The organism is Staphylococcus sp. GDY8P126P (assembly GCF_017891965.1).
GTDB classification, from domain to species: domain Bacteria; phylum Bacillota; class Bacilli; order Staphylococcales; family Staphylococcaceae; genus Staphylococcus; species Staphylococcus saprophyticus.
Genome location: NZ_JAESKG010000003.1, coordinates 288,357 through 403,699, shown reverse-complemented (window position 1 = coordinate 403,699; position 115,343 = coordinate 288,357). Strand labels below are relative to the sequence as shown.

At 33.1% G+C, this 115,343-nt stretch carries 101 protein-coding genes, 7 pseudogenes and 1 riboswitch (2 of these 109 cut by a window edge); of the genes and pseudogenes, 71 read left to right on the top strand and 37 right to left on the bottom strand.

The window, feature by feature from the left end; all coding sequences use genetic code 11:
* Positions 1-366, bottom strand: the 5' portion of a protein-coding gene (locus KA893_RS07205; RefSeq protein WP_041080186.1) for a TetR/AcrR family transcriptional regulator. 189 nt of this gene lie to the left of the window's left edge; the window shows 366 of its 555 coding nt (coding positions 1-366); it begins with the start codon at positions 364-366; its stop codon lies beyond the left edge, outside the window.
* 114 nt (positions 367-480) lie between these two features.
* Between KA893_RS07205 and KA893_RS07200 the strand changes: the two genes are divergently transcribed.
* Genes KA893_RS07200 through KA893_RS07190 form a run of 3 tightly spaced genes read left to right on the top strand, consistent with a single transcriptional unit; the run spans position 481 to position 1,991 of the window.
* On the top strand, positions 481-780 hold the full coding sequence (locus KA893_RS07200) for a DUF2316 family protein (RefSeq protein WP_194375866.1): 300 nt from the start codon (positions 481-483) through the stop codon (positions 778-780).
* 11 nt (positions 781-791) lie between these two features.
* Positions 792-1,613 (top strand): NmrA/HSCARG family protein, encoded by an 822-nt coding sequence (locus KA893_RS07195; protein WP_194375865.1) that lies wholly within the window; start codon positions 792-794, stop codon positions 1,611-1,613.
* 24 nt (positions 1,614-1,637) lie between these two features.
* Positions 1,638-1,991, top strand: a complete 354-nt coding sequence (locus tag KA893_RS07190; RefSeq protein WP_194375864.1) for an SDR family NAD(P)-dependent oxidoreductase — start codon at positions 1,638-1,640, stop codon at positions 1,989-1,991.
* A gap of 275 nt (positions 1,992-2,266) precedes the next feature.
* On the opposite strand, the gene KA893_RS07185 is transcribed toward KA893_RS07190, so the two are convergent.
* Positions 2,267-2,785 carry an MBL fold metallo-hydrolase gene (locus KA893_RS07185; protein WP_323741559.1) on the bottom strand — a complete coding sequence of 173 codons (519 nt, stop codon included), beginning with the start codon at positions 2,783-2,785 and terminating at the stop codon, positions 2,267-2,269.
* Between the two features lie 120 nt (positions 2,786-2,905).
* On the opposite strand from KA893_RS07185, the gene KA893_RS07180 reads away from it, so the two are divergent.
* A complete protein-coding gene (locus KA893_RS07180) occupies positions 2,906-3,244 on the top strand; it encodes a winged helix-turn-helix transcriptional regulator (RefSeq protein ID WP_194375863.1) in 339 nt (112 codons plus the stop codon).
* 115 nt (positions 3,245-3,359) lie between these two features.
* On the opposite strand, the gene KA893_RS07175 is transcribed toward KA893_RS07180, so the two are convergent.
* Positions 3,360-4,205, bottom strand: a complete 846-nt coding sequence (locus tag KA893_RS07175) for an AraC family transcriptional regulator (protein ID WP_011302104.1) — start codon at positions 4,203-4,205, stop codon at positions 3,360-3,362.
* A 183-nt stretch (positions 4,206-4,388) separates the two neighbouring features.
* Here KA893_RS07175 and melB point away from each other — a divergent pair, with 183 nt between their 5' ends.
* The gene (gene melB, locus KA893_RS07170; protein ID WP_061050434.1) at positions 4,389-5,777 is read left to right on the top strand and encodes a melibiose:sodium transporter MelB; all 1,389 of its coding nucleotides are present in this window, start codon (positions 4,389-4,391) and stop codon (positions 5,775-5,777) included.
* An 11-nt stretch (positions 5,778-5,788) separates the two neighbouring features.
* Positions 5,789-8,767, top strand: coding sequence for a glycoside hydrolase family 2 TIM barrel-domain containing protein (locus tag KA893_RS07165; protein WP_194375862.1), 2,979 nt, complete (start codon positions 5,789-5,791; stop codon positions 8,765-8,767).
* Positions 8,768-8,989: 222 nt separating this feature from the next.
* Here the strand turns inward: KA893_RS07165 and KA893_RS07160 are convergent, their stop codons facing one another.
* On the bottom strand, positions 8,990-11,701 hold the full coding sequence (locus tag KA893_RS07160; protein WP_232334985.1) for a choice-of-anchor I family protein: 2,712 nt from the start codon (positions 11,699-11,701) through the stop codon (positions 8,990-8,992).
* Positions 11,702-11,865: 164 nt separating this feature from the next.
* Positions 11,866-12,294, bottom strand: coding sequence for a YSIRK-type signal peptide-containing protein (locus KA893_RS07155; RefSeq protein WP_194375861.1), 429 nt, complete (start codon positions 12,292-12,294; stop codon positions 11,866-11,868).
* Between the two features lie 233 nt (positions 12,295-12,527).
* Here KA893_RS07155 and KA893_RS07150 point away from each other — a divergent pair, with 233 nt between their 5' ends.
* Positions 12,528-13,604 (top strand): YkvI family membrane protein, encoded by a 1,077-nt coding sequence (locus tag KA893_RS07150; RefSeq protein WP_194375860.1) that lies wholly within the window; start codon positions 12,528-12,530, stop codon positions 13,602-13,604.
* A gap of 53 nt (positions 13,605-13,657) precedes the next feature.
* On the opposite strand, the gene KA893_RS07145 is transcribed toward KA893_RS07150, so the two are convergent.
* From KA893_RS07145 to KA893_RS07120, 6 genes and pseudogenes are all read right to left on the bottom strand, one after another.
* A complete protein-coding gene (locus tag KA893_RS07145) occupies positions 13,658-14,293 on the bottom strand; it encodes an ABC-2 transporter permease (RefSeq protein ID WP_069827350.1) in 636 nt (211 codons plus the stop codon).
* Positions 14,293-15,135 carry an ABC transporter ATP-binding protein gene (locus tag KA893_RS07140; RefSeq protein ID WP_194375859.1) on the bottom strand — a complete coding sequence of 281 codons (843 nt, stop codon included), beginning with the start codon at positions 15,133-15,135 and terminating at the stop codon, positions 14,293-14,295. The genes KA893_RS07145 and KA893_RS07140 overlap by 1 nt, the downstream gene beginning before the upstream one ends.
* A gap of 25 nt (positions 15,136-15,160) precedes the next feature.
* Positions 15,161-15,889 (bottom strand): DUF3169 family protein, encoded by a 729-nt coding sequence (locus KA893_RS07135; RefSeq protein WP_041080172.1) that lies wholly within the window; start codon positions 15,887-15,889, stop codon positions 15,161-15,163.
* A complete protein-coding gene (locus KA893_RS07130) occupies positions 15,886-16,089 on the bottom strand; it encodes a helix-turn-helix transcriptional regulator (protein WP_041080171.1) in 204 nt (67 codons plus the stop codon). Before KA893_RS07130 ends, KA893_RS07135 begins: the two co-directional genes overlap by 4 nt.
* A 225-nt stretch (positions 16,090-16,314) precedes the next feature.
* Positions 16,315-17,803: pseudogene (locus KA893_RS07125) on the bottom strand (aldehyde dehydrogenase family protein).
* Positions 17,804-17,871: 68 nt separating this feature from the next.
* Positions 17,872-18,298, bottom strand: a pseudogene (locus KA893_RS07120) (oxidoreductase); the annotation flags it as partial.
* A 177-nt stretch (positions 18,299-18,475) separates the two neighbouring features.
* On the opposite strand from KA893_RS07120, the gene KA893_RS07115 reads away from it, so the two are divergent.
* From KA893_RS07115 to gtfB, 9 genes are all read left to right on the top strand, one after another.
* The gene (locus KA893_RS07115; protein ID WP_194375857.1) at positions 18,476-20,185 is read left to right on the top strand and encodes an ABC-ATPase domain-containing protein; all 1,710 of its coding nucleotides are present in this window, start codon (positions 18,476-18,478) and stop codon (positions 20,183-20,185) included.
* A gap of 699 nt (positions 20,186-20,884) precedes the next feature.
* The gene (locus tag KA893_RS07110) at positions 20,885-21,100 is read left to right on the top strand and encodes a zinc ribbon domain-containing protein (protein ID WP_041080169.1); all 216 of its coding nucleotides are present in this window, start codon (positions 20,885-20,887) and stop codon (positions 21,098-21,100) included.
* A 249-nt stretch (positions 21,101-21,349) separates the two neighbouring features.
* Positions 21,350-23,335 (top strand): purple acid phosphatase family protein, encoded by a 1,986-nt coding sequence (locus tag KA893_RS07105; RefSeq protein ID WP_194375856.1) that lies wholly within the window; start codon positions 21,350-21,352, stop codon positions 23,333-23,335.
* A 366-nt stretch (positions 23,336-23,701) separates the two neighbouring features.
* Positions 23,702-24,931, top strand: a complete 1,230-nt coding sequence (locus KA893_RS07100) for a putative glycoside hydrolase (RefSeq protein ID WP_069825969.1) — start codon at positions 23,702-23,704, stop codon at positions 24,929-24,931.
* 236 nt (positions 24,932-25,167) lie between these two features.
* On the top strand, positions 25,168-26,115 hold the full coding sequence (locus KA893_RS07095; RefSeq protein ID WP_210125649.1) for a glycosyltransferase family 2 protein: 948 nt from the start codon (positions 25,168-25,170) through the stop codon (positions 26,113-26,115).
* A gap of 1 nt (position 26,116) precedes the next feature.
* On the top strand, positions 26,117-27,619 hold the full coding sequence (locus tag KA893_RS07090; protein ID WP_069821831.1) for a DUF6056 family protein: 1,503 nt from the start codon (positions 26,117-26,119) through the stop codon (positions 27,617-27,619).
* Between the two features lie 327 nt (positions 27,620-27,946).
* A complete protein-coding gene (locus KA893_RS07085) occupies positions 27,947-28,135 on the top strand; it encodes a hypothetical protein (protein ID WP_002482057.1) in 189 nt (62 codons plus the stop codon).
* A gap of 33 nt (positions 28,136-28,168) precedes the next feature.
* Positions 28,169-29,674, top strand: coding sequence for an accessory Sec system glycosyltransferase GtfA (gtfA, locus tag KA893_RS07080; RefSeq protein ID WP_002482058.1), 1,506 nt, complete (start codon positions 28,169-28,171; stop codon positions 29,672-29,674).
* Positions 29,667-30,992 (top strand): accessory Sec system glycosylation chaperone GtfB, encoded by a 1,326-nt coding sequence (gtfB, locus tag KA893_RS07075; protein ID WP_037537438.1) that lies wholly within the window; start codon positions 29,667-29,669, stop codon positions 30,990-30,992. Before gtfA ends, gtfB begins: the two co-directional genes overlap by 8 nt.
* Before the next feature lie 77 nt (positions 30,993-31,069).
* Here gtfB and KA893_RS07070 read toward each other — a convergent pair whose 3' ends face one another.
* A complete protein-coding gene (locus KA893_RS07070; protein ID WP_002482060.1) occupies positions 31,070-31,243 on the bottom strand; it encodes a hypothetical protein in 174 nt (57 codons plus the stop codon).
* Positions 31,244-31,313: 70 nt separating this feature from the next.
* Positions 31,314-31,427: riboswitch (SAM riboswitch) on the bottom strand.
* 66 nt (positions 31,428-31,493) lie between these two features.
* A complete protein-coding gene (locus KA893_RS07065; RefSeq protein ID WP_002482061.1) occupies positions 31,494-31,961 on the bottom strand; it encodes a helix-turn-helix domain-containing protein in 468 nt (155 codons plus the stop codon).
* A 203-nt stretch (positions 31,962-32,164) separates the two neighbouring features.
* On the opposite strand from KA893_RS07065, the gene KA893_RS07060 reads away from it, so the two are divergent.
* The 6 genes and pseudogenes from KA893_RS07060 (at position 32,165) to KA893_RS07035 (ending at position 37,334) form a co-directional block, all read left to right on the top strand.
* On the top strand, positions 32,165-32,392 hold the full coding sequence (locus KA893_RS07060) for a DUF3955 domain-containing protein (RefSeq protein WP_194375855.1): 228 nt from the start codon (positions 32,165-32,167) through the stop codon (positions 32,390-32,392).
* Positions 32,393-32,605: 213 nt separating this feature from the next.
* Positions 32,606-33,370, top strand: coding sequence for a 2,4-dienoyl-CoA reductase (gene fadH, locus KA893_RS07055; protein ID WP_002482062.1), 765 nt, complete (start codon positions 32,606-32,608; stop codon positions 33,368-33,370).
* Positions 33,371-33,497: 127 nt separating this feature from the next.
* Positions 33,498-33,965 carry a sensor histidine kinase gene (locus KA893_RS07050; RefSeq protein WP_129334963.1) on the top strand — a complete coding sequence of 156 codons (468 nt, stop codon included), beginning with the start codon at positions 33,498-33,500 and terminating at the stop codon, positions 33,963-33,965.
* Between the two features lie 493 nt (positions 33,966-34,458).
* The gene (locus KA893_RS07045) at positions 34,459-35,175 is read left to right on the top strand and encodes a transglycosylase family protein (RefSeq protein ID WP_041080160.1); all 717 of its coding nucleotides are present in this window, start codon (positions 34,459-34,461) and stop codon (positions 35,173-35,175) included.
* Between the two features lie 537 nt (positions 35,176-35,712).
* Complete coding sequence (locus KA893_RS07040) at positions 35,713-36,462, top strand: transglycosylase family protein (RefSeq protein ID WP_011302118.1); 750 nt, start codon at positions 35,713-35,715, stop codon at positions 36,460-36,462.
* Positions 36,463-36,779: 317 nt separating this feature from the next.
* A pseudogene (locus KA893_RS07035) lies at positions 36,780-37,334 on the top strand (dihydrofolate reductase family protein).
* Positions 37,335-37,462: 128 nt separating this feature from the next.
* Here KA893_RS07035 and KA893_RS07030 read toward each other — a convergent pair.
* Complete coding sequence (locus KA893_RS07030; RefSeq protein ID WP_306790283.1) at positions 37,463-38,323, bottom strand: VOC family protein; 861 nt, start codon at positions 38,321-38,323, stop codon at positions 37,463-37,465.
* Between the two features lie 261 nt (positions 38,324-38,584).
* On the opposite strand from KA893_RS07030, the gene KA893_RS13975 reads away from it, so the two are divergent.
* From KA893_RS13975 to KA893_RS07005, 5 genes and pseudogenes are all read left to right on the top strand, one after another.
* Positions 38,585-38,875 (top strand): MurR/RpiR family transcriptional regulator, encoded by a 291-nt coding sequence (locus KA893_RS13975; protein WP_228481254.1) that lies wholly within the window; start codon positions 38,585-38,587, stop codon positions 38,873-38,875.
* 165 nt (positions 38,876-39,040) lie between these two features.
* A complete protein-coding gene (locus KA893_RS07020) occupies positions 39,041-39,952 on the top strand; it encodes a PTS transporter subunit EIIC (RefSeq protein WP_115340425.1) in 912 nt (303 codons plus the stop codon).
* A 15-nt stretch (positions 39,953-39,967) separates the two neighbouring features.
* Complete coding sequence (locus KA893_RS14215) at positions 39,968-40,567, top strand: PTS glucose transporter subunit IIA (protein ID WP_210125647.1); 600 nt, start codon at positions 39,968-39,970, stop codon at positions 40,565-40,567.
* A pseudogene (locus KA893_RS07010) lies at positions 40,543-40,674 on the top strand (family 1 glycosylhydrolase); the annotation flags it as partial. The gene KA893_RS14215 and the pseudogene KA893_RS07010, both read left to right, overlap by 25 nt.
* Before the next feature lie 202 nt (positions 40,675-40,876).
* Positions 40,877-41,668, top strand: a complete 792-nt coding sequence (locus KA893_RS07005) for an arginase family protein (RefSeq protein WP_115340426.1) — start codon at positions 40,877-40,879, stop codon at positions 41,666-41,668.
* Between the two features lie 46 nt (positions 41,669-41,714).
* On the opposite strand, the gene trhO is transcribed toward KA893_RS07005, so the two are convergent.
* Positions 41,715-42,665, bottom strand: coding sequence for an oxygen-dependent tRNA uridine(34) hydroxylase TrhO (trhO, locus tag KA893_RS07000; protein ID WP_002482073.1), 951 nt, complete (start codon positions 42,663-42,665; stop codon positions 41,715-41,717).
* Positions 42,666-42,952: 287 nt separating this feature from the next.
* Entirely contained in the window at positions 42,953-43,174 is a 222-nt protein-coding gene (locus KA893_RS06995; RefSeq protein ID WP_002482074.1) for a hypothetical protein, read from the bottom strand.
* Positions 43,175-43,320: 146 nt separating this feature from the next.
* Between KA893_RS06995 and KA893_RS06990 the strand changes: the two genes are divergently transcribed.
* A complete protein-coding gene (locus KA893_RS06990) occupies positions 43,321-43,791 on the top strand; it encodes a peptide-methionine (S)-S-oxide reductase (protein ID WP_041080157.1) in 471 nt (156 codons plus the stop codon).
* Positions 43,792-43,860: 69 nt separating this feature from the next.
* Here KA893_RS06990 and KA893_RS06985 read toward each other — a convergent pair whose 3' ends face one another.
* Positions 43,861-43,992, bottom strand: coding sequence for a beta-class phenol-soluble modulin (locus tag KA893_RS06985; protein ID WP_002482076.1), 132 nt, complete (start codon positions 43,990-43,992; stop codon positions 43,861-43,863).
* 273 nt (positions 43,993-44,265) lie between these two features.
* Here KA893_RS06985 and isaB point away from each other — a divergent pair, with 273 nt between their 5' ends.
* Entirely contained in the window at positions 44,266-44,766 is a 501-nt protein-coding gene (gene isaB, locus KA893_RS06980) for an immunodominant staphylococcal antigen IsaB family protein (protein ID WP_069821665.1), read from the top strand.
* 66 nt (positions 44,767-44,832) lie between these two features.
* Here isaB and KA893_RS06975 read toward each other — a convergent pair whose 3' ends face one another.
* Positions 44,833-45,399, bottom strand: coding sequence for a TetR/AcrR family transcriptional regulator (locus tag KA893_RS06975; protein ID WP_194376020.1), 567 nt, complete (start codon positions 45,397-45,399; stop codon positions 44,833-44,835).
* A 139-nt stretch (positions 45,400-45,538) separates the two neighbouring features.
* On the opposite strand from KA893_RS06975, the gene KA893_RS06970 reads away from it, so the two are divergent.
* From KA893_RS06970 to KA893_RS06960, 3 genes are all read left to right on the top strand, one after another.
* On the top strand, positions 45,539-46,267 hold the full coding sequence (locus KA893_RS06970; protein WP_041080155.1) for an ABC transporter ATP-binding protein: 729 nt from the start codon (positions 45,539-45,541) through the stop codon (positions 46,265-46,267).
* The gene (locus KA893_RS06965; protein ID WP_041080153.1) at positions 46,264-47,358 is read left to right on the top strand and encodes an ABC transporter permease; all 1,095 of its coding nucleotides are present in this window, start codon (positions 46,264-46,266) and stop codon (positions 47,356-47,358) included. The genes KA893_RS06970 and KA893_RS06965 overlap by 4 nt, the downstream gene beginning before the upstream one ends.
* A gap of 382 nt (positions 47,359-47,740) precedes the next feature.
* Positions 47,741-54,082, top strand: coding sequence for an SdrD B-like domain-containing protein (locus KA893_RS06960; protein WP_210125645.1), 6,342 nt, complete (start codon positions 47,741-47,743; stop codon positions 54,080-54,082).
* Between the two features lie 44 nt (positions 54,083-54,126).
* On the opposite strand, the gene KA893_RS06955 is transcribed toward KA893_RS06960, so the two are convergent.
* Positions 54,127-54,903, bottom strand: a complete 777-nt coding sequence (locus KA893_RS06955) for an amino acid transporter (protein WP_228482843.1) — start codon at positions 54,901-54,903, stop codon at positions 54,127-54,129.
* Positions 54,884-55,765, bottom strand: coding sequence for an ABC transporter ATP-binding protein (locus tag KA893_RS06950; protein WP_041079884.1), 882 nt, complete (start codon positions 55,763-55,765; stop codon positions 54,884-54,886). The genes KA893_RS06955 and KA893_RS06950 overlap by 20 nt, the downstream gene beginning before the upstream one ends.
* 400 nt (positions 55,766-56,165) lie before the next feature.
* On the opposite strand from KA893_RS06950, the gene KA893_RS06945 reads away from it, so the two are divergent.
* The 4 genes from KA893_RS06945 (at position 56,166) to KA893_RS06930 (ending at position 60,621) form a co-directional block, all read left to right on the top strand.
* Positions 56,166-57,599: a YhgE/Pip family protein gene (locus KA893_RS06945; protein WP_002482085.1), complete on the top strand. Its 1,434-nt coding sequence runs from the start codon at positions 56,166-56,168 to the stop codon at positions 57,597-57,599.
* Between the two features lie 22 nt (positions 57,600-57,621).
* Positions 57,622-58,074 carry a MarR family winged helix-turn-helix transcriptional regulator gene (locus KA893_RS06940; protein WP_041079885.1) on the top strand — a complete coding sequence of 151 codons (453 nt, stop codon included), beginning with the start codon at positions 57,622-57,624 and terminating at the stop codon, positions 58,072-58,074.
* A 271-nt stretch (positions 58,075-58,345) separates the two neighbouring features.
* Positions 58,346-58,972 (top strand): DUF4064 domain-containing protein, encoded by a 627-nt coding sequence (locus KA893_RS06935; protein WP_048787496.1) that lies wholly within the window; start codon positions 58,346-58,348, stop codon positions 58,970-58,972.
* Between the two features lie 725 nt (positions 58,973-59,697).
* Positions 59,698-60,621, top strand: coding sequence for an AEC family transporter (locus KA893_RS06930; RefSeq protein ID WP_011302140.1), 924 nt, complete (start codon positions 59,698-59,700; stop codon positions 60,619-60,621).
* 121 nt (positions 60,622-60,742) lie between these two features.
* On the opposite strand, the gene KA893_RS06925 is transcribed toward KA893_RS06930, so the two are convergent.
* Positions 60,743-61,060 (bottom strand): antibiotic biosynthesis monooxygenase family protein, encoded by a 318-nt coding sequence (locus KA893_RS06925; protein WP_002482089.1) that lies wholly within the window; start codon positions 61,058-61,060, stop codon positions 60,743-60,745.
* 200 nt (positions 61,061-61,260) lie between these two features.
* On the opposite strand from KA893_RS06925, the gene nrdD reads away from it, so the two are divergent.
* The 3 genes from nrdD to KA893_RS06910 all read left to right on the top strand — a co-directional run bounded on the left by nrdD (position 61,261) and on the right by KA893_RS06910 (position 64,782).
* On the top strand, positions 61,261-63,111 hold the full coding sequence (gene nrdD / locus KA893_RS06920) for an anaerobic ribonucleoside-triphosphate reductase (protein WP_210125643.1): 1,851 nt from the start codon (positions 61,261-61,263) through the stop codon (positions 63,109-63,111).
* Entirely contained in the window at positions 63,108-63,644 is a 537-nt protein-coding gene (gene nrdG, locus KA893_RS06915) for an anaerobic ribonucleoside-triphosphate reductase activating protein (RefSeq protein ID WP_002482091.1), read from the top strand. The genes nrdD and nrdG overlap by 4 nt, the downstream gene beginning before the upstream one ends.
* Before the next feature lie 142 nt (positions 63,645-63,786).
* Positions 63,787-64,782 (top strand): choloylglycine hydrolase family protein, encoded by a 996-nt coding sequence (locus KA893_RS06910; RefSeq protein ID WP_037537469.1) that lies wholly within the window; start codon positions 63,787-63,789, stop codon positions 64,780-64,782.
* A gap of 286 nt (positions 64,783-65,068) precedes the next feature.
* Here the strand turns inward: KA893_RS06910 and KA893_RS06905 are convergent, their stop codons facing one another.
* Positions 65,069-65,995: a VOC family protein gene (locus KA893_RS06905; RefSeq protein WP_194376017.1), complete on the bottom strand. Its 927-nt coding sequence runs from the start codon at positions 65,993-65,995 to the stop codon at positions 65,069-65,071.
* 415 nt (positions 65,996-66,410) lie between these two features.
* Between KA893_RS06905 and KA893_RS06900 the strand changes: the two genes are divergently transcribed.
* From KA893_RS06900 to KA893_RS06890, 3 genes are all read left to right on the top strand, one after another.
* Entirely contained in the window at positions 66,411-66,896 is a 486-nt protein-coding gene (locus KA893_RS06900) for a helix-turn-helix domain-containing protein (RefSeq protein ID WP_228481252.1), read from the top strand.
* 442 nt (positions 66,897-67,338) lie between these two features.
* Entirely contained in the window at positions 67,339-68,142 is an 804-nt protein-coding gene (locus tag KA893_RS06895) for a DUF418 domain-containing protein (protein ID WP_069826114.1), read from the top strand.
* Between the two features lie 421 nt (positions 68,143-68,563).
* Positions 68,564-69,307 carry a sulfite exporter TauE/SafE family protein gene (locus KA893_RS06890; RefSeq protein WP_194376016.1) on the top strand — a complete coding sequence of 248 codons (744 nt, stop codon included), beginning with the start codon at positions 68,564-68,566 and terminating at the stop codon, positions 69,305-69,307.
* A 47-nt stretch (positions 69,308-69,354) separates the two neighbouring features.
* Here KA893_RS06890 and KA893_RS06885 read toward each other — a convergent pair whose 3' ends face one another.
* Together KA893_RS06885 and KA893_RS06880 are read right to left on the bottom strand one after the other, a co-directional pair.
* The gene (locus KA893_RS06885; protein WP_037537474.1) at positions 69,355-69,777 is read right to left on the bottom strand and encodes a DUF2871 domain-containing protein; all 423 of its coding nucleotides are present in this window, start codon (positions 69,775-69,777) and stop codon (positions 69,355-69,357) included.
* A 258-nt stretch (positions 69,778-70,035) separates the two neighbouring features.
* Complete coding sequence (locus KA893_RS06880; protein ID WP_002482100.1) at positions 70,036-70,893, bottom strand: oxidoreductase; 858 nt, start codon at positions 70,891-70,893, stop codon at positions 70,036-70,038.
* A gap of 82 nt (positions 70,894-70,975) precedes the next feature.
* Here KA893_RS06880 and panB point away from each other — a divergent pair, with 82 nt between their 5' ends.
* The 3 genes from panB (at position 70,976) to mqo (ending at position 74,370) form a co-directional block, all read left to right on the top strand.
* Positions 70,976-71,788: a 3-methyl-2-oxobutanoate hydroxymethyltransferase gene (gene panB, locus KA893_RS06875; RefSeq protein ID WP_041079891.1), complete on the top strand. Its 813-nt coding sequence runs from the start codon at positions 70,976-70,978 to the stop codon at positions 71,786-71,788.
* Complete coding sequence (panC, locus tag KA893_RS06870; RefSeq protein WP_002482102.1) at positions 71,785-72,633, top strand: pantoate--beta-alanine ligase; 849 nt, start codon at positions 71,785-71,787, stop codon at positions 72,631-72,633. Before panB ends, panC begins: the two co-directional genes overlap by 4 nt.
* A gap of 249 nt (positions 72,634-72,882) precedes the next feature.
* Complete coding sequence (mqo, locus tag KA893_RS06865) at positions 72,883-74,370, top strand: malate dehydrogenase (quinone) (RefSeq protein ID WP_002482103.1); 1,488 nt, start codon at positions 72,883-72,885, stop codon at positions 74,368-74,370.
* Between the two features lie 151 nt (positions 74,371-74,521).
* Here mqo and KA893_RS06860 read toward each other — a convergent pair whose 3' ends face one another.
* Positions 74,522-74,764, bottom strand: a complete 243-nt coding sequence (locus KA893_RS06860; RefSeq protein ID WP_052463673.1) for a Rossmann-fold NAD(P)-binding domain-containing protein — start codon at positions 74,762-74,764, stop codon at positions 74,522-74,524.
* A gap of 113 nt (positions 74,765-74,877) precedes the next feature.
* Here KA893_RS06860 and KA893_RS06855 point away from each other — a divergent pair, with 113 nt between their 5' ends.
* The 3 genes from KA893_RS06855 to KA893_RS06845 all read left to right on the top strand — a co-directional run bounded on the left by KA893_RS06855 (position 74,878) and on the right by KA893_RS06845 (position 77,706).
* A complete protein-coding gene (locus KA893_RS06855) occupies positions 74,878-76,677 on the top strand; it encodes a DUF4012 domain-containing protein (protein ID WP_232334990.1) in 1,800 nt (599 codons plus the stop codon).
* A gap of 89 nt (positions 76,678-76,766) precedes the next feature.
* On the top strand, positions 76,767-77,474 hold the full coding sequence (locus tag KA893_RS14210; protein WP_194376015.1) for an Ig-like domain-containing protein: 708 nt from the start codon (positions 76,767-76,769) through the stop codon (positions 77,472-77,474).
* Entirely contained in the window at positions 77,434-77,706 is a 273-nt protein-coding gene (locus KA893_RS06845) for an Ig-like domain-containing protein (protein WP_180373870.1), read from the top strand. The genes KA893_RS14210 and KA893_RS06845 overlap by 41 nt, the downstream gene beginning before the upstream one ends.
* Before the next feature lie 144 nt (positions 77,707-77,850).
* Here the strand turns inward: KA893_RS06845 and KA893_RS06840 are convergent, their stop codons facing one another.
* Positions 77,851-78,561: a DsbA family oxidoreductase gene (locus KA893_RS06840; RefSeq protein WP_228481250.1), complete on the bottom strand. Its 711-nt coding sequence runs from the start codon at positions 78,559-78,561 to the stop codon at positions 77,851-77,853.
* A gap of 4 nt (positions 78,562-78,565) precedes the next feature.
* On the bottom strand, positions 78,566-78,796 hold the full coding sequence (locus KA893_RS13960; protein WP_052463675.1) for a DsbA family protein: 231 nt from the start codon (positions 78,794-78,796) through the stop codon (positions 78,566-78,568).
* A 141-nt stretch (positions 78,797-78,937) separates the two neighbouring features.
* Between KA893_RS13960 and KA893_RS06835 the strand changes: the two genes are divergently transcribed.
* Together KA893_RS06835 and KA893_RS06830 are read left to right on the top strand one after the other, a co-directional pair.
* Complete coding sequence (locus KA893_RS06835; RefSeq protein ID WP_041079894.1) at positions 78,938-79,498, top strand: TetR/AcrR family transcriptional regulator; 561 nt, start codon at positions 78,938-78,940, stop codon at positions 79,496-79,498.
* Between the two features lie 20 nt (positions 79,499-79,518).
* Positions 79,519-79,866, top strand: a complete 348-nt coding sequence (locus tag KA893_RS06830) for a DoxX family protein (RefSeq protein ID WP_037537479.1) — start codon at positions 79,519-79,521, stop codon at positions 79,864-79,866.
* Positions 79,867-80,086: 220 nt separating this feature from the next.
* Here the strand turns inward: KA893_RS06830 and KA893_RS06825 are convergent, their stop codons facing one another.
* On the bottom strand, positions 80,087-80,539 hold the full coding sequence (locus KA893_RS06825; RefSeq protein ID WP_037537480.1) for a hypothetical protein: 453 nt from the start codon (positions 80,537-80,539) through the stop codon (positions 80,087-80,089).
* A 5-nt stretch (positions 80,540-80,544) separates the two neighbouring features.
* Positions 80,545-81,348, bottom strand: coding sequence for a DUF3100 domain-containing protein (locus KA893_RS06820; RefSeq protein ID WP_037537482.1), 804 nt, complete (start codon positions 81,346-81,348; stop codon positions 80,545-80,547).
* Positions 81,349-81,567: 219 nt separating this feature from the next.
* On the opposite strand from KA893_RS06820, the gene KA893_RS06815 reads away from it, so the two are divergent.
* Positions 81,568-82,704 carry a YbfB/YjiJ family MFS transporter gene (locus KA893_RS06815; protein WP_075340011.1) on the top strand — a complete coding sequence of 379 codons (1,137 nt, stop codon included), beginning with the start codon at positions 81,568-81,570 and terminating at the stop codon, positions 82,702-82,704.
* 196 nt (positions 82,705-82,900) lie between these two features.
* Positions 82,901-83,875, top strand: a complete 975-nt coding sequence (locus tag KA893_RS06810) for a tRNA dihydrouridine synthase (RefSeq protein ID WP_075340009.1) — start codon at positions 82,901-82,903, stop codon at positions 83,873-83,875.
* A gap of 297 nt (positions 83,876-84,172) precedes the next feature.
* Here KA893_RS06810 and KA893_RS06805 read toward each other — a convergent pair whose 3' ends face one another.
* The gene (locus tag KA893_RS06805; RefSeq protein ID WP_074381770.1) at positions 84,173-85,381 is read right to left on the bottom strand and encodes an MFS transporter; all 1,209 of its coding nucleotides are present in this window, start codon (positions 85,379-85,381) and stop codon (positions 84,173-84,175) included.
* A 94-nt stretch (positions 85,382-85,475) separates the two neighbouring features.
* On the opposite strand from KA893_RS06805, the gene KA893_RS06800 reads away from it, so the two are divergent.
* The 10 genes and pseudogenes from KA893_RS06800 to KA893_RS06755 all read left to right on the top strand — a co-directional run bounded on the left by KA893_RS06800 (position 85,476) and on the right by KA893_RS06755 (position 94,885).
* The gene (locus tag KA893_RS06800; protein WP_002482115.1) at positions 85,476-86,363 is read left to right on the top strand and encodes a LysR family transcriptional regulator; all 888 of its coding nucleotides are present in this window, start codon (positions 85,476-85,478) and stop codon (positions 86,361-86,363) included.
* Between the two features lie 452 nt (positions 86,364-86,815).
* A complete protein-coding gene (locus KA893_RS06795) occupies positions 86,816-87,802 on the top strand; it encodes a DUF4352 domain-containing protein (protein ID WP_115340437.1) in 987 nt (328 codons plus the stop codon).
* Positions 87,803-87,828: 26 nt separating this feature from the next.
* A complete protein-coding gene (locus KA893_RS06790) occupies positions 87,829-88,179 on the top strand; it encodes a DUF4064 domain-containing protein (protein WP_011302165.1) in 351 nt (116 codons plus the stop codon).
* Positions 88,180-88,437: 258 nt separating this feature from the next.
* Positions 88,438-89,184: a glycerophosphodiester phosphodiesterase family protein gene (locus KA893_RS06785; RefSeq protein ID WP_011302166.1), complete on the top strand. Its 747-nt coding sequence runs from the start codon at positions 88,438-88,440 to the stop codon at positions 89,182-89,184.
* Positions 89,185-89,440: 256 nt separating this feature from the next.
* The gene (locus tag KA893_RS06780; RefSeq protein ID WP_002482118.1) at positions 89,441-89,902 is read left to right on the top strand and encodes a MarR family winged helix-turn-helix transcriptional regulator; all 462 of its coding nucleotides are present in this window, start codon (positions 89,441-89,443) and stop codon (positions 89,900-89,902) included.
* Positions 89,903-90,061: 159 nt separating this feature from the next.
* A complete protein-coding gene (locus tag KA893_RS06775) occupies positions 90,062-91,705 on the top strand; it encodes an alpha-keto acid decarboxylase family protein (RefSeq protein WP_037537488.1) in 1,644 nt (547 codons plus the stop codon).
* Positions 91,706-91,912: 207 nt separating this feature from the next.
* A pseudogene (locus KA893_RS06770) lies at positions 91,913-92,461 on the top strand (PadR family transcriptional regulator).
* A gap of 73 nt (positions 92,462-92,534) precedes the next feature.
* Positions 92,535-92,753, top strand: a pseudogene (locus tag KA893_RS06765) (FAD-dependent oxidoreductase); the annotation flags it as partial.
* Positions 92,749-93,665 (top strand): annotated as a pseudogene (lplA, locus tag KA893_RS06760) (lipoate--protein ligase); the annotation flags it as partial. The pseudogenes KA893_RS06765 and lplA, both read left to right, overlap by 5 nt.
* 230 nt (positions 93,666-93,895) lie before the next feature.
* Positions 93,896-94,885 carry a Gfo/Idh/MocA family protein gene (locus KA893_RS06755; RefSeq protein ID WP_002482124.1) on the top strand — a complete coding sequence of 330 codons (990 nt, stop codon included), beginning with the start codon at positions 93,896-93,898 and terminating at the stop codon, positions 94,883-94,885.
* A gap of 119 nt (positions 94,886-95,004) precedes the next feature.
* On the opposite strand, the gene larC is transcribed toward KA893_RS06755, so the two are convergent.
* From larC to KA893_RS06730, 5 genes are all read right to left on the bottom strand, one after another.
* A complete protein-coding gene (larC, locus tag KA893_RS06750; protein ID WP_194376014.1) occupies positions 95,005-96,180 on the bottom strand; it encodes a nickel pincer cofactor biosynthesis protein LarC in 1,176 nt (391 codons plus the stop codon).
* Positions 96,181-96,197: 17 nt separating this feature from the next.
* Positions 96,198-96,956, bottom strand: a complete 759-nt coding sequence (gene larB, locus KA893_RS06745) for a nickel pincer cofactor biosynthesis protein LarB (RefSeq protein WP_002482126.1) — start codon at positions 96,954-96,956, stop codon at positions 96,198-96,200.
* Positions 96,957-96,977: 21 nt separating this feature from the next.
* On the bottom strand, positions 96,978-97,802 hold the full coding sequence (gene larE, locus KA893_RS06740) for an ATP-dependent sacrificial sulfur transferase LarE (protein WP_002482127.1): 825 nt from the start codon (positions 97,800-97,802) through the stop codon (positions 96,978-96,980).
* 15 nt (positions 97,803-97,817) lie between these two features.
* Complete coding sequence (gene larA, locus KA893_RS06735) at positions 97,818-99,080, bottom strand: nickel-dependent lactate racemase (protein WP_002482128.1); 1,263 nt, start codon at positions 99,078-99,080, stop codon at positions 97,818-97,820.
* A gap of 63 nt (positions 99,081-99,143) precedes the next feature.
* On the bottom strand, positions 99,144-100,301 hold the full coding sequence (locus KA893_RS06730) for a glycerate kinase (protein WP_115352806.1): 1,158 nt from the start codon (positions 100,299-100,301) through the stop codon (positions 99,144-99,146).
* A 107-nt stretch (positions 100,302-100,408) separates the two neighbouring features.
* On the opposite strand from KA893_RS06730, the gene KA893_RS06725 reads away from it, so the two are divergent.
* The 3 genes from KA893_RS06725 to KA893_RS06715 all read left to right on the top strand — a co-directional run bounded on the left by KA893_RS06725 (position 100,409) and on the right by KA893_RS06715 (position 105,992).
* Complete coding sequence (locus KA893_RS06725) at positions 100,409-101,512, top strand: CdaR family transcriptional regulator (protein WP_228481606.1); 1,104 nt, start codon at positions 100,409-100,411, stop codon at positions 101,510-101,512.
* Positions 101,513-102,550: 1,038 nt separating this feature from the next.
* Positions 102,551-105,184, top strand: coding sequence for a pyruvate, phosphate dikinase (ppdK, locus tag KA893_RS06720; protein ID WP_194376012.1), 2,634 nt, complete (start codon positions 102,551-102,553; stop codon positions 105,182-105,184).
* On the top strand, positions 105,177-105,992 hold the full coding sequence (locus KA893_RS06715) for a pyruvate, water dikinase regulatory protein (RefSeq protein ID WP_037537513.1): 816 nt from the start codon (positions 105,177-105,179) through the stop codon (positions 105,990-105,992). The genes ppdK and KA893_RS06715 overlap by 8 nt, the downstream gene beginning before the upstream one ends.
* 184 nt (positions 105,993-106,176) lie before the next feature.
* Here KA893_RS06715 and KA893_RS06710 read toward each other — a convergent pair whose 3' ends face one another.
* A complete protein-coding gene (locus KA893_RS06710) occupies positions 106,177-107,037 on the bottom strand; it encodes an ABC transporter substrate-binding protein (RefSeq protein ID WP_037537515.1) in 861 nt (286 codons plus the stop codon).
* Positions 107,038-107,148: 111 nt separating this feature from the next.
* Entirely contained in the window at positions 107,149-107,694 is a 546-nt protein-coding gene (locus tag KA893_RS06705; protein ID WP_002482135.1) for a helix-turn-helix domain-containing protein, read from the bottom strand.
* Positions 107,695-107,787: 93 nt separating this feature from the next.
* Between KA893_RS06705 and KA893_RS06700 the strand changes: the two genes are divergently transcribed.
* The 6 genes from KA893_RS06700 to KA893_RS06675 all read left to right on the top strand — a co-directional run.
* The gene (locus tag KA893_RS06700; protein WP_041079903.1) at positions 107,788-108,972 is read left to right on the top strand and encodes a CynX/NimT family MFS transporter; all 1,185 of its coding nucleotides are present in this window, start codon (positions 107,788-107,790) and stop codon (positions 108,970-108,972) included.
* Between the two features lie 220 nt (positions 108,973-109,192).
* Positions 109,193-110,677: a cardiolipin synthase gene (gene cls / locus KA893_RS06695; protein ID WP_069822086.1), complete on the top strand. Its 1,485-nt coding sequence runs from the start codon at positions 109,193-109,195 to the stop codon at positions 110,675-110,677.
* Between the two features lie 159 nt (positions 110,678-110,836).
* Positions 110,837-112,222, top strand: coding sequence for a MocR-like transcriptional regulator GabR (gene gabR, locus KA893_RS06690; RefSeq protein ID WP_002482138.1), 1,386 nt, complete (start codon positions 110,837-110,839; stop codon positions 112,220-112,222).
* 103 nt (positions 112,223-112,325) lie between these two features.
* A complete protein-coding gene (gene gabT / locus KA893_RS06685; RefSeq protein WP_210125641.1) occupies positions 112,326-113,639 on the top strand; it encodes a 4-aminobutyrate--2-oxoglutarate transaminase in 1,314 nt (437 codons plus the stop codon).
* Positions 113,640-113,732: 93 nt separating this feature from the next.
* On the top strand, positions 113,733-115,112 hold the full coding sequence (locus KA893_RS06680) for an NAD-dependent succinate-semialdehyde dehydrogenase (RefSeq protein WP_002482140.1): 1,380 nt from the start codon (positions 113,733-113,735) through the stop codon (positions 115,110-115,112).
* Positions 115,113-115,294: 182 nt separating this feature from the next.
* A protein-coding gene (locus tag KA893_RS06675) for an APC family permease (protein WP_002482141.1) crosses the window boundary here: on the top strand, positions 115,295-115,343 show its 5' portion. 1,358 nt of this gene lie beyond the right edge of the window; the window shows 49 of its 1,407 coding nt (coding positions 1-49); it begins with the start codon at positions 115,295-115,297; the stop codon falls past the right edge of the window.

Sequence of the window (115,343 nt, the reverse complement as noted above, 5' to 3'; positions counted from 1 at the left end):
TCTTTCAAAGAAGGATGTTTGTCTAAAGTCACGTTTACTTTTCCCCATTTCTACACAATGTAATAAATCTTTATGTTTCATTTTGAATTGTAGAAATTGATCAATGGATTGGATAAACATTTCTTTTGCATCAGTGGGTTGTTGTGCAATTGTTTCAATTTCTGTCATAAAAGACTCAAAGTCATTGTTAATGAGTTGATAACAGAGTGCACTTTTATCTTCAAAGTGACGATAAAGTGTGCCCATACCGATATTAAGTTCTTCAGAAATACGTTTCATACTAACTTGTTCGACGCCCTCGGTCTTAAAAAGCTTGGCTGCGTGAGATTCAATGCGCTGTCTATTTTCCAAAGCATCTTTTCTCATAAATTTCACCTTCAATCATCTTTAAAATTGACATACGGATACCTGTCCGTTTACTATAAGTAGTATAATTTATATGTAAAACAAATGCAAAAATTTAATGAGAGAAGGCATATGATGTCACTGAATCAAGCGCAGAGACGTATTACGAGTGAAGAATTAAAAGCACATTTTCATAAATCTACATTAACGGAAGATGATATCGCTCAGGCAACGCATATGACTGTTTCGGAAGTAAGACAAGTACTAGCAATGAATGCGCCTAAAAGTGTATTCAGTCACCATCTACAAACATTTATTTTGCAAGTATGGGATGTACGTGATGTAATCAATGCCAATATCAAATCAAATGGAATGCAACCAACAGCATATTCGTTTTTAAAAGGTGAAAAGGAAGATTATTGGTTTTTAAGATAGGAGATTATAATATGAGTAAAAGTATTTTAGTGATTGGTGCTACGGGTAAACAAGGAAATGCAGTTGTGAATACATTACTTGAAGACGGTTGGCAAGTGCGTGCATTTACACGTAATAAGAACAATGAAAAACTATTGGCGCTTAATCATAAGCACCTTACTATTTTTGAAGGTGATTTAAGTAATCAAGCCGATTTAACTGAAGCGATGAAAGGGCAGTACGGCGTTTATAGTGTTCAACCTATCATCCCAAATGACACTCAAGAAGAATTGCGACAAGGTCAGATGATCATTGAAACCGCAGAGCGAGAAGGTGTCGACTACGTTGTATATAGTACAGCAGGTGGCGTGAATCGAGATCGTACAGGACCACATTTTGAGGCATTGGCAAAAATTGAGCACACATTGATGGATAGTTCGCTCAACTACACAATCATCAAGCCGTCCTTTTTTATGGATAATTTTCTACGCATTACCACAGTGGAAGCAGACCGTATTTATATACCAGAATTTATTGCACCAGAAGTTAAATTTGCGATGATATCTTCTGTTGATATCGCCCGAATTGCTGCTAACATTTTCAAGGATACTCAACGTTATAACCATCAAGCAATTGAAATTGCATCAGATAGACTAACGTTAAATGAAGTCGTAGATATATTTTCCGAAACAACGCTGAAAAAGACTGAAATTAAAGGCACATTTACGAGTCAAACAGCTGAAAAAGATTGGCTTGAACAAAAGGGCTATCAAATAGATTTTGATCAAATGGATCAAATTAATCCAGAACGCTTGAAATTAAGTGATTGGATTCAAATATATTTCAATAAATAAGCAAATGACAGGAGAACTGCATTGATGAAAAATAAAGTGTTGGTCACAGGTGGAACAGGCTTTTTAGGTATGCGATTTATATCTGAATTATTAAAAGAAGGCTATGCGGTACGTACAACATTGCGGTCATTAAATAACAAACATAAAGTGCTTGAAACAATGCAACAGCATGAACTACCTATTGAAAAACTAAGTTTTATAGAAGCAGATTTGTCTAAAGACGAGAATTGGGAACAAGCTATGGATGAATGTTTATATGTCTTCAGTGTCGCGTCGCCAGTGTTTTTTGACATACCAAAAGATGAACAAGCTGTTATTAAACCAGCCATAGATGGTAGAGATTGTTGTAAATCTATGTCCGCTTTATCTTTTAACTGATTTAAGGCATAACCATTATTCCACATTTCAGGTAGCACAATGATATCAGCATTTGTGTAATGCGTTTCTATTAATGAAGAGATCTTTGCTTTGTTTTGTTTGAAATTCGCTTCTGCAACTTCAAATTGATAAATTTGTAATTTCATATTGCTTACTCCTCGTACTTAAATTTATAAATTGAATAAATGTCATCTGAATAATATAGATCATCGCCATGTGAAGTTGTAATTAATTTGGGACAAAGATTATCGATGATTTGACCGCTTTTGATATTTTTAAGTCATGTTATAAGTGAATTTTTTGATAGGAATATGCAGATGTTGCGCATCTGAAATAAATAAATCTCCGCATATTAAAATTTTATCTTGATTATGAAAATAGATGACATGACCTGGTGCATGACCAGGAGTTAAGTAATAATTGAAGGGCAGATTTGTATTAGTTTCTAGAGGTTTAACAATGTATTGAACACCTGTATTTTCGGTATGCGTTTTATTTGGATAAGGCAGCTCACCATTGATATAAGGGAGTTCATTTTTATGTGTAAAGATAGGTATTTTCAAAGCTTCAGAAATACGTTTTGCGCCATTGATATAATCTAGATGTCCATGCGTTAAAAAAATGCCTTTAGGATTACCGAGCGATTTAGCAATCGTGATTTGTAGCTCAGCATAATCATCCATACCTGTGTCTATGATATAAACGTCGTTATCATTCACAATAAACCAAGTGTTGATTTGTATCGGAATACCAACTGTTGTCTGCATATTTAATTTATAAATATGGTCTGACATTTGAATGAGTTTCATTATTATCGCTGCTTTCTATTATTTGTTATAACTAAAGGGTAGAGGATAAGCGACAATGTCACAAGAAGGCACAAATAAGTAACTCACGTTAATGAGGAGGTTCATATGTTAAAAAATAGCATGGACTATGGTAGCTGTAATCTTGTAATTGAACGAGGATGTCCGATAGAAGAAACATTGATGTCATTAGGTGGAAAATGGAAAGGTATTATTATCAATACGCTTTATGATGAAGCTTACTTTTATAATGCATTACATCGTGAAGTTTCAGGTATAAGTAGAAAGATTTTGACAGAACAATTAAATGATTTGATTGCTTTGCAAATTGTAAAAAGAGAAGAAACGAATGATTATCCTAAAAAAGTTCGCTATTCCTTAACTCAACGAGGAAAATCCGTCTACCCATTGATAAATGAATTGGCGCAAGTGCTTAAAATGAATTAACTATGTCGTGTTATTGTGGAAGTTTAATAAAAAGGCAAGCTATCTGAATTAAAAATGCTCCTCTCAAAGTTTTCATTTTTTAATGTCTATTTTGAGAGGAGTATTTTTTTATGTGTTAGTCTGTATTTGTTTGGTGTACTGAAAAACATGTACGATATTCAGAAGCACTTATTTCAAAATGTTTTGTGAAATTTTTAGAGAATAGCAGTGGGTCTTTATAACCGATTTTGCTAGATATTTCATTTATCAATAAATTGGTATTAATTAAAAGTTGAGAAGCATGATACATCCTAATATAAGTTAAGTATTCCTTAGGCGAACAGTTTAAATTTCTTTTAAATAATTTGAATAAATGACTTCTTGAGATATTGACTGATTTTGCAACATCAACAATTGTAATATCTTTTTGATAATTAGAATTTATATATTCGACAGCATATTGAATGTCTTCATTTACAATATCAACTTGAACAGAAAAGTGTTTTGGAAACTTGTCTTGCAAGGCATAAACCAGTTGATATATATGTTGCATAATCAGTATGTCATGAGAATTATTAGATTGAATCGTTTGAGATAGGTTACAAATTTTTTTAATAATAGATTGAATATCTTTAGTGTTTTTATTAATAAGAACGTGCGTATCGACGATACTAGAGCGAGATAAATATGTAAGAATTTGTTTGCCATTAATTCCCACCCAATAATAAGTCCAAGGGTTTGAGAAAGAAGGTTTATATTCAACTTCCATACCTCGTTCTAGTAAAAACATATCTCCCGCTTTCAGATGATGAGTTTCATTATTATATGTAAAAATACCTTCACCTTGTGTGACGATATGTAATACGGCTTGTTGAAAAACGTTATAGCTATAGCCAACATTCGGCACACCAACTTCAATACCGCATTCTGCCAAGTTGGCATCTATCAATTTCTTTTGAAACTTTTTCCATAGTACTTGCATAATATCCCTCTTAATTAAAAAATGATTTTAATTTGTATTTATATAAATACATAGTAATATGAAATGAAACATTTTGCCATATATCATCACCATTATGCTATTCATCCCTCTATATCTGTATTGATAAAATAAAAACAACAAACGTGAAAGCGCTTTACTAAAAGAGGGTTTAGAGGTGGAAAAATGGACAGACATTTAACAGGAAAGCAGAAGTTTGCATTTGGATTTGGAGCAATTGGTAAAGATGCCATATTTAATATCGTCGGTGTCTTTTTAATGTTTTATATAACAGATATTGTAGGTTTATCACCCGCATTTGTTGGTGTTATGCTATTTGTTGCTCGTATATGGGATGCCATAAATGATCCAATTATGGGGATGATAGTTGATAACACTAGAAATAATTTCGGGAAATTCAAAACCTGGTTGTCTATAGGAACGTTAGCGAATGCAATTGTCACCATATTACTATTTACTAACTTTGATTTACCACAGACAGCAATGTATGTTTACATATCAATTTTATATATTTCCTGGGGAATGACTTACACAATGATGGATATTCCTTATTGGTCTTGGTTGCCGAATTTAACACATAATCCTAGAGAACGTGAAGAAGTGTCAGTAATTCCAAGATTTTTTGCGAGTTTAGCAGCATTCACAGTAGGTACATTTGGACTGTATTTTATTCATCAATTAGGAGACGTTTTTGGTAATGGCAGTGATTCAGTAGGGATTTTCATATTTGCAATCATTTGTAGTGCAGTATTTATAATTACAATTGGTGTTACTGTTTTTAAAGTGCCTGAAGATAAGGAATTAGAACAACAAATTGGTATTAAAGTTAATTTTAAAGATATTGGACGTATTTTATTTAAAAATAAAGAGTTATTGGCAATTATGGGGGTATTACTAACTTTTAATTTATGTTTACAAACTTTAAATGGTTCTATTATTTACTATTTTAAATATGTGGTAAATGCAGAACATTTATTTTCAATTTTTAATTCGATGATTTTATGTGAAATGGTTGGTTTATTATTACTTCCTAGATTTATCAAATGGGTAGGTAGAACAAAAGCGTTTAATACGGCTATTTCATTTATTATTTTAGGATTATTGATTATTTTAATAGCTGGATTTATCGCTCCGAAAAGTACACTTTTAATTATTTTAGGTGCGGGCATTTTGAGAATTGGTTCTGGCTTCATGATAGGTATTACAACGGTTTCATTAGCTGATGTTATTGATTATGGTGAAGTTAAATTTGGACAACGCAACGAGAGTATCATCACGTCAACGAACACTTTCTTAACTAAGGCTTCACAAGCTGTTGCAGCATTAATAGTTGGTGTCGGGTTATCAATTCTGGGATACACGCCAAATGAGTCACAATCACTCGTTACAATTAATGGCTTAAGAATCATGATTATCATAGCACCACTGTTATTCGTTTGTTTAACTGCATTTTTATATCACAAAGCCTTTAATTTGAAAGGAGATTTTTTAACGGATATTGAAAAGACTTTGCAATTTAAACGTCAACGAGAACATAGAGAAAGAATTAAATAGGGGGATGTCATATGTTTAAAGAAAAATTTCATGAAGATTTAGAAAAACAAAATGTGAATTTGTTGGCTAGAAGAGCTTTTTATATACCATATCAGCTTGGAGAAAAAGATTATGATTTCAAAACGAGATATGAAACTCAAAATATCACATTACTTAATGGTAAATGGCAATTTGAATTTTTTAATTCATTGGAAGACTATACAAATGAAGATATTAATAGCAAAGAGCAATATTTAACAGTACCATCTGTATGGAATTTGTATGGGTTTGATCAGATTCAGTATTTAAATACACAATACCCTATACCGTTTAATCCACCATACGTGCCTAGAGAAAATCCATGTGGTCGATATAAACGTTCATTTGAAATAAATGACTATAATGAACAAAGCGATTATCATTTGAACTTTGAAGGTGTCGATAGTGCATTCTATATCTGGATCAATGAACAGTTTGTAGGATATAGTCAAATTGCACATTCAATTTCAGAGTTTGATATTACACCATATGTTCAAAAAGGAATAAATTCAATTGAAGTCATTGTACTTAAGTACTCTGATGGAACATATTTTGAAAATCAAGACATGTTTCGTCATTCAGGTATTTTTAGAGATGTATATATATTAAAAAGATCTAAATCGCGCGTGGACGACTTTAAAATTGAGACAACAATAAACCATGAATCTAATAATGGAAAAATAAATTTCACTTTACAAGGAAAGCATCATTTAGGGAATATTAACTTGGTTTTATATAATCCTAAAGGGCTAGAAATAGATCGCGCAATTGTTTCAAAGCATCATCAATTTGTAATAGATAATCCACAATTATGGTCATCTGAGAATCCAGTACTTTATAAGATAATTATTGAAACAGAAAACGAAGTAATCACTCAGAAAATTGGAATAAGAGAAGTTAAAATACAAGATAATCAATTCTATATTAATGGAAAATCAATTAAAATACGGGGAGTAAATTACCATGATAGCCATCCTCAAAATGGTTTTGTCATGTATGAAAAAGATTTTGAAAAAGATTTAAAATTAATGAAACAAGGCAATTTTAATGCGATTCGTACTGCGCATTATCCGAAGGCACCATTATTTTATGAAATGACTGACCAATATGGTTTCTATGTAATGAGTGAGGCAGATTTAGAAACTCATGGTGTAGTAAGGTTATATGGAGAAGAAAATACAGAACACTTTAATATTATTGCTGATAATCCAAAATTTGAAACATCTATTATTGAAAGAATAGAAGCCTCTATCAAGCCATTAAAAAACTATAGTTCTATTGTTTCTTGGTCAATAGGTAATGAATCTGGATTTGGCATCAATATGGTTAAAGGATTGGAACGGGCAAAGCAATTAGACACGACAAGACCATTACATTATGAAGGTGCATTGTATCGAGATAAAGAAAAAAATTATGATATGTCCAATGTTGATATGATAAGTAGAATGTATGCTTCTCCAGAAGAAATTTTAGAAACATATCTAGAAAATCCTAAATTAGATAAACCGTTTATATTATGTGAATACGCACATGCAATGGGAAATTCACCAGGAGATCTTAATGCATATCAAACATTAATTGAAAAATATGATAGTTTTATTGGCGGTTTTGTTTGGGAATGGTGTGATCATAGCATTCAGGTTGGGATAAAGGAAGGTAAACCAATTTTTAGATATGGTGGAGATTTTGGTGAGGCCTTACATGACGGTAATTTTTGTGTTGATGGTATTGTTTCGCCAGATCGAATTCCACATGAAGGTTATTATGAGTTTAAACATGAACATAGACCTTTGAGATTGGTTAACGAAGAGGATTATCGGTTTACATTGAAGAATCAATTTGATTTTACAAATGCGGAGGATAGTTTGATTGTTGAGGGAGAAGCTATTTATTTAGATGGTGAGAGAAAGGTGTTTAATATTCCATTAACTGCTTTCGCGCCTCATATAAGCCAAACTTTTGATTTAAGAGATTATGTAACGCTTGATAATATAAGTAGTTTGATGCTTCGTTATAAATTAAAAGAAGAAGAAAGCTATAGAGATAAGTATTTTGAGGTTGGACATGATCAAATTATTTATCAACGTCGAGCATTACCATATCTCAATGAAGAAAAAATGGAGTTTCAATGCAAAGATATGGAACATTCGATTAATATTTCGGTAGGCAACAAATATGCATATACTTTTGACAAGAAACAAGGATGCTTAAAATCAGTGCTTCACAATAATGAAATCATTTTCAATAACAATACCGAAACTAAAATTTGGCGTGCCCCGATAGATAATGATGCATATATTAAAAAAGAGTGGTTATATTCTGGTTATAATAACATTCAAACACTTGTGACAAATTATAAAATAATTGAAGATGAGTCTAATATCAGTCTCGTTTTTGAAATTAATATAGAGTCAGAAGCCGTGCCGCCAGTTTTGAAAGGATCACTTACTTGGACGGTTTATCAAGATGGAAAAGTAAATGTAGATTATAACTTAGAAAAAGATAACAACGCACCATTTTTACCAAGATTTGGTTTACTAATAACTTTACCTTCAACATATGAACAAATAAATTACTATGGAAATGGTCCAATGAGTAGCTATCAAGATAAAGGGATAGCAACATACTTAGACATGTTTGAAACAACGGTGACAAATAATGGTGATGTGCATATTAAACCTCAAGAAGCTGGTAGTCATAATCAAACAACAATTATGAATATTACCAACAATGAGCATACGCTTACCATCACTAGTGAAGATACATTCAGCTTTAACGCATCACATTATTCTTTAAATCAATTAACAGAGGCAAAACATGTGGATGAATTGGAAATAGAAAATAACACATATTTATATGTCGATTATGCACAAAGCGGTATAGGTTCAAATAGTTGTGGTCCTGAATTAAATGAGGAATATCGATTAAACAATAAAAAGATAACGTTCAATTTTGATTTGAATATTTATTAGAATAAAAATTCAAATTTATAAAAAGTTCTAATCCTGATAGATTAGAACTAATTATTTATGGATTTTAACTAGGCCGAGACATGATTAAATGCCTCGGCTTAGTTAATGATATGGATAGTATATGAATAAACTGAAAGGACAAGTACAACTTTTATAAATTATTACGTTATTGAAGCGGATACAAGATATTTAAATTATTTAAAATAACTTATTGCTATATGATTATTTTGATTTTTGTTTTCTACCAATTAGTAGTAAAGCAACACCTAAAATTAAAGATGACCAAAGTGGAGCATGGTTTTGACTTTGACCTGTGTTAGGGACTTGTTGTTTATTAATTGAATGGTTGCCTTCATTTTTAGCTTCGGGGTGTTCTATTTCAGTATTTGTTGCGATAGGACTATTCATATTTATAATCTTTTGATGATTTATTTGGTTAGTTGTTTTTGTAGCTAGCTGATATTGATTATGGTTTAGTCGTGTATTCGCATCACTCATTTTCAATGTATGATTAGATGCTTCGTTTACAAATAATCTAGAAATTTTAGAAATGTTTAATGTCGCATTATTATTTAAATGCGTTGGTCCATGATGGACTGCTACTATATTTTCTGAATTTAGATTATCCGAATTATCAATGTCTGTAGTTTGATTGATAGCAGGACTTTTGCCAATGTTTTCAATCACATTATCTTCTATATTTGTTACTGAAGTTACACTATCATTATCTTGTGTCGCTACAGTATCCTCCTCATCATCTTGTGTTTCAACATCGGTATTATATTCACCTTTCGTTTCATCTGTATCATCATGTTCATCACTGTTATTAGATTGTTGTGCATTATCAGTATCATTTTGTCCGTCCGGGTGTGTTTGGTCAAAAGTTTCATCAATTTCATTTAATTCAAATGTAGATGTTGTTCCTGATAACTCGAATGACACCATTAACATGGGTTTACCAGTAGGGCCGTCTTCTGATGATACAAATGTAATGCCCTCAGGAGAGATATCTTTATTTTCTTCATCGTATAAGTATTGTGTAAATTGAGGTGTAGTTGGGTTTGTAATGTTATAAATCATCACACCGCCTACGCGTTCTAAGCCAACAAAGGCGTACGTTTGATTGCCGATGGTTCCAACTTCGATGGATTCAACCTCAGGACCTTTGTCATCACTTCTTCCGTCTACTTCTATATCATTAAAGTCTTCGTAATTAGCATTAAAGCGCCCTGGTAAAATATCTTTTATGCGTTGTTCGATGTCGCTACCGCTATCGTAAACCATAGATAAATCAGAGCCTTTTAATATAGAAAATGAGCGACCGCTAAACGATACGAGTGCATTATATTTTCCATTTTTATCTCTAAATTTATGAGAAGTTGTCACTTTTAATCTACCTAATTGATCATCATCAAATAATCCATTGGCTACAAGTTTATCTAGTTCTGCTTGTGTATAGCCTTCATAGTATTTAGCATCTAGTTTGATATCGTCTTTAATATCTTTGACACGGACTTCTTCACTATAGCCATCATAGTCTTGTGCATCACCTTCATTAGCAATTAATAAGTATGTTTCGCCATTATATTCATATGCGGTAATACCATCTGGTTGTAACATGCCGAGCACAGGGACAGGGCGTAATGCTTTTTTACCATCTTTGTCTGAAGGGTCCATAGCATTTTCTGGTAAAGAATGATCTTTATAAGGCAAACCTTGTACTTTTACGAATTCACCTTTTTCAATATCTAGTTTCGCTATAGCACTAGATTCTTGAATTGTGACATAAGCGTATTTCCGATGTTCATCAGGAACGATGTACTCAGGTTCTAAATTTAGGTAAGCTGTTGATTTATCAGGACCTAATTCGCGAATAGAGTCGTTCATATGTGCCTGTGTGAGGGGAACGGTGTTTACATTTGTTTGATTTAATTTAGATGGTGAACCGGACGTATCAATAATTGACACAGAACCTTCTGGATTCTTTTTGTAATCATCAGATGGTTCGCCTTCGTTAGCTACAAGTAAGCGTGTCCCGTCTTTAGTGAAAGTTACCATATCGGGTAGACTGCCTACTGTCAAAGCGTTTAGATACTTTCCAGTATCACTATAAAAAACTACGTGACCAGGTTCTGTTTTGTCTTTGGCAGGTGCTGAAAGGGCGATATAATCACCGTTAGGATGAACAGCGACACTCGTTAAATCTCCGGATTTAATACCTGCATCTTCTAAATAAACTCTTTTTACAAGTGAAATATCTTTGTTGTTCGTGTTTTTAATATCTAAAATGTCTAAAGCTTCTTTATCACCATTTATTGAATAAGCATAACCATTTTTGGGGTTATACTTTACAATTTCAGTGCCACCTTTATCAAATCCTGAGCTACTGTCATAACGACCTGTATGCTCGATGTTGAGTTGTGTTGACTCTTTAGTTGCATTACGTGTTTGTCTTGTTGTTTTAATTTGAGTAGATAAATTTTGTAATGCTGCCTTAGGTTGTTTGTCTTGTTCTTGCGTATCATGTTGAATGGTTTTGAGCAGTGATGTACGTTCATTGTTAGATAAGTTTTCTAAATTCTTGGATGATTGTTTGTTATTTGAAACGGTGTCTTGGTGAATATGTTTGTCGTTGGTTATTTTTGAAATGGGTTGGGTTTTTGTTGATGTCACTTCCATTTCATGTGCTGGGTGCGTATGCTGAACAGTATTATTTTGTGATTTTTGCGTTGATTGTTGTTTATGAGTTGGTATGATGGTCTCTTCTGTTGACTGATGTACGTTATCTTTTTCAGTAAATGTCGCTGGTTGAGATTTTGTTTTTGATGTTGTTGATTCATTAGGTGAGTCTAGAGTTTGTTTGGATTCATTATTGTATTGAACCTGATTTGGATTAATTGTTTTTTGTGTATGTGTGGATGTTGTTTTTTCCACTTTTGAAATCGTTTGTTTATCTTCTTGTTGAGTACGTTCTTGCTGTTGCTGTTTTTGAATTTTAGTGTCTTTAACGCCTTTTTGTTTTGCATTGTTTTCTAATAATGGTTCTTTTTGATATTTAGTATTGCTTGTGCCAGCTTGTTGTTTAGTAATATTGTCTTCTACTTTTGCTGTTCAGTAATGTGATTTTCCATTTTTTGTTCAGGTTTAAGTTTATTTGAGTTTCTATTTGATGTATTTTGATTAGGAATTGATTCAGTACTGTCATTTATAGATTGTTTGGCATGATTAATTGCTGTTTCTTTGCGTTTTTCGGTTTCTTTATGTATCGTATCTGCTTGTTTTGTGTGTATCTTATGATTTTCAGTAGATGTGGGTGAAGTTGATTGTGTTGCTGAAGGATTACTTTCATTAGTGCCTTGTTTTGGAGCAGTGGCTGTTTCAGAATCAATACGGTTTTGTTCACGTTCATCAGCAGATGCTGTATGAGTCATCCCAAGTAATAGACATGTCCCTATGGTCACCGAAGCGGCACCCATTGCACTCTTTCTAATAGAATAAATGGTATTCTTTTTAGCTTTGTTAAACATAAAATCCCCCTAAATAGATAAAATACGTACGATTTCATTATCTCATTACGATGTTTGTCTATTATTTATAAAAATAAAGAATTAGTAAATATTCTTTACAATAAGTGAAATAAATAAAATGGTTAATCAATCATATCAATCATATAATTCGAACAATTTAAAAATAAAAAATGAATTCATGTTGCACTATGAAATATAGCAATTATACATATTTTATAGGGGGAACTTATATTATGTTTAGTAAAGATAACAAAGCGTCGATTGGGATTGCCCTAGCTTATCTTAGCTTTATCGTAGGCGCAGGTTTTACGACTGGACAAGAATTATTGCAGTTCTTCGTTAATCACGGCAATTATGGTTATATTGCTGCAATCATTACAAGTATCATCGTTACATTTGGGACGCGACAAATCTCAAAATTAGGATATCGTGTAGATGCAGATTCCTATGATATTTCTTTAAATAATTTGTTTGGAAATATTATGGGGAAAATCATCGACTTTTTAATTATCTTTTTCCTATTTGGTTTAACTGTGGTAATGGTAGCAGGTGGAGGATCTGCACTTAACCAAGGATTTGATATACCTATTTGGATAGGATCGCTTGCCATTGTTATATTATTGTTTGTTGTTTTACAACTTAAGTTTGATAAAATTCTTGCAGTACTAGGGACGGTTACACCATTTTTAGTTATTGCGGTATTAATCATTGCCGGAACGAATATCATAAATCCTACAATTTCGTTTTCAGAAGTATCACAACATATTGAACCATCTAGAGCGTCAAGCCCATTTTGGTGGTGGGATGAGATTATTTATGGTGGCTTAATCATTGGTAACAGTTTTAGCTTTTTAACTATTGTAGGTAATGATGCGAATAATCATAAAATTGCAGGTAGAGGTGCATATTTTGGCGGATTAGCTTTTAGTGTGTTGTTAATAATTATGGTCGCTGGATTACTCGCTAATATTGGTAATGCGAATAAAGTTGATATTCCAACTTTATTATTGGCAAATGATATTCACCCAATCATAGGTATTCTGATGTCACTCGTCATGTTTGCAGTGATATTTAATAGCTGTATTGGCATGTTATATCCATTTTTAAATAGATTTACCAGCCCTGGTTCAAAGGCTTATGTTTTATTATTAGCTGTTTCATTAATATTGGCATATGTCTTGAGCTTTGTAGGTTTCGTAGATCTTGTAAACTTTGTATTTAAAGTGGTAGGTTACTTAGGATTATTTATCACACTTGCTTTACTTGTAAGATGGATTCAAAATAAATTCACGAAAAAGAAACTGATATAGCATAAAAAAGCTTGCTCCCTAAATTTTCAAACAGGGAACAAGCTTTTTACATATTATAGTTCTTGTTTTTTGAAAATATTTAATGATGCAATGTACGAAACGATTAAAATTAATAAGCCAACTAATGCATAAATACCAACAAATAGGTAAGTACTGCCCATAGTTGATGGGTTTAATGTACCCGTTGTAGAGCCAAGATTTGCGAAAATGGCACCATAGAAAACTATGAAAAATAAAGCAATCGCAATAATAGAAGTCGTAATTAAAATAACATTTGAATTTTCTGGACCAAATTTAAATGTTAATGGAAACATCATGGCATACGTTCCAGCACCACCAATACCGACGAATATAGACAGTACCGTCATTGCTAGACTTTGGGTCACGAGTGCAACGGATATTACGCCTATGATGAGGCCAATCAATATCAGTATGCCATAAAAGCTAAAATAACCATTTACATAGGCTTTTCTGCCACTAGGCAAAGTAGAGATATAGTACATCCATTTGGAATCTTTTTCATGTTTAATGTTATCTGTAACAGGTGATAGTAAGAAAATCATAGGTAAAAAACAAGTCATAGTCGGATTAATAAATGCGAAAATAATACTGGCAAAAATTGAGACAATAAGATAAGTGTAAAGTGATTTTTTACTTGAGTAATAACTGCTCATAATTAAACCTCTCATTATTTTTCACCTCTCATAATCAATTTTGTTGCATCGTCTATGCTTTCTAAAGGACGTGCATCTGAAATGTCTTTTTGGTTATTGACCAACGTAACTCTCACATCTTTACGCTTTCTAGTTGCTACAATCGCTTCATTAGGTAAGTTGAAATCAGCTTCAGGTTGTTCTACTATGCCATAATGGTCCAACAAGTATTGTTTATCTTCCTCAAGTATAATTTGACCGTCTTTCATAAATATTAATTTAGTCGCAAGTTGTTCAATATCTTCTGAAATATGTGAAGAAATTAAAATGCTATTGCCTTCTGCAACATAATCTTCTAATATTTCAATGACTTCTTCACGTCCAGAAGAGTCCATGCCAGCAGTAGCTTCATCAAGAATGAGTATCTTGCTATCATGCCCTAGCGCAATGGCTAATGCGGCTTTCATACGCATGCCTCGTGAGAAAGATTTGATTTCATTATCGGTTGGTAATTCAAATGATTTTATAATAGAGAAAAATTGATCGGAATGCCATGTTTGATAAATATTAGAAAATACTTTATCAATGTCGTTAATTGTTAGTTTATTTGGTACGCGTAAATCATCGAATACAACACCAATATTTTCTTTATGCGCATCGTCGTTACCCGATACTTGCTTACCGAAGTATGCAATTTCACCAGAATCTTTAAAACGATTGCCCACTAAAGTATTAAATAACGTGGATTTTCCAGAGCCATTTTTACCAATTACACCTATGACCTCATTTGGTTTCAGTGTAATTGAGATATTTGATAGTTTAAAATCTGATTTGTCATATGATTTATTTAGATTTTGTACTTCTAATAAATGTTCCATAAAATCCTCCATTTAAAAATTATTTTTATTTATAAAATTTTCGAACTTTCAATGTGTAGCCGAATGCATTATAGATGAAAAGTACTGTTAAAATTAATACGCCAAAGAATTGGTTAACCCCTGTAATAAACGAATATAAACTTAATACAATACCACCAGTAATAATGATGGCTAAGTTATAATGGTATATTTTAAACATAGATACAAGTGTGATATGCCGTTCACCATCATCCATCAGCTTTAGGATTTTTTCAGTATATTGTTCTTCGCCTTGTTTTGGATAGCGTGAATCAAATTTTCGCACGAAGAAACCTATCATTATGGAAGGAATCATAGTAACTAAATATGGGATAATAGAATATAGTATTGTATGTTCGGTATTGTGGCTGATAATTATAATTATCATTGTAATTAGACTTATTAAAATTTGAATGTAATAAATTAAATTAGAACTGATAAATTTCAAATTTGCTTTTTTCTCGTAATGATCAGCTTTTTGCTCATCTAGTACTTGTTCAGTTTTACGCTTATATTTAAGCGCATTTCTTTGTACTTGAAATAGTACTAGAGTAAGAATTAAATTGATGACTGACGCAATGATACAGAGAATTAGGATTGCATTGAATGACACTGTTAATTGCTCAAGTAAATCTGTATATTTAGAAACATTACTAAAACCACTAATCATACCACCTATAAATCCACCAACGATGGCTCCCAATAAAATGAGAAGTAAAAAACGTCCTACTTTCATAAATCAGTCTCCTCTACGATAAAGATATGTTCTACGGGTTCATCAAATATACGAGCTATTTTAACTGCAGTTAATATGGAAGGCATAAAATCATTACGCTCTATTAAAGAAATGGTTTGCCGAGAAATACCGGCTTTCTTTGCAAGTTGTGTTTGATTATAGCCATCACGAGCACGTAACTCTTTAACACGATTTCGCAAATGCTATCAACTCCTTGCTCACAATATATACTATATATGTCAATTTGACAAGTATATTAGTCAAAATGACGTGCATAAATTACTTTTAATGTTGTAAATCTTAATCGATGATATGTAGCAGAATATGCTTTAGAAGGGGATTTAACGGTATTAAAAAAGGCTGAGGACACCTTAATAGGTTTATCCTCAGCCTTTGCATTTTTTCAATTGATGATTTGTATTAAATTAGTAAAATCCTTTTAGTGCATCGCTTGTATCGATATAGATATTTTTAACTTGTTGATAATTTTTAATTGCTTCTTTATATGTTTCTCTTCCGATACCTGATTTTTTATATCCGCCGAATGGGGCACCTTCAGGAACTTGGTTATAGGTATTAATCCAAATACATCCTGTGCGAACACTTTTAGCAATATTGAGTGCACGTGTGATGTTACGAGAAAATACGCCGCCAGCTAAGCCATAGTCAGAATCGTTTGCAACACGAATGGCTTCCTCGTCATCTTTAACTTTAATAATTGTTAAGACAGGTCCAAATATTTCTTCTTGTGCAAGTTTGTTTTTATTGTCTGATACAGCGATAAGTGTTGGCTCGAAGAAGGACCCTTTATCTAAGCCATTTTCAGTGATTTGACTACCACCGACAAGAATTTCAGCATCAGATTCTTTCGCATAATCAACATAAGACTGTATTTTCTCAAGTTGTGCTTTACTTGTTTGCGTACCCATTTGTGTGGATTCATCCATAGGATCGACAACTTTAATATTTTTAAATGCTTCTACGAGTTTTGGAACTAAAGTATCATAAATTTTTTCATGTACTAATAATCTTGAACCGGCGCTACATACTTCACCTTGGTTGAATAGGATACCTAATTGAATACCTTCTAATGCAAGCTCTAAGTTTGCGTCATCTAGGATGATGTTGGCACTTTTACCTCCAAGTTCTAATGTTGCTGGAACAATACGTTTAGCACTCGCATCTGCAACTTGGTAGCCGACATCTGTTGAGCCTGTGAATGAAAGTTTTTCAACGCCTTCATGATTGAAAATGGCATTTCCGGATTCAGAACCTTTACCAGTCACAATGTTAACAACACCATCTGGTAATACTTCTTGGAAAATTTTTCCTAATTCAATCAAACTAAGTGGTGTAGCCGAAGAAGGTTGGATGACGATTGTATTACCGGCAGCAATTGCTGGAGCGATCTTCCATGATTCTAATAAGAATGGGAAATTCCAGGCAACCACTGCTCCGACAACACCTATTGGGTTCGTGACGTACAATACTCATGACATCTTTATCAATATCATTCACAGAACCTTCATCTGTATCGATTACGCTTGCGAAGTATTTATAGTGTTTCGCAGCAAAAGGTATATCTGTGGCTTTCGTTTCACGAATAGGTTTACCAGTATTTAATGATTCGATTGTCGCAAATTTATCTTTGTTTTCAAGAATTTTATCACCAATTTGGCGTAACAATTCAGCACGTTCACTTTTAGAAGTTTGACTCCAGCCTTCAAATGCATCATGAGCAGCTTTGACTGCTTTATCCACATCACGATCTTGAGCTTTCGCAACTTTAGCTAATACTTCACCTGTCGCAGGGTTTGGTACTTCTAATGTGTCGCCACTATCACTTGCTACATATTGACCATTGATAAATAAACCATAGTTTTCATCGATAAAATCTTTTGTATTAATTGTCATAATAAATCGCTCCTTTAAAGCTCATTTTTAATTAAAACATCGTAGATACATTCGGACAAATATCAATCTTATGCGTTAACTTCACTGTTTTTTCTTGGTAATGGATAGAAACCATCATTTAAAAGTTTCCAAAGTTTCGGTGGTAAATCGTGTTTATCTTGACGATCTTCATCGAATTCAGAAATGATTGTTTCATCTTTACCATTTTTCAATTTTATTCACAAAATTGTGATCAATCAAAATTTCTCTTCCTAAGGCAATCATCTCAATGTAAGGTGATTGTATTGCTTCTAAAGCTTGTTCAGCAGTGAAGATAGATCCGATACCAATGAGTAGCATGCGACCGTCTATCCAACCATGTAATAACTTGATTCTTTCTTCACCAGCATATTTACCTTCACGAGTTTGAGAATGCACATCCATAAGTGATACATGAAGATAATCTAATGGTTGTTCTTTTAATTCATTAATTAATGATTCTGTAATTTCCATTGTATAGTAAAGTAATTACTTTACTAAAAATAACTAGAAAAATATATTTAAGCCGCCATTGGTTGGCGGCTTAAATACGTTATAATGCTTTTGTTGTACACATTAAATTTAGTATTCTATACTAAATAAATATTAAATAAGCGGGAAAATAGCAAAAATGCATTTCTAGGAGGCATTACATTGAAACAAGCTACAGAGTTAGCGCAATTATTGAAATCCTTAGATGGACAAAAATATGGTGCATATAAACGATTGAAAGGTGCGTATCAGTTTAAGCAATTTCGTTTAGCTATTGATCATGCACAAGTGGATCCTTATGCACCACCTTCTAAAATGAGAGTCATTATGAATCGCGAAACTGCAAATATTCCAAGAGACTTACTAGATTCAAAAAATAAAGTGATTGCAGTATCAGATTTCTTAACGCGAGCGTTTAGAGAAAGTCTCGAATCATTCAAGCATAGTGAAAAAGATTCGAAAAGTGTCAAAAATATCTTTATAGATCATTGTGGTCAAGAGATTTTAGAGCGAACGGCAGTGGTCATTAATAATCATGACATCGACGTGCGACTTGAAGTTAGTTTACCTGCAGCTGGTAGAAAAATCTTAGGAAAAGTTGCAGCGCATATACTGATAGATACGCTACCAAAAATTGTAGCTGATGCATTACTTTATCAAAATATGAATCAGTTTGAACTAAAGAATCAGGTTACACTAATGTTAGATCAAGTGTTTATTCGTGAAGAACTTGAGCGTAGACAACTTGTATCATTTGTTGCAAATGGCGCGATATTGCCACGTAAAAGTGGGGTTTCGGATAAACCATTATCGGGTGCTGTTGCGTTTCATAGTCCTGAAAGTGTAGAAGTAAACTTATCATTGCCTAGTGGGAAGACGATTTCTGGTATGGGGATTCCAAAAGGCATTACGTTAATTGTAGGCGGAGGTTTCCATGGTAAGTCAACGATACTCGAAGCGTTAGAACGCGGCGTATATAATCATATTGATAATGACGGTAGAGAATATGTTATTACATCTCACGACGCAATGAAAATACGAGCAGAAGATGGACGTCATATTGAAAAAGTGAACATCAGTCCATTTATTAATAATTTACCGGGAAATAAAGACACACATCAATTTTCCACTGAAAATGCGAGTGGAAGTACATCACAAGCGACTAATGTGATGGAAGTGTTAGAAGCAGACACATCGCTATTACTCATTGATGAAGACACCTCTGCAACGAATTTCATGATTAGAGATAGCCGTATGCAACAATTGATTGCACCTGAAAAAGAGCCTATTACACCGTTTGCGAGTAAGGTGAAATCACTGTATGAAGATTATGATGTTTCCACTATTTTAATCGTAGGGGGTTCAGGGGATTATTTTGAAGCGGCAGATCATGTGTTGATGATGGATGAGTATGTACTGAATGATGTTACAGAAAATGCTAAAAAGATAGCTGCATCAGATGAAAGTGATAAACAGATAAATGCGAAACAACCATTTGGTGATATATCGAATAGAATCCCATTAAAATCCAGCTTCTCTAAAAAGGGAAAAGAAGATCGTTTTAAAGTGAAAGGCCGCTATTCCATTTTATATGGTAAGGAACTGATTGATATATCAGGACTAGAACAGCTTGTCGATCATAGTCAAACACAATGTTTAGCAGAAATGGTGGATTATTATAAAACACATCTTCTAAATGAACACGATACAGTATCTCAAGCTGCGGATAAACTTTATGACTTTATAGAAGTACATGGTCTTGATGCTATTTCATCATTTAAAGACCATCCAGGTAATCTAGCCAAACCAAGAAAACAAGAATTCTGCGCGATGTTAAATCGTTATCGCGGATTAAAAGTGAAAAATAAATAGTAAGATATAAAAGAAAGCAATCATTGGTTATTAAACTCCAATGATTGCTCTCTTTTTATATGTAGATATTGAATTTATTGTGTTATTTATCCAATGTGAATACCATTTTTTGAATGATTATAATACAAAAATTAAAAGTAATGAGTAGTGTACGATAGAGACATAACTTATTATAAAATTGGGATAGGGAATTATTAGAAACTAGATAATTTATAATTCAAATTTGTTTGTAAATGTGAGGGAGTAACATGAATATAAGTATTTTAATAGCTGTTTTATGTATCTTAATATCTACTATATGTTCCATTTATATTCTAAAAACTAAGAATTTATCTATTATTGCATCTATAGAAATAAAGAAGGTACCACGTAATAAAGTGAATACATTAATATCTTTGTTTGTAACTTGTTTAATGATTAGTACGTGTTTTATATCAAGCGCAATAATATTTATGGATTATAATTTTTGCGGATCGCTGATTTTACTTGGATTGGGTTTAATAACAATTTTTGTATTTTATGTCTATTATCTCAAAATAAAATTAAAATGATTATTATAAAAGACATCAATCGTCGGATACTAAAATCTGAGTTGATGTCTTTTTAAATATGGCGATACATAGAAACACCAAATCAAGTTTCGTACACCTGAATTAGTGATAAATAAAAAATAACATTTACGACAAAGGAGTGGGAGTAATGGCAACAGAATCAGATCAAGGGTGTGTCAAATGTGGACATACTGAAATTGAAGAAGGCACGCTTTCAGCTACAGGTTCAGGGTTATCTAAAGTGTTTGATTTGCAACATAATAATTTTACTACAATCACATGTAAAAATTGTGGTTATACAGAATTTTATAAAGCAGATAAAAATCGAACAACAGATATTATCGATTTGTTCTTTGGAGGATAGTAAATATAAAAAGTGCTTAAACGATAGACAAACTGTATAAGATTTAACCCGAGTAGCACTATTTCACCTAATGTAAGAACGCATGATTATGAGCGGAACTACGAAATCTTTTTTCCTAAATTTCTTATCCGCTCTTTTTTCATATAACATTTACTTCTATTTAATTTGAAATTAATACTCTTTTGTTAAGTTCGTGGTAATCAACATGAATACGCAATCTATAAAAATAGTTAGGAGTGGATTTAATTTATGAAAAAAAGGACCTCGAGTATCATATTTACTTTGTCAGCGGTTGGCGTATTTATCGGAACGCATCATGCCAGTGCCTCGGAACTAGAAGGACAGCAGAAAGAAGCGTTAGAACCAACTACAGATGAAACGCGTCAAAGTGATGAGACTATGTCACAATCACAAACTTCAGACAAACAGTTAGAAAGAGATACATATCCTAATAAAGAAGCTAATATAGATCAGAATAATACAATACATAATACAGATGACACAACGACACAGTCTCAAATAAATAATAATAAAAATTTTGATAAAGACAACTCAACTTCTGATAATGGAAAAGCGCCTCAAGCTAAAGCATTCACATCGAATCAACAAGATAAAAGTAATGAAACTTTAGCATCTTCTCAAAAACAACAAGAAGCGCCATCACAACTCAAATTAGAACAATATACAGACTCAAAAGCGCACCCGCAGTTACCTAGCCAATCAACATCTCATCAACATAACCCAGGAAATAATCAGCAAACTGAAACAGATAATACTGATAAAGTTATTGCAAAGGAACAACAGAAAAAGCAACAATCAGAGAACACACAAATAGAAGATAATCATCATGAGGCTCACAAAGAATTAGCAACTTCGGATAAACCAGAAAATACGGATATCAAAGATACAAAACAACCATCTAAGTCATCTCAACCGTCTTATCCAAATAATGACGAACGTACGAAACAAGAGCAAAATAATAAAGAAACAGTTTCAAATCAAACACAAAGCAATGAACATCGTTATGACATCATGACGATTGGCAAAGATAATACAGAAAAGAATTTAACTTGGTATCACGAATCTGAAGAACAAGGTTATGTAGAAATTGCAAAAGCAAATGACCGTGGAGATTTTTCAAATGCAAGACGAATTGAGGGACAAACACACCAAGGTAGCAACACGAAACGTTTAGTAAATAAAGATATACCGAATATGAATTATACTCAGGCCACGTTACCTAATTTAGAAGAAAATAAAGCATATATGTATCGTTTTTATAATGGAGAGAATGGAGAGAAATCGGCTATACGTCGTTTTGATACAAATAATAATGGAGAAACAAATTTTATAGCAGTAGCTGATCCTCAACTAGGGGCTTCCGGAGATTTAGCATCAGATAATGAAGGTTGGCAAAATACTGTAAATCAAATGGCACAATTAAATCAGGATCCTGACTTCTTAATGAGCTTGGGGGATCAAGTCAATCTACCTTGGGATGAAAAAGCGTATAGTGGTTTTATAGAAGCAAAAGGTATGGAGAATTTTACAGTGGTACCTACTTTAGGTAATCATGATCGCGCCAACAAAGCATATTCTGAACATTTTAATCTACCTAATTTACAAAATGGCGGTAAAAACTTTGCGAGTTCAGATTTTTATTTCACTCACAATGATACACTTTTTGTTAGTTTGAACTCTGAGAGTTTAGACTTTAAAGGTCATGAAGAAACTTTAAAACGTGCAATTGCGGATACTAAAGATCAAAATCCTAAATGGATTGTGGGACTTACGCATAGAAACCCTTATTCGGCAGGTAAGCATTCTGACAAATTAGCGTCCAAAATCAGACGCGATAAATTTGCACCGTTAATGGAAAAATATAATATCGATTTAGTACTAGGAGGACATGATCATTCTTATAGCCGTTCGCATGTGATGAAGGGGAAAGATGCACAAGTACAATGCGATGAAAATGGACAAGCACCACAAACGTACACGAATCCGGACGGCACAATTTATGTAACGTTAAATTCAGCTAGTGGCAGTAAATTCTATGAATTAGATGGTGAAAAGGATTATGCAGCCAAATCGATACAGGACAATCAACCAGCGTATACGAAAGTAAACATAACGAAAGATTATATAGAACTATTAACCTACCATGTGCCACAAGGTAACGAAAAACTTGGTGAACCAATTGATCGCGTTCGCATTAATAAAGATAATAAATAAAATACGTATCTGATTGATATCGTGAAAGGCATGTCTTCTATAAAAGACATCTTCAGGTAGGCATCGGGTTGTGTTCCTTCACTGTGACGGATGTTTAAAATGAAATGATTTCTAAATAGTATGATGAAAAGGTCTGAGACTATATATGTCTTAGAACTTTTTTCATAAACTCCGTAAAATCCATTGCTTTAAAAGAGAATGTACCCAGCTAATTGTGCACTTTAAAACGAAAGAAATACAGCTTTAATATAGTGAACTATACAAATTATTTAGAAAAAAGAATTTTACAATATAAGATAACTAACATAAGCTTAAATAGAATGAAAAATAGTCTGAATCGATAATCGATAAGGGGATGGATAAGAAATGAAGGGAAAATGGGTTTTAACGACATTACTTGCAAGTACATTAATCATCACTGGATGTTCAAATAGTAATGATAAAGGCAAAAATAAAGAAGATAATGATAAACAAACTGAACAAGCTAGTAAAAACAGTGGGGTGACATATCCTAAAGACGGCGTGAAGGGGATTTACGTCAGTGCAAATTCAACAAAAGGTGAAAAATTTGATGAATTAACTAAATTTATAGAAGATAGCGATTTGAATGCGATAGTTATTGATGTTAAAGATGATTCAGGAAATGTCACGATTAATTTTAATACAGGTAACAAAGAAATCGATAAACACACATTAGATATTGTCGACGCGAAGCCATTACTTAGCAAGATGAAATCAAAACATATTTACCCAATAGCTAGAATTGTTACTTTTAAGGATAAGAATTTAGCAGAAAGTCATCCTGAATGGTCATTCAAAAATGCAGATGGTACTGTTTGGGAAAGTGACGGTGGAGATAAATTTGTTAACCCATTTAAAAAAGAAGTATGGGATTACAATATCAATGTTTCAAAAGAAGCAGCTAAAGCTGGATTTAAAGATATTCAATATGATTATGTGAGATTTCCTGAAGCATTTGAAAATGTAGAGCACAGTTTAACTTACGATAAAGGAAAGTATAAAGATAGTGACTTAAGTGAAGTTGACCAACGTGTGGATACAATAACTCAATTTTTGAAAACTGCACGCAGAGATCTGAAACCGTATGGTGCTGAAATATCTGCTGATGTATTTGGTTATTCAGCAATGGTCGAAGAAGCGCCGGGTATTGGTCAAAGTTTCCCTAAAATTGCTGAAAACACGGATGCCATTTCATCTATGATCTATCCATCACATTGGAGTCCGGGTGACTTTGGCTATGACGCCCCTGACAAAGAGCCCTATGGTGCAGTTGATAAATATTTAGATAAAGAGACTGAAGTATTAAATAAATTAGGTAATAACAAACCTAAATCTCGTCCATGGTTACAAGACTTTACAGCGCAATATTTAGGTGAAGGCAATTATAAGACCTATGATAGTGAAGCTGTAGAAGATCAAGTAAAAGCATTGAAAGACCATGGTATCAATGAGTTCATACTATGGAATGCTGCCAATGATTATACAGAAGGTGTCGACTACACACCTAAAGCAGATAAAGAGAAGGTAGAAGCAAATAAAAAAGAATTAAAAGAAGAAACGAAGAAAGAAAAATAATGTGAGCGTTCATATAAGTTGAATGTTAAATATTATAACAATGAAAAAATGAGTCCGGAACATAAATAAATGTTTCGGATTCTTTTTGTTTAAATGTGAAAATAAAAAGAATCATTAGAATTAAAATTTAATTAATTACCGAGTGATGAAAAAATAAATACTACATTCTACTTTTAATATTGTATAATATGAAATATATTTATATAATTAAAATCGAAAGAGGAGCACTGTATTTTATGATTAGAATTTTAATTCCATGTTTTAATGAGGCATCAGTGCTAGAACAAACATATGCCAAATTAACTGAAATTATGCAACGAGATAGTATCAGCAACAATTATAAATATGAATTGCTTTTTATAGATGATGGAAGTAAAGATCACACACTAGCCATTATTAAAACATTAGCACAGCGAGATCATGCGGTAAAGTTCATATCATTTTCAAGAAATTTCGGAAAAGAATCTGCAATGTATGCTGGATTATGTGCGAGTACTGAAGCGGAAGCATTAGTTATATTAGATGGTGACTTGCAGCACCCGCCAACCCTTATTCCACAGATGATTGCTCATTATAGAGATGGTGAAGACCAGGTTGTGGCAAAAAGAGATAGAACAGGTGAACACGTCATTCGCAAGACTGTATCTCAATTATATTATGCAGTAATTAATAAAATTGTAGATGTGGATTTAGAAGACGGCGTAGGGGATTTTAGATTATTGAGCCAACGTGCGATCAGAGAAGTAGTGAACTTAGGAGAATACAATAGATTTTCTAAAGGTTTATTTGCTTGGATTGGATTTGAACCTAAAGTGATTGAATATGAAAATGTTGTGCGTGCCGATGGTGAGTCTAAGTGGACGTTTAATTCTTTATTGAATTATGGCATAGATGGTCTCATTTCATTTAATAATAAACCGTTACGTGCCATTTTATACTTTGGTTTATTTGTGTGCGCGATGAGTTTCCTTTATATATTATTTAATTTTATTTATACAGTCAGTTATGGTGTTTCGACGCCAGGTTATTTCACAACGATTGTCGCAGTATTATTTTTAGGTGGTGTTCAGTTAACATCATTAGGGGTCATTGGAGAATACATAGGCAGAATTTATTATGAAGTAAAACAACGACCGCTCTATATCATACGCCAAACCAATTTAAGTGATTGCGAGGTGGACTGAAATGAGAGCTTTACATATAAATAAAATCCATCTAATACTTACAGGATTATTTATTTTTTATATACTAATGGCTATTTTTACGCCATTAACCCATGATGACTGGGACTGGTATAGTCAATATGGTATTCAAATGTTGAAAGAACATTTTGCTAATTTAAACGGCCGTTATCTTGGTAATTTGTTTGAAATTGTAGCAGTTCGATTTGACTGGTTTAGGTGGTTGGCGTATGCCGTCTTTAGCATGTTGATCATATGGGTCATCAGTCAATTTGTTAAACATAAACAGACTTCTATCATTTGTTTAGCGGCATTTATTTTAATGGTGACAATGCCAAATGAAATCTATAAACAAACGTATGGCTGGTTTGCAGGATTTTATAATTATGTACCAGCAACGCTGTGTGTATTATTTATTCTATGGTTTATTGTAACGGTACTATTTTACCGGAACAGTCATAAACCAAGTAGGAATATCATTTTTTATTGCGTGTGTTTTGGTGGTCAATTTTTCATTGAAAATGCGACATTATTTAATACATTAATCATAGCAATCGCACTTGTATTACATATATATTTCTATAAAAAAGTGCATCCTAAATTTGTTGTAGGATGGTTCATTTCTGCTTTAGGGACAATCATTATGTTTTTGAATCCGAACTATCGCAAAATATTTTTTGAAGGTAGCGATTATCAACAGGTCTCTAGTGATACGGGTATCGTTGATAAAGTTTATAAAACGGTAACAACCACATTGCCGGATTGGATTTTCTTTAATCAAATTGTGATTATTACGATAATCGTTGGTATCTTACTTGTTATGTTGTATAAAACACGACAAATGACGAAAACATATACAAGTAGATATTGGTTCATTGTATGTGGCTTAACGCTATTACCGATATATTATTTTTTTATTTTTAAACAATTTGAATTACAACATTTTCACATGATTACACTTACTAATATTTTAAATACTATGGTATGTTTTATCTTTTTGTGTGCATTGATCTTGGCTATCCATACGGTCATATCTCAAAAGGAAGTTCGATATACGCTTTACTTATTAATCGCGTCAATCATACTTGTGTGTGGTCCTTTAATCATCGTATCACCCATAGGTCCACGTAATTTTTACACAGTATATGCAATTTATGTTGTCATATTATTAATTTTACTTGCGCAACTGGAAGTGTTTAACAGGAAATCAGAAAAGTGGATTACTGGATTAGCTATCTTTTGTGCAGTGATGTATTTAGGGGTATTCTACAATATTCACGCTGCAAATGAAGTAAGAATTAGTCAGCTAAAAGAAGCCGTTCACGCAGATTCTAAGCAAAGAATTTATAGTATGGAAAAATTACCTTTTGAACATTATTTACATCATGCCACACCAACAAGTGCTAAGTATCAAACGTTATTTAATGAATATGAAGGCTTACCAAAAGATACGAAAGTGAAGTATGTGCCCTATGGCAGTATTAGTAACCAAAAACAATCAAAATAATATTGTTTTTAAGTACAACAAACAAAAGAAAAAGCTTTTATCCGATTTTTCTGAAAATAAGTTTGTAATACGTCGCCAAAGATGGTTAATTAAAGGCATACTTTAAATAAGAGGCATGTAGCAGTAGTACTTGGGATTTATGTGGTTTAACTGAGCAACAAGTGCATGTAGCAGTAGTGTTGACACAATCGCATTTGGACGTGTTACTTCAAATTTGGGGCTAATCATCTACGTTTTAGATGATTAGATAGAGAGACAGTTATTTATGTATTGGACAATGGATTTGTTATAATTTGATTGTAGAAATTATAAAAAGAAGGTATTTATATGAGTGAAAAAGAAATTGAAGATCATGAACTTGAGCAATTGAATAAGGAAATTGAAGCAGAATTAAACGCATATGACGCTGATAAAGAATTCCAAAAAGAAAAGAAACAATTTTTAACGCTTACATTTATTTGTAAATTGATTATTGTGTTGTTAATGCTAATGGGGTTAGTGAAGTTATTTATATAGAGTCATAGACAAATGCATATAGAGGTGAAATAGGTGACAATCTATAATATTAATTTTGGGATTGGCTGGGCGAGTAGTGGTGTGGAATATGCACAACGTTATAGAGCGCAGTTATTGAGAAAATGTAATGAAACGATAAAATTTGTGTTTTTAGATTTTATTAAGAATGAAAACATTCAAACATTGACTGAAAATATAGGATTTAAAAATGAGGAAATCATCTGGCTGTATCAGTATTTTACAGATATTAAAATAGCACCTACAAGTGTGACTGTAGATGAAATTATCAAACCATTGTATTCAGAAATCACTAAAGTTGAAGATCAAGGTAAAACTCGAAAAATCCATTTTAATCACAATAGTAATTATTTAGTATGTTATTTAAAAAATGAAGATAGTGATGTTGTAGATAGAGTGGAATACATTTCTAGAGGCAAGTTGCTTAGGAGAGACTATTACTCTTATGTACGCGTTTTGTCTGAGTACTTTGCACCTGAGGATAATTCGGCCAAATTATATATGAGGTCCTTTTATAATGAGGATGGATCCATTGCATATAACGAATATGTTAATGATGAGGAAAGTATGTTTGTTTTTGAGGATAATATTCTGTACGGTAAGCAAGCATTAATAGCTTATTTTTTAGAAAAATTGCATTTAACAGATAAAGATATGTTGATTGTAGATCGCTCAAAAGATATTGGACAAACGGTTTTGCAAAATAAAGGATCAGCACGCTTAGGAGTTGTGATTCATGCTGAACATTATAATGAATCGATAACAAATGATACATACATATTATGGAATAATCATTACGAATATGTGTTTATGAATGCACATGAGATTGATTTCTTTATTACAGCAACGGATATTCAAAATCAGTTGTTAGCACAACAATTTGAAAAAAATTATCATAGGAAGCCTAAAATTTATACAATTCCTGTAGGTAGTTTAAGTGCGTTAGTGAAGCCAAATCGTAGAAAACCTTACTCAATCATTACAGCCTCAAGGCTAGCGACTGAAAAACATGTCGACTGGTTAGTAAAAGCCGTATTGAAAGCGAAAGCATCTGTTCCTGAAATAACATTTGATATCTATGGCGAAGGTGGCCAAAGACAATTATTAAGTAAACTAATTCAAGAAAATCATGCTGAAGATTATATCACATTAAAAGGACATGTTAATTTAAATCAAGTTTATCAAGATTATGAACTTTTCTTATCGGGTTCAACTAGCGAAGGTTTCGGTCTTACATTAATGGAGGCTATCGGTTCAGGTTTAGGTATGATTGGTTTTGATGTGAACTATGGTAACCCAACGTTTATTAAGCATCAAAAAAATGGTTATTTAATACCGATTGATTTAAATGAGGATAAAGAATCTGAAATTATAGATCACCTTGCTGAAGGTATTGTTAATTATTTCGATAATGACACAAGCCGATTTAATCAAGCTTCATATGAAATCGCTGAAAACTTTACCCAACCGGTTGTCGTACAAAAATGGAACAATTTGATTAGTGAGGTGCTATATGATTAATTTATTTGATGTTTTTGATAAAAAAGCCATTATCTTATATAAATCTTTTAAACATGTTGGTAAGCAACGCAAAACAATCGTTATTGAAGAAAATGGATTTTTACCAGATGATATATTAACACCTTACGCTTTTTTCGCGAATAATCCTGAAACAACTTCACAACCTTTATTTTTTAATGAAGTACCGATTCCAAGATTTTGGACGATAGAAGGTAATAATAATACTGCCTTTATCAAAAATTTGGATGAGGTGAAAGCGAGAATTATTTATAAAGCAAATTATAAACATAGAATTGTTGAACGTGTAGAATGGTTAAATAAACGCGGGCATACGCAATACATAGATTATTACAATAAAGTAGGTAAGCGATACGCACAAGTGGTATTGGACGCAAACTCACAAAAATGCATTTTGAAAAGGTATTTTAACTATAATAATGAAGTAATGATGGTAGAAAATTTTGTGACTAATGACATCATGTTAACTTGGAAAAACAAAGTCTATTTCTTCCATTCAAAGATACAGTTTGTCAATTTTTACTTAGAAGTTGCGCAGCTTGAGTCTGAAAACTTTATGATTAATTCACTATCGATTTCTTCTGCCGTATTAAATGGTTTGTCTGAATCTGGAAACGACTCTATTTTTTGGCAGGGAGATATTACGCCTGAAATTATGAAACATATGGAAAATGCACTGGCAAAAGAAAAACGAAATTTTAAAATTATTTTGCCTAGTCCTTCAGCGTATGAAAAAGTAATAGAGCTCATAGATGAACAATATAAAAATCGTATCTTCCAATCAGGATATGTTTATAGATTTGTGAAAGAGAATCGTCATTCTAATCAGGTATTAACTTTGACAAATTCAGACCAAATCCCGCATTTAGAAGAAATCGTCCAAGCCCATCCAAATCTAGAGTTTCATGTTGCAGCTTTAACAGAAATGTCTATGAAGTTATTAAGCCTCAATAAATATGACAATGTAAATTTATATCCAAATGCCAAAAGGCAAAAATTTATTTCGTTATATAAATCATGTGATATTTATTTAGATATAAATAAAGGTAATGAAATATTAGATGCTGTAAGAGCGGCGTTTGATTACAATTTAGTCATCTTAGGATACAACGAGACATCTCACAATAAGGATGTTACGCCAGAGAACAATCTTTTTGAGGAAGCACAATTTGAGATATTAAGTAGTATATTGAGGGATATTGTTGCTGAACCATCTCATTTAGATCAAAGGTTGAGACAACAATGGCAACAAGCAGGTTCAATCAGCAAAGCTGAATTTATCCGTTCATTAGCGCAATAATTCATTTTATTACAGAACATAAAATTTTAAATAGGTTACCAATACCAGGAGATATAAAGGTATTGGTAACCATTTTTTTATTTATTTTTCTCTAGTATCACTTGTTTATAATCATTTATATCAATACGTCTCCAAATTTGCTTTTTAATGTCTTGAATATGTTGCATTTTATTCATATTACTCGCCATGTTTTTAGGTTGATACTGTTCCCATTTTTCTAATTGTTTAAATAGTGTGTGTAGAGATCTCATAAAAATAACCGCCTTTTTAATTTTTATAAATAAAATAGCCCTTCTTAGATAAGAAGAGCTTCCACACAACTTCCCATCTTTCAACTCAATCGTCATACTGAGTTGTTGGATTTAGCACATCGCATATGACTGCTGTTGCTGGAGTTTCATAGGGCCAAGTCCCTCCACTCACTCTTAATAAGAGAACTATTTTATTTAAACATCATTATAGCAAATGAATGTAAAATGACAAACAAAGTCATACAATACACTATTTTCTTCGGCGTGCGTATTTATAGTAATTGATGAATATTAATACTAAATTGACCATACCAATGATTAAACCTGTTAATAATGAGAAAAATGCGAGAATAACTAGAAACCAGGGTTCTTGTAACACACCATCTTGAGAGACATGTGAAGGTGAACTTGTGAAAAGCAATGCGGATACTATAGCAATTAAGATAAATATCATACTTAATATACTTAAGCGAATGCGTTTCACAAACTTCGTATCATTAACTAATTTATCCTTTACCACAGTATTACCTAAGATTAAATCATCTAGAGATAAATTAAAGGTTTTGGCAATTTCTACTATCATTTCAATATCCGGTAAGTAACGATTATTCTCCCTTGCAGATACAGTTTGTCGTGAAATATTTAATTGATTGGCAAATTGTTCTTGGGTCAGTTGATTTTCTTTTCGAATCATTTTAATTTGAGTGCCAAAATTCATATGTTAAATGTGCTCCTTTTAAATCGTATTTTGTTTATAAAAAGTGTGGTTAAGCGAACGCTAGTGATACTTTACATGCTCCGCAAGTTCACCTAGCGCGCATATTTTAAAATGCTAGCAATGCTTTCTTTTAAATAAAATAAGCTTATTCAATAATAGATGACATCAAGTAAATTTAAAAATTAAGGAGGCATAATAAGTTTATGAATAAAAAGTTATTTTTTTCAAGTATTATAAGTATTGTTTTAGGTGCATCGTTAGGGATTAGTTTTCTTTTAATTCCAAGTTATGTAAATGAAAATGGCATATTGAAAGAGCCTTGGTATTTAGTAGAATCTGGATTTTCATTTGTCATTATTGGAGGTTTACTCATGTTTTTTGCAATAGGTGGTTATTTATGTCACTATTTTGAAAATAAGATTCATAAATAGAGTGGTTTGAAATAGGAAATAGGCTGAGGCATGTTTAATGTTACAGCCTATTTTTTGAGCTTATGGTTCAAAACGTAGGGATTTTATATGGTAAATACAATCAAAACAGATGAATTATTATAAATTTGCACGATATTTGTTATACTAATTGTAAGCGCTTACTAAAAATATTTAGACGCTTTAGTATAAATCGTTTTTAAAAGGAGAATGCACATGAATGGTAAAGTGATGATGGTGACTGGTGGAAGTAGTGGCATGGGCAAAGCAATGGCGCAAAAATTTGCTGAAGCGGGTGCAAAAGTGGTTATAACGGGTCGCTCATTGGAACGGTTAGAAGCGGCAAAAGAAGAAATAGAACAATATGAAGGACAAATTCTTTGCATAGATATGGATGTGCGAGATCCTGAAAGAGTGCAATATACAGTGGATAAAACGGTTGAAACGTTTGGCAAAATAGATGGTTTGGTTAATAATGCAGCAGGTAACTTTCTATGTGCAGCTGAAGATTTATCATATAATGGATGGCATTCTGTCATTGATATTGTCCTTAATGGGACATGGCACTGTACACAAGCTGTAGGAAAAGAATGGATTAAAAATGGTCAACGTGGACGTATTATTAATATGGTTGCGACTTATGCATGGAGAGCTGGTATAGGTGTGATACATTCTGCAAGTGCAAAAGCAGGCGTGTTATCAATGACTCGAACACTGGCTGTTGAATGGGGATCTAAATATGGCATTAATGTCAATGCAATTGCCCCAGGGCCAATCGATAATACAGGTGGATCGGGAAAGCTAAGTTTATCAGAAGAAGCAAAACAACAAACGCTGGATAGTGTCCCACTTGGAAGGATGGGTCAACCTGAAGAAATCGCAGGTTTGGCAAAATTCTTAATGTCAGAGGATGCGAGTTATATTAATGGTGCATGTATGACAATGGATGGTGGACAATGGCTGAATCAAAATCCATTTTAAAGTATTATAAAAAGCCTATTCAATACAAAAATTGAATAGGCTTTTTAATTATGTTTATTACAAAAACTTTAATAAAGATAATCGGTGTGCAATGTATGTAGAGAGAATACTGACTGATGTCTAAAGGATGTCTAATCGCTTTAGAATTGGAATCATGACAATCTCATTTTATGAGTTTACTTGGATTGCTTTAAATAGACAACGCCACAAGACTAAATTGAATATAGATCAGTTGTTAATGCCAATATTAGAATCATACCAGCAGTTTATAGCCACAGAAAATAGAGTATTTAAGGTTCATATACCTCAAAATATTCAACCTTTTGTTCAAGATCAAAATGCATTAGAGCGTATTATTACTAATTTTATAGATAATGCACTTAAATTCTCAAACGCGCACACAACCATTACAATTGACGTTTATGAGAAAAATCAAGGTATGTTAGCCATTTCAGTAAAAGATGAGGGCATTGGTATAAAAGAAACGCATTTGAATTATATCTTTAATAGAACATATAGAGTGGAGAATTCAAGAAATCAAGCAACAGGTGGTTCAGGGCTGGGATTATATATTGCAGCAAACTTAGTTGAATAAATAGGTGGGTCTATTAGTGTGGATAGTGTATTTAAAAAAGGTACAACGATGACGCTGAGTTTTCCTTTGAACTAAAATGTACTATTACAATAGTAGTTAATTAATAAAAGATATGTTGAGGTGTAATAACAACATATCTTTTATTTTTATAAGGCGAGATTTCTTTATTAACCATTGAAAAACATGGATAGTTGTCGCAAAAATTACATGAATATTACAAGGTTTTATGGCTGAATTAAGTAACTCATGACTTTCATGACAGTTTTGAGTGGGTGTTTATGGTATATAAAATCCTATGGCGCGTGTCATTAGGATGTAAAAAAGTAAGGGGGTATTTTAATTTCGTTGTAACCTACATGCTATGTATGGATGTTATAGTGTTATTTGTGAGTCAGTTGAAAAAGTAAATTATCTATTTAAGGTAATTGAAATTCAACATTAAATCTTAAAAATAATAAAATCTAAAAATTATCTTCTGGGAGGATTATTAATAATGAAAAAAACAGTAGTAGCATCAACATTAGCAGTAGGACTTGGCGTAACAGGAATCGCAGCAGGAAATTCAGCAGACGCTTCAGAACAAGGCGTTGACAAAGCACAATTAGCACAACAAGCTCAAAGTAATTCAGAATCATTAAATGCAGCACCAGTTCAAGACGGTGCTTACGACATTAACTTTAACTATAATAATACTGACTATAGTTTCCAATCAGATGGTCAATATTGGACTTGGAGCTATGGACAAGGTTCAACTAATGCACCAGCACAAGAAACTGCTGAGCAACCACAACAAGTTGAACAACCACAACAAACTGAGCAAGCTTCAACTGAACAACCAGCACAAGAAGCTGCACCACAAACTGAAGAAACACAACAACCACAACAAGAAGCAACTACACAAACTACTTCAAGCTCAAATGAATCAACTTCAAATGAGTCTAGTTCAAGTGAAGCTTCAGAAGGTTCATCAGTAAATGTTAACTCTCATTTACAAGCAATCGCGCAACGTGAATCAGGCGGCGACCTTAAAGCTGTTAACCCATCATCAGGTGCAGCAGGTAAATATCAATTCTTACAAAGCACATGGGATTCAGTAGCACCATCTGAATATCAAGGTGTATCACCAACAGAAGCACCTGAAGCAGTACAAGACGCAGCAGCGCAAAAACTTTATGATACAGAAGGCGCTTCACAATGGGTTACTGCATAAAAAATTAAGTGTAGTAATGAATTTAAGATAAATATTTAAAGCTGAGACATATATGTCTCAGCTTTTTTATTTATAAGTATATCAGGTTGGTCAGTCAATAGAATTCTTTTGAGATAAATTTTGTTGCGCAAAACGCAAATGTGCTGTTTAAAACGCATTTAGTAAAGTAGTTAATTTGAATGTTTTTAAATATATATAGTAAGCAATGTTAATGTTTTCTGGAGTGCAAATAGACATCTTTTTTCACACTAATTACAAAGCGATTACATCCACAAAAGTGTATAAATACACTACAAGGTGTACATGAAAGGATTTTTAGGTAGAAATTCCTGATTTGAGTGTAATATATAACGTAATTAGGATGTAAAAAAGAGCTTGTTTTTTTAACTTCACTGTAACCTACAAGCTTTTTATAGGTGTTATAGTAGGAAATACAAATTAGTTGTAAAAAGTAAACTTATTTATTGACGGTTGAAATTACAAGCTAATTTATTAAATTTTAAAAATACAAACAATCTCTTAGGAGGATTATTAATAATGAAAAAAACAGTAATTGCATCAACATTAGCAGTAGGACTTGGCGTAACAGGAATCGCAGCAGGAAATTCAGCAGACGCTTCAGAACAAGGCGTTGACAAAGCACAATTAGCACAACAAGCGCAATCAAATCCAGAATCATTAAACGCGGCGCCTATTCAAGATGGTGCTTATAATATCAACTTTAACTATAATAATACAGATTATAGTTTCCAATCAGATGGTGAAAACTTTAGCTGGAGCTATGGTGAAGGTTCAGGCGAAGGATCTAATGCTTCATCAGAACAAGCTACAGACAATAGTTCACAACAAACTGCTGAGCAACCACAACAAGTAGAACAACCACAACAAACTGAGCAAGCTTCAACTGAACAACCAGCACAAGAAGCTGCACCACAAACTGAAGCAACACAACAACCACAACAAGAGGCAACAACACAATCTGCATCAAGCTCAAATGAATCTAGTTCAAACGAATCAAGTTCAAGTGAAGCTTCAGAAAGTTCATCATCAGGTGTTAATGCGCACTTACAACAAATCGCGCAACGTGAATCAGGTGGCGACATCCATGCTACAAATCCATCATCAGGTGCTTCTGGTAAGTTCCAATTCTTACAAAGTACATGGGATTCAGTAGCTCCAGCTGAGTATCAAGGTCAACCAGCTGCTTCAGCACCAGAATCAGTACAAGATGCTGCAGCGCAAAAACTTTATGATACAGAAGGCGCTTCACAATGGGTTACTGCATAAACTGTAAGTCATAATTTTAAAAATAAAGTATAAAAATTAAATTAACATGATAAATTTGGTCCCGGCTTCTTAATAAAGAAGTCGGGTTTTTTGTATAGTTAATTGTTGGTTTTAATTTTTAGGTAGGATATGGATTTTTGAATTTGTTCATTCAATTGAGTAAGAAATAAGATGACAATAGTACTAAGCAGCTTGGATTTTACTTTAATGTTTTTAATGGCATATCTTTGAATGATTAAATATGCAAATGGGTAATGATGTGGTAATACTTGGTTACATTTAGCTATAATAATTCAAATTAGGGAGTGATGATGAATATGAGAAAACTTATAGTATTTTTGCATAGTACGCTAGATGGTTTTGTAGAGGGTCCTAAAGGTGCAATGGACATCGGTTGGGTTGCCTATAATGAAGAATTGGAAAAATTTGCGGATGATGTACTGAGTAATACAGATACGATTGTTTGGGGACGTAAGACATATGAAATGATGTATGATTACTGGCCGACGGTACCATCTGATGAAAATGCAAATGAGCACGAATTGAATCATGCTCAATGGATTGAAAATGTTGAAAAAGTTGTATTTTCAAAAGCATTGAATCATGTAGAATGGAGTAACTCAAAATTGGTGAAAGATCATGTTGAAGAAGAAATTAATAAATTAAAATAGCAAGAAGGCGGAGATATTGTCGTGTTAGGCAGTCCAAGATTTGCACATTATTTAATGCAACTTAATTTAGTGGATGAATATAAAATAACAATATCGCCTACTTTAATAGGTAAAGGATTACCGTTATTTTAAAATATTCATGATAAAGTTGATCTCAAACTAATAAAGAGCGAGACATTTGAATCCGGTGCGTTAGGATGAAATTATCAAGTTTTAAATTAAATGAAAAGAGAGTAAATCGTTAACCAATATATTGAATCGGTTTGATGATGTTACTCTCTTTTTTCTATAGTAGTGAGATGGTTTTTACAGACGCTATCGTTTAATCATTACTCACCGTGATATGCTTTTTCTAAAGTAGCGATGTCGAATTTTTTCATTTTCAGAAAAGCTTCTGTGACACGTTTAAGTTGTTCAGGAGAATCATGTGCCATCATTTCATCCAGATGTTCAGGGACAATTTGCCAAGATACGCCAAATGGATCTTTTAACCAGCCACATTGTTCTGCTTCAGGGACAGTGGATAATTTCTCCCAATAGTCATCAATTTCACCTTGATCCTCTAAGGTAACCATAAGTGAAATGCCTTCATTAAACTGATAGTCATAATCATAAGCACTATCCATGCATGTGAACCATTGATTTTCAATTTTAAAACGTGCATGCGCCAACTGAGAAGTTTTATTTGGTTCAAGACCCTCAGGATAATAGAATTTATCGCCTGGTTCACTATTTTTAAATACCTTGTTATAGAAATGGATAGCTTCTTCGGCACGTCCGACATTTTCATTCATAAACAATAGTGTGGGTTCTATGCGATGTGTAATAGGATCATTAGTGACTAATAATTGCCAAGATACATCGTATTGATCTTGTACCCATCCGTACCTTTCGCTAAAATCATATTGATTTAATGGCATGATTGCTTTTCCATTTTCAACTAATTTATTATAGACCGTTTCTAATAATTCAATTTCAGATTTTTTAAAGAGAACAGTGAATGAAATGGAAGGGTTTTTTACGAAATAAGGGCCAGCGTTGATAGCCATAAAACGAAAATTAAAGATATTAAAAATTAATTGTTGTGCATCTTCGGAAGGTGTATCTTGTAATGTGACTTTTTTAATAATTTCTGTTTCTGGGAAAACATTTTTATAAAAAATCGACTGCTTGTTCAGCTTCAGTATCAAACCATAAATGTGGCACAATTTTTTGATTACGCATCATGTCATCTCCTGTATTTTTATATAGATGAACGTGAATTAAAATCCATAGCGAACAAGCTGAAACTAGTTGAGAAAATTGACGTATATGGTTTGGGCATTAGTTACAGTTTGGCACAACAATCAACTTTTAAATTTTAATCTATTGGTATCGAAAGTAATAGTTTCGATGGTATAAATGAACATTATATTTCTAATTTAAAAAATACGGATAAGAAAATAGCGATTTTGATATCAATTACTGGGCAAAATCCTACAATTATTGAAATAGCAAAGTATTTAAAAGCACGTGGTATATATACGATAGCTATTTCATCATCGATAAATACAGAATTAGGTCAAGTTTGTGATCAAATATTTAAAATTAGTGATGATAAATTGATTTTGAGTATGGAAGTATTACCAATTATTATTTCTGTACAATATGTCATAGATATTTTATTTTCAATATTATTAACGCATAAATATGATCAAAACATTGAAACATCTTTAAATGTGATTAAAAATCCATTTGCATAAAATGAAATCTATTTTCATTTATGGATATTCAATAGTGATAAAAAATGAAAATAGCAATCAATTTCGCCCTTGCTTATGTAAGGGCTTTCTTCGTTGTAGTATCATCATTGTATATTGAAAAGGATATCCTACAGTATCTACTTTCTATAAATGGGGTGATGAAAATTGAATTATGACAATTTGGGAAAAGAAATTATTGATTTAGTTGGTGGAGAAAATAATATCTCATCATTAGAGCATTGTGCAACTCGCTTAAGATTTGTACTGAAAGATACAGATCAAGCAGATAATTCAAAAATAAATGAACTGCCTAAAGTTTTACAAGTCGTAGAACAAAGTGGGCAGTTTCAAATTGTTATTGGCAATGATGTTGCAAATGTATATGACGCAATTGTAAAAAATTACAGTATTGGTCAAACTTTTGCTAAAGAAGAAAACGAATCAGGGAAACGCAACATTATAAATATCATATTTAGTTATATATCGGGAACGTTTTCTCCGCTATTACCTGCACTCGCAGGCTCTGGTATGTTGAAAGCATTACTCGAAATATTAAAATCATTGAATTGGATTAACGACAAAGGTGCGACATTTGCGATTTTAAATGCAACATCAAACGCAGTGTTTTACTTTTTACCGATATTTATTGGTATGTCTGCTAGTAAAAAATTGAATGTGAATCCATATATAGGTGGTGTGATTGCAGCGTCGTTACTCGAACCATCGTTTACTAATCTCCTTAAATCAGAAGAAAATCTAACTTTTATAGGTCTGCCTTTGGTAGTTACTGATTTTGCTTCTACAGTGTTTTCATTATTAATTGCTATTGCCATCTATGCGCCACTTGAACGCTTGCTTAAACGATGGGTTCCAAAAGTATTGCAATTATTTTTAGTTCCTATGTTAAGCCTCATTATTATGGTGTCATTAACTGTTTTAGTATTTGGTCCTTTTAGTGAATATGTGAGCAGTGGCATCGGCATCGGCATCGATTATATGCTTGGTTTTTCTAGAATATTAACTGGGATTATCATCGCATCGTTTTGGCCATTCTTAGTAGTACTAGGTGTTCATTAGGGGTTAGTCCCTATCATGATAGATAACTTTGCTCATGGTGGAGATATACTCATAGCAATTACTGCTGCTTCTGTTTTTGCACAAATTGGAATTGCGTTTGGTGTCGTTTTACGTTCTCGAAGAAACAAAGATTTAAGATCACTATCTATAGGTACAACGTTATCAGGATTATTAGCAGGTGTTACTGAGCCTATTTTATATGGACTTATTTTATGGTATAAACGGCTCATACCTATTGTACTCGTTTCAGGTGCCATTGGCGGTGCTATAATAGCTATTTTTGATGTGCGAGTGACAACGTTTGTGTTAAATAATTTATTTACTATACCAATATTTAAACCAATGTACGGCTACATTCTAGGTATTGCAATCGCATTGATTATTGGTACGATTTTAACATTTGTGTTCGGTTTTGAAGCTAAAAATAGTGAAAAACCTTTGGAAGCTAAAGAAAATACAAATAACTTGCAAGAAGGTGTATCGACAATGATATTTGCACCCTTATCAGGAGAAATTGTAAAACTGGAAAATGTGCCAGAACCAGTATTTTCAACCGAAGCAATGGGTAAAGGGATTGCTATTGAACCTGAAAACGATACGGTTTTATTTATGTGAATCGTTATGATAATTTCGAGGGCACTTTCGAGAGGTATAGAAAGAAAAGTTTTTACTGGTATCAAAATGTGATTAAAACAAACGGCAATAGCTTAATAAGCAAATAAATAGTTAATGAAAAAGAGTTTCAAATAATTATCTCAAATGATCAAATTAGTGAAATATAATTTCTAAGTGAGACGATGAGAACATTTAAATCATGATTAAGGGTAGAAAATAATAGTACAATTGATGGAGGTATTTTAACGAGTAAAACAATTAGATTAATCGCACCAGATTGGCAATCAGGAGGTAGAGCAGCCTATTATCATGGGGGCACACTTATTAAACTGGTTAATTCCTAATGATTCTAACCAAGAAGCGTTTGAGATTAAAGTCGAAGAACCAGATGAAGCCGCATTAGAATTAGAAAATGGTGTATACGGGCAGTCTCAAATAATAAATAATGTAAAGCAAGCACAAGATATTTTAAATCAAGAACAACCAGATAAAGTAGGTACTTTAGGCGGCAATTGTATGGTCTCACAAGCACCTTTTGATTATTTAAATCAAAAATATGGTGATGAACTTGGTATTGTTTGGATTGATACACATCCAGATATTTCATATCCTAAAGACATTACAAATGAACACGCCATGGTTGTAGCTAATTTACTTGGTGAAGGCGATAGTGAATTGTCGAAATTGGTTAACGCACCATTAAAAACTAATCAATTTTTATACGTAGGTTTACAAGAATTATTAGATTTTGAAGCGGAAAATCTAGAAAAATTAAATTTTGATTATAAAGTACAAGGCACAGAAAGTTATAATTATGAAGAAATACAACAATGGATTAAGGAAAATAACTTTTCGAAAATAGCCATCCATTTTGATATTGATGTCTTGGATCCAAATGAGTTTCGTGCCACTTACTTTGCGGAACCTCGCATTGAATCGTTCCCAGCAGCAGCTGGACAAATGTCCTTGTCGCATTTAAATGACATACTAAAAGGCATTTCAGAAAATAATGATATTGTAGGCTTTACTGTAGCAGAGTACATGCCATGGGATGAAATCAATCTGAAAAATACATTGAAAGATTTGAATATATTCCATTAAATAAAAAGAACCGTTGCTATTCAATATAGCAGCGGTTCTTTTATAGTTATTTAACTAATTCTTTAAAATTTTCTAAGCGTTTCGCTTTTTCTTCATCGCTAATGTTATGTTTTTTTACATAACGGTTATTTTCGTGTTTTGCACACTCATGTGAGCAAGCGCCTAAATAACGCGCTTCGTTTTCTTCTGATACAAGGATTTGTTTGTTACATTCAGGGTTACTACAATTGATATAACGTTCACAAGGCGTACCATCGAACCATTCTTTTCCTACTACAGTTTTATCTACATGATTCACTTCTACACTGATACGTTCATCGAATACGTACATTTTTCCGTCCCAGAATTCACCTTTTGTTTCAGGGTCTTTACCGTAAGTAGCAATGCCGCCTTCAAGTTGACTCACATCTTCAAAGCCTTCTTTTAGTAAGTAACCAGAGAATTTTTCACAACGAATACCACCAGTACAATACGTTACAATTTTTTTATCCATAAATTGCTCTTTATTTTCTTTAATCCAGTCAGGTAAATCTCTGAATCTTGTGATATCAGGACGAACTGCACCACGGAAGTGGCCTAAATCGTATTCATAATCGTTTCTAGCATCAATCACAACAGTATCATCTGATAATAATGCTTCTCTAAATTCTTTTGGTGACAAATAGTTACCAGTAAGTTCTCTAGGGTTTACATCATCTTCAAGGTCTAGAGCAACGATTTCTTGTCTAGGGCGAACATGCATTTTTTTGAAAGCGTGTCCTTCGGCTTCATCCACTTTAAAAGTAATCCCTTGGAATCTAGCATCGTTTTTTAATGCTTCCATATATTTATCGGTAGCTTCGACTGTACCAGAAACTGTCCCATTAATACCTTCAGTAGATACGAGGATACGACCTTTAAGTTCTAAGTCTTTACAAAATGCTAAATGCTCAGTTGCAAATAATTCAGGGTCATCGATTGTTGTATATTTGTAATATAATAATACTCTATAATCCATAATACTAATCTCCTTTTATTTCTTGTTCTTATAAATTTATATAAAATGTTGGTATCATTTTTTCGCTAATATAAAGTATGTGAGTATCTTCAATTTAATAAGGTTTATTTATTTTTTGAGCGAAAGCATAAAATTATCATTATTACATTATAACAAAAAAGGGATATTATTCAATTTATTAATTTAAGTATCTTCATTATTTTTATTATATTAAGTAAAGATTTTTGATTAATGTAATAAAAAATGCTCTCTACAAGTAAATCTTGAAGAGAGCAAGTTAATATCTATTATGATTTCTTTTTATTTGTAAATATTAATGCACCAATTAAGCTGATTGTGCTGATGGCGAAAATAATGTTCATGATAGATAATGTTTCGATAATAACGACATCTTTGCCGAGTCTCTCAAAAGCATTTTGTTGCATTTCTTTTTCTGAACTCAAATTACTTTCAGATCTTGTTTCTTTATTTTCAATATCTTCTAACATTCTTTCTTCTACTTTAGGCATAGAATTCCTCCTTATATAAATTTATTTTCCCTTTTTAAAAACAGTCAATCATATTGTGTGATGCTGAATTAAATAGAAGTGATTGAAAAAGTAACGGTAAATTACTATACTCAAATGATAATGAATATCATGAGGAGCGGATTGCAATGGAAACAGTATATTTAGCAGGTGGATGTTTATGGGGCGTACAAGCATTTGTAAAAACGTTACCCGGCGTTATCAATACTGAAGGTGGAAGAGCTAACGGTATTACGGATACGTTAGACGGTGAATATGATGGTTACGTGGAAGTAATTAAAACAGAATTCGACCCACAAAAAGTATCAGTAACAGATTTGATGGGTTATTTATTTGAAATTATTGACCCATATAGTGTGAATAAACAAGGTCAAGATGTGGGCTTAAGATATAGAACTGGATTATACAGCGAAGATGAGAAACATTTAAAAGAGGCTCAACAATTCATAGATGGTATTGAGGACCATCACCTTATTGCTACTGAAGTATTACCACTAACGAATTATGTAAGAAGTGCAGAAGAAAACCAGGATCGCTTATCAAGATTTCCAGATGATTATTGTCACTTACCTAAAGAACTTGTTTATAAGTATAAATAAAAAACAACCCCCTTTTCAAAATGATTCCTACATAAGTAAGAATTTTAGAAAAGGGGTTTTGTGTGTGATTTATTTAAAGAAACCTAAAACAAAGTCTACACCTTTAGCTAAAACATCTGCGATACTAACGCCTATTGTTGCCCAGTCGTGTGCTAATCCTGCGTTTACTGCATTACCAATCGCTTCTACGATTCCTGTCATGTGAGACACTTCTTTATTTTGAAAAATTTAAATTAAAACTTGCGCTTTAATTTGTTAAACACAATATATATCTTTTTGTTAATTAATTTTGTAAAAATGCCTAACTCACTATTTTTTATACCTAAGTGTAATAATAGTTTTTTTATAGGAATTTTTATAAATAAATAAAAATTTTAAATTTTTGTAAAGATTTAAATGTTTTGTGGAAATGTCTGGAAGAATATGCAATATTGTAATTGATTGGGCTATATAAAATTTAGGAGGTGATTGAGTATGAATCAATTGGTTAAGGTAACATTAGCAACTGGATTAGCACTGAGCGCAATGGTTGGCACAACGAGTAGCGTGACATCAAACTCAACTTTTATTGCACACGGATCAGAAAATATTGATTATCAAGTAAATGGTTATACTACTGACGCAAATGACTTTATATTGGAGCCATCATTTATTGAAGCCGTAAAAAATAATAACTTCGTGATTAACGGTTATAATATTACTGGAAACGAACAACAAGAGAGTTCGATGATTGATATATATGATCAAATCATTGCAAAGACAGGGGAGCAAACAGCTTCAATGGTAGATTTTGAAGTGAAGAAGGGTGCAGTATCGAAGGAAGCTTTAATTGAGCAATATGGTCAACCTATTGAAAAGCCATTTGAAAGTGCTCAAGGATTTGATTATAGATATCATATGGGAGATAACATAGTTCAATTTATTGTTGAAGATGGTTATGTGAAAGATGTACAAATTAATGCAGAAAATGAATAAATAATAGACGATTCAAAAAAGCACAATGCTACTTATAATGGCATTGTGCTTTTATTATATGTTTTATTAACCTAATAAAGAATCAGGTATAATTTTATGGATAATGGCATATAGTTCTTCTGGGGTTTCTTGTTGACCATTATTGACCCATTCTTGAATAATACCAAATATAGCATTACTCAAGAAAACTACAAAATAGTGTCGTTCTTTTTCACTAAAATGGGATTTTTTTGTGTATGGGAAAACATTCTTTTCCGCATTATATTGTAATGTTTTTTTTAGTTGATTTTGAACGTCAGGTGATCCATTATTCGAAATGAGCAACAATAAAAGCTCGGCTTCATTATTCCAAAAGTTAATTATATGATAATACAACAAATGACGTTCACTTTGTAATAAACTTTGAACTCTTTTGCTGCCTTCTTTTGTAATTTCAAATTGATATTGTTCCACTAAATCAAACTTGTCTTTGTAATGTAAATAGAAAGTGCCTCGACTAATGCCAGCTACTTCACATATATCTTTAACTGAAATATCATCATACTTTTTATGCTTCAACAGCGTTATTAATGCCTTTCTGGTATTTCTTTTTGTTTTTAATATACGCGAATCTGTCATCATTTCTTCATTCAATCAAACTCACTCCAAATATTAATAGACATATATTTTATTATGTTCATTAACGGTTATTTTTCCATTGCTTTTGCAAAGTAGAGGTATATAATCGCATTATGAACGATAATTGACACTGTGTCTAATAAGGAGGGCTTATATGTCTGAACTTGTAGCCAAATTGACAAATGCAACGAAATATTATGGTAAGAAGAAAGTTTTAGATCATACCGATATAGAGTTATCATCTGGAAAAATATTAGGACTTATCGGGCCAAGTGGTTCTGGCAAAACAACTACGATTAAATGTCTCATGGGTATGGAGAAATTAGATGAAGGTCATGCTCAAATTTTTGATACTGAAATACCAGATCGTAAAATTTTAAATGAAATCGGTTATATGGGCCAAAGTGATGCATTATATGAATCACTAACTGCACATGAAAATTTAGTCTTTTTTGGTAATTTAATCGGCTTAAAAGGAGAGAAATTAAAGCAAGCTATAGCGACTAATATGAAACTTGTGAATTTAGAAGGAGAATTAAACAAAATTGTTAATACTTTTTCTGGTGGGATGAAACGTAGATTATCATTAGCTATTACATTACTTGCGAATCCAAACCTTATTATTTTAGATGAACCTACAGTAGGCATAGATCCAAGTCTAAGAAGAGATATATGGAAGCAGTTAAAACATTTAACTAAAAAAGGAAAATCAGTTATTGTGACTACGCATGTTATGGGGGAAGCTGAGCGCTGTGATTATATAGGTTTAATTGTAGAAGGACGATTATTTACTATGGGTACGCCACAAGAACTAAAAGATAAATTTGGCGTAGATTCTATAGAAGAAGTATTTATTAAAGCTGAAGCGGAGGTGCAATCATGAGATTCAAAGCAGTGTTCATAAGAGTGATTAAAGAATTATTAAGAGACAAAAGAACTTTGGCGCTCATGTTATTTGCACCAATCCTAGTATTAACATTATTATATTTTGTATTCGATACAAATTCAGAAACTGATTTAAAAATAGGCATCGATGACAATGTGCCCCAAAAAATTGTGAATGCATTACCTTCAGACAAAGTAGAAATAGAAAAAATCAAATCGCCTGATTCTATAAAAGATACAATCGTAAATTCTAAATTAGATAGTTACATTACGAAAAATGGTTCTAATTTAGAGGTCACATATGCAAATGAAGATCCTAGTAAAACAGGTTCAACAAAACAATTACTTGGTAGCGCGATACAACAAAATAAGATGCAAGATATGATGAAAATCGTTGAAAAAATACCGAATAATATGAAACAAAAAAATGCACAACAAGATGAAAATGTTAAATTAGATAATCATTATTTATATGGAGATGAAGATAGCACTTATTTTGATAAAATGTTTCCGATATTAATTGGTTTCTTCGTATTTTTATTTGTGTTTTTAATATCAGGCATTGGATTATTACGAGAACGTACAAATGGAACATTAGAGCGCTTATTAGCTACATCCGTTAAACGTAGTGAAATCGTATTTGGTTATTTAGCTGGCTATGGATTGTTTGCAATTCTCCAAACACTACTGATTGTATTTTATGCGATTCTCATATTAAACATTGAAGTGGCAGGTAGTATTTGGTGGGTACTATTAATCAATATTTTAATTGCATTAGCTGCTTTAGCGATGGGAATCTTCGTATCAACATTTGCAAATTCAGAATTCCAAATGATCCAATTTATTCCAATTGTAGCAATACCACAAGTTTTCTTTTCAGGTATTATTCCTCTTGAAAATATTGCTGATTGGGTCAGTGTGATAGGCTATTTGTTTCCATTACGCTATGCTGGGGATGCATTGACCAATATTATGATCAAAAGCCAAGGGTTCGAATTTATTTGGTTCGATATTGGTATTCTGTTCGTATTTATTTTCGTATTTACAGTGCTTAATATTGTAGGTCTTAAGCGTTATAGAAAAGTTTAGAACAAACGATAAAAAGGTAAATTTATTAAATTATATTCAATTAAAGCTTCTTTTTAAGTACACACTTTAGGGTGATAACTTAAAAAGAAGCTTTTTCTATAGCAAAAATTTTTGAAAACGGGACAAAATTAAATTTATTGACGGTAAGAAATAAAATTCACAGAAATGATACATATACAATTAAATTCAGTTTGAAAGCGATTGTGGGTTATTGGTTTTCCGTTGATTTTAATAAACTAAAGCATAATATTCTTGTGTAATTATAAAATATTATGGAATTATTTTGTACTATTAGGTAAAATAAGAAATGTATTGTGCTAAAAGAACATAAAGTACAATAAAAATCAACTAGAAATTTAGGTTAGTAAATTAGGAGGAACATATGAACAAAAACAAGAAAAGACATCGATTTGATTTCTTGCCTAATCGATTAAATAAATATTCTATACGTAAATTTACAAATGGTATCGCTTCAGTATTAATTGGATCAACGATATTGTTAGGTGCAGTAATTGATAAAGAAGCGGATGCAGCGGAACAGCAACCAACATCAGAAGTATATGGACAGACTGATAATAATTACAAAAGCGAATCAAACAAGTCCAATTCAGTACAACATGATGAAGAAAGAACAAACATAATTAATGATAATGACGAGGCTAACTATTCTAATCATAGTGAGATACCAATCCACGATAAATCTAGTGAGTATGACCAAAAGCCTATAAATGAGCAAGATACGTCAAATCATCATGAAACTCATTTGAATCAAAATGCTACTGAAAATCATGTAAAAGAAGAAAGTAAAGAAGTATCAACAGAAGAAGAGTCAATAGAAGACAGAAAAACTGAAGAAAGCACAACCGAAGAAAGCACAACCGAAGAAAGTAAAGCTGTAGAAGAAGCAAACAAAGAAAATACAACTGAAAAAAATGATGAAGGCAGCTTAGATTTAGAAAAAGAGAAAGATACATATAAAGATGAAAAAGATAACGGCAAAAAGAAAAATGAATTAGAAAGCCATAATCACCGTATCGAAAATAAAGTAGAAGATAACGTCTATAAAAATAACAAAGAAACAAATTTAGAGTCTAAAAATGAAAATGTTAATAAAGATGATAAAGTTAACACTTCAAGTAGTACCTCTATTGAAAAAACTGAAGATAATGCAACCCGCTCAAATTTAATAAACTCAGTAAATCACTCTTTAAAGCAATTAGATAATGCTAAAAATAACACAGAAAAGCAATCTCTATTAGAAAATTATTACCAAACACATACGAATGCTACAGCTAGTGATGCAAAAAAAGCTATTGAAAAATTAAACATTGATTTTACTAAACAAAATTCAGATCAATTAATCGCATTATTATTAATTGAACTAGCTAATCAAATGGATAAAGATAAAGTACAAGCCAATGTGCCTGCTTCAAAGCGTGCGGAAACAAATAACGAAAGTTTAAGTATTGAAACGAATACTACGAATATTGAAAAAACTTTAGCTAAACCATCTACAAGTAAATTTAGATCTGCAAATACAAGAGCAACGAATGTAGTTAATTATGCAGCTAATCAGAGTGGTAGAAATGTTAACCATTTAGTCTTTGCAAACACTTCATATGAAATACTAGGTGGCGGTAAGCAAATCAATCAAGTATTTATGACTATGGATGGTAAGTTGAAAATTAAGATTGACTATACGGTAGATGACTCCGTGGTTGAAGGAGATTATTTTACAGTTGATTTCGGTAAATATATACATCCAGGTACATCAAGAAAACCGTATCGAGTAAATAACATACATGATGCTAATGGGAGAACAATCGCTATTGGATCATATGATAGTGCAACGAATACTGCGAAATATACCTTCACAAATTATGTGGATATTTATAATAATGTGAGAGGATCTTTTAGTTTATTAAGTTGGCCATTTAAAGAATTAGTTACTACTGATGAACAGAGTGTCCCAGTAGGCATTACAGTTGCTGGAGAGGATTATACTCAAAATGTCATATTCAATTATGGTAATAGAACGAGACCAGTTATTTCAGATATAAATTATTTGACGAAGGACTTTGCTGAATTTACAACTTATATAAATCAAAATAGAGCATTTAATACAGGATCAAAAGTTAGGTTAAGTGGCCAAGGATTCAAATTTACATCTCCTGATGAGATTGAGGTTTATAAAGTATTAAATAACTCACAATTCAGAGATAGTTTCTCACCAGATTATGCAAACTTAACGCAAGTTAGAAATCCTAAAATCATTATAAATATTGATGGATCAGCAACTGTAGACCTGGGGGATATTGGAACACTTGGTTATATAATAAGAAGTAAACCAAACACGCTACCTGATTTTTCGGGGATTGGTGTATTAAAATCAGAATACACATTTACTAATAATAAAAACCAAAGAGACACACGAGCACACGCAAGTAGTATTCAGTTTGTCAGAGCAGAACTTGCTGGATTCGGTGGATTCGGTGGTTATGTATGGTTTGATAAGAATAATGACGGTGTTCAGAATGATTCGAACGCAGCTGCAGCTGGCATTACTGTGAATTTACTTGACCCAACTGGTATACGTTTAGCTAAAACGACTACTGATATAACAGGACACTACAATTTTGATAATTTAACAAAGGGTAATTATCTTGTGGAATTCGTAATGCCAGAAGGATATATTCCTACACAAGCGAACAACACTGTAGATGACAAAGATTCAGATGTAGTTTTTGAGAATGGAAGATACATTGCACACGTTACTATTAAAGATGCTGACAATATGACGATAGATGCTGGTTTAGTTTCTGACACAACTTCGGAATCACTAAGCTTATCTGAGTCGCTAAGCACTTCACAATCATTGAGTTTGAGCCATTCACTATCGCTAAGTGAAAGCGAATCAACAAGTCAGTCACTATCCTTAAGCACAAGTGAATCATTAAGCCAATCACTATCATTGAGTGCTAGTGAGTCATTGAGTGAGAGTGAATCGTTAAGTGAGAGTGAATCCTTAAGTACAAGCGAGTCATTAAGCGAAAGTGAGTCATTAAGAGAGTCCGAATCATTAAGTGAGAGCGAATCATTAAGTGAAAGCGAATCATTAAGCGAGTCAGAGTCATTAAGTGAGAGTGAGTCATTAAGCGAATCTGAATCGTTAAGTACGAGTGAGTCATTGAGTGAAAGCGAATCACTGAGTACGAGTGAGTCGTTAAGTGAATCTGAATCATTAAGCGAGAGCGAGTCATTGAGTGCCAGTGAGTCATTAAGTGAGAGCGAATCATTAAGTGAAAGCGAATCATTAAGCGAGTCAGAGTCATTAAGTGAGAGTGAGTCATTAAGCGAATCTGAATCGTTAAGTACGAGTGAGTCATTAAGCACAAGCGAATCATTAAGCACGAGTGAGTCGTTAAGTGAAAGCGAGTCATTAAGTGCCAGTGAGTCATTAAGCACAAGCGAATCATTAAGCACGAGTGAGTCGTTAAGTGAAAGTGAGTCATTGAGTGAGAGTGAGTCGTTAAGCGAGAGCGAATCGTTGAGTGAGAGCGAGTCATTAAGTACGAGTGAATCAATAAGCGATAGCGAATCAATAAGCGCCAGTGAGTCAATAAGTGAGAGCGAATCTTTAAGCGAGAGCGAATCCTTGAGTGAGAGCGAGTCGTTAAGTGCAAGTGAGTCATTGAGTGCAAGTGAATCAATAAGTGAAAGCGAATCATTGAGTGAGAGTGAGTCATTAAGTGAGAGTGAGTCGTTAAGTGAAAGTGAATCACTAAGTGAGAGCGAGTCATTGAGTGAGAGTGAATCATTGAGTGCCAGCGAATCGTTGAGTGCCAGCGAATCGTTGAGTGAGAGCGAGTCGTTAAGTGAAAGTGAGTCGTTAAGCGAAAGTGAATCATTAAGTGAGAGTGAGTCATTAAGTGAAAGTGAGTCATTAAGTGAGAGCGAGTCATTGAGTGCCAGTGAATCGTTGAGTGAGAGTGAATCGTTGAGTGAAAGAGAGTCATTGAGTGAGAGCGAGTCATTGAGTGAGAGTGAGTCATTAAGTGAGAGTGAGTCGTTAAGTGAAAGTGAATCACTAAGTGATAGCGAGTCATTAAGTACGAGTGAATCATTGAGTGCCAGAGAATCATTGAGTGAGAGTGAATCGTTAAGTGAGAGTGAATCATTAAGTGCTAGTGAATCAATAAGTGCCAGTGAGTCATTAAGTGAGAGTGAATCATTGAGCGGCAGTGAATCATTGAGCGAAAGCGAGTCATTAAGCGCAAGTGAGTCGTTGAGTGAAAGTGAATCACTAAGTGAGAGTGAGTCATTGAGCGAGAGTGAATCATTAAGTGCCAGTGAATCACTAAGTGAGAGCGAATCATTGAGTACCAGCGAGTCATTAAGTGCGAGTGAGTCATTAAGTGCAAGCGAATCATTAAGCGCAAGTGAGTCATTAAGTGAAAGCGAATCGTTAAGTGAGAGTGAATCATTAAGTACGAGTGAGTCATTAAGCGAATCTGAGTCGTTAAGCGAGAGCGAATCATTAAGTGAGAGTGAGTCGTTAAGTGCCAGCGAATCGTTGAGCAATAGTGAGTCAATAAGTGCGAGTGAATCGTTAAGTGAGAGCGAATCATTAAGTGAAAGCGAATCGTTAAGCGAAAGTGAGTCATTAAGTGAGAGCGAGTCATTAAGTACGAGTGAATCGTTGAGTGCCAGCGAATCGTTGAGTGCCAGCGAGTCATTGAGTGAGAGCGAGTCATTGAGTGAGAGTGAATCGTTAAGTGAAAGTGAGTCATTAAGCGAGAGTGAATCATTGAGTGCCAGTGAATCGTTAAGCACAAGTGAATCGTTGAGTGCCAGCGAATCACTAAGCGATAGCGAATCATTGAGTGAGAGTGAGTCATTAAGCGAAAGTGAATTATTAAGCGATAGCGAATCATTGAGTGCTAGTGAATCAATAAGTGAGAGTGAATCATTGAGCGAAAGTGAATCACTAAGTGAAAGTGAGTCATTGAGTGAGAGTGAGTCATTAAGCGAGTCCGAATCGTTGAGCGATAGCGAATCATTGAGTGAGAGTGAGTCATTAAGCGAATCTGAGTCATTAAGTGCAAGTGAGTCAATAAGTGCTAGTGAATCGTTAAGCGCAAGTGAGTCGTTGAGTGAAAGTGAATCACTAAGTGAGAGTGAGTCATTGAGCGAGAGTGAATCATTAAGTGCCAGTGAATCAATAAGCGCCAGTGAGTCATTGAGCGAAAGTGAATCACTGAGTGAGAGCGAGTCATTAAGCGAGAGCGAATCGTTAAGTGAGAGTGAATCGTTAAGTGCTAGTGAGTCGTTAAGTGCCAGCGAATCATTGAGTGAAAGCGAGTCATTGAGTGCAAGTGAGTCATTAAGTACGAGTGAATCATTGAGTACGAGCGAATCACTAAGTGCCAGCGAATCATTGAGTGAAAGCGAGTCATTGAGTGAGAGTGAATCATTGAGTGCCAGCGAATCGTTGAGTGAGTCAGAGTCATTAAGTACAAGCGAGTCCTTGAGTGAGAGCGAATCGTTAAGTGAAAGTGAGTCATTAAGCACAAGCGAATCATTAAGCACGAGTGAGTCGTTAAGTGAAAGTGAATCATTGAGTACGAGTGAATCGTTGAGTGCCAGTGAATCATTGAGAGATAGCGAATCATTAAGCACGAGTGAATCATTAAGCGAGAGTGAATCGTTAAGTGAAAGTGAGTCGTTAAGTGCCAGCGAATCATTGAGTGAAAGCGAGTCGTTGAGTGCCAGTGAATCATTGAGCGAAAGCGGGTCCGAATCGTTGAGCGATAGCGAGTCAATAAGTGAAAGCGAATCGTTAAGCGAGAGTGAGTCGTTAAGCGAGAGTGAATCATTGAGTGCCAGCGAGTCATTGAGTGCCAGTGAGTCATTGAGTGAGAGTGAATCATTGAGTGCCAGCGAGTCATTGAGTGAGAGTGAGTCGTTAAGTAAAAGTGGATTATTGAGTACCAGTGAATCGTTGAGCGATAGCGAATCATTAAGCGAGTCTGAGTCATTAAGTGAGAGTGAATCGTTAAGTACGAGTGAGTCATTAAGCGATAGCGAATCATTGAGTGCCAGTGAATCGTTAAGCACAAGTGAATCGTTGAGTTTAAGCGAATCATTGAGTGCCAGCGAGTCATTGAGTGAGAGCGAGTCATTGAGTGAGAGCGAGTCATTGAGTGAGAGTGAATCATTGAGTGCCAGTGAATCGTTAAGCACAAGTGAATCGTTGAGTGCCAGCGAATCACTAAGCGATAGCGAATCATTGAGTGAGAGTGAGTCATTAAGCGAGTCCGAATCGTTGAGCGATAGCGAATCATTAAGTGAGAGTGAATCATTGAGCACAAGTGAATCATTAAGTGAGAGCGAATCTTTAAGTGCAAGTGAATCGTTGAGTGAGTTAGAGTCAATAAGCGAAAGCGAATCATTAAGTGCCAGCGAGTCTTTAAGTGAATCCGAGTCACTTAGTACAAGTGAATCAATAAGTGAAAGCGAATCGTTGGGTGCCAGTGAGTCAATAAGTGAATACGAATCATTAAATAGACACCTAAATAATGATGGAAACTATGAAAAAGAGAAAGATAAATTACCAGATACAGGTAATGAAGATAAACATAATGGGTTGATACCATTACTTACTGCGCTTGGAGGAATCATACTCCTTAGAAGACGTAGAAATAATGAAATTCAAGATAAATAAAAAAGAGCCTGCACTTTCAAAAATAGAAAGTGCAGGCTCTTATATTAATATTCTAATTTTTTGAACATTTTCAAACCTACTAAGTAGCAAATGACTGAGTACAATAGAGTTGTTAATATCATTAAACCTAGTTTTGTTAGTAAGTCTGAAGGCGTAATCGCATGATCATAACCATTTGGAAATAAATATTTGAGTCCATGAATCATTGGTGCAATAACCATAAACATAAGTAAAACAATAACGCTTAAAATATTAAATCCAGTAGACAATTTCATAGATAACATGACTGAAAAGCATATTGCAATTAAAGTAATGCAGAAAATACCGACGATACATAATATTGTACTGTAATTAGTTTCTTGAACATTCGATAAGAAAGCACCGGAAGCATAATCATATTGATGTATATACGTAAAATACAAAATTTCAGAAGACACAAATAATATTACATAATATATTATATACATAGAGAATAAGGCGACTAACTTTGAATTATATAGACGTATTCGGCTGATATCTTTATAAAAGATTAATCTACCAGATTCATATTCTTCAAAAAATAAATAACTGACAAAATATGTCATAAGAATCAATGGTACGGCAAATTGAGATTGTGCAAGTAAAATACCATAATAAAATTCTAAACCAGAGAGTGAATTCGTCTCTCCTCCAATTTGCATAAAATTGGTAGGTAGTATAAGTGTGATTAAATATAAAAATGGATAAAGTGCTATTGCATAAAAGATAATTGCAGAGTTACGCGAAGATACTGTAGTGAAAATATTTTTAATTAACATATCATCATTTCCTTTCGAACCCATCGAAATATTGATATAAGTTATCTTGTTCATTAATCGTGTTTTCTAAAGTGTAGTATTTAACTAAATAATTTATGATTTCATTATATTCTTCAGAACCTGACTGCATGATAACTGCTTTTTCCTCAATATCTTTTATTGTAGAAAACAAATTGAGAAGTTCCTGACGATGTTCTGGATATATTTGTTCTTTTACTACAATTTTTATCAATTGTTCTTTATTGAAATCAATATTTTGGAGTTTTCCTTCTTTTAAAAGAACAAAGCGATCACAGACTTCTGCTAATTCATTTAATTGATGACTAGAAATAAGTAATGCGGTTCCTTTTTTACTAGCCCAAGTTCTTAACGAGTGAATGAGTGTATTAACACCGTCTGGATCCAGACCAACAAAAGGTTCATCCATAATAGCTATTTCAGGTTCATCAACTAAACACATAGCTAGTGATAAGCGTTGTTTCATACCAAAAGAAAAATCTTTTACCTTTTTGCCATATGTATGTGATAAACCTACGAGATCTAATATATTATCGATATTTTTTAAGTACTGCGTTTTATGATTAACTTTTAAATAATAAGTTAAATTCTTTTTAGCTGAAAAGTGTTTGAAATGAACCGTATTAATCATGATACCTACATTTTTAAGTATATTATGATGTTGGAAAATATCTATGTCATTTAAAAATATAGCACCTGAAGTAGGTCGTTTTGTTTTAGCAATCATTTTCATAAATGTTGTTTTACCTGCGCCGTTTTTTCCAATTACACCTACGACTTCTCCACGGTTTATGGTTAATGAAACACCGTCAATAACATTAAAATCGGCTTCTTTAAAACGTTTATAAAGGTCATCTATTTTTAACATAATGTCCTCCTTTGAACTAATAGAGTTTTAATGAAATTTATATGAATTGTTGATGTTACGCTTATATAAGTTAATTTTAACAACGAGAATGAATTTGTTAAATATAGTAAATAAGTTGTTTTATTAAAAATTTATGTATTCTACTTACAATTTAATTTATATATTTTTAGTTTATAAAAAAAGGGATTTACTAGATTTTTGAAATCGCAATTGACAATGATTTTTAAGGAGAGTATGATAGATAACTGTATAAGGGGTGTACTATTCAAAAGATATGATCTATCCCTCATCAATTTGAATAGTAAACAATAGCCTAAGGTGGATTTCATGCGTTCTTGGGTTTAATTTTAACCTAATAGTACACAAGGTGTACAATTTAAAAATAGGAAGGTAGAAGAAAATGTTTAATGAATTTAAATTTATTTTCAGAAATAAAATGTTAATCATAGCACTTATTGCAATAGCAGCTATCCCGCTATTATATGTTGCTTTATTCGTAGGTTCTATGTGGAGCCCATATGATAAGACAGATCAATTGAAAATTTCAATTGTAAACCAAGATCAAAGTGCAAAGCTAAATGGTGAAAAGGTTACAATAGGTGATGATGTTGTCGACAAATTAAAAGATAACGATAAATTTGATTTTCAAGAAGTTTCAAAAAAAGAGGCATTTAATCAATTAGAAAAAGGTAAAAGTGTAGGAACTATCATTATACCTAAAGATGCCTCTAGTAACGCTACAACATTATTAGATAAAAATCCTAAAAAAATAAATATTGAAACACAAGTCAATCCAGGGTCTAGTTATACTGGTAGTCAATCAGCACAAAAAGCAATTAATACGGTAACAAATTCAATTAAGGATAATATTCGTACCAATTATTTAGATCAATTATTTGCTAGTGCTAAAAAATCACAATCTGGATTCAAGGATACTTCAAATGCATTAGGTGACATGTCTGATGCAGAATCACAATTGATTGATGGTAATCAGCAAGTAACGGATGGATTGAAACAATTAGCACCAACAGTAGGACAACCTGCACAGCAATTAATTTCAGGCAATCAACAAGTCACAGATGGACTTAATCAATTGCAACAAAATAATGATCAATTAAAAGCGCAAATAGACCAATCTGTAGAGCAACAAGACGGCGTTGCTTTTGAAGGTGACAATGAAAAAGCGTTAAATAATGTAACGAAAGTAAATGAAAATAATGCTACAGAAGCCGATAAATATGGTGAAACAATCGTGCCTTATATGGCGAGTGTTAGTTTATTTGTAGGTGCTGTGTCATTTAGTGCAATATACCCACTGAGAAAAATGTTAACTAAAGATGTTACATCACTAAAACAAGCATTCGGTAAGTTATTATTGTATCTCGTACAAGGTGCGGTATCTGCGTTATTGATGAGTAGTTGGGCGATATTTGCACTTAATATGTCTATAGATAACATTGGTAAATTTATCTTAGTCGGATTGCTATGGGCAATTGCAGCAATTACTATTACGACATTCTTAAGTTTATTATTAGATCGAATTGGTCTATTCATATCTATGGTTTTACTCATATTACAATTAAGTGCGAGTGAAGGTATGTTCCCAATAGAGTTATCAGCACAATTCTTTAGATGGATTCACCCATTCTCTCCAATGTCATATGCGATACAGGGTTATAGAGAAGCCATCTTTACAAATGCAGGACACTTTAACTTTGGATTTGTAGTAGCATTGCTCGTTGGTATTATTGTCATAATGATGATTTTACAATATTTAGTATTACTATGGTTTAACAAAAGACAACGTGTACCATTTTCAATAGAATTTAAATAAGTGCAATATGGAGGTGACTTATTTGGAAAACGTAGATAAAACAATTGAAGAAGCAATTACGAAATTTCAGATAGTTATGTTGCATTTAAATAAAGAGATAGTTGAAATTGTTAAAGAGACAGGTTTAAGTAATTTACTTTCAAGAGAACAAATTGATGCGATGAGAATTATAAAAAATGAAGGCAAAGTAACAATTAATGAATTAGCGGGTTTACAAAATATTTTTAAAACTGCTGCTTCTAAACGCATCGCAAAATTAGAAGAAATGGGCTATGTACAACGCGCTTATTCAGATAATAAACGTATTAAACTGATTATGTTAAGTGACGAAGGTGAAACATTTTTACAGAGAGCGACTGCAGTGATGACCGAAGCAGTAAAAGATCGACTAGGTAATAAATTTACTGCCGAAGAAGTACATCATTTCGTTGAGCAACTTACGCATATCGATATTGCGTTTAAAGCACATAAGTAGTTAATAGATGTACTTGTGGCATTTACAAATGTGCGAATTATAATATAAAAAGTGCCAATTCGATTCTATAGGATATTGGCACTTTTTATTTAACATTTTTTATGAAAATATAAGACATACGTAATTCAGCGAACATTATTATTTGTAAAAAATGTACTTCAATATTAACAATTAGTATAATTACTGTATAATTAAATATTTTTAAAAAGATTGTAGGTAAAGATTATTGTCCTAATAAATTTATTTTAAAAATTACAGGAGGTATATTGTTATGAAAAGAACAATAGAACGTGTACTGACGTGGATTGGTATCGTCTTACAAATACTTGGTGTTGTACTAATGGCTGTTCTAATACCTATGATGGGTAACGGCGAGGTCAAAGAAGCATTCATTAGTCAAATGATGCAAGAAGATAGTAGTTTCACGTATGAAGACGGAAATACGATATTTAGCACTTTTAGTGGTCTTTTGACTACTGGTTTAGTCTTAGGTATTATACTATTAATCATAGCGCTTATAGCAGTATTTTTAATTAGCAAAAAGGCAAAAGTGGCAGGCGTTTTATTAATTATCGCTGGTGTGATTTCATTCTTAGGAAATTGGATAAATGCGGTTTTATGGCTTGTTGCAGGTATCATGTTGTTAGTGAGAAAGCCGAAAGAACCAATTTATGACAAAGAAGAAGATGACGATGTAAATCCATATATTAAAGATGGATCTCAAGTGAATGAGCGTAATAACTCATTTATTTTATCTGAAGAGCAAAAAGAAAATGAGCAAGAGACAATAAAGGATGCTTACTCACAATCTAAAGATGATAATAAAACGGATTTAGATAACTTAGATGATTTAGATGAAAGATCAAAAAAAGTGAAAGAAGATCCTTATAAGTATTAAATGATACTTTGTTAATTTGTATATCTAAATAGACTGGCTACTAAATGTAGCCTAGTCTATTTTATAATACATCGATTGCAAACTAATGTTTAAAGCAATTATGTATATAAACTTAGAAAAATTGTGATATATTTTAATAAAATGAGATTAAAAGTAGTTAAATATTAAAATGGGGTGAGAAAGATGATGATGGCATTAGGCATGCTATTGCCTGTTTTGGTGGTTGGTTTTATTACTATGTCCATATTGGAAGAAAGAAAAAGAAATCGTAATAAAAAGAAAGATAAATAATTGTTATCAGAGTGAAAAGCTTATGCAGCTTTTTGTGTATATAACGTAAGAACACATATAAGTAAAAATCGAATTTCCAAAGAAAGATTTCATAGTGCCTACGCAAAAAGGATGATTAGTCTGTAGGAATGGAAAAGTCGTTTTATAGCGTAGTAGGATTTTAGGGTTAATTAGGCCGAGACATATAAAGATGTTTCGGTTTTTTTTCTTGTGAACTGAAAAATTATAGCAGTTTAAAAAATTAAGATATGGCATAAGGATGATGTTATTGAGATGCATAAAATGTTTAACGTGAAACATAATGATTTTAAATTAATGGTTAAAGTCAAACGATTAATATTCTGATATGATTAATAGTAATATAGGTTAAATAGCAAAGTTATAAAATGCAACTTCAATCATAAATAACTAAAGCGCAACAAAGGGGGATGCTTATGAGTGAAATGTTATATATACTACAGACTGTACTTTTACCTATTTTTATCATGATATTTTTAGGATACATACTGCAAAAGAAATTTACATTAGATTTAAATACATTGGCCAAACTTAATATCTATGTCTTTGTGCCGGGATTTATTTTTGTGAAATTTTACAAGACGCATTTTGCGTTAAGTTTATTGTTTTACATTATCATTTTCTTCGTAATCTATATGTTTGTACTATTTCTTATTGGTAAGTTATTGTCTATGTTCCGTAAAACGGATAAAGGGGAGACAACAACGCTTACAAACAGTCTGATGTTCTTTAATTCGGGCAACTACGGTGTCCCAGTAAATGATTTAGTTTTCAAAGGTGATCCATTAGCAATGTCTGTTCAAGTTATTGTGTTATCTTTGCAGAACATATTCACGTTTTCTTATGGTGTATTTGCGATTCAATCTTTACATATAGGAAAGTTAAAGGCACTTTTAGGTTATTTTAAAATGCCTGTGTTATATGCATTATTACTAGCAATTATATTAAATTACAATCATATACCTATTCCTGAATTTATTTGGACACCAGCGAATTATGTTGCCGATGCTATGATTGCGATTGCGTTATTAATGCTAGGTGCTCAAATATCTAATATCAAATTTAGTTTGAAGTGGTCCAAATCCTATGCGTATGTTTTTATAAGATTGATTATAGGGCCCTTGATTGCCCTTGTTATTATCAAAATCATGGGGATAGAGGGCATCATAGCTCAAACATTATTCATCGCATCAGCAATGCCAACGTCTGTAAATAGTTCAGTTATCGCACAAGAATATGATAATCATCCTGAATTAGCAGCAGAACTTGTCTTTTTATCTACTTTATTAAGTGCCATTACAGTTGTCATCGTGATATACATGTCTAAAATATTATTTTAATAGGAGCAGCTATATCATGATGTGCTTGCTCATGAAATTAAAAAAAGGTGAATATAAGTGATTAAATTATGATTTTAAGTCACTTATGTTCACCTTTGATTTTATTATATGATTCAAGTATTTAAAATTCTACTACTGTATATTGACGTAATGTCTTTTGAAAAGGTGGCTTGTCAGCTTCATCATTTTTAGATTTTTTATGCATTGCCTTATGCTCTTCAACATGAGAAGGTCTAGCAACCCAATTTTGAAAATCTTTTTTCTCATCCCATTTACTTACAACAACATATTCAACATCATCTGATTTAGATTTTGTCCACACTTCTGATGATTTTAAACCAGCCACATTATGCAACTCGGATTGTGTTTTCTTTACTTTATTATATAGTTGTTGTTCATTTTCCTTGTTAGTCGAAAAAGCAACTTCTGCTACAAACATTACAATCCCTCCTTATAAATTAAATACATATATTATTTTAGCACTAATAAATTTTTCGCTCTAATGAAAATTTCAAAATAAAATTCACAAAGTGTTAATAAACTTTTGACGAATTTGTTAATGTCTATCTTCAGATTTGAAACACAATATATAGTGTTTTATATTTAATGTATATACTATATATAGAAATGAGGGTTAATATGAACAAACTTGAAAAAAATTTAAAGCATCTCATTACGAAAGATCCAACTGTAGTTAATGAAAATGCTAATAAGGATAGTGCTACATTTTCGACTATGAGAGATTTAACAGCAGGTGTAGTGTCTAAGTCGTATGCTTTGGATTATTTATTACCTAAGCATGTCGCTCAAGCCCATGAAGCAGGAGACATTCATTTTCATGATTTAGACTATCATCCATTCCAACCACTCACGAATTGTTGTTTAATTGATGCAGAAAGTATGTTGTCACATGGCTTTCAAATAGGTAATGCGACCGTAACGTCACCGAAATCTATACAGACTGCATCAGCACAATTAGTACAAATTATTGCTAATGTGTCTAGTAGTCAATACGGCGGCTGTACAATAGATCGCGTTGATGAATTGTTGAGTAAATACGCAAAATTTAATGAAATGAAACATCGACAAATTGCAGAAAAATTTGTACATGAGTCAGTCATTGATACATATGTAGATGAGAGAGTAACGCAAGACATTGGGGATGCCATTGAGAGTCTCGAGTATGAAATCAATACGCTATACACTTCGAATGGGCAGACACCTTTTGTTACACTCGGCTTTGGATTAGGAACTGATCGATATAGCCGCAAGATTCAAGAAGCGATATTATCTACTAGAATTAAAGGGTTAGGTAAAGACCGAATTACTGCAATTTTTCCTAAATTAGTTTTTTCAATTAAAAAAGGTTTTAATTTAAATGAGTCAGATCCTAATTATGACATTAAGCAGCTCGCTTTAGAATGTTCAACTAAACGCATGTATCCAGATATATTAAACTATGATAAAACAGTGGAACTATTAGGAGATTTTAAAGCACCTATGGGTTGCCGATCATTTTTACCTGCATGGAAAGATAAAGACGGTCATTATGAGAATAATGGCCGCTGTAATCTAGGTGTGGTAACACTGAATGTACCAAGGATTGCTCTGGAATCAAAAGGTGACATGGAAGCTTTTTGGAAAATATTTCATCAGCGTATGGCCATAATGCACGATGCACTGGTTTATCGAATTGAACGTATTGCACAAGCTACGCCAGAGAATGCACCGATTTTATATCAAAACGGGGCATTTAAACACAGATTAAAAGAAACAGATGACATTATGACATTATTTAAAGGGCAACGTGCAACTTTGTCTATAGGATATATTGGGCTATATGAAGCGGCAACGGTATTTTATGGGCCTCATTGGGAACGTTTATCTAAAGCCAAAGCATTTACATTAGATATATTAAAATCCATGAAAGCATATCAGTTAAAATGGACAGAGCAATACGATATTTGGTTTAGTATCTATAGCACACCAAGTGAATCCTTAACGGATCGTTTTTGTCGACTAGATCGTGAACAATTTGGAGAAATAGCTGATATCACAGATAAAGGTTATTATCAAAATTCATTCCATTATGATGTTAGAAAAGATGTGACGCCTTTTGAGAAAATTGATTTTGAAAAAGATTATCCAGAATATGCGAGTGGTGGTTATATCCATTATTGCGAGTACCCGAAGTTAAATCATAATTTAAAGGCATTAGAAGCGGTTTGGGATTATGCTTACGATAAAGTAAGTTATTTAGGCACAAATATCCCAATTGACCATTGCAGAAAATGTGGATTTGACGGAGATTTTAAAACAACTGCAAAAGGCTATCAGTGTCCGCAATGTGGCAATGATGATCCTAAGTCGGTAGATGTGGTTAAACGTACGTGTGGCTATTTAGGCAATCCTGTTCAACGCCCTACGATAGAAGGTCGCCATAAAGAAATGTGCGCGCGCGTTAAACATTTGAAAGATGCATCAGTATGAATATTTTAAAAATAAGACATGGGCAAGGCCATATCGCTAAAATAGAAGCACAAAGCTTTGTAGATGGTGAAGGTGTGCGTTGCAGTCTATATGTTTCAGGTTGCCCATTTGCCTGTGAAAATTGTTATAATAAAGTGGCTCAAAATTTTAAATACGGTGAGCCATTTCATGAAGACACATTAGAAGAAATTATGGCATACTGTGCGCCAAATTATATTTCAGGACTCAGTATCCTTGGTGGCGAACCTTTTTGTAATGTAGATATCACTTTGAAGTGTGCTCAAACTTTTAGAAAACGTTTTGGAAATACCAAATCATTATGGGTATGGACTGGTTTTTTATTTGAATATTTAGAGCGAGATTCAGCAGAAAGAAAGACATTGCTTGAGCTCATTGACGTCTTAGTAGATGGTCCATTTATTAATCATTTATATAGACCTAATTTACCGTATAAAGGCTCAATGAATCAACGCGTGATCGATGTTCAAGCATCATTGCAAAGGCGCAGGGTGTGTGAGTATATCAAAAGTTAATTATAATATACATGATTTGCTCAAAGGCATTAATGTAAGTTAGATGAAATAAGCGTGAATTGGTTGTAAAATAGATATCCAAACAAAACAATTATGAATCATCAAAATATAAGTCATCATAATGTAAAGGAGTAGATAATGTATGTGTACAGGATTTTCATTTTTATCAAAAAGTAAGCAGGCGATACTTGGTCGAACAATGGACTTTGTTTATCACTTAGAGGGTCAACCTGCAGTACAACCACGTCATTTCTATTGGGAATCGCGTGTCGAATATAAAGGTAAAACACAATATGGCTTCATTGGTGCAGGAAGTGACATGGAAGGATTCTTATTTGGTGATGGGTTAAATGAGCACGGTGTAGGTGTATCGATACAGTATTTTAGAGGCTATGCTTCATATGCGACAGAAGTGCGTAAAGGATATATGAATATCGCTCAAAATGAAGTGATTACATGGGTGCTTGGCTATAATAAAAATATTGATGACTTGATTGAAAATGGTAAGCAAGTAAATGTTGTCGCACACGTGCTTAATGATATTGCTGAAGTCCCACCATTACATTATCATATTACAGATGATACAGGTCGTTCAGTTGAACTTACTTTCCAGGATGGGAAAATTGTAATTAACGAGAATCCAATCGGTGTTTTGACAAATAATCCAGATTTAAATTGGCATTATGAGAATTTAAGAAATTATACAGCTGTCACACCGCATAAACCCGAAGCTAAAAATGTCATGGGCCAATCATTAGGCTCTTTAGGCAATGAAGGTGGTACTTATGGATTGCCTGGTGGTTATACGTCACCGGAACGATTCATTAAAACAGCTTATTTGAAAAATTATTTAATTGGAAGTGAAGATCCAGAATACGATGTGATGGATGCTTTTAAATTATTAGATAGTGTGAGTATACCTAAAGGCGCTGTCTTAGATGAAAACGGCGATATGCATTATACGTTATATCAAACGGTATTTAATTTAACAACTCGCACAATGTACCTCAAGTGGTATGACACAAATCAAATTACCGAATTACAATTAACAGAAGATTTGATTTTAAAAGAAGACATGACAATATTTGAACCAGTCCAAGGATTTGTAACAAATAAATTGAATCATACATCTTCATAAATATGAATAAAATGGTCTCGTGATTTATTTTTATGATAGACAGAAGCGGTGCCGAGAACCTATTTCTAATTTAGGATTCTTGGCACCGTTTTATTTTTGAAAGTAATAGGTAGATGTGGGATTAAATAGTCAGATTTTGGAATGCAATCATTCAAGTTTTAGATGAAAAAATTGAACAACAATTTAAATAGGGTGTAACGTAAGTGCATTAAATATATTTGAAATATGTTATCTAAATCAAAACACCTAATGCATTTATTTTTAAGATTGTTATTTTCAGCCTTCTTTATAAATCATGTAATTTCTCTTCAATTTCTGTTCTTTGATTTTCCATAAAATCGGGGAGGTTCAGTTTTTTACCTAAATCTTTAATCGCTGTATCTACTGTAAAACCAGGTGCTGCCGTTGCAAATTCAAACATAATGCTATTATGGCGATAGTAAAGGGATTTGAAAAAGTAGCGATCAATGATGCCACTATGATTTCCCGGGTTATGATTGATTGTATCTAACACAGCGTACAAATCTGAATCATTTGGCGTATTGACTGCAATATGATGCACATAACCTTGTCCAGGTCGAGCACGTGAACCTTGTTCTTCAACTAAGACAAAATCCGTATAGAGCCCATCAGAATCTAATGTCAATACAGTTTCATCTACATTTTTTCTTAACGAATAACGTAAGTCATTTTTTAAAAAATGAAGTGTTGGTTGAATGTCGCGTAAGCGCAGTTCCACTGGCCCCATACCTAAAATTTGATATGCTTCTGGAATATCTGTATAAGGATTTTTTCTCCAAGCGTTAGGTGTGTTGCGATGGTTATTTGCAAGTAATAATATTTCTAAACCATCCATATCTTTGAATAACAGCGCATGATGATTTAAATAAGTCATTTGTGTTGTTGTGATATGCTGTTCATTTAAACGACGTTCAAAGTAAATCAATGCAGATTCATCGGGAACGAGTAGTGATACGCGATGTATACTGTCCGTACCTGGACGGTTTTTACCTAAATTTGGAATTTCGAAAAAGCTAAGCAATGTCCCTGGTGTACCGATTTCATCTCCATAAAATAAATGGTACATCGTTGGATTATCTTGATTTACAGATTTTTCAACTAGGCGTAGGCCTAATGTCTGTGTGTAAAAATTTTTATTGATTTGTGCACCTTTTGTATACATTGAAATATGATGATGTCCGATAATTTTCATAAAAGAGACCTCCAAAAGCAATTTATATCATAATTGCTATAATCATTTCCTTTTAGAACAAAAATAAACTTAATAAGTATAAAAAATATACTAATAGTAATAATATAAATGGATTCATGTGAAGCTGCAAATTTATTACATTTAAAGAAAAAGACAGTGGAATGATAAAAAAGTACGAATCTCGAAGAAATAGAGACGCGTACTTTTTTATATTATTTATTATTTTTGAAGTCTAAATAATATAGACTGAATTCCAAATCATTTTTTAAATGTGATTCTAATAAGGATACTGCTAAATCAATATCTCTGTTAAAAAGCGCAGTAACAATTTCTCGATGTTCTTCAATAAGTCCTGATCAACGCTTATTTATCACGGTTTGACTAAATAAATAATAGAAAGAAAAATAAAATCAGTTTGGAAAAACTATCAAAACTTACGGGTGTCAGTACATCTTCATTAAATGAGATTGAAAAGGGGAATACCATTCCCTCTATTAATACAGTTTGGAAAATCAGTAACGGGTTAAAACTGTCTTTTAGTAGTTTGATGAGTGAAGCGGAGTCAGATTATGTTCAGGTTAATAAAGAAGATGTTGTACCGGTAACTGAAGATGAAGGGAAATATCGTGTGTATCCTTATTTTCCATTTGAAAAAAGTAAATCTTTTGAGTTTTTCTATGTAGAATTAGATCCAGGTGCGACATTAGACTCAGAACCACACTTATCCGGTTCGGAAGAATCAATTATTATTGTAGATGGACAATTAGAAATGCATTTAGAGAACGAAGTCATTGATTTAGGTAAAGGAGATGCCTTGAGGTTTAAGTCCGATATCGCACATAGTTACACCAATCATGGTGAAGACATGACACTCATTTCTATGGTGATTGATTACAAATAACAAAGTAAGCATTTAGTGCTAGATATAATGGTACGGTAGAAAATAATATATATGGGGAGCAGAAATATGAAATCTAACGATAAAAGATTTTATGTTTCTGTTTTTTTATATAACAAATTTGTCATCCTTTTTTCATGTGAAAAGCAGGAGGTGAGTGAGATCACAATGCTAAAATAAGGCACTGTGCAGTAAGGCTATTTATTATATTAGAGAAAAAAGGAGTATGAATTTAAATCAAATAAACACAAGAATTGAAACATTAGATTTTTTTGAGAGGATTCGCTTTGATAGGTATTATGCTCGTGAATATTGCAGTCATTGCGAATATTGGTATACCTGAGTCGTCACAAGATATAACATATAAGAAATTTTTAGATTTTTTATAGAAAGTAAGTTTTTTTCTATTTTTTCATATTTATTTGGTATTGGTTTTTATATTTTTATGCAAAGAGCAGAAGAGAAACCTGGAAATAAATATTTTATATATCTGCGCCGTATTCTGATCCTAGCTATATTTGGATTGATTCATATGCAACTTCAACCAGGAGAAGCATTAGTAGTATACTCAATTTTTGGATTATTGTTGATACCATTTTTTAACCTTAATAAATTTATTAATCTAGTTATTGGCATCCTATTACTGATTATGGTCTTATATCTTGATGCTAAAATTTTGACACCATTACCTTATTTTATTTTAGGGTTGGCTAGTGCGCAATTTGGGATGATTTTTAAATTTAATAGATATAAAATATGGTCAGTCGTTGCTTTGATTTCAGGTATTATTTCAACGATTGGTTGGTACTTATTAGAGAATGTGTATGTAGTACCGAACTTTAAGTTATTACGACAAAAATCGGAAGTAAGTATTAATCATTATGCTGAAAATGTAGATCACTATCATCACTTGATTACGATTTTCTCACCGTTTATGAGTATATTTTATGCATCGAGTCTTATTTTATTATTAAATATTTCTTGGGCTAGAAAGGTTTTATCTCCATTAAAGTATTATGGAAGCATGGCATTAACAAACTATATTGGACAAACATTGTTAATTTATTTAGCGATTTCAATATTCAGTGGGAAGCACTGGACGCACGTGGACACTCTATGGATATGTGTATGTGTTTATGTTTTTCAATTATTGATTAGCACCTATTGGTTAAAATATTTTAAGTTAGGTCCTTTAGAATACATTTGGAAAATGGCAACCTATATGAAAAAGATTAAAATAATAAAGTGATAACCAATTAAGCGTCTGGGACAAAAATAGATGTCTTAGACGCTTTTTGATTTAGGCAGTAGATAACTGAATTGAAAATGAAAAGGCTCACTGCTTTAAAGCACTCCTTTTTCTATTTATGAAAATGAGTAGTTCGTATGCATAAGCCAGAGCTTATGTATTTTGCATAAAAATTCTAGGACACTTATGCATGAGCTTAAGCTCAAGAAATCTTTTCCATCCCAGTCATCCTTGCCTTGATTGCATAGATAGGGCTACGACATCTCAATTAAACAATTCGATTTCTGTCCCACTCCCTGTTAAGCGTATATTTAATGATTAGTGAATGTTCTAATAAACAATGTTATATTTTATATTGAAATAGAATCATATTTAAAAATGTTTTTAATACTTGGTATTTGCTAATGATTGGGAGATTTATATGGATATAATTAGCGTATTAATTCTATTTGCAATATTTTTAGGCGGTTTAGTAAGAACATACTTTGGATTTGGAGAAGCGTTAGTTAGTATGCCGTTGCTAACACTTATTGGTTTAGATATACATACTTCCGTTTCGGTTATCGGTTTAGCAGGCATTTTAGTAGCGAGTTTCAATATTTTTTTAGATTTTAAAAATATTGAATATAGGTTATTAGCTGCACTATTAATAGGTAGTTTTTTAGGGGTTCCATTAGGTATATGGATTTTAAATTTTGTAAATACAAGTGTGGTTCAATGGTTACTTGGTTTATTTTTATTTTCATATGGAACTTATGCATTTTTGAGAAAGGTTTATTTCAAAAATAAAACCAAAATGATATTAAAATCAAAGGCATGGGCTGGTCTAACAGGTATCATTTCTGGTGTGCTAGGCAGTCTTTATAATTCACATGGTGTGCCAGTAGTGATATATAGTACTTTAACTGGCTTATCTGTAAAAACATTAAGCAGCACCATACAAGCTCATTTTTTAATAACAGCCATTTTAGTTGTTATCGGACAGGGTACAGGTGATATTTGGACAAGTGCTACATTACCTTTATTTTTCTTAGCATGTCCGTTTTTACTTATTTCAGTGTTAATTGGTAAATACTGCAAACGCCACACATTAGATTATCATTTTGATAAATGGCTATATTTATTTATCGCATTTTTAGGATTGTTACTTATTTTTGCTCATTAAAAAATCTGCTTTCACATCATAGCGAAAGTAGGTTTTATTATATATTATTATACGTTTTTACCAGTATACGCATTGATTCTTTTATTTAATAAAACAAAGAATAATATAAAAGCAAGCGTAATCATAATATGACCCAACCCAGCAATGCCAGCGATAGCAGGACTTACATTAAAGTCTTTCATAGCCGCGATGCCATTTATAAATTGCATTGTAACCGTAATTAATACACCTAAATGGAAAATATAAAAGAAATAGTTAAATAATTGTCTGTTTGCGGTTAACTTTAATTGAAATTCGATAATCATAAATATTAAGAACATGATGGTACCTAATACTAATAAATGCGTATGTGTGATATTCAATTGTGAGTATCCGCTAAAGTTTTCTGCTTTTGACATTTCGCGGTAAAATAGCCCACTGAGTAGACCTAATAAAGTATAAAAAGCAGAACTGTACATTAATTTTTTCATAAATGTGTACCTCCAATTTGTTAATAATTACAATATAAAGTTAATTTATGAATAAAATATGAACAATTTAGAAAAAAGACATAACAAAGGTCATATTTATCTAATATCATTTCATTTTGCTTATATACATTACAGAGTTCTTTGTATTAAGGACTGAGTACCTATTAAAGAAACAAAAGCGAGATGGGACAATCATTTCAAATGGTTTGTTCCGTCTCGCTTATGTTAATTAAAGTTGAATATTAAAAGTGCTATTATTTATTTTTGTTGCGCAAGGAGTAGGTGGTATATCGTGTCTAAAATAGGTGTATTTAAATGATGTTTTCTTGCTTTATAGAATAGATAGCCTTGAATACCATCAATTTCTAATGATCTGCCATCAACTATATCATAGTACATGCTTGTGCCCATTTCAGCAGGGTAGCCATCATAAATATTAAGTATTGTATTTACAATGTTTGGTTCAAAGTGTACGTGTTCAGCTTTGGCGATGTTAATGCCTTCTAAGAGTAATTGTTCACAGAGTTTTTTTATCCCTGGTACTTCTAATACTGATGCAGTAGAACGAGTTAAGGCTGTAACACTATTAATTGCTAAGTTTACGAGTAACTTGTACCAAATAGCTTTATCGATATCAGTGGTAAGTTCAATATTAAGAGAAGAATTGGATATACATTGATGCAATGCTTGCGTATGTGCATTTTGGTCTAATATTAATTTGTGATCACGATAATGTGTGATGGTATTCCCTGTTTTTTGGCCACTAATATATACGACAGCTTGATATACATAAGGATGATCAAATTTGTGTAATTGGCCGTGTCCATTTTGTGCGAGGATAATTATCGTATTTTTATGTAATAAATGTTGATACGATGTTAAAACGGGATCCAGTTGGGGGATTTTGACAGCGATAAATAAGATGTCTACAGTTTCATGATATTCATTAAGTGCGCGTACATCTAGTTGATACGTAGGGTGAAGATCATTGTTTGAATGATACCGAAGCGTTTCATTGCGGCGACCAAGTAATTGTACATTTAATGAGGCGTCTCTTAAATCAAATGCAATGGTACTTCCTACTGCACCAGGACCTATAATTGCGACATTGTTCATATTATTTTATTTCCTTTTCTAAAAAGATTGGTTAATATATGGATAACAATGTAAATATATCAAAATGTGGAGTTGATTTTAAATGAAAACTTTAAATCAGTTACAAGATTTAAAAGTGAATAAAGAAAAAATTTCAATGGTGACAGCATATGATTATCCAAGTGCGAAGCAAGTCGAAGCGGCTGATATAGACATCATTTTAGTTGGTGATTCATTAGGAATGACGGTACTAGGTTATGATAGTACAGTTCAGGTTACAGTAGCAGATATGATCCATCATACAAAAGCAGTTAGAAGAGGTGCACCTAATACATATGTGATCGTGGATGTACCTTTCGGGGCAGTAGGTGTCAATGATCAATATGATTTAGAAATAGCGGTAAAACTATATAAAGAAACAGATGCCAATGGAATCAAAGCAGAAGGTGCACATTTAACTCAATATATAAAAAATTGTAGCAATATGGGTATTCCAGTTGTGTCTCATTTGGGATTAACACCACAAAGTGTTGGTATTATGGGATATAAAATGCAAGCTGGTAATAAAGAAGCTGCACGACAACTTATTGAAGATGCCTATGCTGTGCAACAAGCGGGCGCTGTGATGTTAGTTCTTGAAGCAGTCCCAAGCGATTTAGCAGCAGAAATATCAGATAAACTAGATATTCCTGTTATCGGTATTGGAGCAGGAAAAGAAACAGACGGACAAGTATTGGTTTATCATGATTTATTAAATTATGCTGTAGAACATAGAGCGAAATTTGTTAAACAATTTGGTGATTTCTCAGTGGGCATTGATGCATTAAAGCAATATAACAATGAGGTGAAAGCGGAACAATTTCCTGGTGAGGCCCATACCTATAAAAAGCAAATTATGAATGAGGTTACAGAATGACACAGTTAATTACAACAATAGAAGAAATGAGAAGTATTATAGCAAACCTTCATAATCAGCGTCGTTCAGTTGGGTTTATTCCTACCATGGGTGCATTGCATGACGGACATTTAAAAATGATGTCATTATCAGCGAAAGAAAATGATGTGACGATTATTAGTATATTTGTCAATCCATTACAGTTTGGTCCGAACGAAGATTTAGATTCTTACCCACGTGATATTGTAGGTGATACTGCAAAAGCTGAATCTGTAGGCGTGGATTATATCTTTCATCCAACAGTTAAAGAAATGTATCCAGAATTACCGACAATTGAATTAAAAGCAGGCCGACTTGCATCCGTTTTGGAAGGTGCTGAACGTCCAGGACATTTTGATGGTGTGGTAACGGTTGTTAATAAATTATTTAATATTGTACGTCCGCATAAAGCATATTTTGGGAAAAAAGATGCACAGCAGTTGGCAATAGTAGAAAAAATGGTAGAGGACTTCAATCATCCAATTGAAATCAAAGGTGTAGATATTGTTAGAGAGGATGATGGATTAGCGAAAAGCTCGCGTAATATCTATCTTACTAAAAATGAACGTATAGAAGCGGTGCACCTGTATAAAAGTTTATGTCTAGCACAATCGCTTTATAAAAATGGAGAGCATAATAGCGAAAAAATTATCAAAGCGACACGGGACTACTTAACAGAACACACAAGTGGAACGATAGAAACAGTTGCAATATATAGTTATCCAGAACTTGTCGAGCAAACACAAATCAAAGACAGCATTTTTATTTCACTCGCTGTCAAATTTAGTAAAGCGCGCTTAATTGATAATATTATTATAGAAGGATAATAACGCTATTTAATCTTGAATAAATATAAATGGTATGATTTATAGTATTGCAATATAGATTTTACATTTATGGATGGTTGTTTTATCATTAATATGGAAGATCCTTATCAAGGAAAATACTTTTATGATAATCATACGTAGTATAGGGTATAGATAAATTATACGTAAAATAGTTACTATATGAATATACATCGCTATTAATTATTATAAATGACTTATTGAAAAGTAAATACGAAAGGTGGAAAAAAGGTGAGTGAAAAGAATTCTAAAGACGTTATTTTAATTGGTGCTGGTGTTTTAAGTACGACATTTGGGACATTATTAAAAGAACTTGCACCAGATTGGAATATTAAACTTTTTGAAAGACTCGACAAACCTGCAATTGAAAGTTCTAATGAACGCCATAATGCAGGTACTGGACATGCTGCACTATGTGAATTAAATTACACGGTAGAGCAAAAAGATGGTTCAATTGATGTTGAAAAAGCGAAAGAAATTAATGAACAATTCGAGATTTCAAAACAATTTTGGTCTCATTTAGTGAAAAGTAAACAAATTCAAAATCCGCAAGCCTTTATTAGACCATTACCTCATATTAGCTTTGTTCAAGGTGATAAAAACGTAAACTTTTTAAAAAGACGTTTTGAAGCATTATCTCCTTTATCAATGTTTAAAGGTATCGAATATACAGAAGATCATGAAAAATTAAAAGAGTGGATGCCACTAATGATGGAAGGTCGCGATCCAAATGAAACCGTAGCGGCTAGTAAAATTGATGAAGGTACGGATGTTAACTTCGGTGAATTGACTAGAAAAATGGCTAAAAATTTAAGTGAACATGACAATGCAGAACTTTTCTATCGTCATGAAGTACAAGATTTTAGTCGTCGTAAAGATGGTAAATGGGAAGTTAAAATTAAAGACCTTAAAACGAAAAAAGTAGAACATCATATTACAGACTACTTATTTATTGGAGCTGGCGGTGCAGCGATTCCATTATTACAAAAAACAGGTATACCAGAAAGTAAACATTTAGGCGGTTTCCCAATCACGGGAGAATTCTTAGTATGTAATAATCCTGAAGTTGTAGCTAAGCACGAAGTTAAAGCTTATGGTAAAGAACCTGAAGGTACACCACCAATGACTGTACCTCACTTAGATAGACGTTATATTCAAGATGAAAATTCATTACTATTTGGACCATTCGCAGCAATTGGACCAAAATTCCTGAAAAATGGTTCAAACTTAGATTTATTCAAATCTATCAATCCAAGTAATGTTATAACGATGTTATCAGCTGCAGCGAAGAACTTCCCATTAATTAAATATTCAATCCAAGAAGTGTTAGCTAAAAAAGAAGACCGTATGAAAGAATTACGTCGCTTTGTTCCAGATGCTAAAGATGAGGATTGGGATATTATGCAAGCAGGTAAACGTGTTCAGGTTATAAAAGATACTAAGGAACACGGCAGAGGCTTTATCCAATTTGGTACAGAAGTAGTTAATTCAAAAGATCACTCTGTGATTGCTTTATTAGGTGAATCTCCTGGTGCGTCTACATCAGTGTCAGTTGCTTTAGAAGTTATTGAGAAAAACTTCCCAGAACAACTTAAACAATGGGAGCCTAAACTAAAAGAAATCATTCCATCTTATGGTCAATCATTAATTGAGGACTATGCTTTATTGAAACAAATACGTCAAGCGAGTAATGCTGAATTAGAATTAAATCATAAATAGTCAAAAATATACCCCTTGGTGCGCTGTGGCATCAAGGGGATTTTTTGTGGTCTGAAGTAAAGATTTATAAATGAACACATGGTCTAATAGTCAATATAGAAAAATCTCCCTACATAGTATTAAAGTATGTAGGGGGAGATTGTAGCTGAATTTAATTTTTATAATGCTTATGCAAATAAGTTTCAAATGTATCTGGTTTTCCTCCAGTAAGTTTTTCAAAATCGTTGCTACTTTGATCTAGTAATCTCATTTCTCCGGCTTTATACATGGAGGCAAGTAAAGGACCGAATCCTTTAGGTTCATCATACATTTTTCCAAATTTTTCAAGTGTCACTGGGTCATAGGATATATTTGAATTTGCAACTTCTGATAAAATTTGCGCTAATGCTTCCATAGAATAGGTATTTCCAGATAGTAAATAACGTTTACCTAATAAGTTTTGATTTTTTACAATTTCAATAATACCTTATTAATGAAAATAAGGATAATAATGATAACGATATCTCTGTGGTAAATAAAGATAATAATCACGTTGAAAAAAATAGTGAAATATCAAAAATACAAATTAGTGAAAATAATATTATTAGAAATAATGTAGAAGACAAAAAATTCGATGAAGCAGTTTTAAAGGATGAAAAACAAGATAAACAACAAGATGAAAAACTTAAGCCAAATGAAAATAATAATCGAAAGTTTACAGAGATAAAAACGGAAGATGTTGGTCATTTTAATGGAACTATAAACGATAAAAAAATGGGGAATGATGCGGTTCAGGAAGGTGCCATTCAAACAAGAACGAAAGAGAATCTAAATAACCAATCTCAAACCAATAATCACATTAAAACCAAAGTAACTGTGAAACGAGGAACGACTGATTTTGAAAATATAAAAACAGTAAATAAAAGTGAAACTCCTAATAAAAATATAATTGGAACATCAAGAGCTTATAAAAAATTAACTGATAAAGATATTATAAAATTAAGAAAGCTACTTGCTAAACATGATTTGTATCACCCTGTAGTAACAAAAAGTGTAAGAGAAATGACAGAAGATAGTTCATTAGAAGCATTGGATTATTCTGACAACTATACATTTCAAACGTTAATTTTTCAGCCAGAACCATTAACTACGAAGGAAGTGTTAGACAGTAAAACAATACCTTTCCAAATACATAGTTATTTAACAGGAGCAAATTCAGGAGATGTTTATAAGATTAATTTACAATTAGATCCCATTATTGCAAACCATGTTAAGAAAATAACTGTAAACCCATCCGGTCGTAGTTCATCAGTGGAATTAGTAAGACTGGCAAATAAAGAGGGTAAGGCAACAAATATTTGGCAAGTTAACTTTATTAGAGCTAGTGGTGGCCTTTTTGGTGGAGCGGAAATATTGAGTCAGTACACAGCTGAAAACGGAAAAATAGAATTGGACGATACCGTACGGAACATATTAGAAAAAATGGAAGACCATAGTGATAAGTTAAATTACTTAATATATGTAAAAGATTCACAAGAAAACAAAAAGATTAAAACTTCTGAAACTAGCGGCTATTTCCTAACGCCATCTGAAACTTTAATTAATAGTATTGTCTCATCAAACTCTGATGCCGCGAATAGTGCATTTAAAGGAAGTAGTGGTGCTATCCAATTTGATTCCGATATTGGTGAATTTGGTGGTATTACGGTAGACCAACAAATATTAAAAAATGGAACTTTTAATTATGGTGGCCCTCTAATAGATTCAGGATTAAATAAACAATGGAGATATCACTACCAAATTGATTCGAAACTTGTTCCATATATTGGTTCAATTGAATTACATAGTTATGACTTTTATGGAGTGAGTGGTTTCGATAAAACCTATTACCCTAAAAATAAAGTCGCTGATTTGGCAATAGATAAAGATGGTAGAGGGTCAATTACAAGTAGTAATTTAAATGATTTAATTGTGTTTCATAATGCATTACCGGAAACAGTGGGCATTAGATTGGTTATCAAATATAATCAAAGTCCAAATAATACATTAACAAGAAATGCTGAATATGACGAAAATGGTAATTTAATTAGCAATACTACAAAAGTAAAAGAAGACTTTGCATTCTATGGGTATCTGACAGATAAGAATGGTGGGATGATTAAAAATACATTCGGATCATCTACTTATTATATTCAAGATTTAGATATAGACGGTTTGACAGATAACTTTGAATTTCATAAATCACACACGGATCCCTTTAATCAAGATACGGATGGTGACCGTAAAAATGATGGTGACAAAGTATTACGTTATGGGCTTCTCCATTAGTAGGAAAACCTATAGCCGATGATATAACTACAGAAGATACTACAGTAATTGGTAAAGTAAATTTAGATTTTTTAGCGCCTCAACAAAAAGTGAAAATACTAGATGAAAACGGCTCATTAATAAGTATAGATACTTTAAATGAGGATGGTACATTCAGTATGCAAGTTCCGAAATTAAAACCAGGGACTTATACAATAGCTATCGAATCTCCAAATTATACTAATGATGAAGTTAACACTTTCAAAGTTATAGATATAAAAGAAATACTTAAACCTAGCATAAATCCTGTGAATGATCAAAGTAAGGAAATTGAAATTAATGGTGTTGAGGGCTCAACAATCATTATTAAAGATGAAAATAATGTTATTGTTGGTCAGACGATATTAAATAATGGACAAACTACAAGTATTATTAATTTAAAAAAACCATTAAAAGCAGGAACTATTTTAACAGCAATAGCAGAAAAAAATGGCATTAATAGTAATGTTTCGAATTCTGTCATAGTTGAAGATGTGACGTCGCCATTAGCGTCAACAATGAAAGATTTCACAAGTAATGATACCCAAATTACAGGAGAATCTGAACCAAATTCAACAGTTGAAATTACGTTCCCGGACGGCCAAAAAGTGACAACGACTACCGATAATCAAGGTCGCTACGTTGTAGATATTCCAACAGGAGCGCTAAACAATGGAGGAGAAGTTAGCGCCAAAGCGACAGATAAAGCCGGCAACGAATCACCAAAAACAACGAAAGATGTCGCTGATGAAAACGGTGCCAGAAGCACCAAAAGTTGATAATGTCACAAATAACGATATTCAAATTATAGGTAAAACAGAGCCTCATGCAAGCGTGACAATTCAATTCCCTAATAAACAAATTATTACTGGAAAAGCAGATGAACAAGGTGATTTTTCTATAGGCATACCAAGTGAAATTAAGTTATTAGGTAATGAAATTCTTATTATCAATATTACAGATAAAGCAGGTAATATATCTAATAGAACAAGTGTTTCAAGTTATCAATGAGTATATAACATTCTTTAATAATGAAAGAATTACATTAAAAATGGCTAATCTCGTATAAACCGAGATTAACCGATAATTTAATTATTTATTTGTCTACTTGACGGGGTGCAATTCAATTTATGTCCCAAGCTCTTTTTTTATGTTTTATGTAGAAGTACTTTCGAAATAGTTTTCTCCGAGTATAGATTTGGCACTAAAGCGTGAAGGATCTATATGCTCTTTGACAAATTGGGGAACTTCATCTTCCTTAATATCGTACATTGTTTCTATTTCTTTGGAAAATAATCTATGTTGTTCTTTTAAATACAATTCTAGGTTTGGTAGTGGTTTTGTCATCATTTTTGTTGTAGTATCAAGTGTTTTTAATGTTTCGATATAAACATTTAATGCTCTAGAACCAACAATTTTGGTTCCTTTGTTGTCATTATTTATAATAACAATCATCGGGAATCCGCGAACACCTAATTGACGCACTAAATTGAAGTCTTCTGTTAGTAGTCTGTGGCCTTTCTGACTATTAACTAAATCGAAAATATGTTTTATATCCATATCATGATTATCCTTATATAAAGTATGAACAATATCTTTTAATACGGTTTGATTTGAAATGTTTTTATTGAAAACAAATACAGATTCCCTAACAAGACGGATATATTCTATTGCTTTTGAAGGAGAATCTAACTGCTGAATGGCTTTGTATATACGAGATGCTGGAAATGAAGATTGAATGGGATCTGTTTCCATAATTGTACCATCAATCGGCATACGTGAGTATTGACCGACTTCTTGCCAATGTGGTGTAACATCTGCAGGTTTATAAATACCGTTAGCGGGGTCTATGGTCCGTCTCCCCATGCTTCTAGTAATCCACCCATGACCATTTGAAAATTAAATAAATGACCGTACTGTACTGTACTAATAATTTATTTAATATAGGTTCAAATGCCCAACAATGTGAGCACATTGGATCTGTTACATAGTATAAAGTTAGCTTAGGTGTATCGAAATTAAAATCAATAGTTTCTATTGTGTTGTCATCACTAGATGTACAAATGCCAGAATAGATATCGCATACCATATTTTGTTTCATGTTCCTAACCTCCAAAGTTTAATTAAAAAGTATATAGCTTTATAATAGTGATAAATGTATATCATAAGTACCAACAAAATGTGTATTATGTTGGATATTCAATATACGGACACGAATGTTGGAGGAAAATGAGGGAGCCGAATGGTAGAATCAAAATCAGACTTACGAGTTATTAAAACTAGAAAATCTATTATGCAAGCATTCATAAAGCTTTCAGATGAAAAAGATTTTAAAAATATAACGGTAAAAGACATTGCGCAAGAAGCATTAATTAATAGAGCAACATTTTATTATCACTTTAGTGATATTTATGATCTATTGGACAAAGTTTTAGCTGAAGAACTTTTGATTAACTTAAATTATGAAGATTTTAAAGATAATAAGTTGAATGAAGAAACAATTGCCAGTATTTTTAAAGCTATTGCAGAATTTCAATTATCATTAAATAGAAGATATCATAGGAGTTATCCTGAAACAATAGGTAGTATCATTCAAGAGCATACCGAGAGAATGTTGTATAAATTATTAGCAGATGTTCCTTTTGAAGATGATAGTATTCGTCAGCTTTCAGCGAGTATGTTAAGCGCAAGTATTTATAGAGCTTCTGAAAAGTGGTGTCATGGATTTAGTGATGTTCCAGCTGAGACATATATTCAAAGTGTCACACCTTATATTATTTCTGGATTGGTATCTCGTAAATAAAATGAAATGAGGTGTTTGTTATGGGGATTATTATTATCATATTGGAAATTATTTTAGGTATCTTTTTTATAATGACAGGCTTGAAAATATTATCTGGTGCTATGAAACAGGAATTTGCAAAATTAGGTTATCCACCAATTTTTAATAAAATTACAGGGCTGTTTGAACTTATAGGTGGTATAGCAATGCTTGTTGGTATTTTTTATATACCATTGGCTATATTTGCGAGTATTTTATTAGCTTCAACTATGTTGGCAGGTGCAGGTTCACTTGTATTCCTTGGGAAAGACTCTATTAAAAAAGCACTGCCAGCCATCGTATTATTTGTTTTGAATTTGATTATATTGATTTATCTATTGATAGTTTAAAAACTTTGGCACCTGGGACATAAGGCATTGTCTTAGGCAACTTTTTTGAATAGTCAGTTGATGATTTATAGGAAAATTAAAATATCAATTTTATGGTATTAGTGTTAGTTATTTAAGTATTCATATCAATCTAATTGGAAAATAGCCTGAGACATCTATTTATGTCTCAGGCTATTTTGAACTATCTATTCATCATTGCCAAACTATATCTACGAAAATTTTATACAATCCCTTGTATTCTTAATACGATTTCCGCAACTAAGGCAGAACCAATATATGTACTTATTAAAATGACAATACCCACAACAACTGTTTTCCACCCTAACTTTGCGAAATCTGCCCAAGAGTTACCAATTGAAACACCTGCATAAGCAACGACAGGTGTTGCGAGTGATAATAAGTCTACTTTTTCAGTCCATTCAACTATATGTGCTGCACCTGGTACACCTGGAATAGTTAATAACAAGCCAATAATGCCTATGTAGGCAATACTAGGGATATTAAAAGGCACGATGTCACGGAGTATTAATCCTAGTAATGCGATGGCTATGAGTGAAAGAATGCCTGGTAAAGCGTTTAATGGCATAATGCTATAGCCTATCCAGTTACTTAATAAAGAAATAATACCGACAACACATAAAGTAAGTATCCAATTCATCACTTTTGATGACATTCTAATCACTCCTGTTCCTTAGTAAATTTATTTTTGATGTTCATGATTAAACTATAATATTTTCTAGTTAAAGGTAGTGCAATCAACATGCCGACATATAAACCAGTCACGGACGTGAGTAAATTACTTACACCAGAAAAAGCTGTGATTGTGCTTGTCTGATCTGGATACATTTCTACCAGAGGACCAAGTGCGGCGGCAGTCATTACACCACTTCCCACACCTGTTGCCATAGCATAAGCAATGGGACTTAAAGGTAGAATTGAAATGATGATGCCAGAAAATATACTGAAAAAGATAGCGCCGAAAATAGTACCAAATATGTACATGGACATAACGCCTCGCCATTCAGGAGAGGCAATGCCGAATTTTTCAGTGATTAATGCTAAATTAGGTTCTCTCCCTATAGAGTGGGTCATACCGATAGATTCACGACGAAGTCCAAGTAAAATCGCCAAAGGTAAAGAAAATACAATGGTTCCTAAATTACCAATTTCTTGAAGTATCAAAGCTGGACCAGCAGCAATAATTTTGGGTAAAGCAGGTCCGGCTTCTACACCAAATTTTGCTATAAGTAAAGCTACAGAAATGAACACCATAGGTTCAGAATTTTTAGCTTGTTTGTGCTTAATCAATGGCGTGAAATAAACAGCTAAACCTAATAGTACAGCATACACTACGGGTAATAAGAGGATTGATGTCATGCCCAAAGGTATTTTATGTGCACCGATGACTTCGGAAATAATGACTATGACCAAAACGATGCTATGTAATCTCCAATCTTTCCATAAGTTGTTTTGTTGTTCCAAATCAATCACCCCTACAATAATCTGAATATAAAGAAAATTCTAAATATTAATAGCATCTATTGTATACTTACTATTCGAAAATTAAAAGGGGGTAGAAGTGATTCATATATTTTTGGAATTTAATATATGTAAAGTGAAAGCTTAGGCGTATAATGGAATCATTATAGTTAGAAAGTGGTGGTGAAAGTGCAACACGCATACCGACAACTCATATTAGGGATGGTTTGTTTATTTATAGTGATGGCGATTGGACGTTTTGCATATACACCTATAATGCCATTTATGCAACAAACAGGTCATATGGATAATCAAAGTGCTGGTTTATTGGCAACAATCAACTATTTAGGTTATTTAATAGGTGCTATCATACCTATGTGGTTAGTTATAGTGAACAAAGTTACAGATTTGAAAATTTATTTATTTATAAATATCATTTCAACCTTAATTATGGGGTTGTTGGACGATTTTACAGTTTGGACCATATTACGCCTCATTTCTGGGATAACAAGTGGTACTGTTTTTGTCTTAGCATCAAATGTAGCCCTTGAGGCGTTAAGAGTAGCTAAGAAAGATGGTATTTCAGGTTTGTTGTACAGTGGTGTAGGTTTAGGAATTTTTACAAGTAGTATATTTATTTTCATCTATACTAGTGCTGACACGTGGAAGATGACTTGGATTGTACTTAGTCTTTTTTCATTAATTATGGGAAGTTTTGTATTATTTGGAATGCGTGAAAATCCAATCACTGAAAATGAAGATTCCAATTCATCAAATAACACAAATAATGTAGCGGTTAAGTTAAAGAAAAAATTTATTTGGGGATTTTCAATAGCATATTTTTGTGAAGGTGCAGGATATATTATAACGGGTACTTTCTTAGTAGCCATCGTTAAATCTATACCCGAATTAGCCGATTATGCAGCTTTAAGTTGGATGTTTGTAGGTTTGGGTGCAATTCCGTCAACGATTTTGTGGTCGATGATGGCTAACAAGCTAGGGCATGAGAAAGCAATATATTTGGCGTTTATCCTACAAATTATTGCTGTGGTATTGCCAGTATTTTCAGGAAGTATGATGAGTTTGGTGATTAGTTCGCTATTTTTTGGAGCAACATTCCTTGGCTTGACGACATTATTCATGTCTAAAGCACAAACGCTGATGTTTGAAAGTGCTAGTAAAATTAATTTAGTCGCTTCATTAACTGTCATATATAGTTTAGGACAAATGATTGCACCTGCTTTTTCAGGTGTATTAATTGGCGAGTCAGGTAATTATAATGCAGCATTAATATTTGCAGCAGTTATACTGTGTATCGGCTTATTAAGTAGTTTTTATAGCTATAGAGTAACAGATTAACTTTTGTGCAAAGTGTTTTTGTATAGCATATCATAATATCAAAGCAAGAATGATTTATATCTATAAAAGGCTTCTGAAGATATATGTGTGTAGTCTTTTTATTGGTTATCATCTTTTTGTGTAAGTTGACATTTTGTGGTAATATCGTCATGAATAAAAATTCGAGATAATAATAGATAAGAAGGTTTAATTATATATGAAAGATAATTTTTGGCGTGAATTACCGCGTCCATTTTTTGTATTAGCGCCGATGGAAGACGTTACTGATGTGGTCTTCCGTCATGTGGTTAGTGAAGCGGGCAGACCAGATGTATTTTTTACTGAGTTTACGAATACAGAAAGTTATTGCCATCCTGAAGGTGTCCATAGCGTGCGTGGGCGTTTAACATTTACCGAAGATGAACAGCCTATTGTTGCTCACATTTGGGGAGATAAACCAGATCATTTTAGAGAAATGAGTATCGGTATGGCAGAGATGGGGTTTAAAGGTATCGATTTGAATATGGGTTGCCCTGTGCCAAATGTTGCGACAAAAGGAAAAGGTTCGGGTTTAATTCAACGTCCTGAAATAGCTGCAGAAATTATTCAAGCAGCTAAAGCGGGCGGTATACCAGTAAGTGTGAAAACGCGTCTTGGTTATTCTGAAATTGATGAATGGCGAGACTGGTTGAGACATGTATTTGAACAGGATATTGCAAATTTGTCGATTCATCTACGTACACGTAGAGAAATGAGTAAGGTAGATGCGCACTGGGAATTGATTGGTGAAATTAAAAAGCTTCGTGATGAAATTGCACCAGACACGTTGTTAACAATTAACGGAGATATTCCAGATAGAAAGACAGGACTTGAACTTGCAGAAAAATATGGCATTGATGGCGTAATGATTGGCCGTGGGATTTTTCATAATCCATATGCCTTTGAAAAAGAGCCGAGAGAACATACGAGTGAAGAGTTACTTGGACTATTGAGATTACATCTTGATTTGTTCGATCAATATACTGAAAATGAACCACGTCAGTTTAAGCCATTACGTAGGTTCTTTAAAATATATGTGCGAGGCATCCGAGGTGCAAGTGAATTAAGACATCAATTGATGAGTACGAATACGACAGATGATGCTCGGAAATTACTTGATGAATTTGAAGCACAAACGGAACAAGTCAAATAAAATATCAAAAATAAAAGCTAGCTCTGAAATCATAAGGATTCTGAGTTAGCTTTTTATTATAGTAATGAGGGTCTGAGGCATAGATAGTTGTCTCGGACTCTGTTTGCAATTAGGTAGTAGGTGACAGAATTGAAAATATAAAGTCTCACTTATTTAAAGAGACTATTTTCTATTTTTAGAGAAACGCGTCGTTCTTATATATGACCTTTAGATTAGGGTAACCCTTTATCCCAACCAACATTGCAGGGATGTAACTAACAAATCTCTACTAGAAAATTTGATTTCTGTTCTATTCTCTTATTTTTGTTTTATAGTAAGCGCGATGATAAAGGCAATGATCATAAATGCTGTAATCATCAATACAACACCAGGCCATTGAATAGCGCCATAAAAAATCCCTGCTAAAGTACCACCGACAGATGACCCCATGTAATAGAAAAGTAAATATAAACTAGATGCCTGTGCTTTATGATCTTCGGCACGACTTGTAACAACTGCACTTGCAATTGCATGACCACTGAAAAACGCATAAACACTAAATGCTAAACCTAGTATTTTAAAGGGTAATGGCGGTAGAAGTGTGATCCAAATACCGAAAATGAGCAGCAATATACTAAATTTCAAAGCATTTAAAGTCCCAAGTTGTGCTCTTAATTTTGCATTAAGTATAGATGAAATCATACCGATTAAAAATAATAAATAAACAAAGCTAATCACACTATCATGTAAATGATAGGGTTCATCCGCTAATACAAAACCGATATAGTTAAAGGCTGCAATGTTACAACCTAAAAGCAAAAAACCTATCATAAATGGTTTTAATAATCTAATATTCTTCAAATGTTTACTGTAACTCACTAATAATGCTTTGACAGAAAAGCGTTGTTTTTCGAAATGGTTAGATGCAGGTAATAGAAATGTAAAAAGAATTGCAGCAATCACACTAATGATACCTATTGAAATTAGACCTGTTTGATAACCATAAATACTAGAAATAAAACCAGTGAATATCCTCCCAAAAGCACCACCAAAAGCATTACCGCTAATATAAATTCCCATAGCTTCAGGTAAATTATGTGAAGAAATTTCTTCGCCAATATAAGCCATTGCTATGGAAGGGAGCCCTGCTAAACAGATACCTTGTATCAAGCGCACGATTAGAAAAGTATTAAAATCTAAAATAAAAGGTTGCACCAATGCTAAAAGTGACACAGATATAACAGAAAATATCATAATCGGTTTGCGACCTAAAACTTCTGATAGTGCACCAAAGAACAGCATTGCAATCGCTAAGGTGATTGTTGCTGCAGACAGCGCTAAACTAGCAACGGTTTCGCTTACATTAAAAGCATTTGTAAAATGTGGAATAAGTGGCTGCACACTATAAAGAATTGAAAATATAGTGAATCCTGAAATGAACAGGGCAACAATGATTTTTATATAAGCCTGTGATCCTTTTTTGACATAGTTGTTTTTTAAATCGTCCAATGTTAAAACCCCGCTTATGATCTGATGTATTTATGTTAGCATGTAATTAATAATATAAAAAATGCATTATTTTCATTTAATGAATGCACAATATGCATAAGGGGTTGTTGAGATGGAGTGGCATCACTTTGAATACTTTAAGCAATTAGCACAAACTGAAAATATGTCAGAGTGTGCAAAAATGTTAAACGTAAGTCAATCAACGTTGAGTAGGGCGATAAAGAACTTAGAAGCGGAACTAGGCATCCCACTTTTTAACAGGGTTGGAAGAACGATTAAACTGAATAAGTACGGTATCGCATTTTTAAAAACGACGAATAATATCATCAATGAAATGGATATCTATAAAAGTAATGTGCTTGATGCTACTAATGTATATAATGGGAAATTAGTCATAGGTTTTTTACATTCAGTGGGCGTGACCTATATATCAGAATTTTTAAAGTCATTTAATTTAGCATATCCAAATATCCAATTGAAATTGATACAACATGATGCGAAACGCTTAATTACAATGTTAGATGACGGGGAAGTGGATATGATTATTACTACTATTTCTGAAACAAGTCAAAATACGCATTTTGAACCGCTCATTGTAGAAAAATTATATGTGACATTACATGAACAGCATAGGTTAAGCCATTGTAGTGAAATTGCTATTGAAGCATTGGTGAATGAAAAATTCATATTATTAAAGCCTAATTTATTATTACGACAACAAGTAGATGAAATATTAAAAGCATATCAATTTACACCGGAAATTAGTTTTGAAGGTGACGAAGTCATTACAATAGCGACATTTATCAGTTCTGGACTGGGCGTATCTATATTGCCACATTTGAGGGATGTGCGCTTACCTAATTTGAAACAAATTCCAATAAAAAATCATGATGCGAAAAGAACGATAGGATTGTGTTATAAAAATAAAAGTAACAAGGTTCCAATAATAAATAAAACTAAAGAAAGTTTGATTGAATATTTTTCAAAGATACAAAAATAGAGGCATAATCATTTAAATAATTAACTATATTTGAGTTAACTTCCATTTTTCTTTCTTACTTGCTGTGGTGTTATAATACGCGTGATAAAAATAAGCATTCATTTATACATCGCTTCCCTCATTATTACGAATAGTGAGGCGTATTTGTTGGTGTGGCTTCACAATCAAGATGAAAAGGAATGAGATACATACTTTTTCGTTTAGTATTAAAAATTCCAAAAATAATTACACAAAATAACCGTACAAATAAATTTTGTACGGTTATTTTGTTATTTTAAGTCATTTTATATACGCAATTCAAAAATATTTTAAAAGGTGAAAATTTTCTTTTAAAAACTATTGATTTTAATTAAAAATGTTATAAGATTATAGAGCATGTGTATAATTAATTTTAAAATGGAGTAAAACACATTAAATAAATAATAAGAATAAAATTGGGGGATTGGGATAATATGAAAAGATTATTATTTTTTGTAATAATGGTTATGTTTGTATTAGCTGGTTGTGGTACTGAAAATGATGAAGCAAAAAGCGCGGATAAAGATTCAGATAAATCAAAAGCAACTAGCAAAATGAAAAAGTTTAAAATTGGACAGGCTGTTGATGCAGATGGTGTGCAAGTGAAATTAACTAAAATTGAATATGTTAATGATTATGACGAATATAGTGCGCCAGAAAACGGAAAAGTTATTAAAGTGTATTTGAAATTTAAAAATAATAATGAAGATCAGGTGCTTATGGATTCATCTGACTTTAGCATGAAGGTAAATAATGAAAATTATCAAGAATGGTTTGGTAATGACGATACGAATGCAGGCTTTTCTCATCAATTAAATAAAGGGAACACTGGTTCTGGATACATAACTTATGATGTGCCGGATAGTGATAATTATACTTTAGAGATGGATGCTACGCCAAAATTCAATAATGTAAAAGCTAAATGGGAAATTAAAAAAACAGATATCAAGGAAGCATCTGTAGCTAATAGTAATGAGTCGAATGATGAATCGGAAACAGACACTAATGTTGAATCAGAAGACAGCGAAGAACCAAAAATAACAGATGAAGACTCAGAAGATACTGAAAGTGAAGAAACAGGATATTCAGCAGAAATGTATAACGCACTAGTGGATGAATATAACGCATTAACTGATGGTGAAAAAATGAATCATGTAGACGATGATGTGTTAGAAATCGAATATGATCAATTAGAAGCACGTGTTGACGCATTATATGATAAGAAAATGGATGAAGAAGATAAAGCTTTAGAAGAAGAAATGGAGCAAGAAGACAAAGCTTTAGAAGAAGAAATGGAACAAGATGAAAAAGAGTATGAAGAGGAAATGGAAGCTATAGATAAAGAATACGAAGAAGAAATGAAGAAAATCGAAGAAGAAAATACAACGGATGAAGATACATCAGAAGATGACGCAGCATAAACTAAAAATGAAAGAGGTAAATAAATATGAATCAAAATCAAACGGTTAGACAAACAAACAGGGTAGCAGAAATGATTTTAGGAATTTTAGGAAGTATATTTGGTATTTTAGGTGGATTATTTGCTATTATGCTTGATGGTATTGGTGCAGAATTTGGAGCTACTGAAAGTGGTAGTATTACAGGATTAGGCATAGCAGTTATTTTAACATGTATTATAACTCTAGTGCTTAGTTGTATAATAAATAAAAAAAGAGTACTTATAGGAGTGTTGCTATTAGTTGGTGGCATTTTAAATATCGTGTTTATTAGCTTTTTTGGCATATTGTCAGGAATTTTAATTTTAGTTGCTGGTATCTTAGCTTTAATTAGAAAATAAGTTAGTATTTAACGAAAATAGTGACAATACTTTAAATAGTTTTTAGTAATGATAAAAGTGAAACACGCTCAATGATGTGCACCTGAAAATTGGTATGAAAACCTAATTTTAGGAATTTAGTACATATTTGAGGGTGTTTTTAATTTTTAAATAAGGCATATTATAAATAATAGTTTCATGAATCTTACATAGATTATTTGAAATATGGCTATGTTCATATCATAATTATGGAAAACGATAACGGAAGAGGATGGTTCGATGTTTACAATCTATGGTCACAGAGGTTTACCGAGTAAAGCGCCAGAAAATACACTGGCTTCATATAAAAAGGCTGCTGACATACCTGGTTTAAAATGGATTGAATTAGATGTTGCAATTACGAAAGATGAACAGCTAGTTATCATACACGATGATTTTCTTGATCGAACAACGGATATGACAGGTGAAGTAACTCAATTAGATTATATGGACATAAAAAATGCTTCGACTGGCAGTTGGTTTGGCAAAGCATTTGAAGCTGAAAGATTGCCGACTTTTAAAGATGTCATCAAGATGGCGAATGAAACGCAAATAAATCTAAATATTGAATTAAAGGGCGTAAGTGGTTCGAATGGTACGGCCTTATCTGAAAGTATGGTTACACAAGTCGCTGAACAATTAAAAGAACTAGATTCGAATATAGAAGTATTGATTTCAAGTTTTAATGTCTATTTAGTTAAATTAGCCGAAGCGTTATTGCCAGAATATCCAAGAGCATTAATTTTTAAATCTGCAGCGTTCCAAGGAGATTGGAGAACTTTATTAGATTTTTGTGGATCAAATATTGTGAATATTGAAGATGCCAAACTTTCTCAAGCGCGTGTGAAAATGATAAAAAATGCAGGTTATACATTAAATGTGTGGACAGTTAACAAATCACTACGTGCGAATCAATTAGCTAATTGGGGCGTAGATGGTATTTTTACGGATCATGCTGACGATATGATTCATTTAGAGAGACCATAATGATTGAAAAATGAATGGGTACTGATGATGATTTAGCAATAAGAAATCACTTTTAAGTGTGTAAGCATTTTAGAAAAATAAGTAATCATTTATTATTAATTAGACATCTCGACAGTTAATATATGAAAATTAGATAATCCGTGGCATGAGAACTGTTATAATAAAGAAAATAGTGAGTAATATATGTATGGATAATGCTCATATGGATTTCAGCTAGTAAAATTGTATTAAAATAAGAAACAGAGGATTGTGTGTAATGGAAAGTAATAGTAATAACAATGATTATGAGAATTTGTTGTTTTATTTTGCCTATAAAACATTTATTAACACTGCAGATGAAATTATCGAAAAATATGGGCTGAATAGACAACATCATCGTTTTTTATTTTTTATTGAGAAAGTACCTGGTATTACAATTAAAGATTTATTGAAAAGTTTAGAAATATCTAAACAAGGTAGTCATGCCACATTAAAAAAATTAAAAGATGAAGCTTACATCATTGAAAAGCAAACAGCTACGGATAAGCGTGTCAAAGCGTTATATCCTACTGATAAAGGTACGAAATTAGTTAGAGAGTTAAATAAAAAACAAAATGATATGTTTCAAGATATACAGAAAAAAGTAGGTAATGATTGGTATGCAATTATGGAAGAATTGGCTTCATACCGTACTGGTTTTCAGGAAGTGAAATATCTAAAAGATGATTTTAACAAATAAATATGAGTGTCTAACTAACGATATAGCGTAACGAGCTGTATCGTTTTCTTTTTTAAAACAAAAAGTCGCTATCAATATATAAGTCAACATTGTTGACCTTTTATAATAAATGAGTTAAATTTGTAGTGTAATTGAGATGGTTTGAAAGGAGAAATGAAAATGAAAAAAAGAGTTGGACAATATTTAATGGACTGTATCAGTGATGTTGGTGTAGATAAAGTGTTTGGTGTTCCAGGAGACTTTAATTTAACATTTTTAGATGACATTATTAGCCGAGACGACATGGAATGGATTGGTAATACGAATGAGTTGAATGCGAGTTATGCAGCAGATGGTTATGCTCGCATGAAAGGTATAGCCGCAATGGTTACGACATTTGGTGTTGGAGAATTAAGTGCCGTTAATGGTATAGCTGGTTCATACGCTGAGCGTGTGCCTGTGATTCAAATAACTGGTGCACCTACAAGAGCAGTTGAAAACGCTGGGAAATATGTACATCACTCTCTAGGAGAAGGGAATTTTGATGACTATAGAAATATGTATGCATCCATTACTACAGCGCAAGCGTATATTACACCAGAAAATGCACAAAGTGAAATTCCAAGAGTAATCAATGCAGCACTTTATGAAAAAAGACCTGTGCATATTCATTTACCCATTGATGTGGCAAATAGTGAAATTGATGTAGCAACACCATTTGAAATTGAACAACGACCACAGACTGATGTAACGAAGTACATGACAATGGTTAAAGATAAATTACAAAGTGCAGACAAACCAGTTATTATTACCGGACATGAAATTAATAGTTTTAAATTACATGAGAAGCTTGAACAGTTTGTAAAGCAATCTCAAATTCCGGTTGTACAACTTTCATTAGGTAAAGGCGCATTTAATGAAACATCTCCTTACTACATGGGGATTTATGATGCATCGTTAGCCGAAGAAGATATTAGAAATTACGTAGATCAAAGTGATGCTATCTTAAATATAGGTGCAAAATTAACTGACTCTGCTACAGCTGGCTATTCATATCAATTTGATATTGACGATGTAGTTATGATTAATCATCATCATTTTAAAATGAATGAAACGAAAGATACAGAAGTATCATTGGTAGATTTATTGGACGGCTTGAATACCATTAACTATGTGAATAATGGGGAATTTCCAAAATTTAAACAACCGAAAGCACATGATTACGATTTGACTGATGAGCCGTTAACACAAGAAACGTATTTCAAAATGATGCAAGATTTTATTAGAGAAGAAGATGTTATATTAGCTGAACAAGGTACATCATTCTTTGGTGCGTATGATTTAGCATTGAAACATAACAATAAATTTATTGGACAACCACTTTGGGGTTCTATTGGTTACACATTACCAGCTACTTTAGGCACACAAATGGCAGATACAAGTCGTAGAAACTTATTGTTGATTGGAGATGGATCACTACAGCTTACGGTTCAGGAAATATCAACAATGATTAGAGAGAAGATTAAACCTATTATTTTTGTGATTAATAATGATGGTTACACAGTAGAACGTAAAATCCATGGTGAAAATGCTATGTATAACGATATTAAGATGTGGGATTATAAATTATTACCTACCGTATTTGGTGGAAAAGATGAAGTTCAAGTACATGATGTGAATACGAGTGAAGCATTTCAAAAAGTACTAATTCAAATAGAAGCGCAACCAGACACAATGCACTTCATTGAAGTTAAGATGGGTGTTCATGACGCGCCACATAAATTAAATGCAATTGGCCAAGCTTTCGCAAAACAAAATGGTTAAGATCGTTGCAATGATGCAAGATTACAGTCATTAAAATATATTAGATAATTAGCAGTATAATTAATAAAGATAAGAGCGACACAAATCCGAAGGTAAAATTTGGGTTTGTGTCGTTCTTTATTTTACGTTAGATATAAATAAATTTTAAAGAATAACGATATATCGTTGACATATTTCGATATATCGAAATAAAGAAAGGTGATTTATATGTTTAGAAGACATTTTCATAATACAAAGAGAAATCGTGAAGGATTTGAATTCGGTTTTGGTAGAGGTCAAGAAAGATTTGGAGGTCCTCAAGGTAGAGAAAGATTTTTTAAAAAAGGTAACTTACAATTTGTCATACTCAAGATGCTTAAAGAAGAATCAAAGCATGGTTATCAAATCATTAAGGATTTAGAGGCACAATTTAAAGGTTTTTATTCACCAAGCCCTGGCTCAGTATATCCGATATTACAAATGTTGGAAGATAGAGATTTTGTTTCTATTTCTCAGGACGGCAAGAAAAAGATATACACAATTACAGAAGAAGGTAATGCATTTTTAAATGAAAATATGAACAATGAAATGTTACAGCGATTAGAACATTTTAAAAATATGGATTTTGAAGCAATGAAGGAAGCACGTACGCAGTTATAAGATTTATTCAGAGAAATTATGGAAAAAAATAAAGAAGCATTGAATGACGCTGAGAAGAAACAAAAGTTTGATGCATTTATTGAAAAAACTAAAAACGAATTAAAGCAATTATATTAATTAAAGAAGGTATAGTATAACTGTAAAAAATATTAAAAACATAGCAATTATTGGAGGCGGTCCAGGTGGATTAATGCTAGGGCTGCTATTACAACAACAGGGTTATAATTTTACTATTTTTGAAAAGGAATCACCGGAGATAAATAAAAATCGTGGGGGTTCATTGGATATTCACGCAGATACAGGACAACTCCCACTTAAAGAAGCAGGTATATATGAAGCGTTTAAATCACTGGTACGTTATGAAGGTGAAGATACCCGTGTTATTGGTAAAGATGGTACAGTTCATTTTCCCGTATTATTGTGATCCTAAAGTGGAAATCGGTCGTTTTCAAAATACGGCAGTAGAAATTAATCAAGACTATGTAGAAGCGCACAATATTAAAGTTGTACGCCGTGATACTGGTGGTGGTGCAGTTTATGTAGACCGTGGTGCAGTGAATATGTGCTGTATATTGGAAAACGATGGCACGATTTATGGTGATTTCAAAAAATTCTATGAACCTGGTATCGATGCCCTTCATCAACTTGGAGCAACGGAAGTTGTACAAAGTGGCCGTAATGATTTAGCGGCTAATGGTAAGAAAATATCTGGTGCAGCAATGACATTGATTAAAGGACGTATTTACGGTGGTTATTCACTTTTATTAGATGTAGATTATGAACCAATGGTTAACGTACTGAAACCAAATCGTAAAAAAATAGAATCTAAAGGTATTAAATCCGTGCGTTCTCGTGTCGGTAGTATCAGACCGTACTTAGCATCTGAATACCAAGATGTTACGATTCATGAATTTAAAGATTTAATGGTTAAGCAATTTTTAGGCATTGATGATTTAAGTGAAGCGAAACGTTATGAGTTAACGGAAGTGGATTGGAAAGTCATTGATGAAATGCTCGACAATAAATATCATAATTGGGAATGGAATTTTGGACGTTCTCCACGTTATGAATATAATAGAGATGCAAGATTGACTGCTGGAACAATTGACATTTCACTTGCAATTGAAAAAGGACGCATTGCTGCATGTCGTATTTATGGAGACTTTTTCGGTCAAGGTGATATAAAGGATGTAGAAGCTCTCAGTTAATGGGTGTGCGTGTCGTAAAAGAAGACATTGTTGCAGCTTTAAATGAGATAGATTTGACATATTATTTTGGCAAAACAACTGCCGAAGAAATTGCAGATGTGATTTTAAGTTAATACAACGAATATATAGTCTGGGACATATTAATGTTTCAGACTTTTTTGATGAATTTTCAGTTTGGTAAAATAGTTAACCAATCTAGGAAGTGATAGATTTTGAATTCACAGAACCGATAAAGTAGAATAAAGCTAATAAATGAAAAAGAATTAAGTTAAACGAGATGTAAATGGTCCTATACCTATACATATTGTTTTGGAAAAAATATAAAACAAAAAGGGGTAATTTAATGAATATTGGAATCGTTGGTGCGGGGAAAATTGTCAAAGAAGCATTACCTGTAATGGAACAAATTTCAGAATTTACATTTCAAAGTATTGTTTCTTCAGGGAGAAATCCAGAAAATGTAAAAAATTTACAAAAGCAATTTAATATTAAAACGATATATGATGATTATGAGCAATTTATACAAGACGAAATGATAGATACAATCTATTTAGCAGTGCCTAATCACTTACATTATGCCTATGCACGTAAAGCGATTCAACAAGGTAAGCATGTCATATGTGAAAAACCATTTACGTTAACAAAAGCGGAATTAATAGAATTAAGAGATTTAGCTCAAGCCCATGATATCATTATTATTGAAGCAATTACCAATCTATATTTGAGTAATTTTGAAGTTTTAAAACAATCTATGAATGAGCTTGGAAACTGCAAAATTGCACAATTTAATTATTCACAGTATTCATCAAGATATGACAAGTTCAAAGAAGGCATTGTAGCACCTGCTTTTGACCCGTCTAAAGGTGGCGGCGCATTAATGGATATCAATGTTTATAACATACATTTGGCTGTTGGATTATTTGGTAAACCCGAGGGCGTTGCATATTTTGCTAACATTCAAAAGGGTATAGACACATCAGGCATATTACAACTGGATTATAATGATGTAAAAGTCGTATGTATAGGGGCTAAAGATTCAAACTCTGACAATCAGTCTTATATTCAAGGTGACAATGCGTCAATTAATATAAAGGGACCGACCAATGAATTAAAAGCATTCGAATTAAAATATAACCAGGGTGGCACACAGTCATATCAAGTAAACCCACATAATCACCGCATGTATGAAGAATTTGTAAAAATTGCCCAAATCATTAAACAGAAAAATAATGATTTAGCCGCCCAAAAGTTAGAACATAGTATCCAAGTTATTGAAGTATTAGAACAAGCATTGGATAGTGCAAACATCAAAGTAGGACCATCGCAAAAATAGAACGCATGAAGCGTGTAAAGATGATTTTCTTCAAATGATGAGCAGTCATTACTGCTATAAAAAAGAGTGAGAACCTTCATCTAGTTAGTTGATTAGATGAAGGTTCTCACTTTTTCATTTTAATCTATTTGAATGTGTTTTCTGACTTCATTTTGAATGTCATTATATACATTAGTGAAAGACTGTCCAGAGTGAAGTGCTGCATTTTTAACATCTTCAAATTCAGGTTTTGCTTTTATAATTTTATTGTCTTTCATTGCTAGTTTGACTAAAATGGCGCCATATGTTGTATGGATGGTTTGGAATTGACGATGCAAAATTTTGCGATTAACAGCGTAACTGCGCACACCGAGAGATGTAGTGTGTTTAAGAATAAAATCTTCGAATTCCTTTGCTTGTGTGACGCTACTTATTACTGTTAATTGAGTCGCAGGCCGACTTTTCTTCATCGTAATAGGTGTGTAAAATGCGTCTAATGCGCCTTCATTTATCACTTGCTCTATAAAGTAACCAAGTGTTTCTGGCGTCATATCATCAATTTGACATTCTAATACTTGTACTTGATTTGGAGTCGTTTCTGTCGCTGTATATTGTATAGCACGTATGACATTTGGAAACTCAAAGTCTTTTGTACCACAACCGTAACCAATATTTGACATTGATACAGCAGGCAAAGGACCGATATGTGTTGCTAAAGCCTTAATAAATGCCGCACCAGTGGGTGTTGTCAGTTCACTTTGAACATCAAATGTTGCAAGTGGGATATCCTTAAGTATTTCAGCGGTTGCTGGCGCTGGAATGGGATATATACCATGTGCAATTTTAATCTTGCCATTTCCAGTAGGTACGGGTGACGATTTTATTTCATCAATACCCAAATCTTCTAATGCAAGACAACTACCTATAATATCTATAATGGAATCCATCGCACCAACTTCATGAAAATGGACATCTTCTATTTTCATGCCATGAATTTTTGCTTCAGCTTGTGCAATAACATCAAATATCAGCATGCTACGTTCTTTGACTCTGTTGGGTAAAGTGCTCTCGTTAATCATGTTGAAAATGTCTGACGCTTTTCTATGATGATGTGATTCTTCAAAGTCAATTGTTAGACCCATCGCTTGTATGCCTTGTTTATTTTTTTTAGCAAAGTTTAAACTAAATTGATCTAAAGGTAGTGATAATAAGTGTTGATGCACATAATCTACATCTGCACCTAAATCTACCAAAGAGGATAATAACATGTCACCCGCGATACCCGCATGACAATCTAAATAAAGACCATTTGTCATAATTTACCACTCCAATTTTAATGACTCTCAATCATATTAATAATCATAGCAGCATTGTAACCACCACCAAAACCATTATCAATATTAAGCACACTTGTACCTGGTGCACATGAATTAACCATAGATAATAAAGTTGTTACACCTTGTAGATTGGCTCCATAACCGATACTCGTGGGTACAGCGTAAACCGGATGATCAACTAATCCAGCAACAACGCTTGAAAGGGCGCCTTCCATTCCAGCAACAACTACTGAAACTTTACTTTGTCGAATAGATTCAATATGTGCAAATAATCGATGAATACCTGAAACACCTACATCATAAAAACGTTGAACGTGAATCCCCATGACTTCAGCGGTGATAGCAGCTTCTTCGGCAACTGGTAAATCTGAAGTACCTGCACAAATGATGGAGGCATAATGATTTGTCTTAGCTATATGTTTGATTGGTGTTGAGACAATGCGTGCCGTTTCATGGTATTCAAGCTGATCATATTTGGCAGTAATATGGTCAGCTTTTTCTTGGTCAATTCTCGTAATCAGAACAATAGAGTCATGTTTAATAAGTGTATGCACGATATCATGCAATTGTTCTTTTGTCTTTCCTTCACCAAAAATGACTTCAGGAAAGCCTTGGCGTTGTGTTCTATGAAGATCGATTTTTGCAAAGCCTAGCTCGTCGTAGTGACTTAATTGGTCTTTTGCATCGTCGACAGATAATTCATTTGCATGTACAGCTTTCAGTAATTGTTCTATTGCGTCGTATTTTTCTACCATTTGACTGCCACCTTTACTTTGTTAATGTGTATGATGCGTATCGATCACTTCATTCATACTGCCTGTACGGTAGCCCTCAAGATCAATCGTAACGTAGTCGAATCCAAGTTCTTTAAGGTAGACGGTTATCTGGTCTTTGTTATGGATTACAGTAGGTATATCAGCGTCGTTGACTTCAATTCTAGCAATATTTTGATGGTAGCGGACCCTAACATGGTTTAAGCCCAAAGCTAAAATAAATTTTTCAGCTTCATTGATTTTATTTATTTTTGAAATGCTTAACGGTTCGCCGTAAGGAATACGAGAAGCGAAACTGCATAATGCGGGTTTGTTCCAAACAGGTAGATGGTTGGATTTGCTCATAGCTCTCACATCAGATTTAAACAATTCAGCCTCTTGGAGAATGCTTCTAACATTAAATTCTGTTCTTGCTTTTAATCCTGGTCTAAAGTCATTGATGTCATCCATAATCATCCCATCAACTACATAGTTAAAGTTGAGCTGTGCGCGTAATGCTTCGAGCTTAGAATATAATAGACGTTTGCTGTAATACCAACTATCAGGGGTATTTTCAACGATATGTGGATCCTTTAAAGCTTCTATCTCAGTTTCAATTACTTGGGCATTGAGTTGATGAGCTAAAGCAATGGCTTGATCAAATTCTTCATTTCTAGTTAATTCAGATTTAACAATAACGGCTTTGACATGATCATGTCCTAAAACATCGATTGCTTTTTTTAGCACAAGACTACTATCTACACCACCAGAAAAAGCAACAATAACACTGTTCATATCTTTAAGAATCGTTTCTAATTTTTGTTCTTTTGTAATCATTTCAGTTAACATAGTATTCCTCCTCAATTATGATTCAACATATGGAATTGTCAGTGGTCCTAACGGCATGACGCCTATGGTCATGTCAGTTCCATATTTTGTTTCCAGTTCTTTTAATGTGTTATTAATCTCATGTACAGGATGAAGCATAGCATCTGTTGTTTGTTTATCAGTCAGTTTAGAGTATAAATATACATCAGCAAATGTTTGAATGACTGCTTGTTTTTGAACTTGCCATTGATCGAGCATTGCAAAATTCGGATCGCTAATCATGTCCACAAGGCCTTGCGGGGAGTCTGCCATTTTCAGTATTTCAGCGTAGTTACCGTGATTGGGATAACCATCGCTACATTCTGATAACATGATGATACTGCCACCTTCTTTAACTACTTTGTGCGCAGCACTCATGCCTTTAACGGTTTGATATAAGTTCTGGTCTAGCGGATAACCAGAATTTGAAGCAATCACTACGTCAAAACGATCATCACATTTAAACATGGCATGAGCCTTAGCATAGGCGCATCCTTTATCGTGTGCTTCATATAATTCTCCAGCAAAGACTGCGGTAATTTCTTTTTCTTTATTTAAAGTGACATTGAGCATAAAGTCAGGTTTACACATAGCGTTGATTTCTCTAGTCATATCCTGGACAGGATTATCCGTCATATTGCCCCATGTAGAGCGTATATCGCCAATCATTTTAGCGTTGTGAAAAGTCATGATTGTTTCAATACCTGCAATACCAGGCATTATGCCTTTTGGGCCACCAGAGAATCCAGCAAAGAAATGCGGTTCGATAAATCCAGTGACGATTTTAAAATCGGCTTCAACATAGTCTTTATTTAAATAGACATCACATCCATATTTACTATGGCCTACCTTACTTAAAGTATCCTTGTCGTTACAATGATTATGAACAATTTTAATTTGATCGACGACATCTTTACCTAACATTTGTATCAATTCTTCTTGTGTTTGATCACGATGCGTGCCTGTACCATTTATGATGACGAAATTCTCAGGCGGTACGTGTGATAACGTTTCTAGGATCAATGGCACGAGGATATGATTAGGCGTTGGTCTAGTAATATCGCTAATGACAATGGCGACGGTTTGGTTTGCACTTACCATTTCTTTTAATGGTTTAGTGCCTATAGGATCTGCTAAAGCATTACGAATTGCATTTGTATCATCATCGAGTGCATCGATATCAGTAGGTTCAATCAATACACTGTGATCCGGTAAATCGATTTCGACATTGGATTTACCATATAATATGCTTGTTTTCAAAATAATCTCCTCCTTATACTTCAAATTATGATATAACACATGACTAGTAAGTTTAGTTTAACATTATTCAGAAAATTTAGATAAAATTGCTGACTCATGAAAAAAGAGGTTAACAATGTTTTGGGTTGTTTTTTTAACTAATTTTTCTGATTGGTTTATTGTTTCCTCCAGCGACATCGGTCCATCGGTTAAACTAAAAGCACCAATTACCCCCATATCTTTAAATTGATCGATATCGACATCAATCGATCCGCCTATAAAAACAACGGGGACATTGTATCTGTTTGCATATTTGGCAATACCCATAGGTGTCTTACCGTATAAAGTTTGAAAATCAATCTTACCTTCACCTGTAATAACTAGATCAGCATTTTCTAAATATTGATCCAGTTTGATATAGTCTATGACGACTTGAATGCCATCTTCAAAATGACTAGGGAAAAAGGCTTTGAAAGCACCACCTAAACCGCCGGCAGCACCAGCGCCAGGTAAGTCATGCAGACGAATGCTTTTCTTATGGGCTACTAAATCGGCCCAATGTGTCAGGTTGTGTTCTAATTGTTTTAAATCTGATTTTGTTGCACCTTTTTGTTTACCAAAAACGTAGGAAGCACCGTTTGTACCAATTAATGGATTCTGTACGTCAGTGGCAATCGTAAAGTTGCATTGGTTGATACGTGCATCAAAATGACTTAAGTCAATATGCTGTATCTTTTGTAGATTACCACCACCAAGATCAACTTCATGATGATGCTGATCTAAAAGTTTGGCACCAAGTGCCTGTAACATACCAGCACCTGCATCATTCGTTGCAGACCCGCCGATTGCAAGGATGAATTGCGTATAACCGCTATCCAATGCATCAAGAATTAATTCTCCAGTACCATATGTAGTGGCTTGCCTCACATTAAGTGCATTGTCTGGCACATGCTTTAATCCAGACGCTTCAGCCATTTCTATGACACAGGTTTCCTTGTCATGGAGTACACCATATTGTGCAGAGACAGTATCGCCAAGTGGTCCTGTCACATTGAGTGTGGTGAATGTACCGTTCGTGGCATTTACCAAAGCTTCCATGGTGCCTTCACCTCCATCCCCAACGGGTAAGGTATGTATATCGGCTTCAGGGAATATATCAGAAATACCCTGACTCATATAGCGAGCAACCTCAGTAGCTGACATACTACCTTTAAATGAATCCGGTGCTAAAACAATTTTCATACGCCATCCTCCTTGTAAACGATTTCATTATTGTATTATTCTATTATATCGATTTAATTTTATTGAAAATAGGGTTAAAATATACAAAAATGATGTTATTAATTTGTATGAAAATGATAGGGGATAAAATGATGAATGTATTAACAGATGAATTAGCTGCATTAATCGTTGAGGAAACAGTAAAAAGAACGAATAGTAATATTAATATAATGAATTTTAATGGAGAAATCATTGCTTCGTTTGATAAGCGTAGAATTGGTCAAGTTCATGAAGGTGCGCGCAAAGTATTAGCGAGTGGGGATATAGTGATCTTGTCTGAAGAAGAAACGAGTTATTTACAAGGTACACAGCCGGGTATTAATTTACCAATTATATTTCAAGATAACGTAGTAGGTGTGATTGGTATTACAGGTGATCCATCAGCATTAGTGCATGTTGCTGATTTGGTGAAAATGTCCACAGAGTTGTTACTTTATCAAAATTATTTTACATATGAATTAGAAGGACAGTTACGTAGTCAGGAATTACTAATCGAGGAATTATTGAAAAGTGAACCCTCACAATCCTTTATCCAATATTTAACAAAACAATTAAATGTAGCGTTTCTAACTTATAGAAAATGCATCATTATTAATTTGGAGAAACAAATTTTTTCACGAAGTAGTATTGTACAAAGATTAGCTAAAATAATGGATAAGGCGACTTTCGCAGTCGCTTTTACTAATTATAATCATATTGTTATTTTAGCAACAGATGAGCTACAAGATGAACTGAATCAAAAAATATATCGCATTCATCAAGTATTTACATCTTTAAATTTAGATGTACGTATTGCTTCTAGTTTAGTGTTTACAAGTTTAAATGATTTTAAAAATGCTTACGAAGAATGTGAACTTGTGTTTATGTTAAACGAAGAAAATGTATCTTTCGCTTCATTTGAAGATGTGGAAGAAAAAACATTACTTTATCAGATAAATGAAGAAATAAGGGAGAGATATAAAAAAAGAATACTAGGTGAGTTAGACAATCAAAGTATTGAAACATTAAAAAGTTTATTTGAAAATGACTTGAATATTGCACAAACGGCTAAGTATCTTTATATTCATCGCAACACACTGCTATATCGTTTAGAAAAATGTAAACTACAAACAGGTTTGAACCCCAAAAAATATTCTGATGCAATCAAATTACAAATTGCTTTGTGGTGTTAAATAGTATAGACATTAAGTACAAAATATTTTATAAAATAGCTATAATCAATTAAAAAGATTACAGTATTTTTTGAGGTTTTCATTTTACAAATATGATAAGGCGAGAAAAATGTTATTTTAGTAAATACAAAAAAGCGCTTTACAAATTACACGAGAAACAATATAATAAAATTAAGTTATTACTAAATAATTCTATTAAATTTAGAATAAAAATCTTTATAGATACAAAACGTTTTGTTTCCAATCTGAATTTACTTGTTATAGAAATGGCGCCATTTTTTGAGTTATTGAGTAATGACTCACATCAATCTTACTTTGATGTATTTAAAAAGATGGGGAGTGAATATGATGGGTATGATATGATGACACATGACTTATTTTGTAACTAAGTTTTAGCGTAAAAAATAATTACACTACAAAACAAACAGTCTAATCACGTCAAAATTAACGTGAAGTGAACCCTTAAACTTGTTGTAATTTAATAACAAGTATTCCTCTTTCACCACTTTCAAATGATTATATATTACAGTACCTACTTGAATACGCTTTATACTATGGTATTCAGTCACTTTTAAGTGAAATGTATACATTTATAAAACCCAATGCATAGACTCTAGATTTTATCTATTTCACCTACTTTTAATTCCTCATTTTTAAGGACCAGTTTAAAGAACATATGATTTGAAATAGAAAACATTGTAACGTGAGCTATCATTTATAGGGTAGCCTTTATAAATGCGTCTATTTTGATTACTACCACCCAACCCATATCATTATTTAAGTATGTCAGGAGATATTTTCACTTAAAAGGACAATAAACTGGTGAAACAATATGGCCTCAGCAACAATGATTTCATTGTTACTGAGGCTTTTTTTAGTCATTTAACGTACAGTTTATCAATGTGTATTTGTTTAAATAATAGACAAAAAATTAAATATATTTTATTGATGTTAAATATAATGGTTGTCTTTTTCTTTTTAATGTGACATACTCTATAACAATAAGTATAACATAATAACTTATAGAGGTGATTAAGTATGACAAAATATATTTATGCATTTGATGAAGGCCAAAAAAGTATGAAAGATTTATTAGGAGGAAAAGGTGCAAATCTAGCTGAAATGAAACGCTTAGGTTTACCAGTGCCAGACGGATTCACCATTACAACGGAAGCATGTATAGAATATTTAAATAACCATTCAAAACTACCTGATTTATTACTGAAACAGTTAGATGTAGAATTGGATGCGTTATCTAAACGTATACAGAAATCATTTTCTGATGATGGTGCTTTACTCCTAGTTTCTGTAAGAAGTGGTGCAAAAATTTCTATGCCAGGTATGATGGATACGATATTAAATCTAGGTTTGAACGATGAAAATGTAAAAAAATTAGCAAATAAAACAAATGATTCGCGCTTTGCATATGATTGCTATAGAAGATTGTTGCAAATGTTTGGTCAGGTTGTTTATGGTATTCCAATGTCATCTTTTGATACATATTTTGATCAATACAAGACACAACATCATTATGAAAGCGATGCAGAAATTCCAGCCGAAGGGTTAAAAGAAATTTGTGAACATTTTAAAGCAGTTTACTTAGATGAAGCATATAAACCATTCCCACAAGAACCGATTGACCAATTAACAGAGGCAATTGAAGCAGTATTTAAATCTTGGGATAATGATCGCGCGCGTGTATATCGTCAGTTAAATGAAATACCACATGATATTGGTACTGCAGTCAATATACAGGAAATGGTATTTGGTAATAGTGGTGAAAAAAGTGGTACAGGTGTAGCATTTACGCGTAATCCTATAACGGGAGAAGCAAAGTTATTTGGAGAGTATCTACTGAATGCTCAAGGTGAAGATGTTGTAGCAGGTATTCGTACACCTAAAGATATTGAAACATTGAAAGAACAAATGCCACATGTGCATGAGCAATTTGTAAAAGTTTCAACACAACTTGAAACGCATTATAAAGATATGCAAGATATTGAATTTACAATAGAAAATGAAAACTTATATATATTACAGACACGAAGTGGTAAACGTACTGCCAATGCTGCGATTCATATCGCTGTTGATTTAGTTGAGGAAGATGTGATAAGCAAAGAAAAAGCGGTCATGAATGTTGAAGTGAAATCTATTGATCAATTATTACATCCAAATTTTGATGAACAATCATTAAAACAGACGTCAGTTATAACTAAGGTCGGCTTACCTGCCAGTCCTGGTGCAGCTAGTGGCGCAATTGTTTTTTCTGCAGAAACGGCTAAACAACAAGCAGAAAAAGGGAATAAAGTGATTTTAATGCGTCCTGAGACATCACCAGAAGATATTGAAGGGATGGTTGCAAGTGAGGCAATTGTTACAACGCATGGTGGTATGACATCACACGCTGCAGTCGTAGCACGAGGTATGGGCAAATGTTGTGTCACAGGTTGTTCAGACTTAGAAATTAATATTACAGATAAGGTTGTACATTATAAAGGTGGTTCACTATATGAAGGTGATATCATTTCAGTAGATGGTGCCAAAGGGGATATTTATTTTGGTGAAGTTGAGACAATCCAAGCAGAGCGTAGTCATGCTTTTGAGAAATTTATGCAATGGTCAGAAGAAAATGCAAGATTAGATGTACGCATGAATGCAGAAACAGCACAAGATATTCAATCAGGTTATCAGTTTGGTGCTAAAGGGATTGGACTTGTTCGAACAGAGCACATGTTTTTCGCGCCAGAGCGACTCATAGAAATGCGCAGATTTATTTTGTCTGATACACAGGATAAACGTATTGCTGCTTTAAACACAATTAAGCAGTACCAAAAGAATGATTTTGAAGAAATACTAAAACTTTCTGGTGAACGACCAACGATTATTCGTTTGTTAGATCCACCGTTACACGAATTTTTACCCAATTCAAATAACGAAAAAGCAACAGTTGCAGAGCAATTGAATGTAACGATTAAGGAATTAGACCAGTATATTGAAAGTTTAAATGAAGTGAATCCAATGCTTGGACATAGAGGATGTAGGTTAGCCATTACGTATCCTGAACTTTATATCATGCAAGCAGAAGCGATTATAGAAAGTGCATTGGAGCTGAAAGTGCAAGGTGTGTCATGCCAACCAGAAATTATGATTCCTTTAGTTTCCACCGTTGCTGAATTTACAACGTTGAAAGCGCAAATTATTTCACGAATTGAAACATTACAACAAGAAGCAGGAGAACATATTCATTATATGATTGGAACAATGATCGAGACACCACGTGCTTGCTTGATTGCTAGTGAGTTAGCAAAAGAATGTGATTTCTTTAGTTTTGGAACAAATGATTTAACACAGTTAACATTCGGTTTTTCAAGAGACGATGCTGGTAAGTTTATTGGTACTTATTCTGAATTAGGCATTTTAGAGCACGACCCGTTCCAGACGTTAGATGTAGAAGGTATAGGTGAACTGATAAAAATCGCTACACAACAAGCAAAATCAGCGAATCCAGACATAACAATTGGTGTGTGTGGTGAACTAGGTGGAGATCATAAATCCATTCAATATTTTAATCAATTAGACATAGATTATGTTTCTTGTTCGCCATTTAGAGTGCCGGGTGCATTGCTTTCAACTGCGCAAAGTGAAGTAGAAGGTGACCGATTACATGTTTGATGATCAACAATCACCACAGCTGAGATTATTTGTCATATCGGATTCTATAGGAGAGACAGCGCAACGAATGATTCATGCGACGTTAACGCAATTTCCTGACATTTCACAAATAGAGATAAAAAAATATCCATTCATTAAAAATGATGAAGAACTGATGCATATTTTAAACAGAGCTAAAGAGTTGAGTGCCGTTGTTGTTACGACATTAGTGAATCCAGATTTCAATATTGCAGGTCAACAGCTTGCGAAAAAATTGCAAATTCCGTATATCGATTATATGTCTGATTTGATAGGCATTATTCAACAACAAACACAATGTAACCCCATACTAGAAAGTGGGGCATTACGTAAACTAGATGAAAATTACTTCAAGAGAATCGAAGCAATGGAGTATGCTGTGAAATATGATGATGGTAAACATTTTACAGATATTGGAGAGGCGGATGCATTGATTGTAGGTGTTTCAAGAACATCTAAAACGCCATTAAGCATGTACTTAGCAAATAAGGGCTATAAGATTGCGAATATTCCATTGGTACCAGAGGTTGATATTCCAGATGAGGTGTTTAAACATAAGCATTTGAAAGTATTTGGTTTAACTGCGAGTCCTGACTATATTTTAAATATTCGTAATGAGCGCGTTAAAATTTTAGGGTTATCGGGTCCGTCAAACTATAATAGTATGGATAGAATCAGAGAAGAGCTAATTCATGCAGAAGAAGTTTTTGAAAAATTAAATGCAACGGTTATTAATACAGAGTATAAATCCATTGAAGAATCTGCCTTTTATATTGAAAAATGCTTATAAGATGATTCAAAAAGAGAGAATAAGAGATATTAAGATAAATATACGAGTCACTGAGTACAGGAAAAATATTGGATTAGCGGCCTTGAAATTTTAATCATATTAAAGAAAAGCAGAAAAACGACCACTTCTATTTTAATAGAAATGGTCGTTTTTTTGTTAGCTTACATTGTTATGACCTCATTGCTTATGCTTCATTAAGGTTAGCTAGAGTTTCAACAATATCTTCTGAAGCGATAAGACCGCGTAATTTAGCCCAGTCATCTCTGCTTACAAAATGTACACGCTGACTTTTAACTGCTTCTAAGTCATCCCATTGATTACTATTTTGTAATTTATTTAAATCTTTATCGTTATCGTCTTCTACCATCACGATTAATCTTTCAGGGTTAACATTTGCAAGTTGTTCATAAGACATTTCTAAATAATCTGATTCTCTGTAAGCAGGTAATGTGTCTGCAACTTTATCATTAAGTGCTGTTGCAAAGCCTAATTTAGTTAAAAATTCACCTACATACGTGCTATTTGAATGCGCCGTCACACCTTGTTCTGATACGACTGCAGCTAATGTTTCTTTATTTTTATCTATAGAAATTTGATTGTTAAAATCATTAACTAAAGCTTGATGTCTATCTAGACGCTCTTTAGCATCTTTAGATTTAGAAACGGCAGTACCAATACGTTGGAATACTTCTAATGTTTCTTGATAACCAGCATCGAAGCTTTTGAAAAGAATGGTAGGCGCAATTTCACTTAACTCTTCATAAATCTCTTTGTGGCGATCAGAATCACCAATAATGAGTTGTGGTGCTGATGATCTAATAGATTCAAAATCTGGGTCTAAACGTGTACCAACTGAGACATAATCGCCTACTGCTTCTCTAAGTGGTGATGTTAAATTTGTACTATCACCGTCATCGGCAATACCTTTAACATCTATATCTAAAGCAACTAATGCATCAACGAATGAAAATTCTAATGCTACTGCTGAAGTTATATCTTCTGGTAATTCACTTGTACCTAAATCATGTTTAAATTCAAAAGTCATCATATTACCTCCCTAAATTGCTTTTACTATTTATATTCCACACAATTAAAATGTGAAACATAACAATGATGTATAGGGTTGTCATAAATGATTCAGAGGGTGTTACGTTGGTTATTGATAATACATTGTAGAAGTTAGTGCTACGATTGATGTTCCTGGATTAAAGTAACTATGAGGCAAATCACTATTAAATCGAAAAGCTTGATGATGATTGATTGTATATTGTTTACCATCGACTTCGATTTCTAATACACCGTCATTAACAATAATATACTCTTCGGAACCAGGGTGGTGAGGGTCGGAATGCATTTTGCCACCAGGTTGGATTTCCATTTTAAACATTTCGAATTTCTTGTTCTCATCATAAGGAAAGTATGGATATATTGAAACTTCCTTATCAATGAGAGGGATGATATCACTTTCGTCGATAAAATCGATTGTATCATTGGATGTAGAAGTTAATTGCGACAATGAAATATGAAGGCCATTTGCTATTTTCCATAATGTGGTAATCGTTGGATTAGATTGTCCCTTTTCAATTTGACTTAACATATTTTTGCTGACGCCTGTTGCATTAGCTACTTTATCTAAACTTAATTGATGCTTTTTTCGATAATCGGCAATATTTTTTGCTACGATGCTTTGAATATTATACAAATATATCTCTCCTATTTACATTATAACGTACATATCGTACCATATAATGTGTTGTTTTCAAAATAGACCTGATAAGGTGGTAAATGATAGATTATGGAAAATTATAGAAAAATAAAACCATTCAATTGGTTGTTATTTATAGGAATATTACTTGTCGGTGCGAATTTAAGAGCACCTATTACTTCTATTGGGGTCGCATTGCCTGATATTAAAACGGATTTAGCAATGTCGAATAGTGCTGTTAGTGTTATTACGGTAGTACCATTATTAGCTTTTGCAGTCATTTCATTATTTGCAGCACGAACAAGTAATCAATTTGGTTTAGAAAAAACGATTTTTCTAGCCTTATGTTTAATTTTTATAGGTATTATTGTAAGATCAATGACAGAAATTTCCTGGTTATATATTGGGACAGTGCTGATTGGTATAGGTATTGGATTTGGTAATGTCCTAGCACCCGCAGTCATTAAGGCGAAGTTCCCATTACATATCGGTATCATGACGGGATATTATACTGTTGTAATGAATGTATTTGGTGGTTTATCATCATACGGTACTGCGCCATTGCTAAAGTCGTTTCATTATAATGTAGCAATAAGCTTAATCGGTATCGTAACATTAGTGACGATAATTATTTGGTCATTTCAATTAAAAGGTAAACAAGAAATGGCTACAGCGTTACCTCGTAAAAGTGTGAATGTGTGGAAATCTCCAATTTCTTGGCAAATCACGATATTAATGGGCGGGCAATCGCTTATATTTTATTCTCTCATCAACTGGATGCCAGCATACTTGTCGCAGAGTGGTATGTCTATTAGTGAAGCGGGCGTATATTTATCTGTGTTACAGATTTCAATTATTCCATTTACTTTTATCACACCAATATTTGCAACTAAGATGAAATCGCAATTTACATTAACTTTCGTGACAGGATTGTTGTTTATTGCGGGTGTAATCATTATGTTATGCGTACCTCAACTGGCCATTATCTCTACAATATTGATAGGTGTTGCTGGGGGAATCGCTTTTGGACTTGTTAATACGTTCTTTAGTTTACGTACAGAACATAGTCAAACGGCAGCAAAATTATCTGGTATGGCACAGTCTATTGGTTATTTATTTGCCGCTATGGGTCCGTTATTATTTGGTGTTCTACATGATATGACGGGTACTTGGATTGCATCTTTAAGTATATTACTATTTACAGCAGTTATCATTACTTTGTTTGGTTCACAAGCAGGACGTAATCGAACAATCGAACAATCACTTCAAAAGTGAAGTGTTTAACTTGATTTTATAGAATTTAGATTAAAGCTTAAATGGTAAATATACCTATAATGGCATATAATGGGTATGAATCAATGTGAAATAAATCAGATTACATTGGAGCCAATTATACTAAAATTAATATATGTATAAGTAATATAAAATTTTAGAACTAAAACATTATAGTTGAAAATATTTTTAGATATTAGGGAAAGAATGATGAGGTGAAGTTATGCAATTAATATTTGATCCAAGTGTAAGTGCCATATATCGGGGTGTGTTAGCATTCTTCTTTGTTATCAATGTGATATTAGCCTTTGTTATAGTCTTTTTAGACAGGGATAGAAGAGATGCTACTGCAACATGGGCATGGTTATTTTTACTTTTTGTTATGCCTGTTTTAGGATTTTTCATTTATATATTTTTCGGAAGAGGTATTCGTAAGAAACGTGAACGTGGCTTTGCGCACAATCAGATAGAAGATGGGATGAAACGAGTTCAAGCCCAACTACAAGATTCGACAAATAAAATCAGTGATTCTGATAATCCTATTGTGAGAAAACACCGTGATATTGCAACAACACTTTTAACAAAAGAACCTTCTTTTTTAAGTAATGATAATAATATTGATATTTATACAGATGGTCATGATTTATTCAGTCAAATGAAAGAAGATCTGCGCAATGCGAAAACGTATATTCATATGGAATATTATGTATTGAATTTAGATGGTTTAGGTACTGAAATCATTAATATCTTAGAACAAAAAGCAGAAGAGGGACTTGAAGTGAAGTTACTTTATGATGCTGTAGGGTCTAAATCTGTACATAAGTCGAAATTTAAAAAATTCCGAGAAAATGGCGGACAAGTGGAGGCATTTTTCCAAGCTAAAATACCATTAATCAACTTTAGAGTGAATAATCGAAACCATCGTAAAATTGTCGTCATTGATGGGATGACAGGTTATGTTGGTGGCTTTAACGTTGGCGATGAATATTTGGGTCTAAATGATAAGTTTGGTTATTGGAGAGATACACACCTGAGAGTGAGAGGTGACGGCGTTGATGCCTTACAATTAAGTTTTATACATGATTGGAACTCCCAGGCTAAGCGTGAGCAGTTAGAATATAATATGAAGTATTTTCCAGATAATGCGCACCAAGGTGGTAATGTGTCAATGCAACTCGCACTGAGTGCACCAAGTGATAATTGGCATCAAATTGAATTTGGATATATGAAAATGATTATGAATGCCAAATCCTCCATATACATGCATAGTCCATATTTTATACCAGATAAAGGTTATATTAATGCGTTGCGAATCGCCGCTAAATCAGGGGTTGATGTTCGTTTAATTATCCCTAATAAGCCAGACCATATTTTTGTATACTGGGCGACCATTACAAGCGTTGCGCAATTAATTAGAGATGGTGTGAAGGTATATACTTATGAAAATGGATTTATTCATTCTAAGATGATGATTATCGATGATGAAGTGGCAAGTGTCGGTTCATCTAATATGGATATCCGTAGTTTCGAATTGAATTTTGAAGTAAATGCCTTTATGTATGACGAACAAATTACGAAACAACTTAAAGCAGCATTTTTAGAAGATTTAAAAGTATCAAAAGAATTAACAGAAGAACGTTATAATCAACGTTCAAACTGGATTAAATTTAAACAATCCATCGCCAAATTAGCCTCACCAATATTATAAAAGTCAAAATGAGCATTTAATTTAATATTAATTTTGTTGGAATCAGTAGTTATCATCGTATAACTACTGATTTTTTATATGATATAATTATTAGAATAATTGAAAAACATTTTAATAATATAAATAATGATTTGATAAACAAAACAATTGAGGTGTGCTATGCAACGTGATAGTAACTTATACATTTATAGACAACTATATACACAATTAAAAGAAGATATCTTAGCATTTAAATATAATAGCCATGAAAAATTACCGTCTAAGCGAGTGATGTCCAAACATAAAGATATTAGCATAAATAGTGTGAAAGCAGCGTATGAACAGTTGCTAGCAGAAGGTTATATTTACACTCAAGAACGTAAGGGCTATTATATCGAACCCATAGATAAACTGATTATCGAAAACGATAAGCAACCGTCATTAGAAACATATCATGAGCATACAGCAACAGAATTTGAATATTCATTCTCACACATGAGCACTGATATATCAGAATTTCCAGTAGATACATGGACTAAAATGATGAAACAAGTTTTTCAAAATTATGATCACTATCTATCATCTATTCCTGAAGTAAAGGGTCCTATGGAACTTAGACAATCGATTGCGAAACTAATTTCCTATCAACGCGGTATCCATTGCTATCCTGAGCAAATTGTCATAGGATCAGGCACCAATGCATTATTAACCAAATTAATTGAGCTCATGACTAAAAATATAACCATTGCAGTTGAAGATCCTGGCTATTCTCGTTTCAGAACATTGCTAGAACAAACGCGTATACATATGGAGCCAATCGCATTGGATCGTAAAGGGATTTCGTTAGAGGGCATTAAAGATATTCAACCTAATGCAGTGATTGTGACACCATCGCATCAATTTCCAATTGGGACAATTATGCCCGTTTCAAGACGTATAGATTTATTAAATTGGGCTAGTAAAACACATAGCTATATTATTGAAGATGATTATGATAGTGAATTTAAATATGAAACAGATAATATCCCGTCTTTATTTAGTTTTGACAAAAATGAGAGTGTTATTTACTTAGGGACATTTTCAAAAACACTGATGCCTAGTATAAGAATGAGTTATATGATTTTACCAACAAAATTAGTTAGACAATTTGAACTACAAAATCAAAACACAATTCCAGATTATTCCATGCTAAACGCTTTAACGTTAAATTTGATGATAAAAGAAGGGCATTATGAAAAGTATATAAAGAAAATGCATCAGTTATACGGTAAAAAAAGAGAGAACCTTATAGCATATTTGAGTATGGCTTTCGGCGAACATATCCAAATCAAAGATACACAAGCAGGATTGCATTTTATTATTGAAGTGAATTCTCCGTATTCATATGAAGAAATTGAAACACGTGCGAAAGAACAAAAATTGGAACTTTATACTATTAATAGATTTAAAGTGAAAGCGCTTCAAAAAAATAATGACCCTAAAATATTGATTATTGGATTTTCAAAAATAGAACAAAATCACATACCAGAGGCAGTTCAACGTTTAAAAAGTGTACTTATTGAATAAACTGGTACCATTAAAAACTAATAACTGGTACTTTACAGAAGACCAATAATATTTTAAATTTCTAGACAATCAATGAAAATGTTTAAAACTAGGAGGTTTCATTATGTCGGAGAAATATGAATATTATAAAACGCAACGTGAAAAATATGTAGCTCGTGGAGTAGGAAACGGAAATTTACATGTAGCGGACGAGGCACAAAGTGCAACCGTTAAAGACGTCGAAGGTAATGTGTTCATTGATTTTGCTGGTGCCATTGGTACTTTGAATGTCGGACATTCCCACCCAGAAATTACGAAACACTTGAAAGCACAATTGGATAAATTTATACATCCCGGTTTTAATGTCATTATGTATGAAAGTTATTTAAATTTAGCGCAAAAATTAACGGAAATTACACCTGGTCATTTTGACAAAAAATCAATTTTGCTTAACTCAGGTGCAGAAGCTGTAGAAAATGCCGTTAAAATTGCAAGAAAATATACGGGAAGACAAGCCGTAGTCTCATTTGTAAGAGGATTCCATGGTAGAACGAATCTAACCATGTCTATGACGAGTAAGGTGAAACCATATAAATTAGGTTTTGGACCATTCGCTCCGGAAGTTTATCAAGCACCATACCCTAATATTTCTGAAAAATCTGAAGACTTATCAGATGAACTTTACACACAACATATAATCAATAAGTTACATGATTTCTTTATCGAAACGGTGGATCCGAGTGAAGTAGCATGTATCGTCATGGAACCTGTTCAAGGAGAAGGCGGTTTTATCATACCTGATATCCAGTTTATAAAAGCCGTTAAACAAATTTGTGAAGATAATGGCATTGTCTTTGTAGCAGATGAAATTCAAAGTGGCTTTGCTAGAACAGGTAAAACATTTGCGATAGAACACTTTGATGTTGAACCAGATTTAATTACGGTTTCTAAATCATTGGCTGCTGGATTCCCTTTAAGTGGTGTCGTTGGTAGAAAAGAAATCGTTGATAGCGCATCACCAGGAGAATTGGGCGGTACGTATGCTGGAAATCCATTAGCATGTGAAGCTGCACTTAAAGTGATTGAAATCATAGAAAATGAAGATTTAAATGGAAAAGCGGAACAACTCGGTCATCAACTAGAAACATATTTAACAGCATTGAGTCAAGATTATGAGCAAGTTAAAGCTATTCGTCGTTTAGGGGCTATGGTTGCATTTGAAGTCGTTGATCCGGAAACTGGTGAACCTGACAAAGCGTTAACAGATAAGATTATTAAAACTGCAAACGAAAAAGGCTTATTATTATTATCGGCTGGTATTAAAGGCAATGTGATTCGTTTCTTACCACCATTAGTTATTACAGATCAAGAATTAAACAAAGGTCTAAATATATTAACAGAAGTATTTGAAAAGGCTATTGAAAAGCAAACGAATTAATGAATAAGTAACATTATTATATATTTTATAAGCGGAAAGGGTATGGATAAATGAAAGGGCTTTTATAATTATATTTAAAAAGGGGTCGTTACCATGACAAAGTTAGAAGTAATTAATCCAGCTACTAATGAAGTTTTAGAGCGTTTAGATTATGCTACGCATGAACAAATTAATCATCAAATTAAACAAGCACATCAAGCATTTCAAAACTGGAAGAAGGTCGATGCGCACGAACGTTCAGCGAAATTAGCGCAATGGGCTCAATTAATTGATGATCATCAAGACGAACTTGCACGTCTGATTACATTAGAAGGAGGTAAGCCACTGGCAGAGGCAAAAGGTGAAGTAGCTTATGCGAACTCATACGTCAAATGGTATGCCGAAGAAGCAAAACGTGTATATGGTCGTACGATACCAGCTAATTCACCTTCGAAAAAAATTGTTATAGATAAATTTCCAGTAGGTGTCGTAGGCGCGATTACACCGTGGAACTTCCCAGCAGCAATGATTACGCGTAAGATGGCACCAGCATTGGCAGCAGGATGTACAATCATTTGTAAACCAGCAGTTAAAACGCCACTGACAACGATTAAACTTGTGGAACTTGCACATCAAGCGGGTTTTCCAAAAGATGCTATCTCCTACATTATTGCTTCAGGTAAAGACGCAGGGGACATTTTCACAAATCATAGTTTGATTAGTAAAGTGACATTCACTGGATCGACTGCTGTTGGTAAATCATTAATTGAATCATCTGCGCAACAAGTTAAAAATGTGACGATGGAGCTAGGTGGCTTAGCACCGCTTATCGTTCATAATGATGCAGACATTGAAGCGGCAGTAGACGGTACGATTGCTTCGAAGTTTAGAAATGCAGGACAAACTTGTATATGTGCAAACAGAATCTATGTTCACGAAGATATCGCCGAGGCATATAACGAAAAATTAATAGAAAAAGTGCATGCATTATCTGTAGGTGATGGCTTGAAAGAAGAGGTTAAAATTGGACCACTCATTGACAATCAAGCTGTAGAAAAAGTGTTAACACACATCAAAGATGCGCAAGAAAAAGGTGGGCAACTATCACGTAGTATTGAAGATATTCAAGCATTGGGCGGTAATTTCTTAAAACCGGTAGTCATTACGAATGCAAATTTAGATATGAAAGCAATGCATGAAGAAACGTTTGGACCAGTTGCGCCAGTGATGACATATAGTGATTTAGATGAAGTGATTAACATAGCAAATGACACAGAATTTGGCTTAGCTTCATATTTCTTCACGAATGATTATCGAACTGGATTAAAACTCTTTAATGAACTGGAATATGGTGTGATTGGTTGGAACGATGGTGGACCATCTGCTGCACATGCACCATTTGGTGGTTTGAAAGAAAGTGGTTATGGTAGAGAAGGTGGCGTAGAAGGCATAGAACCTTATTTAGAAACGAAGTATCTTTCTATACAAGAATAAAAATGCATTAGGATAAACCAAATCTTAAAGAAAATATAAAATCAGTCAATTAAAGATTGGGAAAGCGATTGGTTAATCACATATGATAGGGCGCCGTTTATTAAAGTGAAATAAATACAACGCTACGCTGCGCGCTTCTCAACTTTAATTGACGTTATTGAAAATGTTATGGGGTATGTTCAATGAAATCACAAAAATCACAATTTAATAAATCAATGAATATAGTTGATG

What these genes read in the sequence shown, in the direction of transcription:
- KA893_RS07200 (WP_194375866.1), top strand. Translation starts at nt 481, where the DNA reads ATGTCACTGAATCAAGCGCAGAGACGTATTACGAGTGAAGAATTAAAA.
- KA893_RS07195 (WP_194375865.1), top strand. Translation starts at nt 792, where the DNA reads ATGAGTAAAAGTATTTTAGTGATTGGTGCTACGGGTAAACAAGGAAAT.
- KA893_RS07190 (WP_194375864.1), top strand. Translation starts at nt 1,638, where the DNA reads ATGAAAAATAAAGTGTTGGTCACAGGTGGAACAGGCTTTTTAGGTATG.
- KA893_RS07185 (WP_323741559.1), bottom strand. Translation starts at nt 2,785, where the DNA reads ATGTCAGACCATATTTATAAATTAAATATGCAGACAACAGTTGGTATT.
- KA893_RS07180 (WP_194375863.1), top strand. Translation starts at nt 2,906, where the DNA reads ATGTTAAAAAATAGCATGGACTATGGTAGCTGTAATCTTGTAATTGAA.
- KA893_RS07175 (WP_011302104.1), bottom strand. Translation starts at nt 4,205, where the DNA reads ATGCAAGTACTATGGAAAAAGTTTCAAAAGAAATTGATAGATGCCAAC.
- melB (WP_061050434.1), top strand. Translation starts at nt 4,389, where the DNA reads ATGGACAGACATTTAACAGGAAAGCAGAAGTTTGCATTTGGATTTGGA.
- KA893_RS07165 (WP_194375862.1), top strand. Translation starts at nt 5,789, where the DNA reads ATGTTTAAAGAAAAATTTCATGAAGATTTAGAAAAACAAAATGTGAAT.
- KA893_RS07155 (WP_194375861.1), bottom strand. Translation starts at nt 12,294, where the DNA reads ATGTTTAACAAAGCTAAAAAGAATACCATTTATTCTATTAGAAAGAGT.
- KA893_RS07150 (WP_194375860.1), top strand. Translation starts at nt 12,528, where the DNA reads ATGTTTAGTAAAGATAACAAAGCGTCGATTGGGATTGCCCTAGCTTAT.
- KA893_RS07145 (WP_069827350.1), bottom strand. Translation starts at nt 14,293, where the DNA reads ATGAGAGGTTTAATTATGAGCAGTTATTACTCAAGTAAAAAATCACTT.
- KA893_RS07140 (WP_194375859.1), bottom strand. Translation starts at nt 15,135, where the DNA reads ATGGAACATTTATTAGAAGTACAAAATCTAAATAAATCATATGACAAA.
- KA893_RS07135 (WP_041080172.1), bottom strand. Translation starts at nt 15,889, where the DNA reads ATGAAAGTAGGACGTTTTTTACTTCTCATTTTATTGGGAGCCATCGTT.
- KA893_RS07110 (WP_041080169.1), top strand. Translation starts at nt 20,885, where the DNA reads ATGGCAACAGAATCAGATCAAGGGTGTGTCAAATGTGGACATACTGAA.
- KA893_RS07105 (WP_194375856.1), top strand. Translation starts at nt 21,350, where the DNA reads ATGAAAAAAAGGACCTCGAGTATCATATTTACTTTGTCAGCGGTTGGC.
- KA893_RS07100 (WP_069825969.1), top strand. Translation starts at nt 23,702, where the DNA reads ATGAAGGGAAAATGGGTTTTAACGACATTACTTGCAAGTACATTAATC.
- KA893_RS07095 (WP_210125649.1), top strand. Translation starts at nt 25,168, where the DNA reads ATGATTAGAATTTTAATTCCATGTTTTAATGAGGCATCAGTGCTAGAA.
- KA893_RS07090 (WP_069821831.1), top strand. Translation starts at nt 26,117, where the DNA reads ATGAGAGCTTTACATATAAATAAAATCCATCTAATACTTACAGGATTA.
- KA893_RS07085 (WP_002482057.1), top strand. Translation starts at nt 27,947, where the DNA reads ATGAGTGAAAAAGAAATTGAAGATCATGAACTTGAGCAATTGAATAAG.
- gtfB (WP_037537438.1), top strand. Translation starts at nt 29,667, where the DNA reads ATGATTAATTTATTTGATGTTTTTGATAAAAAAGCCATTATCTTATAT.
- KA893_RS07070 (WP_002482060.1), bottom strand. Translation starts at nt 31,243, where the DNA reads ATGAGATCTCTACACACACTATTTAAACAATTAGAAAAATGGGAACAG.
- KA893_RS07065 (WP_002482061.1), bottom strand. Translation starts at nt 31,961, where the DNA reads ATGAATTTTGGCACTCAAATTAAAATGATTCGAAAAGAAAATCAACTG.
- KA893_RS07060 (WP_194375855.1), top strand. Translation starts at nt 32,165, where the DNA reads ATGAATAAAAAGTTATTTTTTTCAAGTATTATAAGTATTGTTTTAGGT.
- fadH (WP_002482062.1), top strand. Translation starts at nt 32,606, where the DNA reads ATGAATGGTAAAGTGATGATGGTGACTGGTGGAAGTAGTGGCATGGGC.
- KA893_RS07050 (WP_129334963.1), top strand. Translation starts at nt 33,498, where the DNA reads ATGTCTAATCGCTTTAGAATTGGAATCATGACAATCTCATTTTATGAG.
- KA893_RS07045 (WP_041080160.1), top strand. Translation starts at nt 34,459, where the DNA reads ATGAAAAAAACAGTAGTAGCATCAACATTAGCAGTAGGACTTGGCGTA.
- KA893_RS07040 (WP_011302118.1), top strand. Translation starts at nt 35,713, where the DNA reads ATGAAAAAAACAGTAATTGCATCAACATTAGCAGTAGGACTTGGCGTA.
- KA893_RS14215 (WP_210125647.1), top strand. Translation starts at nt 39,968, where the DNA reads ATGATAGATAACTTTGCTCATGGTGGAGATATACTCATAGCAATTACT.
- KA893_RS07005 (WP_115340426.1), top strand. Translation starts at nt 40,877, where the DNA reads ATGGGGGCACACTTATTAAACTGGTTAATTCCTAATGATTCTAACCAA.
- trhO (WP_002482073.1), bottom strand. Translation starts at nt 42,665, where the DNA reads ATGGATTATAGAGTATTATTATATTACAAATATACAACAATCGATGAC.
- KA893_RS06995 (WP_002482074.1), bottom strand. Translation starts at nt 43,174, where the DNA reads ATGCCTAAAGTAGAAGAAAGAATGTTAGAAGATATTGAAAATAAAGAA.
- KA893_RS06990 (WP_041080157.1), top strand. Translation starts at nt 43,321, where the DNA reads ATGGAAACAGTATATTTAGCAGGTGGATGTTTATGGGGCGTACAAGCA.
- KA893_RS06985 (WP_002482076.1), bottom strand. Translation starts at nt 43,992, where the DNA reads ATGACAGGAATCGTAGAAGCGATTGGTAATGCAGTAAACGCAGGATTA.
- isaB (WP_069821665.1), top strand. Translation starts at nt 44,266, where the DNA reads ATGAATCAATTGGTTAAGGTAACATTAGCAACTGGATTAGCACTGAGC.
- KA893_RS06970 (WP_041080155.1), top strand. Translation starts at nt 45,539, where the DNA reads ATGTCTGAACTTGTAGCCAAATTGACAAATGCAACGAAATATTATGGT.
- KA893_RS06965 (WP_041080153.1), top strand. Translation starts at nt 46,264, where the DNA reads ATGAGATTCAAAGCAGTGTTCATAAGAGTGATTAAAGAATTATTAAGA.
- KA893_RS06960 (WP_210125645.1), top strand. Translation starts at nt 47,741, where the DNA reads ATGAACAAAAACAAGAAAAGACATCGATTTGATTTCTTGCCTAATCGA.
- KA893_RS06955 (WP_228482843.1), bottom strand. Translation starts at nt 54,903, where the DNA reads ATGGGTTCGAAAGGAAATGATGATATGTTAATTAAAAATATTTTCACT.
- KA893_RS06950 (WP_041079884.1), bottom strand. Translation starts at nt 55,765, where the DNA reads ATGTTAAAAATAGATGACCTTTATAAACGTTTTAAAGAAGCCGATTTT.
- KA893_RS06945 (WP_002482085.1), top strand. Translation starts at nt 56,166, where the DNA reads ATGTTTAATGAATTTAAATTTATTTTCAGAAATAAAATGTTAATCATA.
- KA893_RS06935 (WP_048787496.1), top strand. Translation starts at nt 58,346, where the DNA reads ATGAAAAGAACAATAGAACGTGTACTGACGTGGATTGGTATCGTCTTA.
- KA893_RS06930 (WP_011302140.1), top strand. Translation starts at nt 59,698, where the DNA reads ATGAGTGAAATGTTATATATACTACAGACTGTACTTTTACCTATTTTT.
- KA893_RS06925 (WP_002482089.1), bottom strand. Translation starts at nt 61,060, where the DNA reads ATGTTTGTAGCAGAAGTTGCTTTTTCGACTAACAAGGAAAATGAACAA.
- nrdD (WP_210125643.1), top strand. Translation starts at nt 61,261, where the DNA reads ATGAACAAACTTGAAAAAAATTTAAAGCATCTCATTACGAAAGATCCA.
- nrdG (WP_002482091.1), top strand. Translation starts at nt 63,108, where the DNA reads ATGAATATTTTAAAAATAAGACATGGGCAAGGCCATATCGCTAAAATA.
- KA893_RS06910 (WP_037537469.1), top strand. Translation starts at nt 63,787, where the DNA reads ATGTGTACAGGATTTTCATTTTTATCAAAAAGTAAGCAGGCGATACTT.
- KA893_RS06905 (WP_194376017.1), bottom strand. Translation starts at nt 65,995, where the DNA reads ATGAAAATTATCGGACATCATCATATTTCAATGTATACAAAAGGTGCA.
- KA893_RS06895 (WP_069826114.1), top strand. Translation starts at nt 67,339, where the DNA reads ATGCAAAGAGCAGAAGAGAAACCTGGAAATAAATATTTTATATATCTG.
- KA893_RS06890 (WP_194376016.1), top strand. Translation starts at nt 68,564, where the DNA reads ATGGATATAATTAGCGTATTAATTCTATTTGCAATATTTTTAGGCGGT.
- KA893_RS06885 (WP_037537474.1), bottom strand. Translation starts at nt 69,777, where the DNA reads ATGAAAAAATTAATGTACAGTTCTGCTTTTTATACTTTATTAGGTCTA.
- KA893_RS06880 (WP_002482100.1), bottom strand. Translation starts at nt 70,893, where the DNA reads ATGAACAATGTCGCAATTATAGGTCCTGGTGCAGTAGGAAGTACCATT.
- panB (WP_041079891.1), top strand. Translation starts at nt 70,976, where the DNA reads ATGAAAACTTTAAATCAGTTACAAGATTTAAAAGTGAATAAAGAAAAA.
- panC (WP_002482102.1), top strand. Translation starts at nt 71,785, where the DNA reads ATGACACAGTTAATTACAACAATAGAAGAAATGAGAAGTATTATAGCA.
- KA893_RS06860 (WP_052463673.1), bottom strand. Translation starts at nt 74,764, where the DNA reads ATGGAAGCATTAGCGCAAATTTTATCAGAAGTTGCAAATTCAAATATA.
- KA893_RS06845 (WP_180373870.1), top strand. Translation starts at nt 77,434, where the DNA reads ATGTCGCTGATGAAAACGGTGCCAGAAGCACCAAAAGTTGATAATGTC.
- KA893_RS06840 (WP_228481250.1), bottom strand. Translation starts at nt 78,561, where the DNA reads ATGGGGAGACGGACCATAGACCCCGCTAACGGTATTTATAAACCTGCA.
- KA893_RS13960 (WP_052463675.1), bottom strand. Translation starts at nt 78,796, where the DNA reads ATGAAACAAAATATGGTATGCGATATCTATTCTGGCATTTGTACATCT.
- KA893_RS06835 (WP_041079894.1), top strand. Translation starts at nt 78,938, where the DNA reads ATGGTAGAATCAAAATCAGACTTACGAGTTATTAAAACTAGAAAATCT.
- KA893_RS06830 (WP_037537479.1), top strand. Translation starts at nt 79,519, where the DNA reads ATGGGGATTATTATTATCATATTGGAAATTATTTTAGGTATCTTTTTT.
- KA893_RS06825 (WP_037537480.1), bottom strand. Translation starts at nt 80,539, where the DNA reads ATGTCATCAAAAGTGATGAATTGGATACTTACTTTATGTGTTGTCGGT.
- KA893_RS06815 (WP_075340011.1), top strand. Translation starts at nt 81,568, where the DNA reads ATGGTTTGTTTATTTATAGTGATGGCGATTGGACGTTTTGCATATACA.
- KA893_RS06810 (WP_075340009.1), top strand. Translation starts at nt 82,901, where the DNA reads ATGAAAGATAATTTTTGGCGTGAATTACCGCGTCCATTTTTTGTATTA.
- KA893_RS06800 (WP_002482115.1), top strand. Translation starts at nt 85,476, where the DNA reads ATGGAGTGGCATCACTTTGAATACTTTAAGCAATTAGCACAAACTGAA.
- KA893_RS06795 (WP_115340437.1), top strand. Translation starts at nt 86,816, where the DNA reads ATGAAAAGATTATTATTTTTTGTAATAATGGTTATGTTTGTATTAGCT.
- KA893_RS06790 (WP_011302165.1), top strand. Translation starts at nt 87,829, where the DNA reads ATGAATCAAAATCAAACGGTTAGACAAACAAACAGGGTAGCAGAAATG.
- KA893_RS06785 (WP_011302166.1), top strand. Translation starts at nt 88,438, where the DNA reads ATGTTTACAATCTATGGTCACAGAGGTTTACCGAGTAAAGCGCCAGAA.
- KA893_RS06780 (WP_002482118.1), top strand. Translation starts at nt 89,441, where the DNA reads ATGGAAAGTAATAGTAATAACAATGATTATGAGAATTTGTTGTTTTAT.
- KA893_RS06775 (WP_037537488.1), top strand. Translation starts at nt 90,062, where the DNA reads ATGAAAAAAAGAGTTGGACAATATTTAATGGACTGTATCAGTGATGTT.
- KA893_RS06755 (WP_002482124.1), top strand. Translation starts at nt 93,896, where the DNA reads ATGAATATTGGAATCGTTGGTGCGGGGAAAATTGTCAAAGAAGCATTA.
- larC (WP_194376014.1), bottom strand. Translation starts at nt 96,180, where the DNA reads ATGACAAATGGTCTTTATTTAGATTGTCATGCGGGTATCGCGGGTGAC.
- larB (WP_002482126.1), bottom strand. Translation starts at nt 96,956, where the DNA reads ATGGTAGAAAAATACGACGCAATAGAACAATTACTGAAAGCTGTACAT.
- larE (WP_002482127.1), bottom strand. Translation starts at nt 97,802, where the DNA reads ATGTTAACTGAAATGATTACAAAAGAACAAAAATTAGAAACGATTCTT.
- KA893_RS06730 (WP_115352806.1), bottom strand. Translation starts at nt 100,301, where the DNA reads ATGAAAATTGTTTTAGCACCGGATTCATTTAAAGGTAGTATGTCAGCT.
- KA893_RS06725 (WP_228481606.1), top strand. Translation starts at nt 100,409, where the DNA reads ATGAAAATGATAGGGGATAAAATGATGAATGTATTAACAGATGAATTA.
- ppdK (WP_194376012.1), top strand. Translation starts at nt 102,551, where the DNA reads ATGACAAAATATATTTATGCATTTGATGAAGGCCAAAAAAGTATGAAA.
- KA893_RS06715 (WP_037537513.1), top strand. Translation starts at nt 105,177, where the DNA reads ATGTTTGATGATCAACAATCACCACAGCTGAGATTATTTGTCATATCG.
- KA893_RS06710 (WP_037537515.1), bottom strand. Translation starts at nt 107,037, where the DNA reads ATGACTTTTGAATTTAAACATGATTTAGGTACAAGTGAATTACCAGAA.
- KA893_RS06700 (WP_041079903.1), top strand. Translation starts at nt 107,788, where the DNA reads ATGGAAAATTATAGAAAAATAAAACCATTCAATTGGTTGTTATTTATA.
- cls (WP_069822086.1), top strand. Translation starts at nt 109,193, where the DNA reads ATGCAATTAATATTTGATCCAAGTGTAAGTGCCATATATCGGGGTGTG.
- gabR (WP_002482138.1), top strand. Translation starts at nt 110,837, where the DNA reads ATGCAACGTGATAGTAACTTATACATTTATAGACAACTATATACACAA.
- gabT (WP_210125641.1), top strand. Translation starts at nt 112,326, where the DNA reads ATGTCGGAGAAATATGAATATTATAAAACGCAACGTGAAAAATATGTA.
- KA893_RS06680 (WP_002482140.1), top strand. Translation starts at nt 113,733, where the DNA reads ATGACAAAGTTAGAAGTAATTAATCCAGCTACTAATGAAGTTTTAGAG.